Origin of the sequence: Negadavirga shengliensis (genome assembly GCF_042652345.1) — a bacterium.
Lineage (GTDB): Bacteria > Bacteroidota > Bacteroidia > Cytophagales > Cyclobacteriaceae > Negadavirga > Negadavirga shengliensis.
Genome location: NZ_JBHSJJ010000008.1, coordinates 115,344 through 230,686, shown reverse-complemented (window position 1 = coordinate 230,686; position 115,343 = coordinate 115,344). Strand labels below are relative to the sequence as shown.

92 protein-coding genes, 1 tRNA gene and 1 riboswitch (2 of these 94 cut by a window edge) are annotated in these 115,343 nt (G+C 45.5%); of the genes, 54 read left to right on the top strand and 39 right to left on the bottom strand.

Going from position 1 to position 115,343, the window contains the following annotated elements; genetic code table 11:
* The 10 genes from ACFPFU_RS15465 to ACFPFU_RS15420 all read left to right on the top strand — a co-directional run.
* A protein-coding gene (locus ACFPFU_RS15465; RefSeq protein ID WP_377065678.1) for a putative sugar nucleotidyl transferase crosses the window boundary here: on the top strand, nt 1–1,153 show its 3' portion. Its footprint begins 44 nt before the window's first position; the window shows 1,153 of its 1,197 coding nt (coding positions 45–1,197); its start codon lies beyond the left edge, outside the window; its stop codon occupies nt 1,151–1,153.
* Nucleotides 1,154–1,169: 16 nt separating this feature from the next.
* Complete coding sequence (locus ACFPFU_RS15460) at nt 1,170–2,312, top strand: DNA polymerase III subunit (protein WP_377065677.1); 1,143 nt, start codon at nt 1,170–1,172, stop codon at nt 2,310–2,312.
* A 324-nt stretch (nt 2,313–2,636) separates the two neighbouring features.
* Nucleotides 2,637–3,071, top strand: a complete 435-nt coding sequence (locus tag ACFPFU_RS15455) for an ATP-dependent zinc protease family protein (protein ID WP_377065676.1) — start codon at nt 2,637–2,639, stop codon at nt 3,069–3,071.
* Nucleotides 3,072–3,084: 13 nt separating this feature from the next.
* The gene (rimK, locus tag ACFPFU_RS15450) at nt 3,085–3,996 is read left to right on the top strand and encodes a 30S ribosomal protein S6--L-glutamate ligase (protein ID WP_377065675.1); all 912 of its coding nucleotides are present in this window, start codon (nt 3,085–3,087) and stop codon (nt 3,994–3,996) included.
* Entirely contained in the window at nt 3,993–4,931 is a 939-nt protein-coding gene (hemC, locus tag ACFPFU_RS15445; protein ID WP_377065674.1) for a hydroxymethylbilane synthase, read from the top strand. The genes rimK and hemC overlap by 4 nt, the downstream gene beginning before the upstream one ends.
* Before the next feature lie 9 nt (nt 4,932–4,940).
* Complete coding sequence (locus ACFPFU_RS15440; RefSeq protein WP_377065673.1) at nt 4,941–5,780, top strand: peptidylprolyl isomerase; 840 nt, start codon at nt 4,941–4,943, stop codon at nt 5,778–5,780.
* Entirely contained in the window at nt 5,752–6,699 is a 948-nt protein-coding gene (locus ACFPFU_RS15435) for an SDR family oxidoreductase (protein WP_377065672.1), read from the top strand. Before ACFPFU_RS15440 ends, ACFPFU_RS15435 begins: the two co-directional genes overlap by 29 nt.
* A 45-nt stretch (nt 6,700–6,744) precedes the next feature.
* Nucleotides 6,745–8,136 (top strand): sodium-dependent transporter, encoded by a 1,392-nt coding sequence (locus ACFPFU_RS15430; protein ID WP_377065671.1) that lies wholly within the window; start codon nt 6,745–6,747, stop codon nt 8,134–8,136.
* Between the two features lie 168 nt (nt 8,137–8,304).
* Nucleotides 8,305–8,442: a zinc ribbon domain-containing protein gene (locus tag ACFPFU_RS15425; RefSeq protein WP_377065716.1), complete on the top strand. Its 138-nt coding sequence runs from the start codon at nt 8,305–8,307 to the stop codon at nt 8,440–8,442.
* 69 nt (nt 8,443–8,511) lie between these two features.
* Nucleotides 8,512–9,039 (top strand): hypothetical protein, encoded by a 528-nt coding sequence (locus ACFPFU_RS15420; RefSeq protein WP_377065670.1) that lies wholly within the window; start codon nt 8,512–8,514, stop codon nt 9,037–9,039.
* Between the two features lie 4 nt (nt 9,040–9,043).
* Here the strand turns inward: ACFPFU_RS15420 and ACFPFU_RS15415 are convergent, their stop codons facing one another.
* The gene (locus tag ACFPFU_RS15415) at nt 9,044–9,913 is read right to left on the bottom strand and encodes an SDR family oxidoreductase (protein WP_377065669.1); all 870 of its coding nucleotides are present in this window, start codon (nt 9,911–9,913) and stop codon (nt 9,044–9,046) included.
* Nucleotides 9,914–10,039: 126 nt separating this feature from the next.
* Between ACFPFU_RS15415 and ACFPFU_RS15410 the strand changes: the two genes are divergently transcribed.
* The gene (locus ACFPFU_RS15410) at nt 10,040–10,903 is read left to right on the top strand and encodes a hypothetical protein (RefSeq protein ID WP_377065668.1); all 864 of its coding nucleotides are present in this window, start codon (nt 10,040–10,042) and stop codon (nt 10,901–10,903) included.
* A gap of 223 nt (nt 10,904–11,126) precedes the next feature.
* Here the strand turns inward: ACFPFU_RS15410 and ahcY are convergent, their stop codons facing one another.
* Entirely contained in the window at nt 11,127–12,446 is a 1,320-nt protein-coding gene (ahcY, locus tag ACFPFU_RS15405; protein ID WP_377065667.1) for an adenosylhomocysteinase, read from the bottom strand.
* A gap of 76 nt (nt 12,447–12,522) precedes the next feature.
* Nucleotides 12,523–13,281: a biotin--[acetyl-CoA-carboxylase] ligase gene (locus ACFPFU_RS15400; protein WP_377065666.1), complete on the bottom strand. Its 759-nt coding sequence runs from the start codon at nt 13,279–13,281 to the stop codon at nt 12,523–12,525.
* Nucleotides 13,282–13,377: 96 nt separating this feature from the next.
* Here ACFPFU_RS15400 and rsfS point away from each other — a divergent pair, with 96 nt between their 5' ends.
* The 5 genes from rsfS (at nt 13,378) to ACFPFU_RS15375 (ending at nt 18,257) form a co-directional block, all read left to right on the top strand.
* Nucleotides 13,378–13,728: a ribosome silencing factor gene (gene rsfS / locus ACFPFU_RS15395; RefSeq protein ID WP_377065665.1), complete on the top strand. Its 351-nt coding sequence runs from the start codon at nt 13,378–13,380 to the stop codon at nt 13,726–13,728.
* Nucleotides 13,729–13,797: 69 nt separating this feature from the next.
* A complete protein-coding gene (gene ftsH / locus ACFPFU_RS15390) occupies nt 13,798–15,834 on the top strand; it encodes an ATP-dependent zinc metalloprotease FtsH (RefSeq protein WP_377065664.1) in 2,037 nt (678 codons plus the stop codon).
* Nucleotides 15,835–16,042: 208 nt separating this feature from the next.
* Entirely contained in the window at nt 16,043–16,822 is a 780-nt protein-coding gene (locus tag ACFPFU_RS15385; RefSeq protein WP_377065663.1) for a UDP-2,3-diacylglucosamine diphosphatase, read from the top strand.
* Nucleotides 16,809–17,639 (top strand): hypothetical protein, encoded by an 831-nt coding sequence (locus ACFPFU_RS15380; RefSeq protein WP_377065662.1) that lies wholly within the window; start codon nt 16,809–16,811, stop codon nt 17,637–17,639. The genes ACFPFU_RS15385 and ACFPFU_RS15380 overlap by 14 nt, the downstream gene beginning before the upstream one ends.
* A 174-nt stretch (nt 17,640–17,813) precedes the next feature.
* Nucleotides 17,814–18,257: a hypothetical protein gene (locus ACFPFU_RS15375; protein ID WP_377065661.1), complete on the top strand. Its 444-nt coding sequence runs from the start codon at nt 17,814–17,816 to the stop codon at nt 18,255–18,257.
* Between the two features lie 56 nt (nt 18,258–18,313).
* Here the strand turns inward: ACFPFU_RS15375 and ACFPFU_RS15370 are convergent, their stop codons facing one another.
* The gene (locus tag ACFPFU_RS15370) at nt 18,314–18,742 is read right to left on the bottom strand and encodes an FKBP-type peptidyl-prolyl cis-trans isomerase (protein ID WP_377065660.1); all 429 of its coding nucleotides are present in this window, start codon (nt 18,740–18,742) and stop codon (nt 18,314–18,316) included.
* A 205-nt stretch (nt 18,743–18,947) separates the two neighbouring features.
* Between ACFPFU_RS15370 and ACFPFU_RS15365 the strand changes: the two genes are divergently transcribed.
* From ACFPFU_RS15365 to ACFPFU_RS15330, 8 genes are all read left to right on the top strand, one after another.
* The gene (locus ACFPFU_RS15365; RefSeq protein ID WP_377065659.1) at nt 18,948–20,327 is read left to right on the top strand and encodes a sigma-54-dependent transcriptional regulator; all 1,380 of its coding nucleotides are present in this window, start codon (nt 18,948–18,950) and stop codon (nt 20,325–20,327) included.
* Nucleotides 20,317–21,660: a sensor histidine kinase gene (locus ACFPFU_RS15360; RefSeq protein WP_377065658.1), complete on the top strand. Its 1,344-nt coding sequence runs from the start codon at nt 20,317–20,319 to the stop codon at nt 21,658–21,660. Before ACFPFU_RS15365 ends, ACFPFU_RS15360 begins: the two co-directional genes overlap by 11 nt.
* Before the next feature lie 140 nt (nt 21,661–21,800).
* Entirely contained in the window at nt 21,801–22,607 is an 807-nt protein-coding gene (locus tag ACFPFU_RS15355; protein ID WP_377065657.1) for a UDP-2,3-diacylglucosamine diphosphatase, read from the top strand.
* A 9-nt stretch (nt 22,608–22,616) separates the two neighbouring features.
* Entirely contained in the window at nt 22,617–23,762 is a 1,146-nt protein-coding gene (locus ACFPFU_RS15350) for a glycosyltransferase family protein (RefSeq protein ID WP_377065656.1), read from the top strand.
* A gap of 198 nt (nt 23,763–23,960) precedes the next feature.
* Nucleotides 23,961–26,630: an MGH1-like glycoside hydrolase domain-containing protein gene (locus ACFPFU_RS15345; RefSeq protein ID WP_377065655.1), complete on the top strand. Its 2,670-nt coding sequence runs from the start codon at nt 23,961–23,963 to the stop codon at nt 26,628–26,630.
* Nucleotides 26,605–27,207: a ribonuclease HII gene (locus ACFPFU_RS15340; protein ID WP_377065654.1), complete on the top strand. Its 603-nt coding sequence runs from the start codon at nt 26,605–26,607 to the stop codon at nt 27,205–27,207. Before ACFPFU_RS15345 ends, ACFPFU_RS15340 begins: the two co-directional genes overlap by 26 nt.
* Before the next feature lie 36 nt (nt 27,208–27,243).
* Nucleotides 27,244–28,419 carry a PQQ-dependent sugar dehydrogenase gene (locus ACFPFU_RS15335; RefSeq protein WP_377065653.1) on the top strand — a complete coding sequence of 392 codons (1,176 nt, stop codon included), beginning with the start codon at nt 27,244–27,246 and terminating at the stop codon, nt 28,417–28,419.
* A 16-nt stretch (nt 28,420–28,435) separates the two neighbouring features.
* Nucleotides 28,436–29,623: a PQQ-dependent sugar dehydrogenase gene (locus ACFPFU_RS15330; protein WP_377065652.1), complete on the top strand. Its 1,188-nt coding sequence runs from the start codon at nt 28,436–28,438 to the stop codon at nt 29,621–29,623.
* Nucleotides 29,624–29,672: 49 nt separating this feature from the next.
* Here the strand turns inward: ACFPFU_RS15330 and ACFPFU_RS15325 are convergent, their stop codons facing one another.
* From ACFPFU_RS15325 to ACFPFU_RS15265, 13 genes are all read right to left on the bottom strand, one after another.
* Nucleotides 29,673–31,163, bottom strand: a complete 1,491-nt coding sequence (locus ACFPFU_RS15325; RefSeq protein WP_377065651.1) for an NAD(P)H-hydrate dehydratase — start codon at nt 31,161–31,163, stop codon at nt 29,673–29,675.
* A 116-nt stretch (nt 31,164–31,279) separates the two neighbouring features.
* Entirely contained in the window at nt 31,280–31,741 is a 462-nt protein-coding gene (locus tag ACFPFU_RS15320; protein WP_377065650.1) for an ExbD/TolR family protein, read from the bottom strand.
* A gap of 2 nt (nt 31,742–31,743) precedes the next feature.
* Nucleotides 31,744–32,382, bottom strand: coding sequence for an ExbD/TolR family protein (locus ACFPFU_RS15315; RefSeq protein WP_377065649.1), 639 nt, complete (start codon nt 32,380–32,382; stop codon nt 31,744–31,746).
* A 1-nt stretch (nt 32,383) separates the two neighbouring features.
* Nucleotides 32,384–32,713, bottom strand: coding sequence for a hypothetical protein (locus tag ACFPFU_RS15310; protein ID WP_377065648.1), 330 nt, complete (start codon nt 32,711–32,713; stop codon nt 32,384–32,386).
* 56 nt (nt 32,714–32,769) lie between these two features.
* Nucleotides 32,770–33,567: a MotA/TolQ/ExbB proton channel family protein gene (locus tag ACFPFU_RS15305; protein WP_377065647.1), complete on the bottom strand. Its 798-nt coding sequence runs from the start codon at nt 33,565–33,567 to the stop codon at nt 32,770–32,772.
* Nucleotides 33,568–33,866: 299 nt separating this feature from the next.
* A tRNA-Ser gene (locus tag ACFPFU_RS15300) sits at nt 33,867–33,954 on the bottom strand.
* A gap of 162 nt (nt 33,955–34,116) precedes the next feature.
* Nucleotides 34,117–35,193, bottom strand: a complete 1,077-nt coding sequence (locus ACFPFU_RS15295; RefSeq protein ID WP_377065646.1) for an asparaginase — start codon at nt 35,191–35,193, stop codon at nt 34,117–34,119.
* Nucleotides 35,183–35,965: a TatD family hydrolase gene (locus ACFPFU_RS15290; protein ID WP_377065645.1), complete on the bottom strand. Its 783-nt coding sequence runs from the start codon at nt 35,963–35,965 to the stop codon at nt 35,183–35,185. Before ACFPFU_RS15290 ends, ACFPFU_RS15295 begins: the two co-directional genes overlap by 11 nt.
* Nucleotides 35,962–37,137: a glycosyltransferase gene (locus ACFPFU_RS15285; protein WP_377065644.1), complete on the bottom strand. Its 1,176-nt coding sequence runs from the start codon at nt 37,135–37,137 to the stop codon at nt 35,962–35,964. Before ACFPFU_RS15285 ends, ACFPFU_RS15290 begins: the two co-directional genes overlap by 4 nt.
* A gap of 1 nt (nt 37,138) precedes the next feature.
* On the bottom strand, nt 37,139–37,765 hold the full coding sequence (locus ACFPFU_RS15280; protein ID WP_377065643.1) for a polysaccharide deacetylase family protein: 627 nt from the start codon (nt 37,763–37,765) through the stop codon (nt 37,139–37,141).
* Between the two features lie 2 nt (nt 37,766–37,767).
* Complete coding sequence (locus ACFPFU_RS15275) at nt 37,768–38,985, bottom strand: GAF domain-containing SpoIIE family protein phosphatase (protein WP_377065642.1); 1,218 nt, start codon at nt 38,983–38,985, stop codon at nt 37,768–37,770.
* A 16-nt stretch (nt 38,986–39,001) separates the two neighbouring features.
* Entirely contained in the window at nt 39,002–39,259 is a 258-nt protein-coding gene (locus tag ACFPFU_RS15270; protein WP_377065641.1) for a hypothetical protein, read from the bottom strand.
* Nucleotides 39,260–39,281: 22 nt separating this feature from the next.
* Entirely contained in the window at nt 39,282–40,373 is a 1,092-nt protein-coding gene (locus ACFPFU_RS15265) for a glycosyltransferase (RefSeq protein WP_377065640.1), read from the bottom strand.
* A 92-nt stretch (nt 40,374–40,465) separates the two neighbouring features.
* On the opposite strand from ACFPFU_RS15265, the gene ruvC reads away from it, so the two are divergent.
* The 4 genes from ruvC to ACFPFU_RS15245 all read left to right on the top strand — a co-directional run bounded on the left by ruvC (nt 40,466) and on the right by ACFPFU_RS15245 (nt 43,570).
* The gene (gene ruvC / locus ACFPFU_RS15260; RefSeq protein ID WP_377065639.1) at nt 40,466–41,041 is read left to right on the top strand and encodes a crossover junction endodeoxyribonuclease RuvC; all 576 of its coding nucleotides are present in this window, start codon (nt 40,466–40,468) and stop codon (nt 41,039–41,041) included.
* Between the two features lie 91 nt (nt 41,042–41,132).
* The gene (locus ACFPFU_RS15255; RefSeq protein ID WP_377065638.1) at nt 41,133–41,555 is read left to right on the top strand and encodes a nucleotidyltransferase substrate binding protein; all 423 of its coding nucleotides are present in this window, start codon (nt 41,133–41,135) and stop codon (nt 41,553–41,555) included.
* 126 nt (nt 41,556–41,681) lie between these two features.
* On the top strand, nt 41,682–42,956 hold the full coding sequence (locus tag ACFPFU_RS15250; RefSeq protein ID WP_377065637.1) for an LVIVD repeat-containing protein: 1,275 nt from the start codon (nt 41,682–41,684) through the stop codon (nt 42,954–42,956).
* A gap of 5 nt (nt 42,957–42,961) precedes the next feature.
* On the top strand, nt 42,962–43,570 hold the full coding sequence (locus tag ACFPFU_RS15245; protein WP_377065636.1) for a hypothetical protein: 609 nt from the start codon (nt 42,962–42,964) through the stop codon (nt 43,568–43,570).
* On the opposite strand, the gene ACFPFU_RS15240 is transcribed toward ACFPFU_RS15245, so the two are convergent.
* From ACFPFU_RS15240 to ACFPFU_RS15230, 3 genes are read right to left on the bottom strand one after another with little or no spacing between them, the layout of a single operon-like run.
* Nucleotides 43,559–44,290 (bottom strand): Dph6-related ATP pyrophosphatase, encoded by a 732-nt coding sequence (locus ACFPFU_RS15240; RefSeq protein WP_377065635.1) that lies wholly within the window; start codon nt 44,288–44,290, stop codon nt 43,559–43,561. The two genes, ACFPFU_RS15245 and ACFPFU_RS15240, sit on opposite strands and share 12 nt — an antisense overlap.
* A 26-nt stretch (nt 44,291–44,316) precedes the next feature.
* The gene (locus ACFPFU_RS15235; protein ID WP_377065634.1) at nt 44,317–45,366 is read right to left on the bottom strand and encodes a YncE family protein; all 1,050 of its coding nucleotides are present in this window, start codon (nt 45,364–45,366) and stop codon (nt 44,317–44,319) included.
* Nucleotides 45,363–47,234, bottom strand: a complete 1,872-nt coding sequence (locus ACFPFU_RS15230; RefSeq protein ID WP_377065633.1) for a TonB-dependent receptor — start codon at nt 47,232–47,234, stop codon at nt 45,363–45,365. Before ACFPFU_RS15230 ends, ACFPFU_RS15235 begins: the two co-directional genes overlap by 4 nt.
* 163 nt (nt 47,235–47,397) lie before the next feature.
* Nucleotides 47,398–47,615, bottom strand: a riboswitch (cobalamin riboswitch).
* Between the two features lie 96 nt (nt 47,616–47,711).
* Here ACFPFU_RS15230 and ACFPFU_RS15225 point away from each other — a divergent pair.
* The 5 genes from ACFPFU_RS15225 (at nt 47,712) to ACFPFU_RS15205 (ending at nt 53,804) form a co-directional block, all read left to right on the top strand.
* Nucleotides 47,712–48,866 (top strand): ABC transporter substrate-binding protein, encoded by a 1,155-nt coding sequence (locus ACFPFU_RS15225; protein WP_377065632.1) that lies wholly within the window; start codon nt 47,712–47,714, stop codon nt 48,864–48,866.
* Nucleotides 48,856–49,890 carry an iron chelate uptake ABC transporter family permease subunit gene (locus ACFPFU_RS15220; protein WP_377065631.1) on the top strand — a complete coding sequence of 345 codons (1,035 nt, stop codon included), beginning with the start codon at nt 48,856–48,858 and terminating at the stop codon, nt 49,888–49,890. Before ACFPFU_RS15225 ends, ACFPFU_RS15220 begins: the two co-directional genes overlap by 11 nt.
* A 98-nt stretch (nt 49,891–49,988) precedes the next feature.
* Nucleotides 49,989–50,984, top strand: a complete 996-nt coding sequence (locus tag ACFPFU_RS15215) for an ABC transporter ATP-binding protein (protein WP_377065630.1) — start codon at nt 49,989–49,991, stop codon at nt 50,982–50,984.
* A 201-nt stretch (nt 50,985–51,185) separates the two neighbouring features.
* A complete protein-coding gene (locus tag ACFPFU_RS15210; RefSeq protein WP_377065629.1) occupies nt 51,186–52,709 on the top strand; it encodes a LuxR C-terminal-related transcriptional regulator in 1,524 nt (507 codons plus the stop codon).
* 114 nt (nt 52,710–52,823) lie between these two features.
* The gene (locus tag ACFPFU_RS15205) at nt 52,824–53,804 is read left to right on the top strand and encodes a c-type cytochrome (RefSeq protein WP_377065628.1); all 981 of its coding nucleotides are present in this window, start codon (nt 52,824–52,826) and stop codon (nt 53,802–53,804) included.
* A 44-nt stretch (nt 53,805–53,848) separates the two neighbouring features.
* Here the strand turns inward: ACFPFU_RS15205 and ACFPFU_RS15200 are convergent, their stop codons facing one another.
* Nucleotides 53,849–54,637: an SDR family oxidoreductase gene (locus ACFPFU_RS15200; RefSeq protein ID WP_377065627.1), complete on the bottom strand. Its 789-nt coding sequence runs from the start codon at nt 54,635–54,637 to the stop codon at nt 53,849–53,851.
* A 136-nt stretch (nt 54,638–54,773) separates the two neighbouring features.
* Here ACFPFU_RS15200 and ACFPFU_RS15195 point away from each other — a divergent pair, with 136 nt between their 5' ends.
* From ACFPFU_RS15195 to ACFPFU_RS15185, 3 genes are all read left to right on the top strand, one after another.
* Nucleotides 54,774–55,208, top strand: coding sequence for a MarR family winged helix-turn-helix transcriptional regulator (locus ACFPFU_RS15195; protein WP_377065626.1), 435 nt, complete (start codon nt 54,774–54,776; stop codon nt 55,206–55,208).
* Between the two features lie 91 nt (nt 55,209–55,299).
* A complete protein-coding gene (locus tag ACFPFU_RS15190; RefSeq protein ID WP_377065625.1) occupies nt 55,300–56,304 on the top strand; it encodes an NAD(P)/FAD-dependent oxidoreductase in 1,005 nt (334 codons plus the stop codon).
* A 15-nt stretch (nt 56,305–56,319) separates the two neighbouring features.
* Complete coding sequence (locus ACFPFU_RS15185; protein ID WP_377065624.1) at nt 56,320–56,640, top strand: 2Fe-2S iron-sulfur cluster-binding protein; 321 nt, start codon at nt 56,320–56,322, stop codon at nt 56,638–56,640.
* A gap of 23 nt (nt 56,641–56,663) precedes the next feature.
* Here ACFPFU_RS15185 and ACFPFU_RS15180 read toward each other — a convergent pair whose 3' ends face one another.
* From ACFPFU_RS15180 to ACFPFU_RS15170, 3 genes are all read right to left on the bottom strand, one after another.
* Nucleotides 56,664–59,318, bottom strand: a complete 2,655-nt coding sequence (locus tag ACFPFU_RS15180; RefSeq protein ID WP_377065623.1) for a histidine kinase N-terminal 7TM domain-containing protein — start codon at nt 59,316–59,318, stop codon at nt 56,664–56,666.
* A 222-nt stretch (nt 59,319–59,540) separates the two neighbouring features.
* Entirely contained in the window at nt 59,541–60,656 is a 1,116-nt protein-coding gene (locus ACFPFU_RS15175; protein WP_377065622.1) for a glycerate kinase family protein, read from the bottom strand.
* 64 nt (nt 60,657–60,720) lie between these two features.
* Nucleotides 60,721–62,067 carry an alanine/glycine:cation symporter family protein gene (locus tag ACFPFU_RS15170; protein ID WP_377065621.1) on the bottom strand — a complete coding sequence of 449 codons (1,347 nt, stop codon included), beginning with the start codon at nt 62,065–62,067 and terminating at the stop codon, nt 60,721–60,723.
* A 298-nt stretch (nt 62,068–62,365) separates the two neighbouring features.
* Between ACFPFU_RS15170 and proB the strand changes: the two genes are divergently transcribed.
* Both proB and ACFPFU_RS15160 read left to right on the top strand, forming a co-directional pair.
* A complete protein-coding gene (proB, locus tag ACFPFU_RS15165; protein WP_377065620.1) occupies nt 62,366–63,451 on the top strand; it encodes a glutamate 5-kinase in 1,086 nt (361 codons plus the stop codon).
* Between the two features lie 24 nt (nt 63,452–63,475).
* A complete protein-coding gene (locus tag ACFPFU_RS15160; protein WP_377065619.1) occupies nt 63,476–64,726 on the top strand; it encodes a glutamate-5-semialdehyde dehydrogenase in 1,251 nt (416 codons plus the stop codon).
* A 119-nt stretch (nt 64,727–64,845) separates the two neighbouring features.
* On the opposite strand, the gene ACFPFU_RS15155 is transcribed toward ACFPFU_RS15160, so the two are convergent.
* The 14 genes from ACFPFU_RS15155 to lpdA all read right to left on the bottom strand — a co-directional run bounded on the left by ACFPFU_RS15155 (nt 64,846) and on the right by lpdA (nt 88,844).
* Nucleotides 64,846–66,723, bottom strand: a complete 1,878-nt coding sequence (locus ACFPFU_RS15155; RefSeq protein WP_377065618.1) for a proton-conducting transporter transmembrane domain-containing protein — start codon at nt 66,721–66,723, stop codon at nt 64,846–64,848.
* A gap of 3 nt (nt 66,724–66,726) precedes the next feature.
* On the bottom strand, nt 66,727–69,282 hold the full coding sequence (locus tag ACFPFU_RS15150; protein WP_377065617.1) for a YbcC family protein: 2,556 nt from the start codon (nt 69,280–69,282) through the stop codon (nt 66,727–66,729).
* A gap of 125 nt (nt 69,283–69,407) precedes the next feature.
* Nucleotides 69,408–70,235, bottom strand: coding sequence for a ZIP family metal transporter (locus ACFPFU_RS15145; protein WP_377065616.1), 828 nt, complete (start codon nt 70,233–70,235; stop codon nt 69,408–69,410).
* Nucleotides 70,236–70,410: 175 nt separating this feature from the next.
* Complete coding sequence (locus tag ACFPFU_RS15140) at nt 70,411–70,983, bottom strand: TlpA family protein disulfide reductase (RefSeq protein ID WP_377065615.1); 573 nt, start codon at nt 70,981–70,983, stop codon at nt 70,411–70,413.
* Between the two features lie 130 nt (nt 70,984–71,113).
* A complete protein-coding gene (locus ACFPFU_RS15135; RefSeq protein WP_377065614.1) occupies nt 71,114–72,634 on the bottom strand; it encodes a RagB/SusD family nutrient uptake outer membrane protein in 1,521 nt (506 codons plus the stop codon).
* 24 nt (nt 72,635–72,658) lie between these two features.
* On the bottom strand, nt 72,659–76,036 hold the full coding sequence (locus ACFPFU_RS15130) for a SusC/RagA family TonB-linked outer membrane protein (RefSeq protein WP_377065613.1): 3,378 nt from the start codon (nt 76,034–76,036) through the stop codon (nt 72,659–72,661).
* Between the two features lie 84 nt (nt 76,037–76,120).
* Complete coding sequence (locus ACFPFU_RS15125; protein WP_377065612.1) at nt 76,121–77,185, bottom strand: FecR family protein; 1,065 nt, start codon at nt 77,183–77,185, stop codon at nt 76,121–76,123.
* Nucleotides 77,186–77,242: 57 nt separating this feature from the next.
* Nucleotides 77,243–77,851, bottom strand: coding sequence for an RNA polymerase sigma factor (locus ACFPFU_RS15120; RefSeq protein ID WP_377065611.1), 609 nt, complete (start codon nt 77,849–77,851; stop codon nt 77,243–77,245).
* Nucleotides 77,852–77,993: 142 nt separating this feature from the next.
* A complete protein-coding gene (locus ACFPFU_RS15115) occupies nt 77,994–80,456 on the bottom strand; it encodes a glycosyl hydrolase family 95 catalytic domain-containing protein (protein WP_377065610.1) in 2,463 nt (820 codons plus the stop codon).
* A 450-nt stretch (nt 80,457–80,906) separates the two neighbouring features.
* Entirely contained in the window at nt 80,907–82,169 is a 1,263-nt protein-coding gene (locus tag ACFPFU_RS15110) for a replication-associated recombination protein A (protein WP_377065609.1), read from the bottom strand.
* Nucleotides 82,170–82,322: 153 nt separating this feature from the next.
* The gene (locus tag ACFPFU_RS15105) at nt 82,323–85,541 is read right to left on the bottom strand and encodes a TonB-dependent receptor (RefSeq protein WP_377065608.1); all 3,219 of its coding nucleotides are present in this window, start codon (nt 85,539–85,541) and stop codon (nt 82,323–82,325) included.
* Nucleotides 85,542–85,841: 300 nt separating this feature from the next.
* Entirely contained in the window at nt 85,842–86,876 is a 1,035-nt protein-coding gene (locus tag ACFPFU_RS15100) for a threonine aldolase family protein (protein ID WP_377065607.1), read from the bottom strand.
* 13 nt (nt 86,877–86,889) lie between these two features.
* Nucleotides 86,890–87,330: a DUF2721 domain-containing protein gene (locus ACFPFU_RS15095; protein ID WP_377065606.1), complete on the bottom strand. Its 441-nt coding sequence runs from the start codon at nt 87,328–87,330 to the stop codon at nt 86,890–86,892.
* 116 nt (nt 87,331–87,446) lie between these two features.
* Nucleotides 87,447–88,844, bottom strand: coding sequence for a dihydrolipoyl dehydrogenase (gene lpdA, locus ACFPFU_RS15090; RefSeq protein WP_377065605.1), 1,398 nt, complete (start codon nt 88,842–88,844; stop codon nt 87,447–87,449).
* A 220-nt stretch (nt 88,845–89,064) separates the two neighbouring features.
* Here lpdA and fabG point away from each other — a divergent pair, with 220 nt between their 5' ends.
* Entirely contained in the window at nt 89,065–89,811 is a 747-nt protein-coding gene (fabG, locus tag ACFPFU_RS15085; protein ID WP_377065604.1) for a 3-oxoacyl-[acyl-carrier-protein] reductase, read from the top strand.
* A 424-nt stretch (nt 89,812–90,235) separates the two neighbouring features.
* On the opposite strand, the gene ACFPFU_RS15080 is transcribed toward fabG, so the two are convergent.
* A complete protein-coding gene (locus ACFPFU_RS15080) occupies nt 90,236–91,423 on the bottom strand; it encodes a hypothetical protein (protein ID WP_377065603.1) in 1,188 nt (395 codons plus the stop codon).
* Between the two features lie 919 nt (nt 91,424–92,342).
* On the opposite strand from ACFPFU_RS15080, the gene ACFPFU_RS15075 reads away from it, so the two are divergent.
* The 15 genes from ACFPFU_RS15075 to ACFPFU_RS15005 all read left to right on the top strand — a co-directional run.
* A complete protein-coding gene (locus ACFPFU_RS15075) occupies nt 92,343–93,890 on the top strand; it encodes an AbgT family transporter (RefSeq protein WP_377065602.1) in 1,548 nt (515 codons plus the stop codon).
* 7 nt (nt 93,891–93,897) lie between these two features.
* Entirely contained in the window at nt 93,898–94,764 is an 867-nt protein-coding gene (locus ACFPFU_RS15070) for a serine hydrolase (RefSeq protein ID WP_377065601.1), read from the top strand.
* Between the two features lie 60 nt (nt 94,765–94,824).
* Nucleotides 94,825–95,151 carry a four-helix bundle copper-binding protein gene (locus ACFPFU_RS15065; protein WP_377065600.1) on the top strand — a complete coding sequence of 109 codons (327 nt, stop codon included), beginning with the start codon at nt 94,825–94,827 and terminating at the stop codon, nt 95,149–95,151.
* An 84-nt stretch (nt 95,152–95,235) separates the two neighbouring features.
* On the top strand, nt 95,236–95,625 hold the full coding sequence (locus ACFPFU_RS15060; protein WP_377065599.1) for a DUF2784 domain-containing protein: 390 nt from the start codon (nt 95,236–95,238) through the stop codon (nt 95,623–95,625).
* 363 nt (nt 95,626–95,988) lie between these two features.
* Nucleotides 95,989–96,555 (top strand): RNA polymerase sigma factor, encoded by a 567-nt coding sequence (locus ACFPFU_RS15055; protein WP_377065598.1) that lies wholly within the window; start codon nt 95,989–95,991, stop codon nt 96,553–96,555.
* Between the two features lie 79 nt (nt 96,556–96,634).
* The gene (locus tag ACFPFU_RS15050; protein WP_377065597.1) at nt 96,635–97,651 is read left to right on the top strand and encodes a FecR family protein; all 1,017 of its coding nucleotides are present in this window, start codon (nt 96,635–96,637) and stop codon (nt 97,649–97,651) included.
* A 108-nt stretch (nt 97,652–97,759) separates the two neighbouring features.
* A complete protein-coding gene (locus ACFPFU_RS15045) occupies nt 97,760–101,086 on the top strand; it encodes a SusC/RagA family TonB-linked outer membrane protein (RefSeq protein ID WP_377065596.1) in 3,327 nt (1,108 codons plus the stop codon).
* Nucleotides 101,087–101,097: 11 nt separating this feature from the next.
* The gene (locus ACFPFU_RS15040) at nt 101,098–102,570 is read left to right on the top strand and encodes a RagB/SusD family nutrient uptake outer membrane protein (RefSeq protein WP_377065595.1); all 1,473 of its coding nucleotides are present in this window, start codon (nt 101,098–101,100) and stop codon (nt 102,568–102,570) included.
* Between the two features lie 12 nt (nt 102,571–102,582).
* Nucleotides 102,583–102,960, top strand: a complete 378-nt coding sequence (locus tag ACFPFU_RS15035) for a hypothetical protein (protein ID WP_377065594.1) — start codon at nt 102,583–102,585, stop codon at nt 102,958–102,960.
* A 58-nt stretch (nt 102,961–103,018) separates the two neighbouring features.
* Complete coding sequence (locus tag ACFPFU_RS15030) at nt 103,019–105,742, top strand: amylo-alpha-1,6-glucosidase (protein WP_377065593.1); 2,724 nt, start codon at nt 103,019–103,021, stop codon at nt 105,740–105,742.
* A gap of 123 nt (nt 105,743–105,865) precedes the next feature.
* Nucleotides 105,866–107,845: a glycoside hydrolase family 172 protein gene (locus tag ACFPFU_RS15025; protein ID WP_377065592.1), complete on the top strand. Its 1,980-nt coding sequence runs from the start codon at nt 105,866–105,868 to the stop codon at nt 107,843–107,845.
* The gene (locus ACFPFU_RS15020; protein ID WP_377065591.1) at nt 107,842–110,064 is read left to right on the top strand and encodes an MGH1-like glycoside hydrolase domain-containing protein; all 2,223 of its coding nucleotides are present in this window, start codon (nt 107,842–107,844) and stop codon (nt 110,062–110,064) included. Before ACFPFU_RS15025 ends, ACFPFU_RS15020 begins: the two co-directional genes overlap by 4 nt.
* Nucleotides 110,065–110,100: 36 nt before the next feature.
* Entirely contained in the window at nt 110,101–112,914 is a 2,814-nt protein-coding gene (locus tag ACFPFU_RS15015) for a formylglycine-generating enzyme family protein (protein WP_377065590.1), read from the top strand.
* Between the two features lie 256 nt (nt 112,915–113,170).
* Nucleotides 113,171–114,688: a DUF4301 family protein gene (locus ACFPFU_RS15010; RefSeq protein WP_377065589.1), complete on the top strand. Its 1,518-nt coding sequence runs from the start codon at nt 113,171–113,173 to the stop codon at nt 114,686–114,688.
* An 86-nt stretch (nt 114,689–114,774) separates the two neighbouring features.
* Nucleotides 114,775–115,343 carry the 5' portion of a 3-keto-disaccharide hydrolase gene (locus ACFPFU_RS15005; protein ID WP_377065588.1) on the top strand. 211 nt of this gene lie beyond the right edge of the window, so only the first 569 of its 780 coding nucleotides appear in the window; its start codon is at nt 114,775–114,777; its stop codon lies beyond the right edge, outside the window.

Sequence of the window (115,343 nt, the reverse complement as noted above, 5' to 3'; positions counted from 1 at the left end):
CCTGTTGCCCTTGACTTTTACAAGGCCTGTGGCTGATATCCGGGTCGGGATACTAAAAATCAGTGAAAAATGGGAGAAGCATCTGCAAAGCCCCGTCGGTTTTCACACTCAGGAATATTTGGGCGCGAAGTTTTCTGCCAGAACAGGCCCTTCACTGTATATCAATGGTGCGCTTTGCCCGGATGAGGCGGTATTGCGGGCCATTTCCCAATTGGAAAAAAATGGGTCCCTTTGGCACAATGATACCCTGCTGGCGACTTACCTTGATGACCCCTCGTATCTGAAAACCACCCATATTCCGCAAAAAACAGTTACCCTGTTGGATCAAGCTACTCTGGTGACAAAAAGCTGGCATATTTTCCAATACAACGGCAGTGAAATAAGGAAAGACTATGACCTGCTCACCAAAAGACGGGTATCATGGGGGACGGAGGACCCTTATACCCACATGTACAATGAACGGGATATCTTCATAGAAAAAGGCGCCAAAATAAAAGCAGCCATATTAAATGCCGAAAACGGGCCTATATACATCGAGAAGAACACGGAGATCATGGAGGGCTCGGTGATCCGGGGACCATTTGCGCTGTGTGAAGGTTCTTCTATCAGTATGGGGGCCAAGATGAGGGGAGATATTACGGTAGGCCCAGGGTGCAAAGTTGGCGGTGAGGTATCCAATTCCGTTTTCTTCGGCTTCAGCAATAAATCCCACGATGGTTATATGGGAAACAGTGTGGTCGGTGAATGGTGCAATTTCGGCGCCAACACGGTGACTTCCAACTTGAAAAACAACCACAGACCGGTGAAAGTATGGGATTACACAAAGGGAGGTTTTTCGGATACCGGGCTTCAGTTTTGTGGTTCGATAGTAGGTGATCATGCTAAATTTGGCATAGGAACCATCCTCAATACCGGTACAGTAGTGGGAGTCGGGGCCAATGTGTTTGGCGAAGGCTTCCCCCGCAAATTTGTATCTTCATTTGCCTGGGGAGGGGCGGCAGGATTCAGCACCTTTAAGCTTAGGGAATTTGAAGAGACGGCCAGCAAGGCCATGGAGTTCAAAGGAAAAGTCTTTGACGAAACGGACAGGTCCATTTTACAAAAGATTTTCGAAATCACGAGACCTTACAGAATCTGGGATAAAGAATTTTAACAAAGGTTACCAAAAAATGCTGTTTTCATCCATACCGGGCTTGCAGGAAACCAAAGAAAAGCTGGTCCATGCCATACAAAAAGATCATCTGGCCCATGCCCTGTTGTTTCATGGCAGGGAAGGCAGTGCGAACCTGGCGCTGGCGCTGGCGTTGGCCACCTACATCAACTGTGAGCAAAAAGGGGAAAACGATGCCTGCGGTAGCTGTAGTTCCTGTCAGAAAATGGAAAAGCTGGTCCATCCTGATGTGAATTTTTCCTTCCCTATCCCGAGCAGCCTGGTTAAGGAGGATGATACGGAAAATAAAAAACAAATAGACACCCTGGCTTTATGGCGTTCGTTTGCCTTGGGAAAGACCTATGGCAATCTGTATGACTGGAGTGTTCACTCGGGTTTCGAAAAGCAGATGGCCATTTCCAAAGGGGCCGCAAAACAAATCATAAAAACCCTTTCTTTGAAATCATTCGAAGGGGGATATAAGATGATGCTGATATGGGCACCGGAAACCATGCATGTGGCTGCAGCAAATGCCATCCTCAAAATTCTGGAAGAGCCACCTGCCAAAACCCTCTTTCTGATGGTTTCCCATCAACCGGAAAACCTGCTTACGACGATACAGTCCCGCACACAAAAAATCATGGTCAGGGGATTTACAGATGAGGAAATACAGTCCCATCTGGTAGCTCAGGGAATGTGCAGCAAAGAAGCCGCCGGGCAGATATCCCCCCTGGCAGATGGCAATATGAGAGAAGCCTACATCTTGTCCGGGGGAGTGGAGGACAGAAATACCGTCCTGTTTAGGGATTGGCTTAGGCTTTGCTTCTCAGTGGATATCAACAATATCCTGTCTCAATCAGAAGCTTTGGCGGACATGAATAAGGAAGTCCAGAAAACGTTGATTCTGACGGGAATCAATACCATGAGGGAATGCCTTTTGAACAAGGCACAGACGGAGCACCTGATGCGCAGCAGCATTGAAGACAGGGAATTTATCGGCAAACTCAGCACCCATGTGCTCAATGAGAAAAAAATCATGCAGATTTACCAGAAGCTCAATGAGGCCCATTATCACCTTGAAAGAAATGCCAACACAAAGATCCTGTTTCTTGACCTGTCCTTTAACCTCGCCAAAATTCTCAAAAGTCAGCCTCAATCATGAAACCGGGCGTGACAAAAACGACACACACGGGGATGATTATATATCATGCGACGCGGCCATTGAAAAACATATTATAATCATATGAAACCAAACATGACGCAAGCGACACACAGAGGGATGCCCCGATAGCCCCGATAGCTATCGGGGGGGAAAACATGCGAGGTTCCATCTGACCATTGAAAAACAATTATAAACAGATGAAATCGAGCATGACGGAACCGTCACAAACTGGGATGATTATCTATCATGCGAGATTCCATGCCTGCATGCTGAAGTGCATTACGGCACGCAAGCATGTGGCCTATTGAGAAAAATTATAATCATATGAAACGGATCATTGGAAGGAAAGAAAAAATATCGTTCCCAGAATGGAATATCCAGGAAATAACCGCCAAAGTGGATACCGGCGCTTATAACGGCGCCATCCATTCGATGTACGCAGAAGAAATGATTGAAAACGGAGAAAAGGTGCTTTATTTTCAAATATTGGATCCCCGGCATCCGTTTTTTAAAGATAAAAAACTCAGAACCGGCCGCTATACGGTCAAAAAAGTCAAGAATTCATTCGGACATATGGAAAAACGCTTTTTGATCAAGACCACCATCAGTATCTTTGGTGAGGAATTCGAAGCGGGATTTACCCTTTCCGACAGGTCCGAAATGAAAAATGCGGTGCTTTTGGGAAGAAGGGTTTTGAAGGGAAGGTTTTTGGTAGATGTGGATAAATCATATACAGCCAAGGCGCAAAAAAACAAATAACACTCAATTTTCGATGAAAATCGCCATATTATCCAGAAACCAACACCTCTATTCTACCAGGAGGCTGATGCAGGCCATCCAAGAGGCAGGACATCAAGCCATGGTGGTGGATCATTCCGCATGTGACCTGGTCATAGAACAAAACGGGCCTTCCATTATTTACAAAGGGGAAAAACTCCATGAAATAGATGCGATCATTCCCAGAATCGGTGCCTCGGTAACTTTCTACGGTACCGCCGTGGTCAGGCAATTTGAATTGATGGGGGTGTTTTCCGCGATCGAATCCCAGGCGATAGTCAGAAGCCGTGATAAGCTCCGAAGCTTGCAGATTCTTTCCAGAGAAGGGCTGGGAATGCCAAAAACGGCTTTTACCAATTTCTCCAAAGGAGGTGAAAAGCAACTCGTTGAGATGGTGGGCGGTGCGCCTTTGATCATCAAGTTACTGGAAGGCACCCAAGGTCTGGGAGTGGTGCTGGCAGAAACAAGAAAAGCAGGCCAATCCGTGATAGAGGCTTTTCATGGACTGAAAGCCAGAATCATCGTGCAGGAATTCATCAAAGAGGCGAAAGGCGCAGATATCCGGGCGTTCATCGTTAATAACAAGGTGGTGGGGGCTATGAAACGGCAAGGAGCCGAGGGAGAATTCCGCTCCAACCTCCACCGGGGCGGAAAAGCCGAAGTCATCAAACTCAGCCGGGATGAGAGGATGGCTGCACTGAATGCGGCCAAAGCCTTAGGGCTCTCCATTGCGGGTGTGGACATGCTGCAATCATCAAGGGGTCCGCTGATCCTGGAAGTGAACAGCTCTCCGGGATTGGAAGGAATTGAAAAAGCCACAGGTGTCAATATCGCCGGAAAAATTGTGGAATTCATCGAACAATCCGTATTAAAAAAAACCATCAAACGAAAAACAAATAACTCATGAAGCCAATCCGCATCGGGACAAGAGGAAGTAAGCTGGCATTGTATCAGGCAAATCATGTGGCAGATTTACTGAGTTTACAGGGACTGGAATATGAAATCGTCACCATTGACACCAAAGGGGATAAAATCCTTGATGTTTCCATCTCCAAAATTGGCAGCAAAGGGGTTTTCACTGAGGAATTGGAAGACCAGCTAAAAAGCGGAGCAATAGACATCGCCGTTCACAGCGCGAAGGATCTTCCTTCGAGACTTCCTGATGGATTTGAAATCATCGCTTTTACGGAAAGAGAAAAGGTGAATGATGTCATCATCAGCCACAAAAAGGACCTTCCGGATTTCACAGACAGTCAGAGCCGACTGGTTTTCGGTACTTCTTCAACCCGGAGGGTAGCCACGCTGCTGCATTATTACCCCCACATCAAAACCACAGAAGTAAGGGGAAATCTCCAAACAAGGATCTCCAAAATGGAAAATGGCGCGTGTGATGCCCTGTTATTGGCTTATGCCGGTGTCCATAGAATGGGTTATGACCATATGATTATAAAGGAACTTCCTCTGGAAACATTCACCCCGGCGGTGGGGCAAGGTTCCATCGCCGTGGAAGCTTCTGATAGACTGGCCCCCGACTTACGGAAAGAAATCACGCGGGTTGTCCATCATCCCGCCACAGGGTATTGTCTTGAGGCAGAACGGAGCTTTCTTAAGGTGTTGGAAGGAGGCTGCAGCATTCCGGTATTTGCCCTTGCCCAGTTTTCGTCGGACACAAAAATCACCCTCAAAGGAGGAATCATCAGTCTTGATGGGAAAAAGATCATTTCCGAACAGGTAAGTGACTCCCTTGAGGAAGCCAGGTCAATCGGCCAAGCATTGGCCGAATCCGTACTGGCCAAAGGAGGGGACAGCATTTTAAAAGAAATCAGAAAGCACATTAAATAAAAAATCAGCATGTTAAAAATCACGTGTGGCTTACTTCTGCTTATAACTTTAGCGGCCTGTTCGACCGAAAAGGATTACCTGGTTACCATAGAAACAAAATACGGAAATATGTATGCCATCCTTTATGATGAAACTCCTAAGCATAAGGAAAATTTCGTCAAGCTCGCTCAGGATGGCCGTTACGATTCCACAGAATTTCACCGGATCATAGAAAATTTCATGGTCCAGGGTGGTGACGTTTTTTCCAAAGAAAACTTGCCTCAGGAAGAATGGTACACCCTTCCGGCAGAATTCAATAAGAACCGTATCCATGAAAAAGGAAGCATCGCCGCTGCCAGGCAGGGGGAAAACATCAATCCTGAAAGAAGATCAAGTGGGTGCCAGTTTTACATTGTCCAGGGTCAGGTGTATGAAAAAGATGCCCTGCTGACTGATATTCGGAAACTTCAGGAAGCTTTCGGTAAATTTGTACAATTGGACCGCAACAAAGACCTGAGGGAAAAATATATGGATTTGTATGAAAGGAAAGAATTTGACAGCATCAATGGTTTGATGCTGTCAAAAAAAGACGAATTGGAATCCTTCTTCAATCTTGATTTATCCAGCAACAAGAGAGCAAATCAAATCGAAGCCTATACCACGGTAGGAGGAACCCCTCACCTGGATGACACCTATACGGTCTTTGGTAAAGTCATTGAGGGATTGGATGTTATGGAAAAAATTGCCGCAGAAGAAACAGATCCAATGGACAAACCTAAATCACCGGTCTACATGAAAGTTGCGGTGGAACTCATCAACAAAAAAGAAATTACACATCAATATGGTTACCAATATCCCGAAAAGCAATAAATCAAAGATTCTTGTAACAGGTGCGAACGGGCTTTTAGGTCAAAAAATTATTGAAAGTATCCTTCAGGAAAATGAATACCGTGCTGTAGCCACTGGGAAAGGCAACAGCAGGCTTCCTTCAGACTGGTATGGTCATGAATATTACACCATGGACATCACTGACCGTGATGAAGTAATGGAGGTTTTTGAAACTACCCGTCCGCATTTTGTTATCCACGCAGCTTCCATGACCGATGTGGACAGGTGTGAAGTGGTTAAAGACACCTGTTATGACCAAAATGTCAACGGTACCCTCAACATCATTGCGGCATGCCAGCGATTCCGTTGCCACCTGATTTTTGTTTCGACTGATTTTATATTTGATGGCAAAGAGGGCCCCTACGACGAGCAGTCCAAGCCTCATCCGGTCAATTATTATGGAACCACCAAGCTGGAAGCCGAAAGGGCTGTGCAAAACAGTGGCATTCCCCATGCGATTGTCCGCACCAACCTGGTGTATGGGATTGCCCATGAGCTTCACCGTTCCAACATTATCCTCTGGGTAAAAAAAAGGTTGGAGTTGGGACAGGAAATTGAGATGGTGGATGACCAGTTCCGTACGCCCACGCTGGCGGAAGACCTTGCTACAGGATGTTTGCAGGTCGTCGCTCAAAAAGCCACAGGTATCTTCAACATATCCGGAAAGGACCTGCTTACTCCCTATGACATGGGAATCCTGACCGCGGATTATTTTGGCCTCGACAAGAAAAAAATAAAGAAAACGGATTCTTCTAAATTCACGCAAGTGGCTGCCAGGCCCTTGAAAACCGGTTTGATCATCAACAAGGCGAATAATGTATTGGGGTTTGAGCCGAGAAGTTTCACCGAAGGAATTGATATTTTGGCAAAACAGCTTAAATTAGCCGATCACAATAATTAAAATTTCTTTTTTCAGACTAATATTAATATAATCCATCAACCTATCATGCAGAAAGGAGTAAAAACACCTTCGAGGGGCCAGTGGGGTTCAACATTTGGTTTTATCATGGCAGCGGCGGGTTCGGCAGTGGGATTGGGGAATATCTGGAGGTTTCCCTATATCACTGGTCAGAATGGCGGCGGTGCTTTTGTATTTGTATATGTTATCTGTGTGCTGTTAATAGGCCTGCCCCTTCTGCTCAACGAAATTGCTTTAGGCAGAAAATCAGGAAAAAACCCGGTTGGTGCCATTAAGGTAACCGGCGGAAACAGGTTCTGGCAAAGCAGTGGCGTCCTCTGCGTGCTGGTATGTTTTGCGGTGCTCAGTTACTACTCCGTCATCGCAGGATGGACCATTGGCTATATTTTCACTGAGCTGATCAATATCCCCGTAGACTTTGCGGTTTTTGTTCAGACTCCCCTGTATGTGGTGCCGCTATGTATGCTCTTTATTTTACTCACCATAGCGGTGGTCTTGGGAGGTGTATCGGGAGGTATTGAAAAAGCTGCCAAATTCCTGATGCCCATCCTGTTTATCATCATCGTGCTCATTGCGGCCCGTTCTGTCACGCTTCCCGGAGCCGGGGCGGGTATAGAATATTATCTATCACCGGATTTTTCCAAAATCAACGGCCGGGTGGTCCTTTCTGCCTTGGGCCAGGCCTTTTTCAGTATGTCGGTGGGCTGGGGGTTGATGATCACATTTGGCTCCTATCTGCCTAAAGAGGGCAACATCATCCAGTCATCAGGCTGGATAGCCGGGATGGACAGTATTGTAGCTTTAATGGGAGGTCTGATGATTTTTCCCGCATTATTTGCTTTATTGCCTGGAGTGAGTCCCGATGAAGGACCTGCATTGGTCTTTAATGTGCTCCCCCGGGTATTTGACCAAATTGAGCCCTTCGGGAATATCATAGGCTCCATGTTTTTTGTGCTGCTGTTTGTCGCCGCCCTCACCTCGAGCATCTCTATGCTGGAAGTGCCTGTGGCCTACTTTATAGATGAAAGGAAGTGGAGCCGGAGAAAAGCCACCTGGATTATCGGTGTGGCGGCCATGCTCCTAAGCATCCCGTCCTCGCTGGCGGCTGTCCAAGGCAATGTTTTCAACCGTTTCCATTTTAATTTCTTTGGCAGGGATATATTCGGTTTCTTTGACATGATGGATTTCTTCTTTGGTACGTTGGCCGTGGTGTTGATCTGTCTGATGCTCAGCCTGTATACCGGGTGGGCAAAAAAGATCGGCGACTATGCCAGCGAACTCAGCATGGGCGCCCCGGGCTTTCAGGGATTTCCAAAAAGGGCCTGGATATTTTTCATCAAATGGATCTGCCCTGTCGTCATCATTCTCGTGCTGATGAACATGGTAGGCGTATTCGGAGAACCCGGAGAAGTGGCTTAATGACCTGAATTCGACGCTAACTATCGAAGATTTTAACGTAAGTAAAACACGCATAGCGGGTGAAATTATTGTACCCCCGTCAATCTCAGGTTAATATCAAACACCGGCAATCCGAATTCCCATGGAAATTGAACATCACTTTCATTGCCCCTACTGTCTGGCTGAAATATCCGTGCTTTTGGACCCCAGTGTGCCGCATCAGGAAATATAGAGGATTGTGAAGTTTGTTGTAATCCCATCCAAATCAGTTACAGCATCGAAAACGGCGATCTTCACTCCTTTTTTGCAAGTGGCATAGATCAGTGAATTTTTTGCTGTCTTTTTGCTGTTTTTTAGGATCCAAGACCTTATTTTTAGTTTCTAAACCATTCTTTGATGATGATAAAAAAACTACTTTTATGCTGTCTTGTTTTGGGGACAGCAACAACAAAAACGACCATTGCGCAAATAGAAGAAGAGATCAAAACAGCTGGACAGATTTATGCTTACGCACAGATTCATGGTGACCACGAAGTGCTGTTGGATTTCACCTACCCCGTTCTAATCGAAAAGATAGGGGGCCGCAGTGCCATGAAAAACATGCTTGCGCAAATCCATGAAACACAAAAAGCAAACGGACAGCAGCTTACCTCCCTTAAAATCTCCGACCCTATACAGTCTGTCAGGGTAAAAGATGAAATCCATGCCATCGTCCCCATTGTCACCACGACTGCCGTTCCGGGAGGTACGTTGATCACAGAGGGAAACCTGATAGCCGTAGGCACGCATAACCGGCAGAACTGGTATTTTATTGAAACCACTTCATTGGATGAAAGAAACATCACCAAAGTCTTACCTCTTTGGAATCACAGTTTGACCTTGCCCTTTAAAAGGCCGCCGGTTTTTAAGGAGCACGAACCTTAAAACATCATTTGTTTTTCCTGGCAGCCTCCATCCTGTCCCACCATGTTTTCTCCAAGGCCCTTAGGTCATTGAATTCCCCTGCTCCCAGGAGCCATTCCCCTCCGTCAATGGTAATGACCTCTCCATTGATAAAGGCGGAAAAATCAGACAGGAGATACGCTGCCAGGTTGGCTAATTCATGGTGTTTCCCCACCCGGCCCAAGGGTACCCGCTTGGCGGGATCAAATTTGTCAGCAAGCTCTCCTGGCAAAAGCCTTTCCAGTGCTCCTTCTGTGGGAAAGGGACCGGGGGCGATGGCATTAGAACGGATTTGATAAGGTGCCCATTCCACAGCAAGTGAACGGGTCATGGCCAGCACACCCGCTTTTGCGGCCGCACTGGGAACCACATAGCCTGAACCGGTAAAAGCATAAGTCGTCACAACACTTAAAAAGTTACCGCCTGTCTTTTCATCGATCCAGCGCTTCCCGGCCACAAGCGTCACATTGGCGGTCCCTTTTAAGACGATGTCCAGTATGGTATGAAAAGCATTCGCCGACAACCTCTCCGTCGGACTGATGAAGTTGGCTGCTGCATTGTTGACTACGGCATGCACTTGTCCAAAATGAGATGTAGCCGCATCAAACATCCCCTTTACCTGCCCATAGTCACGTATGTCACAGGCTAACGGTAAAATACTTCTTCCTGAAGATTTTCTCAGTTCTTCGGCAGTAGCTTCGAGTACACTGAGTTTTCGGCTGCTTATCACCACATTGGCACCGAGAGAGAGAAAGCAGGCTGCCATGGATTTTCCCAATCCGGTTCCCCCACCAGTGACGAGAATGGTTTTATTTTTCAGGGCATCTTTGACCAACATCCCTTCGGCATGATTCATGATAATTGTTTTTTTCGGTAAACACGGTAACAGTTACCACTCAAATTACAAAAAATAACCCATGTTAAAGAATATTAAAAATATTGCCGCTTATTTAACTAATTTTAAACGTTTAATATCCACTCCATGGGGAAGTTTGTAAAAAAGTATTTTCTCAACGGTGCAGCCGGCCGTCGATGCTTCATCGGGTTCATGCTGCTTTCAGCCTGTAATACGGACGAATTAAGAAGGTTACAGGTAGACCAGTCATTTGAAGGGGAAGAGATATATCTCATTTCCAATGTATTGGATGAACACCTGCTATTGGCTTTCCATTCCTATGAAAAATACCGGGACACCCTTTTTACTGCCACCTTGGCGGATTGCCCGGTGGTGAATATCATCGAAAATGAAGATGTGGATGAAAATGACCGAAAGGTGCATTTGGACTACATTCTCCCCAATTGTGAGGGCGCGCCTGCAACCAGACGCGGGCGGATCGTGCTGACCTTTGGAAAGTCACCTTCCACCGAAAAAGACAGCGTGAAAATATCCTACGAAGGATATAGTGTGAATGGAGTTGAAATCACAGGCAGCAGGATGCTGAATCTACTCGCCAATGGAAGAAACAGACAGTTGTTTTCGGATATGGCAGAGGATATCATTATAGAAAATGACGTGGGATCAAGCAGCAGGGTGAGTTTTGCCTTTGAGCATGAATTGGCCATCAAAGACAGAATCCTTACCGAATCGGTGAGCACAGGAAACTTATCGGGCAGAAACTGGACAGGCAAAACAATAAGCATGGATATCTCACAGCCTAAACATATGGTAAAAACCTGCTGGGATCAAAAGAAATTCCGGCCGGTTGCAGGAGAGGAAAGGTGGACCGTGGAAAGGACAGAAGTACCCGATGTCGTCCATAGACTGGTTTATTCCAGTGATGAGGGTTGCGAAACACGGTCAATTATTTTTCTCTCAGAAGGGGTGCAAATGGAAAAAAGGCCATGAGTACAGTGGGTGAATGGGGACCGGGTTCCCCGGATCCCTGTTCCCTATTTCCTGAATACTGAGTTAATAGTGAATAGGGAAAAGAGAACAGGAGTTTCCGTCCGATTCCCTGTTCCCCCGTTTCCTGAATATAAAAATACCATAGGAGTATGATTTTCAGTGAACGCCCCTATGGTAGTTAAGGTTATAAACCGCTTATTGGCTTGACACCGTCAGCAGTCAATCAGTATCGGTAATAATCCGGCTTGAACGGCCCTTGGGTTTTTACACCTATGTAGGCAGCCTGATCTTCACTCAATTCATCCAGTTCCGCACCTAGCTTCTGCAGATGCAAAGCAGCCACCTTCTCATCCAGGTGTTTCGGCAATACATATACGCCTGCTTGGTATTTATCTGTATTTTTCCAAAGTTCTATCTGGGCCAGTGTCTGGTTGGTAAAGGAATTGGACATGACAAAAGAAGGGTGTCCCGTGGCACAACCCAGGTTTACCAACCTTCCCTCTGCCAGGATAATGATATCCTTGCCTTCTACGTTATAGAGGTCCACCTGAGGTTTGATCTCGTCTCTGGTATGTCCGTAGTTTTTGTTCAACCAGGCCATGTCGATTTCGTTATCGAAATGTCCGATGTTGCAAACGATCGCCTTGTCTTTCATAAGGCGGAAATGTCTTTCACCAATGATGTCCTTGTTGCCGGTGGCTGTGACAACAATATCGGCCTCCTTCACGGCATCCACCATTTTCTTCACGGCAAATCCATCCATTGAAGCCTGCAACGCACAGATAGGATCTATTTCAGTAACAATCACCCTGGCTCCTGCCCCTCTTAAAGAAGCCGCAGAACCCTTCCCCACATCACCGTATCCAGCAACGACGGCTACTTTTCCCGCCATCATCACATCCGTTGCCCTTCTTATCGCATCCACGAGGGATTCCTTACAACCGTATTTGTTGTCAAATTTTGATTTGGTTACCGAGTCATTTACATTAAACGCCGGCAATGGCAATGTGCCGTTTTTCATCCTTTCATACAGCCTGTGAACCCCGGTGGTTGTCTCCTCCGACAAGCCCTTGATGCCCGACACCAATTCCGGATATTTATCCAATACCATATTGGTCAGGTCCCCGCCGTCATCCAATATCATGTTCAACGGCTTTCTATCTTCCCCAAAAAACAAGGTCTGTTCAATACACCAATCAAATTCTTCCGCTGTCATACCCTTCCAGGCATAAACACTGATCCCTGCCTCAGCCATGGCCGCCGCGGCATGGTCCTGGGTGGAAAAAATGTTGCAGGAAGACCAGGTCACCTCCGCTCCCAGGGCAATTAAAGTCTCTATAAGCACCGCAGTCTGAATGGTCATGTGTAGACAACCCGCTATCCTTGCCCCCTTAAGGGGTTGTGATGTGCCATACTCTTCCCTCAAAGCCATCAGGCCCGGCATCTCACTTTCTGCAAGCCGGATTTCCTTTCTTCCATATGATGCCAAGGAGATATCCTTGACCTTATATTTGATGTATTTTTCCGATTTAATTGTAGTCATCTTTAATCAAAATATGGTTTAAAAGAGTTAGTATTCAAAATTACTAATTCAACTAGACAAAAGAAAATTTTGGACTCTATACGAATCTTATTTCCTTGAACCCATAACTTTGAATCCTATCGTTTTGTTTCATCACCAAAAGGTTTCCCATGGGGTCAATCCCGGTGATTTTTCCCCAAAAAAGCGCCTTCTCATCCTGATACCAGGCCCAAACATCAAAACGGTACAAGAAATGGAGATAATAATCTTTGATTTCGTCCAACGACCCTCTCTTCAATTTCAGATACCATTTTTCGATCTGAGTGACCAGGGATCTGAAAACTTCATCTATATCAAGCTCGGCCCCTGCCAACATGGCTAAAGAAACAGCATTGGGAAAGGGGAACCCGATTTGATTTACATTGAGCCCCAGACCCACCACTGAGCTTTCTATGCCGTGTGAACTGACGCTGTTTTCTATCAGCATCCCCCCTATTTTCCCCCTTTGATCATGCATAAAATCATTGGGCCATTTAATCTTAATGTCAGGGACGAATTCGGATATCGCCTCGTGGATCCCTCCGGAAAGCGCCATATTCAAGCCAAACTGCTCGGTAGCGTCAAGAAAAAGCGGGGTAAGCACTAAGGAAAAGGTCAGGTTTTTTCCGGGTTCGCTGTACCATTTGTTTCCCCGTTGCCCTTTCCCTTTTGTTTGCCTGGCGGTGATCACTATCGTTCCTTCCCGGGCCGCCCCGGAGCGGAAAAGCGATATGGCCGTGTCATTAGTTGAATGACACTCTGTCATATTTATGATTTCTTTCCCCAAAAAAGCAGTATTGGCAAGGATTTTATGCATCTTTCATTAGTTATTTTACCCCATAATCAGGATATTTAAAATCCATAACGTCTGGAGTAAAATGGTAGATCAAAACAAAAATAGTAAATTATATATATGACGGCAGAGGAGCTGAGTAAAGTTATAGTAAAAGGGATGGAAGAAAAGAAAGCTTCCGATATTGTGGTCATGGACCTCAGGGAAATCAAAAGTACCGTGACTGATTTTTTTGTAATCTGTTCGGGCTCATCGGATACGCAATTAGAAGCCATTTCCAATTCGATAGAAGAAGAAGTCCTGAAAGCCAACAAGGAAAGCCCATGGAGAAGTGAGGGAAAAACTAACCGCCAGTGGATATTGATGGATTATGTCAATGTCGTAGCCCACATATTTATGAAGGATAAGCGGGAATTCTATCAGTTGGAGGAACTATGGGGAGACGCAAAAGTCACCAAGATAAGCACGTAAGAAAGTTAATTTAAACTTTCATTTTTTAATTTCGTTTTACAAAAAGTTTATTGAAATAATAATACCGAGATGAGTGATAAAAATAAATCGAAAAAATTTGTACCAAAACCTCCCCAAAAACCAAACTTCCAGCTTTGGTTGATCATCACCGCGGTGATTGTGTTGATAGGGGTAACCTGGTTCAACCAAAACACGGCAGTAGTGGAGATCACGATGAAGCGTTTTGAAGACATGGTGCTGAGCAATGATGTGAAAAAAGTGGTGGTGATCTATAATCAGAACTATGTAGAGGTGACGCTGAAGGAAGAAGCTTTAGAAAACCAACGATACAGGGATGAACTTGAATCCCAAAACCGTTTCTATAATCTATCCGGCCCCCACTATAAAATCAATGTGGCCTCTGTGGATAACTTTATTGAAACTTTCAATTCTCTGGAAGAAAGGCTTCCTGAAGACCAGAGAATAGGTTATACGGCCAAGAAGGAAGAAAGCTGGGGCAATTGGATTTCAAGCTTTGGCTTTCTGATTCTGATATTTTTCCTTTTCTGGATCATGATGAGAAGGATGTCCGGGCCCAGCGGTCCTGGAGGGCAGATTTTCAATGTGGGTAAATCCAAAGCCCAGCTGTTCGACGCAGAAAACAAGGTAAAAATCACCTTTGATAACGTAGCGGGGTTGGATGAGGCCAAAGAAGAAGTGGAAGAGATTGTGGAGTTTCTTAAAAACCCCTCAAAATTCACAAAACTGGGAGGAAAAATCCCAAAAGGAGCCCTGTTGATCGGACCTCCCGGTACAGGCAAAACCCTCTTGGCCAAAGCCGTGGCAGGAGAGGCCGGCGTACCGTTCTTCACCCTGTCGGGATCCGACTTTGTGGAAATGTTTGTCGGAGTGGGCGCTGCCCGGGTAAGGGACCTTTTCAAACAAGCCAAGGAAAAGGCCCCTTGTATCATCTTCATTGACGAAATAGATGCCATTGGCCGTTCCAGAGGAAAAGGCCAGATGCCCGGATCCAATGACGAGCGTGAAAACACTCTCAACTCGCTGCTGGTGGAAATGGACGGCTTCGGAACAGATTCGGGTGTTATCGTCTTAGCGGCCACTAACCGTCCGGACGTATTGGATTCTGCCCTTCTACGTGCCGGTAGGTTCGACAGGCAGATCAGCATCGACAAACCTGACATTGTGGGCAGGGAAGCGATTTTCAGGGTACACCTCGGTCCTATCAAGACCGCTAAAGATGTGGAACCCAAAAAATTAGCCGCACAGACGCCCGGTTTCGCCGGCGCCGAAATTGCCAACGTGTGTAATGAGGCCGCTTTAATAGCCGCCAGAAGAAATAAAAACGCGGTGGATATGCAGGATTTTCAGGATGCTATTGACCGGGTAATCGGCGGCTTGGAAAAGAAAAATAAGATCATTTCTCCTGAGGAAAAAATGATTGTAGCCTACCACGAAGCCGGTCATGCCGTGGCCGGGTGGTTCTTGGAACATGCGGATCCATTGGTTAAAGTAAGTATCGTACCAAGAGGTATCGCCGCCCTCGGCTATGCCCAATACCTGCCTAAAGAACAGTTTCTCTATCAGACGGAACAATTGATTGACGAGATGTGTATGGCGCTGGGCGGTAGAGCAGCGGAAGAAATCGTTTTCGGGAAAATTTCGACCGGCGCCCTGAGTGACCTTGAGCGGATCACCAAAATGGCCTATTCCATCGTATCGGTGTATGGTATGAATGAAAAAATAGGGAACGTTTCCTTCTACGACAGCAAGGGGGGTGAATACAAATTTGACAAACCTTATTCCGAGGCCACTGCGCAAACCATAGATGAAGAGGTCCGTAAATTGATCGAATTTGCCTATCATAAAACCAAAAAACTCCTCAGTGAAAGGAAAGGTGAGCTGGAAAAAATCGCAAAGGCATTGTTGGAGAAGGAAATACTCTTCCAGACTGACTTGGAGAAAATCATAGGAAAAAGGCCTTTTGACAAAGAAACAACTTATGAAAAATTCACCAAGTTGATAGACACAAAAGATAAAACGAAAGAAGAGGAAACACCCTCCGAAACAGAGGAACCGAAGGAAGACATCATAGAAAACAAAGATTGACAGCAACTGAGTTTGACATTGCAAAAAAGGGGGTAATTTCTTACCCCTTTTTTTTCCGGTCCTAAAAAATGAAAGTTAGTTGAAAACATCATGTCTCGTGTTCTCATCTATTCATGTCCAACGCCTGACAGCCATTTTTTTACACGGGACCGGAAAAAAGGCATTTCAATATAAAGATTATTAACTTAGCTGTTATATTTAACCCGGTATGAACATCACGCTCAAAGAAAACCAAAAAGTTTTTTTCGTTTCAGATTTCCATCTGGGCACTCCGGATGAGGTTTCCAGCAAGCAGAGAGAAGAGAAAATCATAAAATGGCTTGGAGATATTGAAACCCAGGCGGCAGCCATTTTTTTTGTAGGAGACATATTTGATTTTTGGTTTGAATATGACAAAGTGATCCCCAAGGGTTTCATGCGTTTCTTATCCAAAATCACCCAATTAAGGTGTAATGGGATCCCCTTGTTTTTCTTTACCGGGAATCACGACCTTTGGATGAAAGATTATTTTACAAAAGAATTGGATATTCCGGTATTCCATAATCCCATAGAGATGGAAATCAATCAGAAAAAATTCCTGGTGGGACATGGGGACGGTTTGGGTCCGGGAGATCATAAATACAAAATCCTGAAAAAAATATTCACCAACAAAGCATGCCAATGGCTTTTCAAATGGATACATCCGGATATTGGCATGGCCATAGCCCACAGATGGTCCCGAAACAGCAGAATCACCAATGACCTCAAAAATGAAGGTGAATTCAAAGGAGAGAACCAGGAATGGCTATACCTTTACTGTAAAGAAATAGAGAGCAAAATGCATTTTGACTATTATATCTTTGGCCACCGTCACCTTCCGCTGACCCTGGAGATAGCTAAAAATGCTACCTATTTCAACCTGGGGGAATGGGTCAACCAATGTTATTACGGGGAATTTAATGGCACCTCCTTTCACCTGAAACAATATAACGGGTATGCAATCAGTTAGCGTCAAATATATCCTGACTTGGTGTTTTCTTTTTTTGCTTTCATCAAATGTTGTCTTTGCCCAAAACACCCAATGGGAACATATACGCCGTATTGATATCGATAACCCGGATCTTATCAGCACTGATGGAAGAGGCAATATCTATATCAGCGATGGAAAAGGCATATTGCGCCAATTCGATCCTAATGGCGACTCCCTCAACATATATTCCCCAGCATTCACCTCAAAGCTGGATAAATTGGAATGCCACTGGACGGTTAATATCTTCCTTTTCTCTGCAGACCTGCAACGGTACGAATTATTGGACAGGTTTCTTAACCCATTAAGCAGTCAGCAGATCCAATTCCCTTCCTCAGGGATTATCAAAGCAGTCACTTTGGGCAACAACCATATGTTATGGTTTTTTGATGAAACCGGGATGAGTCTGAAGAAAATGGACTACCGAAGAAATCAGATTGTGCAGGAACAGCCATTAGGTTTGGTTTTGCCGGGGAGCAGTCTGGAAATCGTGGACATGTCTGAAAGAAAGAACATGTTGTTTCTTCAGGTCAGGAATGAAGGGGTTTACATATTTGATAATCAGGGTAACTTCATCAAACAAACCGGAATGCCGTTGAAAAACCCTAAAGTCATTGAAAACAATCATATGTATGGCATTCATAGCGGCCATATACTGAAGACCAATTACCTTACAGGCGACAGCTTGGAAATTGCGCTTCCCGATGCATCCTATGGCTCGCTTGCCCTTTCAAAGGATCGTGTAATATTAAGTAAAAAAGGGCAGGTGGATATTTTTGTGCGACCCTCTGATCTTTAAATATCCCATTACAAAATTCAATCTGCTTAGTTCTAAACCATTTAGCGGATGGTCTGATTTTTTTATATGAATGGCGTATTTAGATTATTTTTTTATTTATATTTTTGTTAAAAAATATTAACTAAATGTGAATAATTTACAAATTTTGGATTAATATTTGCAATTTGCAGATTGATGGATGCGAAAAAATTTACGGTATTTTTACGATATATATATAAGATTGTCCTAATGGTCGTGTTGTTGCCTATGACGGAATGGGTTGTAATGGGGCAAAATGTCAACAGGCCAATAGAAACGGAGTTATCTTTTCCAAGGGATATCAGTAGTCCGAATGTTAATTTTAACTTGCAATCCACCGGTAATAAGAAATTCAGGATAACCTTGGACAGAAAAACCCCTCAGCTTACTGATGTCAAAATATATGATATTCTTGGTAATCTGATATTGCATGATAAAATCAGACCGGAAGATGGTATACATAAGTATTATGATTTTTCCCACATAAGCAGCAAGCTCTTTGTAGTAGAGGTAGGCAATTCAAAGTACAACAAAACCAAAAGCATCTACGCTGACCCGCAAGGCAGCAGGGATACAGACAAAAACACCCTGGAAAGATAAAAGCCCGGCAAAACCGGGCTTTTTCTTAAACACCATCTATTATACGTTATTCGAAATTATTGAATCCCCACCAATTTAATGTCAAATACCAGGTCCTCTCCGGCAAGGGGATGGTTAGCATCCAACGTTATCTTTTCTTCATCCACATGAACCACTTTTACAGGAGTGGGCTGTCCCATCTGGTTCTGTATGGATAGGTCCATCCCCACTTCCGGTTTGATTTCAGCCGGAACCTGATCCAAAGGTACATCCAGCATCATATCATCTCTCTTTTCGCCGTATGCATCTCCGGCAGGGATGGTGATACTTTTGTCGTCTCCCACTTCCATACCGTGGACCGCCGCATCAAAACCTTTGATCATTTTGCCGTCCCCCAACACAAACTCCAAAGGCTCCCTGTCTTGAGAAGAATCAAATATAGTTCCGTCTTTTAATTTTCCTGTGTAATGTACCTTTACGGTATTTCCTTTAGTTGCTGCAGACATAAATTGTAATTTTTTGATTTAAGTTTAAAGATAACAAATTTTAAAGGCTATTAAAAGCCCTGTCCAAGTTCATTGCCAAAGTGTTCGCAGGCGTCCCTTTTTTGTTCATTTCCGTACATAAAATTGCCGCTAAGTAGTTTATATTCCTTAAATTGGGACAAAATAAAAATGGCATCATTTCAGGTATACATTCTAAAAAATCAATATGGAAGAAAATACGCTTGGCAAAATCCTTATAGTGGATGACAATGAAGACCTGCTCTTTGCGGCAAAAATGTTGTTGAAAAAACATGCCCGTGAAGTAACCATAGAAAAAGATCCCCGGCGGATCCCTTTTCTTGTCAACAACAACAGTTATGATGTCATTCTGTTGGATATGAATTTCACAGAGGATACTACCTCGGGCAAAGAAGGTTTTCACTGGCTAAAACAAATCAAGGAAATCGACCCGCAGGCAGTGGTGATATTGATCACTGCTTTTGGAGACGTGGAAATGGCAGTGCAGGCCCTGAAAGAAGGAGCCACCGATTTTATTCTAAAACCCTGGCAGAATGAAAAATTGCTGGCCACCCTTTCGGCTGCGGTGAAATTAAGAGAAAGCTATGAGCAGGTGGACCGCTTGTCGAACAAACAGAAACAGCTGCAAGCGGATATCAAAAAACCTTTTTCAGACATAATAGGCCAAAGTGCCACCATGAAAAACGTTTTTTCCATCATTGACAAAGTGGCAAAAACGGATGCAAATGTATTGATTCTGGGGGAAAACGGAACCGGTAAAGAACTTATTGCCAGGGCCATTCATGACCGGTCTGAAAGGAAAGATGAAATATTTGTGGGTGTGGATATGGGCGCCATTACCGAAAGCCTTTTTGAAAGCGAGCTTTTCGGCCATAAAAAGGGCGCTTATACCGATGCCAAAGAGGACCGGGCAGGGCGGTTTGAAGTAGCAGACAAAGGCACCCTCTTTTTGGATGAAATCGGGAATCTGAGCATGCCTTTGCAGTCTAAGCTGCTGACCGTCCTTCAAAGGAGGGAAGTAACACGTATCGGCACCAACAAGCCTATTCCTGTAGATATCCGCCTGATCTGCGCGACCAACATGCCTCTTCATGACATGATCATGGACAGTACCTTCAGACAGGATTTACTCTACAGAATCAACACGGTTGAAATCTTCCTGCCTCCGCTTAGAGATCGACAAGATGACATCCCTATACTCGCCAATCATTTCCTGAAAATATATTCCAACAAATACCGGAAGAATTTCAAAGGTTTCAGGGAAAACGCCATCCAACTGCTACAAAGGTACAGCTGGCCAGGAAACATCCGTGAGCTTCAGCATGCCATTGAAAGGGCCATCATTATGGCCGAAGGTGATGAATTGGACAGCAGGGATTTCTTTTTTCTTTCTGCCAAGCCTACTAATGAAAAAATCAACAACTCCACCTTCAACCTGGATGAAGTAGAGAAAAATGTCATTCAAAAAGCCATAGACAAAAACGGGGGAAATATATCGAAAGCGGCCAAAGAGCTGGGACTTACCCGGGCTTCTTTGTACAGAAGGTTGGAAAAGTATGGATTATAAAATAGGTTTATTGGGTAGAGTCATCGTCCTTGGCATCACGATTTTTCTACTGGCTTACACAATTTTTCATGAATCCGGGGTTTTTGCAATCTCTTTATTCATCATACTGGCTGTGGCTCAGGTGGTATTTCTCATAAGGTATTCGGAGAGCAGCTTTAAGAAAGTCAGACAGTTTTTGGACAATATAAAACAAAGCAATTATTCAACGGTTTATCCGGTAAAATTTGACGGCACCGAAACAGATGATCTTCATATAGAATTCAATGCCATTTTGGCCAAGCTTAAGGAGGACCAGCTGGAAAAAGAAGCCAATTACCAGTATTTCCGTACCGTCTTCCAGCATCTCAGCATAGGTCTCATCACCTTTGAGGCGGATGGCAGCGTTCAGATTCTCAATACAGCGGCCAAGCGGATGCTCAACATAGAAAAGCTGAACCACATATCCGAGATTTCAAAGATCAATAAAGAACTACATCATGCCATACAGAACCTTCGCACCGGGGGTAGCGAACTGATAAAAATAGCCCATCCCGACGGTATCATGCAGTTGTCTGTGTATGCGATCGAGTTGGTGCTGAGGGATATGAAATTCAAACTCGTTTCCTTACAAAACATACAAAGTGAGCTGGAAGAAAAAGAAATGGAGGCCTGGCAGAACCTCATCAGGGTACTTACCCATGAAATCATGAATTCCATTGCGCCGATATCTTCCCTCGCTGCTACGATCAGTGGTGAAATCAGACATAAAATAGAACAGAAAGGGGAGATTCCGGTTCAGGATCTTGAAGATTACCTCATGGGGATCTCTACGATAGAAAAAAGGAGTGACGGATTGATCAATTTCGTCAGTGATTTCCGAAGCCTGGCTCACATCCCTTCTCCGAAGTTTACCGCCATCACCATCAAAGACCTGTTTGAAAGAGTGGAACTGCTTCTGCACCATCAGCTGGAAACCGGACAGGTTACTTTAAAGAAAAGAATCATTCCCCAGGATCTTTTGTTGTTTGCAGACATCTCCCTTATCGAACAAGTCCTTATCAATTTAACTCAAAATGCCATCCATGCCGTGGAAGACACGGATGTAAAGAGCATCACCCTCGGCGGGTTTATTGATGAGAATGGAAAAATCATCATTGAAATAGAAGACACAGGAAAAGGCATTGAAGAGGAGGCACTTAATAAAATATTCATCCCTTTCTTCACCACAAAGAAAAAAGGATCCGGGATAGGCCTAAGCCTTTCCAAACAGATCATGAGAAGACACAAAGGCAATATACAGGTCAGGTCTACTTTAGGGCGTGGAACGGTCTTCAAACTTATCTTCAACGCATAAACACCCGCCAGCCCCTCATGGCTGTTATGTTAATTCTGTGATCACAATATCCCCTCCTCCCAAAGGTATTGATTCCTTAACAACCTGTTCATTATCAGTTCATATGCCAAGCGTATCTTGTTTCCAAAACACAGACTGTCTTGGAAACAAATTTTAAAACCATTGTCATTTCCGATGTGCATCTAGGCACAAAAGGGGCCAAAGCAAAGGAAGTGCTGAGATTTCTGAAGCAATACCGCTGTCAGAATCTTATCCTGAACGGCGACATCATTGATGGATGGCAGCTCAAAAAATCCGGAAGTTGGAAAAGAAAGCATACACGGGTTTTTAACCGCATCCTGAAAATGATGGACACTGATTGTACCAAGGTTTTCTATCTGAGAGGAAATCATGACGACTTTCTGGATCAGGTGCTTCCTTTGGAAATCGGCAACCTCTCCATCCGAAAAGATATGATTTACGAAAGTCACGGTAAAAGGTATTTTGTAGCCCACGGGGATATTTTTGATAGCATAACCAGCAACCTGAGATGGATCGCTTACATAGGTGACATGGGTTATACCTTCCTCTTATGGCTGAATGCCCGTGTCAATCATTTTAGAAGAAAGAAAGGGCTGCCCTATTATTCCCTCTCTCAATATATCAAATCAAAAGTAAAATCGGCCGTCTCCTATATTGATGATTACGAAAAGGAATTAACCAAAATCGCTAAAGCCAGGGGCTGCGACGGCATCATCTGTGGACATATCCATAAGGCAGAACTGCGGGAAATTGACGGCATTTCCTATTTCAACTCAGGGGACTGGGTGGAATCGCTCAGTGCTTTGGCTGAAGATCACTGTGGCAACTGGCAGCTTATCTATTACAATGAAATGGATTTTAAGGAAAAGAGGGACAATGTTGTGCGCATGCAAAATCAATCGTCCCACGCAGTTCAGATTTCATAGTTGGTCCACATGCGGTTCGTATTTATAGTGCAGGGAGAAGGGAGAGGGCATATGACACAGGCCATTTCCCTGTTTAATATACTCACCCAAAAAGGTCATGAGGTCTGTTGCGTGGCAGTAGGCATCAGTAAAAGGAGAAAAATTCCCGATTATTTTTTTGAGCAAATCCATTGCCCTATCCATCCCATCAAAAGCCCGAATTTTGTTACTGACGATCAGCAAAAATCCATACTGGTTTGGCAAACAATTATTTACAACCTAAAAAAGATAGGCACCTACTATGATAGCTTAAAAAAATTGGACCAGTTAAACACCCACTTCAAACCGGATGTCATCATCAACTTTTATGATATGCTGGGCGGTCTGTACAATGGAATATACCGGCCTGAAGCCCGCTTTGTGGCTATCGGTCACCAATACCTGGCATTTCATCCAAATTTTAAGTTTGCAAAAGGCAAGCTGCAAAAAAGTCTCTTTCTCCTCAATACAAGAATGACCTCCTGGGGAGCCGGTAAAGTCATCGCCCTTTCCCTTACCCCCTATACGCCATCAGCAACTCCTAAATTCCTGGTTTGGCCGCCTTTATTAAGGGGCGAAATCAAAGAGGTCAAATCAACTTCCCACAATTTCTACTTGGCCTATATTGTAAATCCCGGTTATTTTTCAGAAATCCTCTCAGAGGCTGAAAAAAATCCCGACCTCAATATAGTCGCATTTTGGGATCAAAAGGACATGCCTGATCCCTATCGCCCCTTGCCCAATCTTATTTTTCACCAAATCAATGACCGGCTATTTTTGGAAAAGATGGCCGCATGCAAAGGGCTGCTGACTACTGCTGGGTTCGAAACCATCTGTGAAGCACTTTATCTAGGAAAACAATCCATGATGGTCCCGGTTTCGGGTCATTATGAGCAGCAATGCAATGCCCTGGATGCCTCACTTGCCGGGGCAGGAATCCTTTCCCAAAACTTTGACCTGCATAAACTCCATCATTATCTAGCCACCAATACCCATAAAAACCAGGACGGTGTCAAGTTCAAGGCATGGCAGCACACTTTGGATAAAAAGATCAATTTTTTTTTGGATTCTCTTGAAGATTCAGGGGATTCGCCTGCCAATCCCTTTCCAGTTCATAAAAAACAAAAAAACCAATAACTCTATTCATACCCGTTTTTCTTTTTTTCATCCATGTAAATGTTTTATATGATTATAACGGCTTTTTTATTCTGTCGGTGATTTAATATGAAACGGGTCTTTCCAACAAAAAAATAAGAAAAATACATCTTGTCAGTTTTGGGGATAAGTAGGCTAAATGCATTAAATTAGCCCTTTACAATTATTGAAATCAGGTTGATGAACATTGAGATACAACGATTACAAGAAGATAAGGAAAGGATAAAGCACTGGAAAAAATGGGGCCCCTATCTTACTGAAAGACAATGGGGTACCGTCAGAGAGGATTATAGTCCCGATGGAGCAGCATGGGAAAATGTCACCCATGATGATGCCCGGAGCAAGGCATACCGCTGGGGAGAGGAGGGAATAGGAGGCATCTGCGATCACCGGCAAAGACTGTGTATTGCCTGGGCCTTTTGGAACGGAAAAGACACCATGTTGAAGGAGAGACTTTTTGGGCTTACCGGGAATCAGGGCAACCATGGGGAGGACGTTAAAGAATTGTACTATTATCTGGACTCTTCTCCTACTCACAGTTATCTGAAAATGCTCTACAAATATCCTCAAAGTGAGTTTCCCTATCACGATTTATTAGAGGAAAACCAAAACCGTAGCAAAAAAGACCGTGAATACGAAATTCTGGATACCGGTATTTTTGATGATGATGCCTATTTTGACATTTTCATAGAGTATGCCAAAGCCGATATAGAAGACATTTCAGGAAGGGCCATTATCTACAACAGAGGAAAGAAGGCCGCTGATATCTGGGTGATGCCGACCATATGGTTTCGAAAAACATGGTTCACCGGAGATGAACCTTTTATGCCCTCCCTCCGAAAAACCGGGGAAAACAAACTGAAAGCCTTTTCACCCAAATCGGGTAATTATCATTTTACGTTTAAAGGGAATCCAGAACTTCTGTTTTGCGACAACGAAACCAACAGGGAGCGCTTGTACCATATAGGTAACCAAAAAAAATACCTAAAGGATGCCATCAATGATTTTATCATCCATGGTGATGACACGCATCTGAACCCCAAACATACCGGCACAAAAGCGGCGGCCGTGTACAAACTGACCATCCCGCCGGGAGAAAAGGCGGAAGTGGTTTTCCGTATGCAGCATCATGACACCGCTGATCCGCTTTTCGAGATCGATAAGATATTTGACGACCGGTTAAAGGACACCGATGATTTTTATGCCGACTTACAGGAAAGGGTATTGGATAAGGAAATGCGGATGATCCAAAGACAGGCTTATGCCGGCATGCTTTGGTCCAAGCAGTTTTACTATTACAATGTGGAAAGATGGCTGGAGGGGGATCCGGGAAGATACCTTCCTCCCGCAGAGAGAAAAGAAGGGAGAAACAGTAATTGGAGACATTTGCAGAATTACGATATCATTTCCATGCCGGACAAATGGGAGTATCCTTGGTATGCGGCCTGGGATCTTGCTTTTCATTGCATCCCTTTGGCCAGGCTGGATCCCGATTTTGCCAAAAATCAACTGGTACTTCTATTGAATGACTGGTACATGCACCCTAATGGCCAGATGCCTGCCTATGAATGGAATTTCAACGATGTGAACCCTCCGGTCCATGCCTATGCGGTGCAGAGAGTGTATCAAATCGATAAAAAAGCCAATGGAGGCAAAGGGGATCAGGAATACCTGGAAAGGGCTTTTCATAAACTCCTGCTGAATTTTACCTGGTGGGTAAACCAAAAGGATGATGAAGGGAAAAACATCTTTGAAGGAGGCTTTTTGGGATTGGATAATATCAGTGTTTTTGACAGGAGCCACGTGGGTCAGCTGTATGGCAAACTCGAACAGGCAGATGCCACCTCCTGGATGGCCATGTTTTCTCTCAACATGCTGAGAATATCGCTGGATCTCTGCGAATTCAACAAAGTCTATCAACATACCGCAAATAAATTCCTGGAACATTTCCTCTACATCGCAGGAGCCATGAGCAACATCTCCGGAGAGAACATCAGCCTTTGGGATGAAGAAGACAGCTTTTTTTACGATGTGCTCCACCTTTCTGGAAAAGATCCCAAAGTGATGAAGGTAAAATCCATTGTAGGAATCATTCCTTTATTTGCCGTAGAGCCCATTCGGGAAGACCTATTCGAAAATCTTCCTGAATTCAAAAAAAGGATGGACTTCTTTCTGAAAGAAAAACCAAAACTGGCAGCACTGGTGTCCAACTGGATCCATCCCGGGCATGATAAAAGAAGGCTTTTCTCTTTATTAAGAGGCTACCGGATGAAAAGCATCCTCCATAAAATGCTGGATGAAAGTGAATTCCTCTCGCCCTACGGAATCCGTTCTGTATCCAAATCCCACGAAGAAAACCCCTACTCCGTCCAAATCAACGGCACCAAATTCTCCATCAAATATGCTCCTGGAGAATCGGAAACCACCATGTTTGGCGGAAACAGCAATTGGCGCGGACCGGTGTGGTTTCCCATTAACTACCTTATCATAGAATCGCTTAAGAAGTTTGATTTCTATTACGGAGGTAATTTCTCCATAGAATATCCTACCGGGTCAGGCAAATTTCTTACCTTGGACCTTATAGCAAAAGAGCTTTCCCTTCGTTGTATCAACCTTTTCAGAAAGGACAAAGACGGCAACAGACCCATATATGAAAACTGTGAGAAAATGCAGAAAGATCCTCATTTTCAAGACCTGATCTTGTTTTATGAATATTTTCACGGAGACAATGGAAGGGGACTTGGTGCTTCGCATCAGACCGGATGGACTGGTTTGGTGGCTGATATGATCCATAAATACTATAAAACCAAAGAAAACCACCCGAATGTTGCTACCTTATTTAGAAGCTGATAGGATAGAAGCCGGCTGTGATGAAGTGGGTAGAGGATGCCTAAGCGGTCCGGTAGTGGCTGCTGCCGTTATCCTACCTCCCGACTATGCCAACGAATTCATCAACGATTCCAAGAAGCTTACTAAATTACGCAGAAATGATCTCGTAACAGAGATCAAACAGGAAGCCTTGTCCTGGGCTATTGGAAGTGCTACAGTTGAAGAAATAGACAGGATCAATATCCTCAATGCCTCCTATCTTGCCATGAACCGGGCTGTGATGCACCTGTCTCTCAGACCGGAACATCTCCTGATTGATGGCAATCGGTTTAAAACAGTAAACGGTATCCCTTTTAATTGTATAATAAAGGGGGACACGAAATTTGCGAGCATTGCTGCGGCATCCATTATCGCCAAAGTGTACCGGGATGAATTGATGGAAAAATGGGCGCGTAAGTATCCTGGCTATGGCTGGGAAAAGAACGTAGGATACCCTACACCTGCCCACAGAAAAGCATTGGCAAAATTAGGGCCCTGCCCTCTCCATCGAAAGACTTTCCGCCTTCTTCCTGAGCAACTTATGTTGGATTTACTTTAACCGCATCTTCCTTTACACGATGTCTGTACAGTACCTATGAACCCACTAAATCCTTCTCTGTTATTGATTTTACTGCTCTTAAGCTACCACGTTATAGCCCAGGAAGAGGTGAAGATCGCACACCCGATTTTGGGCGAGGTCCCGCAAAAGGTGGAGGACATCTTTTTGCCAGAGGTAGAAGGGGTCACGGTACAGATATGGGTGGACAGCCTCTCCATTCCATGGACCCTGCGTTTTTTACCCAACGGAGATGCTTTGGTCGCTCAAAGACCAGGAAGCATCGTCAGAATACCCCAAGGCTCAAACAACCAGGTCCCTTATATGGAAGTCCCCGGAGCTGTACATGAAATCGACGCAGGATTAATGGGTATGGCCCTTCATCCTGAATTTGAAAAAAACAACTGGCTTTACATCATGCATGCCTACCGTAATGAGCAGGACGAGCTACTTAGTAAGGTCGTACGGCTCCATCACCAAGGGGAAACGGCCGCCGTTGACAAAGTGATCCTGGACAATATTCCCGCGTATGCCATCCATTTAGGTGGCAGGATAGCTTTTGGCCCCGACGGCATGTTATATATAGGCACCGGTGATATGTCACAGCCTTATATTGCCCAGGATTTAAATTCACTGGCTTCTAAAATCCTTCGTATCACTGATGAAGGAGATATTCCGGCAGACAACCCATTTAAAAATTCGCCTGTATATTCTTATGGACATCGTGTGGTGCAGGGATTTGCCTGGGATCCCGAAACGGGAGAGATGTTTAATTCCGAACACGGTCCATCCGGGGCGGAAGTGGAAGGAAGTATCCGGTTCAGGGATGAAATCAACAAAGTTAAAAAAGGAGGGAATTATGGATGGCCCATCGTGGTAGGAGCACCGGGTATACCTGATTATGAAGACCCCATCGTCATGTGGAACAAAGCTGCAGTGCCTCCCGCGGGAATGGTTTTTTACAAGGGTGATCTTTTTGTAGCCTCTCTTGGGGGACAGGCTTTGCTCAGAATCATATTTGACAAAAAAAATGAATATGAAATAAAAAAAATAGAAAGATGGTTTTCCTATGCCCCCTCCAGAGGAATCTACGGCAGATTCAGGGATGTAACCATAGGGCCGGACGGCCATCTCTATGCCACTACCAGCAACACCGATGGAAGGGCTTCCCTTAGAATACACGATGATAAAATCCTGAGAATAATATTTGAATAGACAAAAAACCAAAACAATGAAATATCACCGCATCAACTATCTGATGGGCATCATTATTATGGGAGCAGCGCTTTCATGTGAATCCGGATCAGAAAACAAACTGGTCCTTCAGGACGGCAAAAACAGGGTAGCGATTGCCGCCATTGAAACCGACCTGCCGTTGTCCACCATCAATTTGCCCCAAGGATTTGAAATAACGATATGGGCATCGGATATTCCCAATGCACGTTCTCTCGCACAATCAGAAGATGGCATTGTCTTCGTGGGAAACAGGAGAGAAAACAACGTATATGCCGTAGTAGATGAAGACGGTGACGGTAAAGCAGACTACAGGTACACGTTGGCTACTGACCTCAACACGCCAAATGGCGTTGCCTATAAGGATGGGGATTTATATGTGGCAGAGATCAACCGCATCCTGAGATTCAGCGATATCCGCAATAATCTGGTCAACCCCACTTATGAAGTAATATATGACCAGTACCCTACCGAAGGGCATCATGGTTGGAAGTTTATAGCCTTTGGTCCGGATGGATACCTGTATGTACCTGTGGGGGCTCCATGCAATATCTGTGAATCAGAAGACGAAATTTTTGCTTCTATCACCAGGATCAATATCAATGGTGATCATATACAGCCTGAAATATTTGCGCATGGAGTCAGAAATACCGTGGGATTTGACTGGCATCCTGACACCAAAGAACTGTGGTTTACAGACAATAACCGCGACATGATGGGAGATGATCTGCCGGACTGTACCCTGAACCACGCATCTGAACAAGGTCTGCATTTTGGATATCCCTATTGGCATGCAGGAGACGTAAAAGATCCTGAATTTGGCGACAAGGGTAAGAAAATGGAGGCCTATGAATTCCCCGCAGCCAGATTAGGAGCACATGTAGCCCCTCTCGGCATGAGGTTTTACACAGGAAATATGTTTCCCGAAAAATATGATAAATCCATATTTATTGCAGAACACGGTTCTTGGAACCGAAGCAAAAAAGTGGGGTATAAAATCAGGACTGCCCATCTGAATGGGACTTCTGAGGTTGGGGCTCTTGAAAATTTCGCGGAGGGCTGGCTGGATGAATCCACGCAGGAGGTGTGGGGCCGGCCCGTGGACGTACTCCAACTGAAGGACGGCAGTCTTCTCGTGTCGGATGATCTGGCCGGAGTTATATACAGAATCTCTTATTCAGGATAAACCCGATTTTGTACCACACTTCAAGCTTAAGGCAATTCCCTGAAGTTTTCTAACCGACATCAAAATGTAGAAAACTTTTGGGAATTGCTTCAATGATATCTGTAGCAACAGTCCCTCTCCTTTTTTCGGATGACGCCAATTCGCCCGCATGGCCATGATGGAATACGCCGCATAGGACCGCATTCTTAATTTCATACCCCTGCCCGAGAAAAGAGGTAACCATCCCGGTCAACACGTCACCGGAACCCCCACTGGCCATGTATTTCGATCCTGACGCATTGAACACCTGCTTTCCGTCAGGAAAGGTGATAAGCGTATTTGCCCCTTTCAAAATAAGAGTGCAACCATAATTCCGACAAAACAACCGGGCTTTTTCCATTCTATCGAAGTGATCCGCACAAGGGCCCACCAAGCGTTCAAATTCTTTAAGATGTGGTGTAAGCACGGTGTTTTCACCCAACAAATCATACCAATCGGGATTATCAGACAAGAGGTTCAATGCATCCGCGTCGAGCACCAAAGGCCCTTCAAAATTCCGAAGAATGTCATGCAAAAGCGCTGCTGCCCGCTGGCCCTTGCCCATCCCAGGTCCCACGCCGAGGGCGTCTAATCCGGGAAAAGAAAACTTACCGCCCACCTCTTCCTCAAATTCTGAGGGGGACACCATCAATTCAGGTATACTGGTTTGCAGGATACCTACCCCACATTTGGGCACATGAGCAAATACAAGACCACTACCTGTTCTGAGGGCTGCTGCAGAAGCCATCAGCATCGCCCCGATTTTGCCATAGCTGCCTCCTACCAACATCACCCGGCCAAAATCTCCCTTATGGCTGAATCTATGGAATTTTCTATGCCGTTCAGTAATCCCATCCCCGTTAAAAAAGAAATATGGACTGTCAAATGCATCAAAATAGAACGAATCGATCCCAATACTTTTCACGATAAGTTCACCAGTGAAAACCGCATGTTCCGGAATCAACAAGGACAGCTTAGGAAATTGAAAGCTAAGGGTGTAATCAGCTTTGAAAGCCGTACCTGACAACACCCCATCCGTTGGCAGCCCAGAGGGGACATCTATACTGATTTTAGTGCCTTTATGCTCATTTAATTCCAGCACCAGTTGCTGATAGCCTCCTTCTAACGGCCTGTTAATCCCTACCCCAAAAATGCCGTCGATTATAATTTCGGCATGAAAATCAAGGCCGGGTTCCCAGTCAGTCAAAAGAACAGTTTCGGGCAAAAATTCAAGATTATTTTTAAAATCCGCGGATCCTTTTTCTGAATTCCCAATAACATAAACAGCTACAAGGTAGCCTCTTTCAGCCAACAGTCTGGAGATGGCAAGACCATCTCCCCCATTGTTGCCTATGCCGCAAAAAACAGCTATATCCAGGGTATTGGAAGGAAACATAGAGACAAACCAATCGCAAAAAGTGCTGGCGGCTCTTTCCATCAACTGAAAAGAGGTAATGCCCTCGCCTTTTATGTACTGTTGGTCCAGCTTTTTGACATCTATACCGGAAAGGATTTTTTGCATACCATAAATATAAAAATGAAAATTATGGATTTAAAGGATTGTGGACACATAAAAAGAGCGCAAAAAAAAACCGCTCATGCCAGCGGTCTTTTTTGTTTTGTATTTGATGTTAACTATCAGTTTTCAACCCTCCCCACAGAAGCATACATCAGTTTTCTTGCGTCTACCTCTCTAAGTTCGAATTGGATGTCACTGATCGGTCCCATTTTCACTTCCCTGTCTGCTTTAAGCGATATGGTAATCTGATCCCGCTCTGCCTCAGACAGTTTGTCTTTTTCCTGGGTAACCCAAAGGACAATATCAGACGTGTTGATCAGCACATCATTAGCTTGTATCCTGGGTTCAGAACCATACAACGCTGTATTCTTGGGTTTTCCCACATAAAGATAGGAAATCAAGGTTTTCTTCTGCAATTTCTGAAGCTGGGTCGCTTGGGGGATTTTTTGTTCCACCAATATTTCCTGCTCTCTCAGTACGGTTGTCACCATAAAGAAGAAAAGCAGCATGAAGATAATGTCCGGCAATGCGGATGTCGGAATATTGGTATCCGCTTTGGATTTCTTTTTAAATTTTGACATGATTAGCTTCCAATTTTATCAGGTTCCGCAATAGAGATCGCCATGGGAATATCTTCTTTTCCTCTGTCCAGGAGCTCTTTTTCGGCGGCTGTCTGGCCTGTAAGCGCCCTATACTGATCAGCGGTAAGCCCTACTCTTTCGGCATAGATTTCAAAATAAGCCCTCTTTACCAAGTCAAGCACCTCCAAATAAGTTTCATAGCTGGTACCTCTGTTTGTTTTAATGGAAACAACAGCCCCGCCAGTCATAGGGTGGTCAGAAGAGGACGATGATCTCTCTGCCAGTGCCCTTAAAGAAGCCGGAAGGCTATTGAATAAGGCCATAGCCGCTTCATCAGGATTCCCGAAATTCAAGATAAACCTTTTGATTTCATCTGAAAGACCCTCGGTAGTATTCCGAAAATCACCTTCTATCAACAACTGATCATTAGCATTGATCAGTATGTTAAATATGTTTCTTTCATTCAGCTCCACCTCTGGAGGCGGCTGATTCGGGTCTTGCTTGGGAGGCAGGATATTCAAAATACCCTTATCCGAAGCAATGGTTGTGGTCACGAGAAAGAAGATAAGAAGCAAGAAAGCGATGTCCGCCATCGACCCTGCATTTACCTCCTGACTCATTCTTCCTCTCTTCCTAGCCATCTTATTTAATCAATTTATTTAACTCTGTAAATACGATCCCTACTATCGCAAGGATAAACAGGCAATATACTGTTATCAATACCCCGCCCACCATTTTAGCACCGGCCGGCGTGATATTAAAAGGATCCGCCGCATACTTGGCTGCTACTTCGCTATCCGCGATGGAATAAGCGATAAAGAACAACGCTCCGATGGCAATCACCCCTACTACCGTTTTGAGCAAACTTTTGGGATTACCAATGGATTTGATCAACGGCATCAGCAGAGCGAGAACGGCCCCTATGATAATCAGTAAGTACCCTGTATATAAGAATATATCAGTAGTATCCATTTTTTTCTGTTTATAAAGTTAACGAAATCTTTACATCAACACAATTTGACCGGGTTTTATCTGGTCAGTTTGTGCTTTACCAAAATGTCTACTAGACTGATAGAAGCATCTTCCATGTCGTTTACCAGAGAGTCGATCTTGGCAACACAGTAGTTGTAGAACAATTGAAGGATGATGGCTACGATCAAACCGGCAACTGTCGTCAAAAGGGCGATTTTAATACCACCTGCCACAAGGGATGGAGAGATATCACCGGCTGCTTCGATGGAGTCAAAGGCACCGATCATACCGATAACCGTACCCATGAAACCAAGCATTGGTGCCAAGGAGATGAACAGGGAGATCCACACCAATCCTTTTTCCAATCTGCCCATTTCTACCGAACCATATGCAATAATGGATTTCTCCACCATATCGATCCCCTCTGAGTATCGCATCAAACCTTGCGTAAATATAGAAGCCACTGGACCTCTGGTATTTTTGGTCACATCTTTGGCTGCTTCTATGCCTCCGGTTTCCAGTGCATCCTCTACTTTAGCCAACAATTTTTTGGTATTGGTGGTGGATAGGTTCAAAGTAATGATTCTTTCCAAAGAAACCGCCAGACCTAAAATCAAACAAAGCAATACAGGGGTCATAAAGGTAGGATCACCTTCGATGAACTTGTCTTTGATGACTTGGTGAAAGCTGAGATCTTCATCGATAATATCATCATCAGCCATTACCGGTGTTGGGTCTTGGGCTGGTGGAGCTGCCTCTACAGTATCAGCCTCTTCTGTTTCTTCTTGTGCTTTTGAAATCATCGGAGAAAACAATATTCCGAAAAGCATGAATAAAGCGATTAACTTTTTCATAATGTAGTTTTTAATAGACTTTTAAAGGTTGAACGGTTTCTAATTTCGAATTAAGTTTTTAAAGTTATAATTTTTTCAGCTCAAATTGCAAGGGATGCTCTCATAATTTATAAAGAAATCCTGGAAACCCTTACAAACTCAAACAAGAATTCAATCTACTTTCCCCCCTACGATTCTGTAATTTGTTTTATGTGAAAGGAAATAGTGTCATTTGGGCGGGTGATTATAACTTAACCCTTATGACAGGATACAAAATTCCTCATTCAAAGAACTGTGGAACCACAGATGGAACTGAAATGCAGAGAGGAAGGGATTCGAACCCTCGATACCCTTTAGGGGTATACACGCTTTCCAGGCGTGCTCCTTCGACCGCTCGGACACCTCTCTAATGGGCAGATCGAAATCTTTTGTAGCGACAAATAAAATTATAAAATTCACCCCATGCAAATAAATGAGTGCTTTATTATTCAAAAAATGCTATAAACAAAACAATTTTTCCTTATTGATCCGCGTATCGAAGTGGGTCTCAAATCCTTCTATTTTTTGGCCTTATTGACTCAATACGGACATTTCTCCTGCCAATGGCATGATCAATTTCCTTTTGATTTCGCTATCCTCCGATTCGTTTGCCAGTAGAAACATCATTTTTGTGATAGCCGCCTCTGTGGTAATATCCCCTCCACTCAGCACGCCGACTCTTTTCAGGTCCATACTGGTCTGATAGCGCCCCTGTATGACCCTGCCCCCGTTGCACTGTGAAACATTCAGAATAAGTATCCCTCTTTCCACCGCCTTTTCCATGAGACCTATAAACCAGGATTCACTCGGGCTGTTGCCCGAGCCATACGTCTCCAATACAACTCCTTTCAACCCTTTTATCTGCAGGCAGCTCTCTATCACCCGCTTGGTAATGCCCGGAAACAGCTTCAGCACCATCACGTTGTTGTCCAGTTTATTGTGGTATCTGAGCTTTTTTCCTTCTTCAAAAGGTCGTATGGCCGCATAATTATAATCTATTATGATTCCGGATTCCGCCAAAGCCGGATGGTTCTCGGACTCAAATGCATCAAAATGGACGCTCTGTACCTTTTTGGCACGGTTGCCCCTTAGCAGCATATGGTTAAAAAAAATGCACACTTCCGGCACAATCGGTTTGCCGTTGGCTTTTGATATGGCGATTTCCAGCGCGGTCATCAGGTTTTCCCTGGCATCTGAACGCATGGCACTGATGGGAAGCTGGGCTCCGGTAAATATCACCGGCTTGTTCAATCCCCTAAGCATAAAACTCAACATGGAGGCAGAGTAGGCCATGGTATCCGTCCCATGAAGCACAATAAACCCATCATAGGTGTCATAATTTTCATAAATGATGTATGCCATGTCCACCCAGTGTTGGGGGTTGATGTTGGATGAATCTATGGGCTCGGGGAAAGAAATCACCGTTACGCTGATATTCAGGTTATTCAGGTTGGGGATTTTTTCCAGTATTTTCCCAAAATTGAACGGCACCAATGCCCCGCTTTCGTCATAAGCCATCCCTAAAGTACCACCGGTGTATATGATCAAAACAGCATGTTCTATTTCTGTTTTCGCCGCTGTGTTGAGCCTTACGATTTTATAATTCATCTGCTGAAAGGTTAAAGATTCTCATGGCGTTGCGGGTAGTAATATCCGCCACTTCCCCTACGGACAGGGATGTGTGCTCCGCTATTTTCCCTGCAATATGCGGAATATATTCAGGTGAGTTCCTTTTTCCCCTGAACGGTACCGGAGCCAAGTAAGGACTGTCGGTTTCCAAAACCACCTTCTCCAACCCGATTGCTGCAAGCACTTCCCCTATATTGCTGTTCCTGTAGGTCACTGTGCCCCCTATTCCAAGATAAAAACCCATGTCTATAATCTCCCTGGCCTGTTCCAAAGTTCCGGAGAAACAATGAAAAATACCCGATAACTTATCGTCATTGATATTTTTCACTAAATCAATGGTCTCCTTCATGGATTCCCGGCAATGCAGCACCACCGGCAAAGCCCTTTCTTTAGCCCATTGGATATGAATTTTAAGGGATTCCTGCTGCTGTTCAAAGTACGTCTTGTCCCAATACAGGTCTATCCCCGTCTCTCCCACAGCGGCGAACGGACGCTTATTCAACCAATCTTCCATCACGTACAAAGTCTTTTCAAAATCGGCGTCCACGTCGCATGGATGCAGTCCCATCATAGGAACACATATATCGGGGAAATCCTCTTCCACACGCAGCATGGCATCAATAGAAGACAGGTCTATATTGGGCATATAGATCTTTCTGACCCCATTTTCCGCACTCCGAAGGATCACTTCCTTTCTGTCAGCATCAAACTTTTTTGAATAAATATGGGCGTGGGTTTCTATCAGATTCATCCGTATTTTCTTTTTTTCCAGTTTGTTTTTCCAGGCCAAAAATAATAACCTACCGTTGACCAACTTGTACAACAATAATAAAACTCAAAGCTTAATAAGTCCAACGCAGGGATTTTAGTTTCCACTTTCGACGCAAATGTGACGATAAAAACCGATTGGAGAGATAATTTGGCCATCCATAAAAGAAGTCCCGTCAACGGCATGGCGACCATGAGCGCTATCAATACCGGATAAAAGCCCACCTGTACCATAAGGAGTGCCTGCCAGTACAGCGGCAGTAAAAACACGCCGTCTACCCATCTTTTTCGCTGTCCCATCAATTCCGAAAAGGATTTTTGCGGCTGGGTGGTGACCAGACAGCTCCGGTCGACATGATGGATAGGATGGTATCCTTTTCCGGATATCGCAGCGGACAACGCCAAATCCTCGGTAAGATGATGCTTTACCCGGTCAAACCCTCCGGCCGCTTTGTATGCTTCACGGCTCACCAGCATATTGTTTCCCATAGCCGTCAGGCTGAACCCCAGATCGGATGTCACTTTGACCAGGCCCAATGTCAGCCACCAGTCCAAAGCCTGCATCCTCCCCAGAAATTCTTTGGCCTCTACTTTGGTCATTCCGGTCACCACCCCGCAAGCCGGCCCGCATGCGCCCACCATGGATTTTACCCAAGTAGCAGGCACCTTGCAATCCGCATCCGTAAAAAGCAAAAACCCAGCGTCTGTTCGGTCCACCATCTGTGCCAGTGCATTGGCTTTACCATTAATACCTGGGTCTTTTGCGGGGATCACTTTGATTTGCTGCCGGTTGGCTCCTCCCCTGACCCATGTTTCTATGATGCTCCCCGTGCTGTCTTCACTTTGGTCATCCGCCAAAAAAAAAGTTATCTTATCTTCCGGATAGTCCAGTTCCTCAAAAGACCGAAGACAATCCGATAATACGGATTCCTCATTCCTCGCGGGTACCAACACGGCTACGGAAGGCCAATCGTTTTGCCCTTCGTACTCCTCTTTTTCAAAGCCCCCCTGTCTTTTTTCATCTGCTCGGCTTATGTCGCCTCTTCCTGAATCCCGTCCGTGTTTTTTGAACCCCAATGTTAACAGAAGATACAAAAAGCCATATTGGATAATACTCCAAGTGACGCCTATTAAACAAAAATATTCCCACCACATATCACAACAAGCCCGTTTGGTAACCACTGGATGCAATATAATCTAAAAAGTCCGGCAGCATTTTTCTGATAAAAGGAGATGTTTTGGTCTGATCGTGAAACAGAATCACAGATCCATTTTGGGTTTTTTGCATTATCTTACGCAGGCTTTTCGCGGGCAAAAGCCCTTTTCTAAAGTCCCCTGCCAAGACGTCCCAGAAAACAATATCGTACTTTGACAGCAAGGCTTTCTTTTGCGGTGTTCTCAGTCTTCCGTACGGAGGGCGGAAAATCATGGGATTTACCCCCACTATATCTATGAGCGTCTCTTGACAGTCATAGGTATCTCTCAAATAGTCCTTGGTCGTCGTCTTGGCGCCATTCAAATGGTGTTGGGTATGGTTACCGATGCGGTGTCCCTCCTTCCGTACCTCCCGGGCCAGATCAGGATGTCTGGATACATTTTCGCCCACCATAAAAAAAGTAGCCTTCATCCCCCTCTTTCCCAGTTCCTCCAGCACAAAATCGGTAGCCCCAGGTACCGGGCCGTCATCAAAAGTAAGGTATATACGGGACGATGTCCGTTCTTTATGCCATATGTAATCAGGATAAAACCAGTTTACGATATCAGGCACCTTATATAAAAACATTCCTAGCAGAATTTAAGGCTCAGAAGGGTAATGTCATCCTTTCTGGGGACACCTTGGGAGAAGTTTTTCAAATTCCCGAAAAATTGCTCGTGAAACACCTGAGGAGAGGGACAGGATTCATTTTTAATGAAATCCACAAACCTTTCTTCCCCATACTCTTCATTTTCAATGTTAAAAGTTTCTGTAAGCCCATCTGTATAAAGATGAATGGTGAAATCCTTTAAGGCCGTGCGTTCGCCCAGTTCTAAAAAAGGAAGGTGCTCAAATGCCCCGAGAATGGTGGTTCCGGCTTCCAGCAATTCGGTTTTGCCCTCACCTTCCCAACAGAGCACGGGGGGATTATGACCGGCATTGACATAAGTAAGTTTCTCCTGTTTGTAATTATAATACCCAAGAAAAAAAGTGATAAAGCGCTCTCCCCTGGTATTATCGAAAATCGTGAAATTGAGCTGCTCCACTATCATTTTCAAATCGGAACTGCTTCTCAGTAAGGTGCGCAGGGCCGCCTGAAAATTGGACATCAATAATGAAGCCGGCATGCCCTTTCCCGAAACATCCGCCACGCAGAAAAACACCTCGTCGTCAGATTTCTGGATAAGGTCATAATAATCCCCTCCCACGGTACTATGGGGATAATAAGTTACTTTTGCCTTTAACCTTTCATTTTGGGGAAGCTTCTCGGGAAACAACATCCGCTGCACATTGCTGGCAATCTCAAGCTCTTTTCTTAACCTTTCCTGCTCCAGTTGTTTCCGCGCAAATCTTTTATTCTCCAACGCGACCACCAGAATATTGGCCAGTGCCTGGGTGAAATTCAGGTCCAGTTCTTTGTCTTCGTCCTTGGTCCTGAGTAACAGAATGGCGAGCATTTTATCCTTATGGTAGACCGGTACATATATGTTGACTTCAGAAAAAGAAAACTCCGCTGACAGGTTAAGACTTAATTTCCCAATTGCCCTGTTTTCGCTGACATCTTCCTGTGGAATCCCGCGGGGTATGTTGCCCTTCACATTGTGGGAAATCCTCTGTACGAAATGACCGTTTTTTTCGTCAAAAACGTACAGCAATAAGGACCTGATATTCAGATGAACCAAGCAGGTAAATTTGAAAATGTTCAACAGGACCTCCTCGTTCTCATTTTCATTTATGGCCTGGGTGATTTCCAAGAGGGCCTTAAGCTCTAACTCTTTTCGCTGATATTTAACGGTTTCGGTAGTCAATGTCACATGGGTTAATTCAAATGGTGTTATGTTTCAACAGGCCTGCTTTGGTGGCCAGGTAATACAGATGCAATCCCTGGTCGCTCAGGTCAATGGCTCCAAATACTTCTTTATCCGGTGATTGAAAACATTTTATCCATCCCTTTTCGAGCAGTCTTTGCAAGGTACGCAAAAGCCGCTCATCTTCCCAATCCAAGGTTTCTTTAAGGTACTGGAAAGATTGAAGGAAATAAAGTTCGTCCAATAAATCAAACTCATCGTCTGACATCATCATTACCATTGATTGAAAAACAAAATTAATGTTTTGACTTGTTTTTTCGGCCTTTCCATTTGAATTTTCCGAAAATTGCCAGAATACCCGCTAAAATCACCATGACGGGCTGAATGAAACCCGCTGCCACATAATTTCCTGTTTTTTGCTTTATCCCATAATACGCCAGGATTCTTCCGAGAACCCGCTTTTCTCCTCCTGTCTTTCCGATCCAATACAATAAAAAGAACAGGAGGAGAAAGGGGCCTTCAAAAAGCAATACCGCCGTACCTAGATGAAAAACACTGTATAAAAACAAGATGGCTGCTGAAAATGCATGGCTGTGAGACCGGTGTAACCGCCACTTGCTGGCCCATCTGGCACGTTGGTTGATCCAGGCCATGGGATCATTCCACGCGAAAGTGCGCACCAGGGCATCGGCACCCTTTTGATAAACAGCCGCTTCTTTCCCGTAACGTGTATATATTTTTTTTAACAAAAATTCATCGTCTCCTGAAAGGTGGTGTTCATTCCCCTTGTAGCCCCCCACTTCAAAGAAAGCATCTTTTCTGAAGGCCATATTTGCCCCACTGCACATCAGGGGCTTTTGAAGGTCAAAGGAGGCTCCGGTTACCAATAATATACTGGCCCATTCAATCTGCTCAAAAGCACCGAAGAGACCCCGTCCCTCAATAGAAATTACAGGACCTGCCACCAGTTTCACCGAAGCCTTGTCAAATGAAGCCAGTAAAATGCGGGGCCATTCAGGTGGAAAGACAACGTCTGCGTCGGTAGTCACAATGATCCCCCCCCTGCTTGATGAAATACCCGTGTGCAATGCTGCTTTCTTACCCTCTCCCCTACTTTTAATGCATTTCCATTTGGCCAGTTTGTTACGGTTTATGTAAGCTGTGCACCATTCAAAAGAACCATCTGTGCTCTCATCATCCACCAGGATAACCTCCCCCTCCAAAGCCTTCTCCCTGATTTCGTCCAAAAGCCTGGGTAAATGCCCCAGTTCATCTCTGAAGGGAACAACCAGGGAAAAATTTCTGTCCCCGGCGATTCCCGACGGCCTGTGGCTAAAGCGTTTCCACCTGTAATCAAGAAGGAATAAAAGCAATACATACGACCCCAATACAAAGCTGTATAAGAGAGGGAGACCCCACGAAAAATACAAAAGTATAAAATGCAATCCGTGCATAGCAGGAATTATAGTAAATTGCGGCAATGGGTAAAGAAGCGAAAATAAACACAAAAGAAAAAATCATTTTGGGCATTGACCCCGGCACCAATATCATGGGATATGGACTTATCCTGGTGAAGGGAAACATGTTCCAAATCCTTCAATATGGCGTGATACACCTTAAAAAATACAGCGACCATGCACTGAAACTAAAAAAAATATATGAAAGGGTAAGCCACATTATTGAAGAATTCGGCCCGGACGCGGTGGCTTTGGAAGCTCCCTTTTATGGACAAAATGTACAGTCTATGTTGAAACTGGGAAGGGCTCAGGGAGTGGCCATGGCGGCGGCATTGGCCAGGGAAATCCCCATTACGGAATACTCTCCAAAAAAGGTAAAACAGTCCGTCACAGGAAACGGCAACGCCTCCAAGGAGCAGGTGGCCGAAATGCTGAAAACCCTTTTGACCTTAAAGGAAATCCCCAAATTATTGGACGCCACCGATGCGTTGGCGGTGGCAGTCTGTCATCACTTTCACGAAGGCAGGTTACAGTCCAGCGGAAGAAAAGAAGGCTGGAAATCCTTCCTGGCCGAAAACCCGGACAGAATAAAAAAATAATCCTGTTTGGGAGGTATTTTTTAACTGTTTAAATACCTATATTGGGTTATACCCTTGTAACATAACACGCAACCTCAAAACCTTATAGAAGATGACAAAGCCCGAAATCAACTGCGAAAAATGTTTTGGAGATTTCAAGGAATCACTTGCGGAACTTAAGGATCTGATACAAGAAGGCAAGAGCCGCGGCATGAATGACAAACTCAAAGCCAAAATGGTACGTAGTTTTGAACTTACTCACGACCTTGCCATCAATACCATTGGTGAATATTTCAAAAAGCAAGGAAGACCCCCGTTTTCGGGGTCCAGGGATGCCACGGTCGAAGCTTTTAACGAAGACCTGATTGATAATGGGCAAGGGTGGCTGGACATGATCATCTTCAGGATCAAATACAATCCCCTTTATCCCGGCGATTACCTGGAAGCCCTCACTGAATCCATTCTGGTGAAATTCGTTCACCTGCTTGAAAATTTTGAGGCGCATATGGAGAGAAAATTGGAGGAAGACCTGTAAATCCCTTGAAATAAATATTTCTTTATTTTTTTATCCTCATGTAGCATTCTTACCAAATATTTCGTCAGGGTATAAAACCTTAGTCTAAACACGCAGTCAATTACCTGAAACGCAAAACCAGTTGCCATGAAAACAAAATTACTCCCCCTTTCCAGATGGACAGCATTTTTGTTTCTGCCCGTTTTAGTGGTGCTTTCTTTCACCTCCTGTGAAGATGAAGTGGAAACCACCTACACGTACCGCACTCAGGTTCCCTTATTTTTGGAGGTCAATACCTTTAGGGAAGCAGACATACTCATTGAGCCAGGCAAGCCACTGGACAATCCGGGAAAAATTTACATCTATGGCGATTATCTTCTTATCAGTGAACCCGACAAAGGCATCCATATATTGGACAACACCAACCCCGCTACTCCTAAAAACATCAATTTCATCAATATACCAGGTACAATGGATCTGGCCATCAACTCCAACGTGCTGTATGCAGACAATTATGTGGACCTTCTGGCTTTTGATATCACCAACCCAAAAGACATCAAATTGCTCAAGCGGGAAGAAGATGTGTTCCCCAATCTATACTCCAACGAGGAGACTGGGACCATCGTGGTCTATAAAGACACGTTGATTACCTCCACACAGGCCAACATGCATTTAGGACACTGGGGGAGACCTGCCACGAGGCTGGATTTTTTTGCAAATGCCTCCGGAATGGAATCAAGAGCCGTGTCACAAAACTACGGACAGGGCGGGTCTATGGCAAGATTTACCCTTCTTGGGGGACACCTATATGCAGTAGATGATAATCATTTAAGGATCTTTAATGTCGAGTTACCGGATGATCCCAAGTTCACTTCCGAAATTTTGTTGGGCTGGGGCATTGAAACGATTTTTCCTTTTAAAGACAAATTATTTATCGGCTCCATGACCGGCATGCACATCTATGACGCCTCCACTCCCTCCGATCCTAAAAAAATGGCAGAATATCAGCACATAACGGCATGTGATCCGGTGGTCGTCAACGATGAATATGCATTTGTCACGCTGAGATCCGGCACAGGCTGCAGGATGGGAATCGATGAACTGCATGTGCTGGACATCATCAATCCCTATCAACCCGTACTGCTCAAAAAATACCCGATGGAAAACCCGCACGGGCTGGGGCTTGCAGGCGATTATCTCTACATTGCTGAAGGAAAACATGGCCTTAAGAGTTTCAATGTCTCCAATGTATTCGCGATTGGCGACAACCTGGTAGAACATCTTAAAGACCTCCGTTCCGTGGATATCATCCCCGGCCCGAAGTCACTCATTGTCATCGGTCCCGATGGTGTCTGTCAATTTGACTACACCAATCCGGAAAAACTCAAAAAACTAAGCTGCATCAACGTGACTTTTAGATAAAAACAATGAAAGTCCCACGATTACTTTTTCTACTGTTCCTATGGCTGGCCTGTCCCCAAGTAAGTTGGGGCCAGGCGTCGCCTTTTGTGCACCATACAGAAATCGGGCTATTGATGGGAAGGGAAAATGGAAACAACAGGGCCAACTTCTCATTTCAAACATTTAATGGCGTGCATTTCAATTCCCACCATGAAATGGGCTTTGTTATTGGGCTGGACCACTACAATCCCTTAACCCTTGTGCCGTTTGGAATGGGCTGGCGGGGGATATTGACTCCCCAAAACAGTTTCTCCTTTTATACCGCCATCGATATCGGTTATAATTCCACCATGCTGGAAAAAAAAGCGGTGCATGATTGGAATGTCCATGAATGGTATGAAGGGGGACTGATGTACCACCCTGCTGTGGGATTCAGGGTCAAAAACAAAAACAGCACCCAATGGACTTTCAGCATAGGCTATAAAAGACAAATAGCCAATTACTACATGGGATCGCCCATCAATGACCCCTGGGGAGACTCTCCCGATCCCGGCAACCCCAACGATTGGAGCTATCTGCAAAGAGACAAAATCATCTTCAACAATGTGGTCTATAAAATAGGACTATTGTTTTGAGCCCTCTTCAGCTAGCTCGATTTCCGAAAACCAGAAATATTTTGCCTGCTCCTGCCCCAGACTGTCTTTAAACGTGTAAGCTCGTCTAACAGGTTCTTTGGAGACAACAGCAATGGGATTCTTGAAAATCGGACCTTCACAACAAAACGTATGAAACTCACCATTTTCGCCGCAGGGATCCACGTCTGCGGGAAGACTGCCAAGAAAATTCCGCCCGTAGATGGCCCCCAGATTTTCCTGTGGAATCTTGTCGGCATCAGCGGCACATATCACCGTAGTAAAGCCTAATCCCAAGAATTCTGAAGAGAGCCTTCCTGTATCCTTCCCCCACAAAGGAAAAATCCCCCGCATACCTTTTTGCGCCAACTTCTCTTCCCTGTACTTTTTCAAATCCTCCAGGAAAATATCGCCATAGGCCAGATGACGGATATTTTGTCCGGCAAGCCTGTCCAGATAAGCGGTCATGGCTTTCTCATAGGCCTGATTATCCCCACTGGCTGGAAGGTAAATTTTATCAAGAGGCAGGCCTATCTCATGGGATTGTTTTACGATCAGATCCTCATGAATCCCATGCATCCCCACCCGTCGGGTTTCCTCTCCAAAGACGGTGTGTAAACCGACAACCTGATAATCTGCATTTTGCAGTAAGTACCAGAGGGCAAGGGCGCTGTCCTTGCCTCCTGACCAGCTAAGAGAAACTTCTATTTTTGTTTCTGACATCCTTCTGCGTTTTTTATGGACAGACGTTATCGGAATATAAACCCTGATGGGCCCCTTCCCGCTGCAATGGTGCCCGTCAGTTCTCCTTCAGCATTTATTTTTTTTACAGAGCCATTGCCTTGCCAGCCGTTGTGTTCTCCGATGTATAAGGTTTTTTCACTTTTATGGTATCCCAAACCATAAAAATCAGCACCTGAATAAAATGCCTCATTGATTATGTCACCGCTGATCAAGGAAACTACGACGACCTTGTCGGAAGTCCCTCCCGAGGTGATCACATAAACCTCTCCGTTTTCCCCAAGGGCAAAATTGCCGTTGTATATCGTATTGGTCAACGCAGTTTCCACCGTGTTGAGTATCGAAAAGTCGTTAGGATTGATCCGGTGGAAATAAATGGCTTCATCGGTTCTGGCATATAAATAGATACCCGTTTCGTACTCGAAAAAAGAAAAAGGGGCTCCATCCACCGGTACGATCGATTCCAATTCTTCCTTTTCAGGGTCAATCACAGCGAACACTCCGGCAGCACTACAGGCCGTCAGGATTTTACCGTTGGCAACGAATAAGCCCTCCGGGCGGCTTGGTACCGAAATTTTATTGCTTACGGCCCCTCCTTCGGGACCCTCTACCACTGCCAGGAAGGAGTCCGGATTTGCCCACGCGTTATCATAAGGTCCCCAGTCACTGATAAAGAGCTTATCGCCTGCCACAGCAAGATGGCGGCAATTTTCAAGGCCGTTGCCTGAAACAGCACCCAGACTTTGGAAATCGGACGAACGCACCACCTCCACTTTCCCGGTATTGGCTACTATGTAAAAGTTTTCGGCATGTGCCACCATATCCTGAATAAGCCCAGCGAAAGGCCTGTGGTTAACCTTTTCGAAGATATCCTGTTGGACTTCCCCCGTCTGGGGATCATAATGATAAACTTCACCGTCATTGGCCCCAAAGGCGCCTTCATTGACAATCAATACACCCTTTTCGAACTCCCCCTTGGGAACGTCTACCGGATCAGTACTGCAAGAAAACGATAGGCCAATACCTATCCAGAAAATCAAAAGATTTATCCTTTTCATATTGTTATGTTTAGATTGATTTGATAATTTCTCCCCGGCATCGGTCGCAGCCGGAGTACCTGGTAGTCTTTATTGAAGATATTGTTTACCTGAAAAGCCAGTTTCCCTTCTATCTTTTTCCAAAATGCCAGCTTATAGGCCACCCCCTGATCCCACAATTGGTAGGCTTCCAATTTGCCTTGATTATCGGTGGCAATAAAACGTTTTCCCACCCGGTGGGTATTGAGGAAGATTGAAAAGTCTGTCTTTTCCAGCCAAAAACCTAGTTGCCCTTTATGCATGGGCGTATAAGGCAACTGTTTGCCCATACTGCTGTCATCTTCCGAATCCGCTGTTTTGTTAATGGCACGGGTCCAGGCGTAATTGCCCTCAAGACCGGTTTTCCAATCTCCCAGAGTAAGCTTCACCTCCATAAAAAACTCTAAGCCTTGATTATCCACATGGCGGAGATTAACCGGGCTCCAATAGCCCTCTCCGGGAAGCCAGATGATCCAATTATCCACCGACATCCTGAAATAAGAAACCCGGCTTTTCCCCTTCACGGGACCATATTGGTAAGTGTGGTCCAGACCCAATTCCCCGCTCCAGCTTTTTTCCGGCTCCAAATCCGGATTACCACCGGGAACCCAAAACCGGTCATTCAATGTCGGGACTTTAAAACTCCGGGCAAGGTTTGCGCTGAACTGGAACCGATCTTTGGGCGTCTCCCAAAAAACCCACTCCATACCCGTGCTGGGGGTCAAAGGGACCCATTCGCCATCGTACATCAGTTGCCGGAGATGGAAAGAAAAGCCAATCTGCTCCCCGGGCTTGAAATTGGTAGCCTGATAAAGTTCTATTCTCTTCTCCTGCCGTGAGTAGGCAGAAAGCGTTCCTTGAATGTGTGTGAGCCTGACACCGGTTCTGCTTTCCCAGGCCGGTCCCCATTGCCAGTCAAGATCCCCGCTTAGAAAGTACTGGTGAATAAGATTCTCTGCGTGGTTAAAAACCAGGCGGTCTTTTATCCAGCCGCCCTTAAAGTTCCATACTTTATTATGGTCAAAACGGTGAAGATCGGCCACCCAACGGATATTCTCATCTACCTGCTCGTCTTTGGTTGGGGAACCTATTACAGGCTGGATCTGCCTGTCGGTATGATTCCACCAGACTGACGTACTTAATTGGTGCTTGGCATCAAGTTTAAATGCAAAGTCCTGGACCAATCCATATTGGGAAATCCCCGCGTGTTCCTGTCTGCGAACGGGGGTATTGATGGAAGACCAGTCCTTGTAAAGAAAATCATTTTTTGCGATATTTCTGTAAACCTTGGTTCTTGAGGAAAATTCACTGCCACTGCGACGGTACTCCAGCAATTGGTTCCACTTCCCAAAACTCCCGAAATGGGAAAACACATTTGCCCGGTCTCCTTCATCAAAACCTATGGCGCTGTTCAGATGAACGGATCCACCAATGGCATCCGTACCGTATAAGGCGCCTGCACTGCCATAGTGAATGTCCACACCATCGAACCCGCCCACCGGCAAGATAGAAAAATCCGTTTGCCCGAGAGAGGGACTGTTGATCGGGAGACCGTTCCAAAAAACCGCATTGTGCCCTGCCGATGTCCCCCTCATCGTCAATGAGGCCAGCATTCCGGGACCGTATTGTCTGAGGAAAAGCCCTGTCCGCTGCTGTAAAACATCGGCCAAAGACATTCCCTGGAAAGACTGCATCTGTCCCTCGCTGATGGTTTTCACCATTTGGCCATAGGCATACTTTTTCGGCCCGGCTACCTCCACGGCTTGAAGCTCCAAGGTGTCCCCAAGCATCGGCCTCAGGCTGTCGCCAGCGGCAAACAGCTGCACTAGAATAAAAACAAAACAAACCAAAGCCTAATAGAATTAAATAACACGTTTAATTATTTAATCCAAAGCATTTGTCCGGCAATTGAATGAGTGAAATTTCATCATTGATTCTGATCCGGTTTTTTTTGATGAACCTGCCGCCAATCAATTAGAAGAAACATCATCCCAGCTTTTCACCCGAAAGCTTTGAACACGAAGAAATGTGGCAGGTCTCCTGGCTTCCCTGAGTTTGCCCGCCTTCTCATCCCATATTTCCGGGACAATGGCAAAGGTTTGACAAACTGCTTTCCCATATTAATTGGGGAAAGGGTTACAGTTGCGGGGACAGCTCCGGCTTTCTACCGGATTCCCTTTTCATCCCGAGAGCCTGGTACAGGATCGGGAACCATATTTCACTGCAAACATAACCCTAAATTCCCGTTGATAAAACGGGGAAGCCAAAATAAGTTTTTGGAAATGGCCCCGGCAATGTTTTATTTTGGTCCCTAATCCAAACCTCTGATGGGGAAATTCAGCCTATATATATTGTTTATCATTTGCCCCTTGACGGTGTTGCTGTTTTCCTGTAACATGCGGGAAAGGGAGTCGCTTCGTCATGATTTGGATCCGGTTCCCTTGGGATACGCACAAGGTTTCCGCATATTCGAGGGGGAGGGATATCATCTCGTTGAGGTAAGCCAGGCTTTCCAAAAAAAACATACTCCTTTCAGGTACCTGATTTTTGATGATTCCCCTTCAGAAAAACAGGAAGGTGCCGATGCCATAGTAAACAGTTCTTCTGAACGCATCGTGCTGACTGCCACTACCCATATACCTCATCTGGACTTACTTGGAAAAAGCAACTGTCTCATCGGGTTTCCCAATTTGGATCTTATTTCCTCTGACATCATGAGAGAAAGGATTGATGCCGGTAAAATCATGGATTTAGGAAAAGGTCCACAAGCCAATTTGGAAAAAATCGTTGAACTCCAGCCCGATTGGATGATGGTTTCCACAATGGGGGAAGACCTGACACATTTCGAAGTCCTCAAAAAAGCCGGGATACCCGTACTGATCAATGGGGAATATATGGAGCAACATCCCTTGGGTAGGGCTGAATGGATTAAATTTACCGGTCTTTTGCTCGGAAAATTCGCGGAAGCTTCCGCCATTTTCGACGAAATCGAGAAAAATTATATGGATGCACAAAACCTTACTGCTAAAATACCTTCCGACGAGAGACCTACCGTGCTTTCAGGGACGATGTACAAAGATATCTGGTACGCCCCAGGCAATGAGAGCTGGGGAAGTATTCTCCTAAAAGAAGCCGGCGGAAAATATGTCTTTGAGGAGGAAAAAGGTACAGGAAGCGTGCAATTGAGTTATGAGCATGTGCTGAGCAAGGCACTGGATGCAGATTTTTGGATAGGGGCTGCGGATTATTCTTCTCTCCGCCATATGTCGGGTACGGATAAAAGATACGCCGCGTTTCAAGCCTTTAAAAACAAAAGGGTTTATACCTATACCCAGAAAAAAGGAGCTACCGGGGGGATTCTTTATTTTGAGGAAGGCTATGTAAGACCTGATCTCATCTTATTGGATCTGGTGAAAATACTTCATCCCGAACGGGTTCCAAACCATTCGCTATATTTCTATACCTTGCTGAATGGAAGTTAGAAAACTACATACTTTATATTTTGTGATCAGTATTCTGGTTTTTCTGCTTTTATGGCTGATCAATCTAGGGATAGGATCGGTAAGCATCCCTATTGAAGAAATTGCGGGAAGATTTTTGGGGAAAGCATTCAGCAAAAGCAGTTGGGAGATCATTTTAATGGAGTACCGGTTTCCTAAATCCCTTACCGCCATGTTGGCGGGAACCGCCTTGGCCGTGAGTGGGCTACAAATGCAGACCTTTTTCAGAAACCCCCTGGCTGGCCCTTATGTACTGGGCATCAGTTCCGGAGCAGGCCTGGGAGTCGCTTTGCTTTCCATGGCAGGCTCTGCCTTCGGCTGGGTATTTTGGAAGGGGAATTTTGGGGGGTGGCCCATTACGTTGGCAGCAAGTATCGGCGCCATATCTGTGTTGCTTCTGATGAGTGTCACGGCCTGGAGAGTAAAAGACAGCATGACCCTGCTTATCCTGGGGTTGATGTTTGGCAGTGCCGCTTCTGCCATGGTTGCGGTCCTTGCATATTTCAGTGAAGCTGACGAACTTAAACTTTATACCATATGGTCTTTGGGAAGCCTGGGGGGAACCGGCTGGGAGCAACTCAATGTGCTGGCCATTTCAGTCGTTGCAGGCTTGCTGCCTGTTATCATTTGGATTAAATCCTACAACGCCATGTTGCTGGGAGAAAATTACGCCAAAAGTATGGGGATCAATTTGTTCCGTTTAAGGTGGGCTATGATCATCAGTACCGGCATCTTGGCAGGAAGTGTCACCGCATTTTGCGGGCCCATTGCCTTCATCGGCGTTGCGGTACCTCATATAGGGAAGATGTTGTTCAGGACCAGCAACCATAAGGTGCTTTTTCCGGGATCCGCCCTGATCGGTGCCATTGTATTATTGCTTTGTGACAGCGTCAGTCAGTTGCCCGGATCTGCTCAGACCCTCCCCATCAATGCCGTCACCACTTTGATCGGAGCTCCCTTGGTTATCTGGTTGATTCTTAGCAGAAACCTCAGCAAAGAATTCTGATCCCGGTTTAATAGCTGGCGTATAAAGGCAGAAGGGGGGTTAGTTTTAAGTCAATGCAACCATACAGGCCCTTTGGGTCTGACAAAAAGAAAATTTATATGTCAAAGCAGCATCCCATCCTCCAAGCTAACGATCTGGAACTAGGCTACCTAAAAGGTAACGTTCTGTTTCCTGTAGCCAGGAATCTGGCATTTGACCTGTATCCGGGACAGCTCACCTGCCTTATGGGACCCAACGGCGTAGGGAAGTCCACATTGCTTAAAGCCATCTTGGGCAGCAATCCACCCATCCGCGGAAAACTTACGCTGAATAAAAAAAATATAGCGGATTACGCTGCCGAGCATCTGGCGAAACAAATCGCCGTGGTGCTGACCGATAAAGTACAAACAGGGAATATGACCGTATATGACCTGGTTTGTCTGGGCAGAATACCCCATACCGGGTGGTGGGGAAAGCTCGCTGAAGAAGACCTTCAAGCGGTAGAAAAGGCTCTCGTTTCTACAAAAACCAAAGAGATAGAAAACAGAAAACTAAACGAACTCAGTGATGGACAGTTACAAAAAACCATGATAGCGAGGGCCCTGGCCCAAGACGGAGAAGTATTGGTTTTGGATGAGCCCACTGCTCACTTGGACCTGGTCAACCGGTTTGAAATCATGACCCTGCTCAGAGAACTTGCTCATGAAAATTCCAAAGCCATCCTGGTCGTCACCCATGACTTGGAGATTGCCGTGGAGACCGCCGATCGTCTGTGGCTGATGACCAAGGAACATTCTCTGGTCACCGGCAGTCCAGAAGGTCTTATGATAGAGGGCAAAGTCAACCTTCTGGTTTCCGACAACAAATGGCACGTCAACCCCTTAACCGGTAAAATGGAATTGAATATTCCTTTGACTTATCCCGAAATAACCGGTCCCGCCCACATCATCCCATGGATAAAGCTGGCCATCAGAAAATCCCATCCTTTGAATGATATGGACAGCGCTTCTATCATCGTTTATCGCGATCCTTTCTCTTTAAAACTAACCTACAAAAATCAGGACTATCATTTTTCCAGCATTGAAAAGTTAATGCATTTTTTAAAATATAACTGAAGCAATATTTAAATTTATAAAATAGGATTTTTTTGAATCAAAATTATTTTATATTATTGTATTACAGCTTTTTATATCTTAATCAGCCTTAAAACTGTCTAATTATATTTTGTTACAATTTAAAGAAACATTTGACTTTGGCACATGATGAATATGACTTTATATTCCAAATGCTATCTATCATTGCCTTGTGCAAAAATCATGTGGTATCTAAGCTGCTTCCTGCTGTTGTTAGACAGTAGCATCGCGCAAAATGAAATTGACAGCCTAAAAAATGAATTGGCCAAAAACGATCCCGATACCAACCGGGTGTGGGTGTACCGGGATCTGGCATACTATTACATGGAAAAGGACCTCGACACTTCACTCTTTTACAGTGAAAAGGGAGTTTCCCTTGCCAGACGACTGGGATTCAATGCAGGCATCATATGGAACCAATACCAACAGGCCCTGGCCTTTGAGTTCAAAAACCAATTTGATGAAGCCTTAGCGGTTTATTCAGAGGCCATCCGTCTCGCGCTGTCAACCCGGGATACCATTAGCCTGGCCAAACTTAAAAACGCCATTGGTGCAGCCTATTACTTTCACAGCCAGTTTGACAAATCACTGCAGCAATATCACGAGGCATTGGACATAAGTTCGTCGATCGGTTATTATGAAGGAATGGGACATGCCCTGAACAACCTGGGAATCATATTCAAACAGAGAAGGAATTTCCAAAAGGCCCTGGATGCTTATCAACGATCTTTGGAAATCAAAACACACCAGGCCGACACTGCCGGCATGATCAACTCTTATTATAATATCGGATTGTTGCATTCTTATACCAATGCATTTGAATCCAGTCTTAACGCATTCTCCGCTGCGGAACATCTTTCTGAACATATCCACAAAAAAGAGCGGGGGCTGGCGGCCATACAGATTGGAAAAGGAGTGGCGCTTTATCACTTGAACAAATATGACGAAGCCGAAAAACACCTCCAGGCCGGTATACCTTACCTTGGCAAAGATTTGATAGCAGAAAAGGCAGCCGCAAAGGCCTATCTTGGCATGTTGAAAATCAGGACGGGAAACAATGGTTCATCAGGTATGGCTGACTTGCAGGAAGCGTGGAACATGGTGGAAAACTCTGACAGGTTGGAATTGAAAAAACAGATCATCAAGGAGTTGGCCACTGCCTACGAATGGCTTGATCAGCCACAAAAAGCCGTTGAGTCCTGGAAAATATTTACCGGTATCAGTGACAGCATCAATAATGAACAAAAACAATGGGCATTTGAAGAAATGCAAGCCAGATTCGATGCTATCGAAAAGGACAAACTTATTCGTTTGCAAGCCAGGGAACTGGAAAAAGCAAAAGCTTCCTCTAAGAACAATTCTCTCTATGGTATGTTTTCAGCAGCATTTATTTTTCTTACCGGAGGGCTTTACTGGTATCGCAAAAAAAAGACCCTTCCAGGTCCTCCGGAAACGGAGACATTTCCGCATCCACCTGCTTCCTCCGGCCAATTCAACCCCATGAAAGTGAACGGAAGCCTTCTAAGCCCTTTGACCAAAAGGGAGATGGAAATCATCCAACTGGTAGAAAAAGGGCATACCAACCAGGAAATTGCCAGAAATCTTTTTGTCAGCGAAAACACCGTGAAGACCCATTTAAAGAATATCTTTTCAAAAACGGATGCCCATAACCGCACAGATCTGGTACACAAGATAAGGAACCGCTAAAACACACAGTCTTTTTTTAATTGAAATTGAAAAATCACCCAAATGGGTGATAGAAAATTGAAAGCGCAACAGGAAATTTGAAGTGTAAAATAACCTTAAAAAAATGTTCACACCATGAAAAAAGCATTTAAAATTTTGATCATTGGCGTTTCATTACTTTTCATTATGGTCATAGGCGCCGTTATCTATGTCTCCGTTGCCTTACCCAATGTAGGCCCTGCCCCATCAGACTATCAGGTAACCCCGACCCCTGAAAAAATCGAAAGGGGGAAATACCTTGCCTATCACGTGATGCAGTGTATTGACTGTCATTCACAAAGGGATTTCAGTATTTACAGTGCTCCGCCTAAACCGGGAACAGAGGCCGTAGGAGGTGAGCGTTTTGATCATTCAATGGGATTCCCCGGTGTTTTTATTTCTCCCAACATCACCCCGTTTGGGATAGGAGATTGGACGGACGGCGAACTTTTCAGACTGATTACCACTGGCGTAAAAAGGGATGGAGACCCGATTTTTCCAGTGATGCCGTATCATGGGTTTGGCCAACTGGACCCCGAAGACATCGAAGCCGTCATCGCTTATATCCGGTCATTGGAACCAGTTGCCTCCAACCACGGAAAGTCCAAGCCGGATTTTCCGATCAACCTGATCATGCGTACCATGCCTAAAAAAGCTGCTTTAACCAAAAAACCTGACCCCTCGGACCAATTAGCCTATGGAAATTACCTGGTTACCGCATCAGCATGCAGGGATTGCCATACCAAATTCGAAAAGGGTGACTATGTAGGAGCATGGCTGGCAGGAGGACGCGAATTCATCTTTCCCGATGGCAGCGTCCTGACCACACCAAATCTTACCCCTCATGAAAGCGGGCTGGCAAACTGGACAAAAGACATGTTCATACAACGCTTTAAAATGTATTCAGATCATTCCAATCTGACAAAAGTGCGGCCCGGGGAAATGCAAACCATAATGCCCTGGGCAATGTATTCAGGAATGAACGAAGAGGATTTGGGAGCCATTTTTGAATACCTCCAGAGCCTGGATCCCGTAGAAAATTACGTGGAAAAATTCAAACCAAATAGTAATAGTTAAGGTTCGTTTTACAAGAAAAGGGTCCGCCATTGGTGGACCCTTTTTTATGATACTGACCGCAAATAACCTCCGTCTATTGGGATATTGGCACCGTTGATATAAGCGGCAAACGGAGAAGCCAAAAAAGAAACCAGATACCCATATTCTTCAGGCCTCCCCAATCTTCCCGCAGGAATACGCTCATTCTTTTGTTTTAGAAGGTCATCCATCGGGACACCGGAGGATTTGGATTGGGCCTCCATGACCTCTTCTATTCTCTCCGTATCAAAGGAACCGGTTAGCACACTGTTTACCGTGATGCCAAATGGGGCCACTTCCCGTGCCAGGCATTTGGCCCAACTTATCACGGCTGTCCGAATGGTGTTGGAAAGGACAAGATCCCGAATCGGCTCCTTTACAGAAATAGACGACACATTGATGATCCTGCCGTATCCCCTTTTTTTCATTCCATCCAGTGCCAAGTGTGCCATCCGGTGATAACTTTTGAACAGGAGATCAAAAGCCGCCTGATAATCTTCCAGGTTTTTTTCCAAGACAGTGCCTGCTGCCGGCCCATTGGTATTGTTGACGAGGATATCAATCGGACGTTCAGCAAAATAGGCATCGGTTTTTTTCTTCAGTCCCTCAGTGTCATAATAGTCCACTGCCAAAAAATGATGTTCTTGTCCATCGTCTGCAGGAAGTTCAGCCAAGGCTTTTTGGAGGTTGTTTTCATTTCTGGCCATCAGCGTGACCCTGGCGCCGCAGGACGCGAGTTGCCAGGCACAAGCATATCCCAATCCTCTACTGCCCCCGCCTACCACAGCATGTAGTCCTTTTAAATTTATTTTCATTCTTAAAGATCTTTTTTCTAAAAATAACTTGCAAATAACCGCACAAAAACTTTATTTAACAAATCCTATAAATTTTATAGGGTTAATTGGAATTAAGAAAAAAATATTGCTTATATTTGTCTCACTAATAATTGGTATGACATACGAGCAATTTAGTAAATATTCCTTTTTGCTGGACAGGACAGCCAGAAAGGTAAAACAGTACGCCCAGCAAAAGTTCAAATTGAATGACTTTGATGTCACTGTAGACCAATGGCTGGTCATGAAAAATCTGGCTGAAAACGAAATACTCAGTCAAACTGAGTTGGCACAATTGGTTTTTAAAGACCATCCGACTTTGACAAGGATCATAGACATACTGTGCAAAAAGGGATATGTGGCGAGGAGTCAGCACCCTCAGGACAGGAGAAGTTTTCATCTGAGTTTGACAGATGATGGAAAAGAAAAGGTAGCCGAACTTAAACCACAGATTGCGTTGATCAGGCAAAAAGCATGGGAAAACCTGAATGAATCGGATTTCAACGAGTTCAGACGGATTCTGAATACCATATATAATAATCTTGAAGAATAATTTGTATAAAGTAAGTGATTTAGTTGTCATACTAATTATATTTGTACAAACAATCGAAATTTAATTGGTTGAACCAATAACATAAAACACCATGATTACTACTGACATTTGCATTATCGGAGCGGGCCCCGTTGGTTTATTTGCCGTCTTTGAAGCAGGATTGTTAAAGATGCGTTGTCATTTGATAGACGCATTGCCGCAGGTAGGCGGTCAGCTTTCGGAAATCTATCCACAAAAACCCATTTATGACATACCCGGATATCCTGAGATAAAAGCGCAGGAGTTGGTAGACAATCTCATGGAGCAGATCAAACCGTTCAAGCCTACTTTCTCACTGGGAGAAAGGGTGGATCACCTGACCAAACAGGAAGACGGGTCATACGTAATCACTACCAATGACAAAACCCAGATACACGCCCAGGTGATTGTCATAGCAGGGGGCTTGGGTTGTTTCGAACCCAGAAAACCTGTATTGGAAAACCTTGAGCATTTTGAAGGCAAAGGGGTGGCATATATGGTAAAAAATCCGGAACAATTCAGGGATAAAAAGGTGGTGTTGGCCGGTGGCGGGGATTCTGCCTTGGACTGGGCCATATACTTGGCCGACGTGGCCAAAAGAGTGACCTTGGTTCACCGCAATGAGACGTTCAGAGGTGCCCCGGATTCTGCGGCAAAGGTGTTTGATATGGCAAACAACGGTAAAATAGATTTGATCCTTTCCGCCAATTTAAAAGAATTGGGTGGAAATGGTCGTCTGGCAACGGTATTATTGGAGGACAAAGCCAAATCCCAAATCAAGATCGACACGGATTACCTGATTCCGCTTTTCGGGCTGAGCCCCAAACTCGGACCAATCGCTGATTGGGGATTAACCATTGACAAAAATGCCATTGAGGTGGATACGACGGATTATTCAACCGGCGTGGACAGAATCTATGCGATAGGAGACATCAACACCTACCCGGGAAAACTGAAACTGATTCTCTGCGGCTTCCACGAAGCGGCGATCATGATGCATTCCGCCTTCAAATATGTATATCCTGACCAAAAATTAAGTTTTAAATATACCACTGTCAATGGAGTGAATGCATTTTAATCTTATTTTTGCAGCATGGTAACATTCACAGTAGAAGATCACGACGGAAACCGTCAGACGATAGAAGCCCCTGATGACATGGGCTTAAGCTTAATGGAAGTGCTTAAAGCTTCCGAGTATCCGGTACTGGCCACCTGTGGCGGGATGGCGTTATGTGCCACCTGTCATGTTGAAGTATTGGAAGGAAAAAATGGTCTGGGAGAAGCTTCGGATGTGGAATTGGACCAATTGGAGGCTTTACCTGAATATTATCCCACCAGCCGTCTGGCCTGCCAAATCAGGATAAGCGGAGAGCTGGAAGGAGCGGTCATTAAACTCCGGGGAGAAGATAATTAAAAAACTACCTACAACGGCCATGTTCATCCTATATGGCCGTTGTGTTTTTTGGGCAGCCAGCGTTCCATCACTGCTTTAAAAGTTTCATGAAATATCGGCTTTGTCATGAAATCATTGAAATCTCCACGATAACCACGCTTCTTTTCAGTATTTAATGCATTGACTGAAAGCCCAATTATGGGTATGTCCTTTCCTCCGGGTAAATTCCTGATCAAATTACAGATTTCATACCCGTTCATATCCTGGATGCTCAAGTCGGTAAGGACCAAATCCGGCCCTCTTGATTCATAAAGCTCCAATGCTTTTCTGCCACTATCCGCATCTATCACTTCCACCCCGGGGAACAATCGCTCCATATAAACTTTTATCAGCATTCTGTTGATGGAATTATCTTCTACCAACAGGACCGATATCCCTTGTTGATGGACATCCTGAATTGCTCCGCCTTTCCGGTCAAAATGGTCTTTTTCATTGGAAAGAGACTTAAAAAGCGCTATGAGTTTCTGCAACGTCACCGGTTTATTTAAAAACAGCCCATAACCTGCCCTCTTATATTGTTCTATTGTTACTTCCCCATCGTCAGCGCCTACCATTGCTACAAAGTGGGGTTGTTCATATTTGTTTTTAAAGAGATTCGTTATTTTTTCCACGGCGATAATGCTGCCTGACCCGAGAACCTTATGATCCATGATGACCGCCTGGAATTTCCCGTCAGCCGTTTCCATCCATCCGAAAGCTTCACCAAAGTCGCCGGTACTTATCGCCGTCACCGATAATCTCCTGCAATAACGCTGTATGATGTCGCGTGAACTCTCATTATTGTCAATTAGGAGGACTTTTGACAGCGAAGGAAAAAAATCCATCTTCGGAGTACCTTCTTCAAAGAAAGGCAACAAAAGGTCAAAATAGAAAGTGCTGCCTTTGCCGACGCAACTGTCCAACCGGATTTTACTGCCCATCATCGACAGTAATCGCGTTGAAATGGTCAGACCTAATCCTGTACCTCCATATTTTTTTGTGGTGGATGAATCGGCTTGTGAAAACGCATCAAAAATAAGGGTCTGCTTTTCCTGCTCTATACCGATTCCCGTATCTTTTATCGCAAATTTAAGAAGGATCTCCTTTCCTTTCTCCACCTCCGAACGACTGACTTTTAAGATGACTTCGCCTTTTTGGGTAAACTTGAGTGCGTTATTCAATAAATTGATCAGAATTTGTTTTAGTTTTTGCCGGTCGACCACTACCCATTCCGGCACCTCTTCTTCAATATCGAGCAGCAATTCGAGACCTTTTTGGTGCGCCTGAAAACAAAGTACTTCCACCACAGTCTGCAACAGGTCATATAAATTTGTTTTCTTATAATCCATTTCGGTCTTACCGGCTTCTATTTTGGCCAGGTCCAGTATATCATTGATCAAATCCAAAAGGGCGCCCGCAGATTGCAAAGCTGTATTGGCATACCGCTTCTGTTGTTCATTTAACTGCGTATTGGTGAGCAATTCCGTAAACCCTATCACACCATTTAAGGGGGTGCGGATTTCATGACTCATGTTGGCCAAAAATTCACTCTTGGCTTGATTAGCCTTTTCAGCAGCTTCCCTGGCTTTTTCTATTTCAAGCCGGTAGTTCTTTTCCTGGGTTATATCCCTTAATGAAATAATATTGCCGACGACGTTATCCTTGTTGTCTTTAATGACGGACTTGGAGGCTAAAAACCAGTGAAGATACTCCTGTTGTATTTTGTGAAATTCCCTGACATCAAAATCAAGGGGGGATATTATTAACTCAGCCACTTCAGGCCACTCTTCCCGGATATTTCCAAGAGTCATTTCGGCCGATCCAAAAGCCATAAATCTTTTCGCTGACAAGTTACAGGTAATCAGGTTATGCTCTAAATCCGTAACAATTACGCCATCCTCCATATTGTCAAAAAGGGTCTTATAGGCTACCGGCGCAATCTGAAAAAGTTTAAACTTTAACAAACCCAAAAATATAAATATCCCTGCCAATGCAAAGCCGAAAGGAATGACATCTAACTGGTAGGGTATCGTACCCGTCAGGTACCATAAATAAATAATAAAGGGACAACACAATCCAAAAAGCACCATATAAACCTGCCTGCGGACAGAATGGGGAACTTCCTGTGCCATCCTGATAAGTAACCATAAACTGATTACCAAGAGCAGCACCGTGTAGGTCTGATGTACCCAGTATAGCATCCCTTTTCTGGAAACCAGGTGGTCAATCAAGCCATTGAATTCCACCGCAAATTCCCTGTAAAATAACCTGTGAAAAGGATTGGTAAGAACCAGTCCCAATAAGGAAAATGAAACAAGGAAAATCATAGAGACCGATTTTCTATTTACGAGTTTTTCGTTACCGGTATAATGAATTGCCAACATAAGCATCAAAGGGCCCAAAAAAACAGCCCCCAAATATTCCATTTTCAAAAAGGCGATTTTCCAATTCAACGAAGCCGCAAACATCTCCAGCGCATTGCCCAAAGAATAGATAAAACAAGCCATCATCAACCATGAAAAATATTTATTTACCCTTCCTCCTTTGATCGATTTTGCATATAAAGAAAGGAATAGGGGAACAAATCCTATTACTAGAAATACGAAATTTACAATATGAAAATTTATTTTTTCCACCTTAGCAAAAATCAATGCTGCCATTGTATTAAATATAACTTATTTTAATTCAATTCTAAGGGCAGCTTTCAGATTTCTGAAATCCAACCGGAATAAATCCCAAAATTAAAAGGAAACTTCTATGTATGATAATCACTAAATTTATCTTTAAAGAGCGGATAGGCATGCCGAAAACAGGTTTCTTTATAAAAAATCCCCTCTACAGCCCTTAACTGCCCTGAGTTAATGGGTCAAAACGGAAACACATCATATCTTCAGATTTTTGTATCTGCCCAAGGTTTGTTGTAAAGTCTTTACCAAGGCTTCCTCAGCTCTTTCGATTACTTCTTTCTCTTTAAAATCCAAGTCGGGCAGCTGTAATATCACATCAAACCCGCTTTCATTCGCCTCTTCTCCCGAAGTAATCAACCAGGATTCCTTTCCTAATTCCTTTACCAATCGCATCAATTCAAAACTGCCTTTCCCTTTAGCCGACTGATGATCGTAACGGCCTTCACCCGTAATGATGATATCCGCACGCTTGATGCGGTCTTTCATCCGGACTTTCTCAAAAAAGTAAGAAGCGCCTGGGGCAAGTTGGGTTTTAAAAAAGGCGCTGATGCCCAAGGCGATGCCCCCCGCAGCCCCAAAACCTTCCCCATCACTTATCCCGTTTTCACTTTTCGCCTGCAACAGCCGATAAAAACTTTCAGATGCTTGCAGAAATCTCCGCATATCCTGTTTTTGTAACCCTTTCTGGGGACCGAATACGGGGATTGCCCCTTCTTCGCCAAAATAGCTGTTGGTGACATCACATAAAAAAGTGAACTTTATATCAGGTAAAACGGAGGTCAGTTGAACATGTGCAATTCTTTCCAGAAAATACGGAGAAAACATGGGGATTTCCCGCCCTTTTTCATCCAAAAACAGCATCCCCATGGCCCGTAAAATCCCCGTACCCATGTCCACCGTCGCGCTGCCTCCCAAACCTATCACCACCTCCCCCGCTCCATAATCCATGGCTTTCATGATGAGCTCACCTGTGCCATAACTGCTGCATATCCAAGGGTTCTTCTCGTATTCCTTCAGCCACTTGATACCTGAAACAGTCGAAACATCCAGATAGGCTGTCCGGCTATGGGCATCATATCCAAAAAAGCCCCTCATCGGCCTTCCCAATGGATCATTCACAGCGGCAAATACCTTTTCCAATCCCAGAAGTTCGCTCAGCAGCAAACAGGTGCCATCTCCACCGTCTGCAATAGGACAAACTTCAGCCTGATCCCGTGGACGAATTTCCAAGATGGTGTCCTTTATTAAACTTGCGGCCCGATCCGCTTCAATAGTGCCCTTAAAGGCGTTGGGTGCTATCAGCCATTTCATTGCTTTCTGTCTATTCGCCCATACAACTTTTAATGATCTACAATTATCAACCCGGGATGCTTCATCATTCTTTCATCCTTTCAAAATAACTTTTGGTAGCCGCCTTGACTTTCGGGGCCAAATACAGGGCAGATATCATGGTTGGAAAAGCCATGATGGCATACATTCCATCCACAAAACTCATGACCACATGCAATGAAGTTACCGCCCCGCCTACAATGGTGAGAAGATAGAAGTAATTGTAATAATCTGCCTTGTCTGCGCCGAAAAGATAATTGAAACACTTGTGCCCATAATAGGAATAGGTAAACATGGTAGACAGGGCAAATATCAGCACAGCAAACATCAAAAGGTATTTGCCTATGCCGGGCAACCCTTGTTCGAAAGCGGAAAGGGTCAGCAACACGCCGTCCCTCTCTCCCGATTTCCACACGCCCGTAACCATGATGACCAGGGCCGTTAAAGTACAGACCACAATGGTATCTATAAATGGACCCAACATGGCAATTAGCCCCTCCCTTACCGGCTCATTGTTTTTGGAAGCGCCATGGACCATTGGAGCGGTGCCAATACCTGCTTCATTGGAAAATGCCGCCCTTCTGGCTCCGATAACAATGACCTGTCCCACTGCCCCTCCCAGCACCGCCTGTCCGGTAAATGCATCCTCAAGGATATACAACAGCATCCCCGGCACTTCTCCCAGGTTCTTAAACAAGATGATGAACACACAGACGAAATACATACTGACCATAAACGGCACCAACCTTGAGGCCACCGCCGCAATGCGTTTGATCCCGCCTAAAATCACCAACGCCACCAGCAACATCACCACAATTCCTATGGCCCATCGGGTGGGCTGGCCATAATCCAGACCCAACGGCCGGAATATCACTACCCGCAGCACGTCAGTCAATTGGTTGGCCTGAAAAATCGCCAACAATCCCATTATCCCCGCCACACAAAAGATGATGGATAGAAACTTCCATTTTTTACCCATACCCTCTTCAATCACATACATGGGTCCTCCCTGTATATGTCCGGAAGAATCCCTTCCCCTATACATAATCGCCAATGTACAGGTAAAAAACTTGGTAGCCATACCTACAAAAGCGGAGACCCACATCCAAAATATCGCACCCGGACCGCCTGTCCCAATAGCAAGGGCTACCCCGCTGATATTGCCCAAACCCACCGTAGCTGCAATGGCGGAAGAAAGGGCCTGTCGGGAAGTAATGTCTCCGGAAGCTTCAGGGTCATCGTATTTGCCCCGAACCACCTTGATGGCATGTCCCAATCTTCTGAAGGGAATAAATCCAGAATATACAAACATCAAAAAACCCCCGCCCATCAATAATATCAAAAGGGGTGTCCCCCATATCCAATCGCTAAAACGAATTATGATTTCTCCCAAAACAAAACAAATTTAACCCCTACAAAGTACGGACTCACAAAGTAATCAAATATCCTTAAAAACAATATACCAGTAATAATTGAGCCGTGTATTATTGCCTTGAAAAAAATAGCCCTGCCCTCATCTTCAACCCTCTTTATTCTCCCAAAAGGGAAATGTAGGTTAATTTTTTCCTCCCCTTTACAGCCAGTCCCAAACTTGCTTCGGGTGACTTGGGATGAAACTTGATAAAATAGGAATAGTCTAATTGACCAAAGCTTTCTATTTTTGCGTACATTCTGGAATCAGCAAGCAACACATGAACCACCGTACCAAAACCGTAGTCATTAAAATAGGCTCAAATGTACTTACCCAAGACGACGGCACCCCGGATCAAAACCGGATGGCTTCGTTGGTAGAGCAAATGGTTTTTCTGAAATCAAAAGGATTCCAGGTGGTATTGGTGACATCCGGTGCAGTGGCGTTTGGGAGAAGGGCGGTTGGTTTCGCGGGAAAGGCCGATGCCATTACAAAGAAACAGGTATGGGCTGCTATAGGCCAGATTGAGCTCATCCGGGCCTATAAAGAGCTGTTTTTGGAAAAAGGCCACCAAGTAGCCCAACTCATGGTGACCAAGGAGGACTTCAGGGACAGGATGCATTACCTGAACATGAAAAACTGTCTTGATGGCCTGCTGAAAAACAACATCATCCCTGTCATCAATGAAAACGATGCCGTTGCAGTAACTGAGCTGATGTTTACGGACAATGATGAGTTGGCAGGCCTGGTGGCTGCCATGATCGATGCAGATACCCTTATCCTCCTGACCAATGTGGATGGCATATACAAGGGACATCCCGCTGAAGCTGGCGCTGAGCTCATTCGAAGGGTAGGGCAAAAAATGCCTGACCTGAGCCCGTACATTTCTACCACCAAGTCTTCTTTTGGCAGAGGGGGCATGCTTACCAAAATGAGCATGGCCAAAAAATCCGCTGACCTGGGCATTGAAGTACTGATAGCCAATGGTAAAAAGGAAAAGGTGCTGGAACATTTCTACCACCAAGACTTGGAGTGCACCTATTTCGAACCCGGAAAATCCAAGCACAACCAAAAAAAATGGATCGCCCACAGTGAAAATTATTCCAAAGGGGAGATCATTATCAACGAAGGGGCAAAAAAAGCACTGCTTTCTTCCAAAATCACCAGTCTGTTGCCCATAGGCATCGCAGAAATCAAAGGAGAGTTCCTTAAAGGGGATATCATCCGGATTGTAGACAGCCACGGTATCAGGATTGGTCTGGGCAAAGCTGAATACAGCGCCAAAAATGCCCGGGAAAAAATCGGGCTTGCCAACCAAAAACCCCTCGTTCATTACGATTACCTTTATATATTTGAAGCCAACTGATTTGTAAAAAACATAATCCAGCCGATGAAAACGCTTGAAGGAAAATTCGAAAAAGTCCGGACCGCCAGCCGCCAGCTTGCCATGCTCTCCGAAGAAAAAACCAACAGGATCCTGGATGACCTGGCTATGGCAGCCATCAAGTATATCCCTGAAATACTTGACGCTAACCAGAACGATCTGGATAGAATGGACCCTTCAGATCCCAAATACGACAGGCTCAAACTAACAGAAGAAAGAATCGAGAACATTGCTGAGGACATCATTAATGTAGCCAGACTCCCATCCCCATTAGGACAGATTATCGCCGAAAAAACACTGGCTAACGGTTTGCAGCTTCAAAAGGTAAGAGTGCCTTTGGGCGTAATCGGTATTATTTACGAATCCCGTCCCAACGTTACTTTTGATGTGTTTAGCCTTTGTCTGAAAACGGGAAATGCGCTAGTCCTGAAAGGTGGTTCAGATGCCCATGATTCCAATACAGCCATCGTTGAAATCATTCACAAAATTCTTAAGAAAAATAAAGTCAGTACGGATATCGTCACATTGTTGCCCGCAGACAGGGATGCGACCAAAGCCCTGCTGCAGGCTGTTGGCTATGTGGATATCATCATCCCAAGAGGAAGTGAAGGATTGATCAAATTTGTGCGGGACAATTCCAAAGTACCCGTAATCGAGACGGGAGCGGGTATTGTCCATACCTATTTTGATGTATCTGCTGACCTAAAAAAGGGGACCGACATCATCGTCAATGCTAAAACCCGAAGGGTCAGTGTATGCAATTCGCTGGACTGCCTTGTTATCCACAAAGAAAGGCTTTCGGATCTGCCTGCCATCTGCCAGCCGCTGGCAAAAAAGGGAGTGAAGATTTTTGCGGATGATGCGGCCTATCAAGTCTTACATGGAAAATATCCCAAGGATTTGTTGGCGGTTGCCGACGAGGAACACTTTGGCATCGAATTCCTTTCCCTGACGATGTCGATCAAAACCGTTTTGGGTATGGAAGAAGCCTTGGACCATATCGCCAGGTACAGCTCCAAACACAGTGAGGCCATCATTGCTGAAAACCCAAAAACAATCGATCATTTTCTGAAAGCGGTAGATGCCGCCGCTGTGTATGCGAATGCTTCCACCGCCTTCACGGACGGTGCCCAGTTTGGCCTGGGTGCGGAAATCGGTATCAGTACCCAGAAGCTGCATGCCAGGGGGCCGATGGCTCTGGAGGAGCTTACATCCTACAAATGGATCATCAAAGGTAACGGACAAACCCGCCCGTAGCAACAAAGCGGCCGGATACGATAAAAAGGAAGATTTCAGAGATCGTACTACACCGGACTTCAAAGCAACAAGTATTGAGGCCTTATTGGTACTTTACCCTCCTCTATGGTCCAAACCGGTCACCCCGTTTTTAAAGCCACGGGGTGATAGTGTTTGACATGGGGACCCAGAAAAAGCCTTGCGTAAATCCTAACGAGAGAAACCCCTCCCAGAATAAAACTGACCGCATTAAAGGCTGCCAACAGGTATTGGTCCTCATGAATATGGCTGAATATCAAATCCACACCGATAAATGTGGGACTGATAGGAAAACCCATCATGCCCATTGTTGCCAAGAGAAAAACCAGAGAAAGTCTACGGTACTCAAACACGTGTCCGTAGTATTGATTAAGATCAAAATATGCAGGCTCTCTTTTGCGCAGATGATCCAAAACAAAATATCCTACTATACCGCCAACAATCACACCGCTCAGGTAAATAAAAGTTTCGCTGTAGTTAACACTTTCATTGAATGATGCCGCCAGGGCTATCCAAAAATGGTTAGCCATCACCAGCATCAGAGCAAGCCGGGGGTATTTTCTTTCGGAAAAAGATTTGAACACCATCAGCATCCCCAAGAGTCCAAAGAATCCGGGTAAATACGCTCTGACCGGGGAAGGAATCCACCCCTGATTAAAGTAAAGGAGCAATCCTGACGCATATATCGGAAGAAAGTAAATCAAGAGGTTTTTGGGAGTAAGAAAATCCAATTTCCTTCCAAGTCTTTTGATGGGAAGAAATACCCATTGGTTAAAGAAACGGTCCAAATTCCATTCCTTCAGAGAAAGGACATACAGGCTGTATTCCAACCTCTTGGGAAAAGTGTCCTCCAAAGTGATCTCCCGTGGTCTGAAATGATAGAACTGATCGCGGATCATATAGGCCACCACCGATGGAGAAACCAGAAGTTGATAAGTTCTCAGAAATGCATTGCCCGCAAAATGTATCAATGCCAGCGTTTGCAAACCTAAAGCCACTTCCATGAACATGATCCCGATTTGGGCTATCGAGGCATAGGCTATCTGGGTTTTGATCGTGCTTTGTACCCTTGCGATGGGGTATGCAACCATAGCAGTCAACAGACCCATTAACCCGATCAATATCCTTGCAACCATCTGATGTTCCCAAAAAGGATAGGTCCTAAGTAATAAAAACACCCCAAAATGGACGGAAAGCGCCCCATAGAAAATGGCACTCGAAGGCGTAGGTCCCTCCATCGCCCTGGGGAGCCATGAAGAAAAAGGCAGCTGGGCGGATTTGGCAGCCGCGGCAATCAACAGACTTACCGCAATAAAGAGCCCAATCCCACCATGCGATGAGAGGTGTTCATGCACAAGTTCTTCATTGAGCAGTTTGATAAAGGTGATGTTTTCATGCCAAAGGTGATGACTGGCCCACATGGCCAATATGATTCCGATATCACCGATCCTATAGATCGAAAATACCTTGACCGCATTCCTGACCGGTAAATACCGCTCACGGTAAAAGGCGATCAAAAGAAAGGAGGACAGCCCAAGCATTTCCCACCCGAAAAATAAAGTCTCAAAATTCCCTGCCAGCACGGTTAAATTATAAGCCAGATGAAAGAAAAGAAGGGTATTGAAAAAACGTTTGTATCCATCTTCCAAATGCAGGTAAAATCTGCTATACCTTGTGATCAAAAATGTCACAAAGCCTCCCACAAAAAGATAGACCGCAGTAATATTATCAAAATAAAAACCCAGGAAAAACTGATAGTCTCCATTGCTGTAGATTTTCCATCCACGGCTATTGACAGGTATTCCTCCCTTAAAAATCCAGTAAATGATATATCCCGTTACTGCAAGCAACTGGATGGCCACAGTTGTAAAAGCCAGTCTGGAGAATGGTTTTTCCCCTTTTTGCGGGATGAATAATGAAAGCAAAAAACCCAGCAAAGGAATAAGCGAAAATGAACTGATTACCAATTGATCAAACATACCTTATTCGATGATGTATACGGGGAGATTTTCAGCGCTTGACTCCAAAACAGCGTCTAAATTATCAACCGCGACTATCTGTCGGGTTATAGGATTATAGGGAAGAAATTCCCCTTCATGGAACACGAAGGCTTCCTTGGTTTCAGGATGAATACCTACCAGCCTGACCCATTCGTTAATAAACCACTCATAGGTGGGCTCATGTATGTGAATGATTTTCATTAAAACCTCCGGAAAATGTTCTACAATAACCAGGAGTCTCATGGGATCGTGAATGTTGACCATTTGAAGAGGAAGGCCCGCTCTCAAATCACCTTCCATGCCGTTAGCCACCCCGAGGAGTCCCATGACATTATGTGGTAATTTGCTTCCCGCTCCCAGCCGCTCGTTATCAACTTTGGAAAAATAATACTCAAGGTTAATTCCCCCACACACCGGGGCCACGGCTTTCAATATACCTAAAAGATATTTCCCTTCTGGATCAATGCTGTAGTCATAGGAATTCAGAAACGCCCTTTTGTCCAAAAAGAGATGGCGGTTGCTTTCCCGTTTGCCAACAACACATAGGGTATTGGTGGCATGGTTCCATTCAGGCCGGGGTTCGAATAAAGACATCGCCCTGAGCTTCACCAACTTATGTACTTTTTGGGGATCCTGCCTTGAATCAATGGTATGAAATCTTCTGGAACGTTCTTTTGCATTGTAATCCAAGGCTATTTCGAAGATCTGTACATTGTGCCGGTGTAACTGCTGATGACTTTCCGGAAGGGTCTCCTCATCATAAAATTCAAACTCATCCCGCGTCGTGTCATGAAGCCCCCCTATAAACCGGGTGCTGTCGGGAATATTAATTCCCTGGGCGCGAAGGGCCTTTCTCACCTCACTGTGGTTACCGATAAAAGCTGCTACTCTTGCATTTACTGAGCCAGCCCGGCCGCTGCAAGCCCCACAATCATAGCCTGCGTAGTGGGTGTTGTTGACGGAACTGGCACCATGTCCGATGATATACACCAATGGGGCAAAATCCCTCACCAACCCAATACTCTTAAGCAAACCATCCATGTTCTCAGCCATTTCCTCCACAGTAAATCCCGCCTGTAACCCATGATGCCTATGATCAGGGTCTTTGCATTCAATGCCGAGTTTTCCTTTAGGATCCATGTGCCTGAAAGAGGAGACCATTGCCGGTGTCTCCCCGGGTCGGAAAATGGACTTTACCATTTTAACTGCCGACCAAAATCCCATGGTCTGCGAAATGACCCAGGCACCCAAAATACCTTTGGAATGTTTACTGAAATGCGCATCTTTTTCATGTCGAATTTTGGATTCGGTTTCTTTGATCACATGGACAGGCTTAATGGGCGCGGGACAAACCTTGGTCATGAATTTACCGTGTTCGGGTTGGAAGTAAAAGGGAAGATTGAAAAACCCTGCTGTACCAAAGGTCTGGCAATCAGGGAAAAACCTTTCCACATATCTTCTGATGGAACAGGATCTGTCATCCATGCAAAACATGGCTTGAAACCCAGGGTTTCTCGGCGATAAATCCTTTCCGTTCCCAAGCTGTAATCCTTTGATTACCTGATCATAATAGGTCCATTCCATGGCTTCCTGCCAAAGTCCATGAATTTGATACCATTCGGAAGCCCCTTGGGTCTCGAAAATTGTCGGGAAATTATTAGGAATATGTTGAGCCAAAGCGGTCCATTGGCTCCCCCTTTTTCTATCCAGCGCATCGATTTCAAGTATACATTCCAGAAAAACCAGATCATGGAGGGACACCTTCTTTTTATCCAGCAGAAGCTGGGGCTGCTGTTCCAATACCGCTATCATCCCTGACCACCCCGGATGGGAAAATTGCTGATCAAACAGGTATTGTGCAAACCGTTCTTCCTTACCGACCAACAGTTCAAGCAGGTCTTGAAGGGTTGTGTGACCGTCAAAAAGAAGTTCCCTTGCCCTCTCACTTTTCACAAATGTGGTAAAGCTGTTTTTCTCGATCGTACGTACGGCGCTGAGCAATCCTTTTGCCTGAACGGGAAATTTCCAAATGGCAATTCCCTGATCGAGATAACCGCAAATCAATCTGAAAAGAGTGGCCTGGACCTCTTTGTCCAGGTTGAGATGGTAAATCCGTTTCCACCATCTGCGGAGTTGGCCAACTTTCGGTTCAGGGTATTCCTGAACCGGACGATGCAACAGCAATTGTCGCCAATACTCAAGGTTGGAAGCCCCTTGGCGTTCGATGATAACTCTTTCAAGAATCGCCGCATTTATCTTTCCCGAATGATACAGTTCCCTGTATTTTTCAAGATTCCAATATACTTTATATCCAAAGTTTTCGGAGGCAATTTGGACTCCTTCATGAAAGGGAAGATGCTGGAAAGCATGCAGGGTATTGTGGTGCACAAAATCCTTTAAAGGAGGCTGCGCAGGCAAATAATGACCCAATTCATGCAGTACCTGATGCAGATCAAATGACAAATTATGTGACATGAATGAAAGAAGACGGGAGCCATTTCTCAAATCACGGGTTCCCTTCGATTGATCGGTTTTCATGCTAAGGAAAATAATCCTGATTAATGGGCATAATTGTTTATTCCCGGATCATTCGCAAATATAATTTTTGTCCTCTTGGAATTTAGTGACGAAAATCACCAGAAAAGATTTCCCATTCCTTATTTTCAGCCCAAGGCTACGTCCAAAATCATCATGATGGTAAAACCTCCCATAAAGCCCAATACCGCCCAATCCGTATATTTATCCCTTTGCGTCTCAGGAATCACTTCCTCCACGACCACAAAAATCATGGCTCCCGCTGCAAAAGACAAGGCATAGGGCAAGACGTTCTGCATATGAACAACGGCAACCGCTCCCAGCACTCCGGCTACCGGCTCAACCACTGCAGACAACTGTCCATACCAAAAACTCTTGCGTCTGCTGACACCGTTTCTCCTGAGAGGCATAGACACCGCCATGCCTTCCGGGAAATTTTGTATTCCGATACCTATCGCCAAGGCAATGGCTGCAGTTATGGTAGCTCCGTCTGCCCCATGAGCTGCTGCCCCGAAGAGCACACCCACAGCTAGGCCTTCCGGTATATTGTGCAAAGTAATCGCCAGGAGAAGCAATGTGGATTTATGCCATTTGGTGGACACCCCCTCGCTTTCTTCCTTTCCAAAATTAATGTGCAAATGGGGAGTGAGTTTGTCCAAACCAAAAATAAAAAGCCCGCCCAAAAGAAACCCTATCGCTGCCGGAAGCCAAGGATAGTCGGGAAACATTTCTTCGGATTGCTTGATGCTTGGGGCCAAAAGAGACCAGAAGCTCGCCGCGATCATCACTCCCCCGGTAAAGCCCAGCATCGTATCAAACACTGACCTTTTGATTTCCTTAAAAAAAAACACCAAAGATGCTCCTAATGCGGTTAACAACCAGGTGAAGGCCGTCGCCAAAAGTGCTGACATAACCGGTCCGACTTCTCTCGAAAAATCTTCCAAAAACGTTATCATAGATGGGTATTTTTACAAAAATATCCATCTTTTTGAATTATAATCAGGCCTTCGGCCAAAAATCCATTTATTCCTTAATAAAGATGGCTTTTGATAATCCCTGCAACTTCCAAAATCAGTCCCTTTTCTAAGACACAGGGTCAATCCGAAAGCCTTTCCCAAACAACGCGTGGCTTCACAAACTTAAAAGAAATTTCCTGAATTCCTTCGTATCAAAATTGCTCATCCCCTCCTGATAAAAAACGATTTCCCCTTCTGGATTAACCACCAGCGTAGTGGGAATGGCCTGGCTTCTCAAGGATTCATTCAGACCATAAGCGGCATGGACCACGGGAAATGTATAGCCTTTTTGCGCTATATATTTTTTGCTCTTCCCAAAATCATCATCCAGCGCTATCATCAAGAACTCCAGGTTTTCAACATCCTGCACTTTTTTGTACAGTTCGGAGATATGGGGCATTTCGGCCCTGCAAGGGGGGCACCACGTTGCCCAGAGATTGATGAAGACGGTTTTACCCCGGTATTGGGAAAGCCCAACCCAGTCCCCTTCCATGTCCAGGAACTGGCCTTCATAATTGAAAGCCTGTTTTTCTCGGTTTTCCAATGTCACCTTGGGTTTGATCAGACCGGTAGACAGCAAAAGGGACTGTAATCCCCCAGCTATGGGCGTCATCCATCCTGTAAAATACAATACACCAAAAATGCCCAACATAATGGCCCAGGTTCGTATTTCTTTTTTCCAGTTCATACTTTAAAACACTATACGTCAAAAATAAGGCATTTTTCCATCACCTATTGTAACAAAAATCACCAATAAAAAAAGCTGTCCAAAACAAACCTTGTTTCGGACAGCTTTTCACCAAGTATAGACGGCTTTATCAATAGTCCGGGTTCTGTACCAAAATTCCGTCATTCCGGTCTATTTCCGATTGCGGCAATGGCCACTTATAAAACCTGCTTTCAAAATTATACGGTATCACGCCATCATCAACGGCGTTGAGGACCTCCTCCGCTGTTTTCCACCGCTTGAGATCGTAAAACCTAAGTCCTTCAAAAGCCAGCTCCACCCTTCTTTCATGTCGAATTCTTTCCCTCATTTCCTGTTGACTCAACCCAACGGGCAGAGACGGCATACCTACCCTGCCTCTCACCCTATTTACAGCGTTGTAAACATCCTGGCTGGGGCCTTCCAATTCATTCAACACTTCCGCGTACATCAACAAAACCTCTCCGAAGCGAGAAACCACCCAGTCTTGCTGTGAACGGGTGGAATACCCATAAGGGATAAGATCAGGAGTCAAAAACTTCTTTAAGCCATAGCCGGTTGGCCGGTTATTGGAAGGCACATGGGTGTTGCCACCTCCCCAATCCACATGATCCTCAAACACCGTATACCCCAATCGGGGGTCTCTGTTAGCAAACTCGTCATTCGGATCCTGCAGGGGAGATTGTCCTTTGGGCAGTCCATCTGTATATTCATAGGTATCCACCAGGTTTTGCAGTGGACTCACTACCAGCCAATCACCATACCACTGATCCATGGGGGTGAAATTATCCGGCGCCAAAAATTTGATCGAAAACAGAATTTCCGGATTTCCTTCCTGTGTTCCGTCCCTGAACACTTCTGTATAATCGGGAGCCAGTTGGTAGCCTGCGGCCATCAAAGACGCTAAATAGGGCAATGCCTCGTTCATCGCATCGATTCGGGCATTTCCTTGTGGGTCATAGGCATCATACAACAAAATCCTCGCCATCAAAGCCTCAGCGGAGGATTTGACAGCATGGCCATTATTATTTTGATACAAAACATCGGGTAATTGTTGTATCGCATCAGACAGGTCAGTAATGATCTGCTGCCTGATTTCCTCGTCTGACACTTTGGGCTGGAATTGATCTTCTAAGGAGAGCGGGTCCAACACCAGAGGCACTGACCCATAAGACATATAAAGGAAGGAATAGAAAAAAGCCCTAACATACTTGGCTTCCCCTTCAAACTGACTGCGTTCCTGAGGCCCGATGTCAGAGCCCTCGTAAGCGGCGAGATGATTTAGAAAAATATTTACCCTGGCAATGGCCCGGTACGAATCATAATAAACAGATGAAATATAGCCTCCCGTAGAAGGAAAAACATTTCCCTGGACAATAGGGTTGCTTCCCCAATAGTTGTGCTGGCCGTAGCCGTTGTCCGTGAGTACATCCCAATTGGGCATGCCATGAGAAAACATGCTGTTCTGCAAACTGCCGTAAACAGCCGTCAAAGCATTTTCAAAATCCGCTTTGTTCTCCCAGAACATTTGGGAAGAAAGCTGGTCAGGCGGGTTTTTATCCAGAAAATCAGCGCATGACCAGGCAAATGGCAAAATTACAGCTACTTTGATATATGTGATTAGTTTTTTCATTGTCGTATCAATTTGAATGATTTTTTATAACTGCACCTGCAAACCGAAAGCATATATTTTATTCTGGGGATAATTGACAAAATTCCCGCTGCCGGTACGTTCGGGGTCCAGGCCGGGAAAGTTGGTGACGGTAAACAAATTATCCCCTGACAAATATGCCCTGACCCTGCTGAGTCCCAGCCTCCCTGAAACTCCGGCCGGCAGGGTATAGCCCAGAACAATATTTTTTATCCTCATATAACTGGCATCTTCCAAAAAGAAAGAGGAGTTTCTGCTTGTTTTTCCGGCATCGTCCCAGCCCCAATACATTCGTGGCATCGATTCAGATGGGTTTTCGGGCGTCCACCGCTCTCTCCATTCCACCGTAGGAGGAGAGCCCTGGATGAAAGGCAATCTTCCCCAATTGTTCACAAAGATGTCTCTTTTATGCACACCTTGCAGGAAAACCGACATATCAAAACCTTTCCAGGAAGCATTAAAATTGAAGGAATATTCAAACTTTGGAAATGGGTTTCCCATGACTATCCTGTCATCATCATTGATCACGCCATCTCCATTTTGGTCCCGGAATCTCAAGTCACCAGGAAGGGTATTGTCATTAAATTGGCGAGGAGCACCGTTGATTTCTTCTTCACTCTGGAAAATCCCTATTTGTTCCAACATAAAGAAAGAATTCCAGGGCAAGCCCTCTCTCCTTATCAGGTATCCGCTGATCTCCTCAGCGCCAAACTCGATAAGCTCGTTCCTAAACCTGTCAATGAAAAAGCCTGCCTCATAGTTCAATCCTTCAAACCTTCCGTTTCTTACATAGTTCCTATAATTAAGATTGATCTCCAAGCCGGTGTTTTGCATCACGCCGTCATTGATCGTTGGCGGGTCCAAACCCACTACTCCCGTCAACTGAGAGCTTCTGAGAATATCCGACGTTACTTTTCGGTACCAATCGACAGTGAGGGTCAGCCCATTAAAAATCATCATGTCCAAACCTATATCCGTGATCTTGGTTGTTTCCCACCGGATGTTTTGATTGGTAAGGCGGGTCTGTGCCACGCCGGTAGACAAATCGCTATTGTCAAAAGGATAAGCACCCGTGAACAAGAGTATATCCTGATAGGGGTACATACCTATATTTTGGTTGCCCAGTTCTCCGTATGAAGCCCTTAACTTCAAATCATCCAGCCAATTGCCCCCAACGGTTTGGATAAAGTCCTCCTGAGAAAGCCTCCATCCAGCGGAAATTGAAGGAAAAGCGCCCCACCTGTTTTCCGGACTTAATCGGCTTGTCCCATCATAGCGCATGTTGAATTCCAGCAGGTACTTTTCATTGAAGTTGTATCCCAGCCTTCCAAAAAGCGATTGAATTGCCCAGGAATTACTGGAACCTGATGAGTTCTGAACTGCCGGGCTTCCAGCGTCCAGTTCCCGCAGGATATTACTTGGAAACCTTTCTCTATAGCCGTTCATAAACTCGAAATTGTTTTCTTCCTGGCTGTATCCCACTTGTACATTCAAATTATGATTTCCCGCCAGGGCCTTCTCATATTGGAAGTAGGAGAATAAGTTGGTATACAGGTTATGGGCATTGTACACATTTAACCCTCTTCCTCCCACATCAAGGTCGGTCATGAACTCACCATTCAAGTAATTATAAAGAGGAACCTCAGGCCTCCAGTCTTTTGACCTTTCAAAATCACCTACAATGGCAGCCTTGGTATACCATGTTAATCCCTCTGTCAACGTAAATTCTGTCCAGGCCTGGGCATTGATACTGTAATCCCGCAGGGTATTGAGTACTTCATTTTCCACAATGGCCACAGGGTTCTTGTTGTTGGACTCAAAATCGAAGGCCCTGAACGTATATCGTCCGGAGCCGTCAGGGAGAGTAGGGCGATAGGTGGGGGCCTGGGAAAGCGTGGATAGGAAGGTATCCACGGCGCCTTGTCGGGGATTGCTCCTGTCCCCCCGCTTCATAAACAGGTTGGTACCAAACTTGATGTTTTCGTTGATACCCGAACTAAGATTGATCCTAAAGTTGTACCTTTCAAAGTCAAACCCCTTCATAACCCCCTCCTGATTTACATAACCCAGTGAAATATTGTAGGAAGTCAGGTTTTCACCTCCGCTAAAAGACAGGTTTTGCGTATGGGTAGGGGCCGGATTGAACATAATGTCCAACCAATCGGCATTCGGATATTGGTTTCTGTCTGTAGCATTTCTGTAAAGATCAATTTGCTCCTGTGAATACAAGCCTGTGGTGGCATTGCTGTTCAGCCTGGCTTCATTCCACATTTCCATATACTCTGCCGAATTGGTGATCAGTTCAGGCATTCTGGTGGGAGCGTGTATTGCGTAATTCGCATTATAATCTATTCTCAACCTCCCTTTCTCTCCCTTTTTTGTAGTAATGAGAATCACACCATTGGCAGCTCTTGATCCATAAATGGATGCGGACGCCGCATCTTTCAGAACGGAAACATTTTCAATATCATTGGGATCAATGTCATTCAGGTTTCCTTCCACGCCATCTATCAAAACCAAAGGATTGGAGCCCGCTCCGCTGAAGGTTCCCTGGCCCCTAACCTGGATACCTATGCCTTCGGAACCGGGTTGCCCTGAATTTTGGACCACCCTGACCCCAGGCATTCTGCCTTGCAACATTGAAGCGGCATTGGGAACAGGCCTTTGCATCAGCTGGTCCCCGTCCACCGTGGCAACCGCTCCCGTCACGTTTATCTTTTTCTGGGTCCCAAATCCGACTACTATTACCTCATCCAATTGTTGCGTGTCCGGCTCCAGGCTGACATCCAAAGTACTCCGCTGATTTAACGGAATCTCTTGGGTAAGGTATCCGATAAAAGAAAAAACCAACGTGGCATCATCCGGCGCATTCTCCAGTAGATATTCTCCTTCTGAATTGGTAACCGTACCGATTTGGGTCCCTTTAACCAACACACTTACACCAGGCATGGGAAAACCCTCTTCATCTACTACCCGGCCGCGTACTGTCACTTCGACGATAACGGCAGGAATGTTTTTCTTCCTTGAAGATTTTACACTAATACGGTCGTTGACTTGCTTGAAACTTAAGTCATACCGTTCTGCCAGAAGGTAAAGCACCTTCTCCAAAGATTGGCCGTCGATTTGAAGGGTGACTTTATGATCCAGTCCCATTAATTGATTTTCATATAAAAAGGTATAGGTCGTTTGGTCCTGGATAGACCGGAAAACCTCCAAAAGAGATGCCTCTGTTAAATTCAAATTAACATTCACTTTGGAAATGTCATAGGAGCTCTGTGCATGGGATTCATATGCAAAAAGCTGGTTGCAACAAAACAGCTGCACAACCATCATCATCCACAGGTATTTTCCGGCAGTTTTGGGGTTGGGTAATTTTTGTTTCATGTTATTTGGTTTATTGGTATGTTTAAAGATTCCCGATTAGTTTCTCTCAATGTTCCATGAGAACCGATAGCCTGATAGGCATTTTCAAAAGAAAATGTCCACTTCTTTGTCCCGAATGGTATACCGGAAGTCTATAGAATAACTTAAGCTTTCCAACACGTTGGAGAGAAAGTCCCTTCTGAACTCCGCGCTGATTTTCAATTGGCTATAGCCGCTGCCATGGACATTGATGTTGACACCATACCATCTTTCCAGCTTGAGGAATAGGTCTTCAACAGGCGCCTTGTCAAAAAACAAAACACCTTCCCGCCATAACAATGATTTCATATTCCCAATGTGTTGAATGGTGATTTTGTCCATGGTATGCACCAATGCCTCCTCTCCCGGTCGTAGAAAAATACCTGGTTGGGCTCGCTCTGTCTCTTGTGAAACCATGACTTTTCCGGTTGCCAACTGGATTTTCATAGGCTCCCCGGAGTAGGCAACCACATTAAAAGAGGTACCTAATGCGGTGGTCACGATTCCACCGGAAAACACCCTAAAAGGGGTGGAAAGTCCCTGTCTGACCTCAAAAAAAGCTTCACCCCTGATGTGCAAATCCCTGTGCGTTTTGCCGAATCCAACCCGGTCGTACCGCAACTCGCTGGATGCGTTCAGGTATACTACGCTGCTGTCCGGTAAAGTCACCCTGGACTGTCGTCCAGGTTCATTTGCCCTATAAACCCACTGTGACAATACTTCTGTTTCAACTGGCTTTTCGTCGGTTTTGAGGATATCCAGGATATGAAAGAAGGCCAGCAAACACAAACCCGCAACGGATGCGGCAATACCCAGTCGTTTCCAGGGCAGGAGGAGGCGGTTTTTTTTGTCTTCTTTTGTATTGTACCTTAGTGGGCTTTTATTTTCAACATTGATTTTTTTGATGATCCCCGAAAGGACGCGCTCTTTTCTATCCTGATCGAGAAGCTGCACATCCCCTTGTAAATTTTTAAGAATGTACATCGCCTCTAAAAACAACGGCTCCCTGTCCGGATTGCGGCCGGGCCAGTCCGTCCAAATCACATGAGGACCACAATTATCCTTCAGGACCCAGTCTCTGAATGACTTGTCCTCCAAAAAGCCCTTTACTGAATTGAATTCCTTTTCCAAGATGATTCCCTTTTTACTGAAAGGAAGCGGAACAGGATCTGTATCTAATGGAACTTTTTAAAAAAAATTGATAAAAAATTGTAACATGACCAGTATTTTGGAAATATCGGTCATGGTGAGATCCTCTTTTATAGACTTCAAAGCAATGCTGACCAGATTGTATAATGCCGGAACGGTGACCCCCATCAAAGCTGAAATCTCTTTATATGACATATCATATAAATACCTCAATTCCAAAGCTTCGCGTTCTCTCTCCGTCAGTTTTTCCATTGAACGCCTGATCGATTCCTGGGTATAATTCAGACGTTCATTTTCTATCAATATTTCCTGAATGGATTGGACACAATATTTTATATCCTTTACATCCGCCAACGCGTTAAAATTCATTCTGCCATTCATTTTAATGCCAGCTTCCCTCCTAAATGTGGAAAAAATATAGTATTTGATAGACTTCCGGATAAAAATATCCTTTCTTAATTCCCATATTTTGATAAAAGTTTCCTGCATCAAATCCTCTATGACATCAAGGGGAATGGCATACTTTTGTCCATATCTGAACAAATCATCTGCATAGGCATTGTAGATATAAGTAAATGCACTTATATCATCATTGGAAACCTTCTGCCAGATCTCGCTGTCGGTGCATTTAGAATAATCCGTACCCATTTTTTATTGAAATATCTATTAAATATAGGCGATCGAGTTTATAAAGTAAAATCATTTCATCGGATAGAGATATTTTCAGCTACAGAAATGCTGAAGGACAGTATTTTTATTGGATAACTTTTTAACCCTCTGGACTTCCGGATCATGGCTTCTTCATAAAATAAACGCCGTCTTTTTCTGTGGCAAAAGATCTCCAAGAACCGTTTGTTTCCAAAAACTTCACGCTGTTTCCCTTTCTATCCTCAACCCTAAATCCCTCAGGGACGGCTACCTGGCAATCCTGCCCGGCCAATGAAACGATTTGTGCTTGTTTGATTTTTCCCGCCTCCCATTCAAAATCAACTGAAAAAGCACCTCTGGCCCTCATCCCCATGACAGCGCCGTTTTGCCATGAAGCTTCTGAAGGCAATGCCGGCAAAAACCTGATGACTTCATTTTCACCATGGCTTTGTAAAAGCATCTCCGCAATTCCCGCCACGCCACCGAAATTACCGTCAATCTGAAAAGGTGGATGACCACAAAACAAATTCGGATAGGTCCCTCCATCATGGGTATTGAAATTGCTGCTATTTCCTCCTGCGGGTTTCAGCAATTCTTTCAAGAGCTTGAATGCGTGGTCGCCATCCCCTAACCTTGCCCAAAAGTTGATTTTCCATGCCCTGCTCCAGCCTGTGCCTCCATCCCCTCTTTGGTTTAAGGTTTCCCTGGCGGCTTCGGCAAGAGCCGGGGTATCCCAAGGGGTGATTTCATCATAGGGGTGCAAACCATACAAATGGGACACATGCCTGTGAAGCGGCTCAGCATCTTCCCAATCATGCAGCCATTCGTTGAGGTCTCCTTTTGCCCCAATCCGGTTGGGAGCCATTCGATGGCGGATGCTATCCAAAACAGCTGCAAATGAGGCATCCTTTCCCAATAACCTGGCCGCCTCAGCTGTGTAGCCAAAAAGCTCTCTGGCAATTTGCATGTCCATGGTTGGGCCCATGGCCGTCTGCCCTTTGAATCCCTCGGGGGTTATATAAGTATTTTCAGGAGAATTGGACGGAGCTGTCACCAGCCAGCCCTCATTTGGCTCTTTTATAAGAATGGCTGACAGGAACTCCGACGCCCCTTTCAGGACCGGATAGTAAGCCTCTAAGAAATTCTTGTCCCGGGAGAACCGGTAATGCTCCCAAATATGCGAGCACAGCCAAGCGCCCCCCGTCAACGTAGATCCCCAGGAAGCGCCTTCTCCCGGAGATGTAAAGCCCCAGGGATTACTGATCACGTGGGCTACCCAGCCGGGGGCGTTATAATATGCTCTGGCCGTTTTCTCCCCGGAATTGACCAGCGACGCTGTAAAGCGGTGTAAAGGCTCCGCCAGCTCTCCCAATCCTGCAGGCTCAGCGGGCCAATAATTCATTTGCACATTGATGTTCAAATGATAGTCCCCATTCCAGGGCGCCTGATATTCCGGCGCCCAAATTCCTTGTAGGTTAGCCGGCAACTCTCCCGGCTGGGAAGAAGCAATCAACAAATACCGGCCAAAATTGTAATAAAGCACCGGAAGCTGGCTGTCTGCCTCACCCCTTGCAAATCTAACCAACCGCTCCGGAGTTTCCAGTTGTCCGATACCTGGTTCGCTTTCAGCCAGTCTGAGATAGTGGCGGGAATAGTACCGCTGGTAAGACTGCAAATGCCTTTCAAAAAAAAAGTCCGCCTGTTTTGGTCCAAAGTGCGGCATTTTCCCCTTTACCTGTTCGACAGGGTCAGGCCCCCTGGCCGTATAATCATCAATATGATAATCCGTGGCCGAGACCAGAATCAAAAAACAGCTGTCTGCAGCCGATATTTCCAACTGATTTGTTTCAGCATCCGGCTTTACCTCGCCTCCTACATTCACCACACGAAGGCGGGCGGCAAATTTCATACCCGGTTGGTCTGCATTGGGAAGCTGGCCCGACATCAACAACCCATGGTCGTCTGATACCGAGGTTGATGCATTTTCTCTCCTATCCAGACCAATTTTGAAATCCAGTTTTCCTCTCTCGCTTGCGGATAATTTTACCACCAAGCATCCATCCTCTATGCTGGTGTAAGCTTCCTGGGTATACAAAATCCCGTTCCTTTTCCAGGTTGTGGTGGCCAGGGCTTTGTCCAAGTCTAATTTTCTCTGGTATTCGCTGACTTCTTTCAGCGTATCACGCCAAATGATCCAAAGATCCCCTAACGTCTGGTAGCTGCCATAAGGATCTTTTGCCCCGTTGCCAAAACCGGAGCCCCTGCCTTTGGCCACGAAATGGGCCTGCAACAATTCCTGCGCTTCCTTGTTCTTGCCCTCCAGCAAAAGCTGCTGAATAGGCTTCAGGTATTGATGGGCATCTTCCTTGTCCGCATCCTGAACACCTCCGGACCATAATGTCTTGTCATTCAACATGATCCTGTCTTTGTTGGCATGACCGGTAATCAAGGCACCCAAATTGCCATTTCCCAGGGGCAGGGCTTCTAAATAATTTTCTGCCGGGCTTTTAAAAAGTATTTGCTGTGATGCATCCTGCCCTATACTATCTAAGGTGAACAACAAATAAAGAACAGTTGTAGTCAGCACAAAACGAGTAAGTTGCATGGGTTTATCGGTGATTTGATGTAACTGAATAGGTTAAGAAAAGATCAAACGATTTCCTCTATACCTGAGGAAGATAAAAGCGCGTTAAATCTCATGAACAATTCCAGTTTTTTTTAATCCACGGTTTTAGTTATTGGTTATTGGGTTATTAGCCCTGCTTTATCATGTTAGTTTAGACCAGGTTGTCCCACTCCCTTCGGTCGCTCAGTTGTCGTCGTTGTCTGTCCGCCAAGGCGAGACTGTCAGGGTGGGTAGGGTAATCGACTTCCCCTGCACCCCAACCATGACAACTACGACGGTTTACACGGCACGGACAGCCGGGAGCGTATTTGAGCGGACAGAATTCTGAGGCGATCGCTATCTTTTTTTACTTTACAAAGTAGGGTTAGTGATTATCCTATTTCCCATCTCGGGCAACTCTTATCTTGATTATTGGCTCTTGGTAGATACTCAATATCCGTACTTCTTTCCCCATAGCTTCTGCAGCTGGCGTCTGAGCTCATTCTCCCTGGGATTCTGTCCCGGATCATACAGCTTGGTATTCTTGAGTTTGTCTGGTAGGTATTCCTGCTGTACAAAATTGTTCTCGTAATCGTGTGCATATTGGTAGGCCTTCCCATAGTTCAGGTCCTTCATCAGTTTAGTAGGAGCGTTTCGAAGATGTAACGGCACGGGGAGATCCCCCTCCTGTCTCACCAAAGCCTGCGCCTGGTTGATGGCCATGTAGCTGGCGTTGCTTTTGGGAGAGGAAGCCAGATAGGTGACACACTGCGACAAAATGATCCTGGCCTCCGGATAACCTATCATGTTCACCGCTTCAAAACAGTTGGTGGCCAACAGCAGGGCGTTGGGGTTGGCATTGCCGATGTCTTCTGAAGCCAGGATAACCAGCCTGCGGGCAATGAATTTCACATCCTCTCCTCCTTCTATCATCCTGGCCAGCCAATAGACCGCCGCGTTGGGATCAGAGCCTCTGATGGATTTGATAAATGCCGAAATGATATCATAGTGTTGTTCGCCTGATTTGTCATAAAGCGCCACTTTTCTTTGGGCCACCTCCATAGCGATCTCATTGGTGATCACGATGGGTTCTTCCTTTATACTGTCCACTACGATTTCCAGCAGGTTGAGCAATTTCCTGCCATCTCCGCCCGAAATCCGCAATAAGGCATCGGTTTCCTTCAGCTCCACCTCTTTTTTCCTCAGCACAACATCCTTTTCCAATGCCTGATGCATCATGGCCTCGAGGTCTTTTCTGTCCAAGGCATTGAGGGTGAAAACCTGGCATCTGGAAAGCAGGGCAGCATTGACCTCAAATGAAGGGTTTTCCGTCGTAGCGCCGATCAGCCGGATGATGCCTTTTTCCACCGCTCCCAGAAGGGCATCCTGCTGGGATTTGTTGAAGCGGTGGATCTCATCAATAAATAATACCACACCCTGCTGGAACCTGGCTTTTTGGATGACATCACGTATATCCTTAACGCCTGAACTGATGGCACTGAGGGTATAAAAAGGGGCTTTGACTTCATTGGCTATGATATTGGCAATGGTGGTCTTCCCCACCCCGGGAGGCCCCCAGAGAATAATGGACGGCACATTTCCCGACTTGATGGCTTTATATAAAAAAGTATGCGGAGCAGACAGGTGATCCTGTCCGATCAGGTCTTCGAGGTGTGCGGGCCGCATCCGCTCTGCCAGAGGTGTTTGATCCATGTGATGTGATTAAAAGGGTTCAAAAACAAATTTACCAAAAACGCACACCATACAAAATCCCCCAAAGCCCGGGTCAAAATAAATGTCAGATACCATAAAAAAACCGGACAACATACATGACGCTGTCCGGCCCAAACACAATTTTTTGATTTTTCAAAAGGAATACCTGGCTCCAAGCATCAAAGTAAAGCCACGTCCCTCATACCTTTTGGTTCCAAAATTTCTCCGTACGGCATACTGGATCCTTTGGGTTTCCGGGTCGAAGGACTGAACATCATAGATAAATTCATTGATAATGTTGTGATAACCTCCCCATTCCGGGTTAATCAGGTTTAACAGATTAAAACAGTCAAAATTTAAAGTAAGCTTATGGTTCTTGTACAATTCGATTTCCTGCAAAATCCTCAGATTGCTTTCAGGCATCCAGGGTCTGAGACCTCCATTTGGCCGGGCATACTGTCCTCTACTTGCTTCCAGATATTTTCTGGCTTCAGGGGAAGTGTTTTCAAACAGCCATTTGAGGTCCGCTGCGAATTGCTCACCCTGTAACGCCGCCGTCTGTGGATCATCAGGGTCAAATATAAAGGCAGTGTATCCAATTAGTTCCCTTATTTTTGAACCGTTCAAATCATTGTTGAACGTCAGGGCGGAAAACCTTCCTCTTTGGATCAGGTTGAAAAACAGGCCAATGGTGGTTCCCCCCATTTTTGGAGAAGTAATGTTAGCCAGTATTTTATGTTTGAAATCATCAGGAGAATATGCATTGTTAATAAAACTATAATCAAAATAAGACACACCGGTAAAACGCTGGTCGTCTTCATTCCGGAACCGTTCTGCCCCTCTGGCCTCTCCTCGGGAGTAACTCAGGTTGATCTTACCGCCGCGTGGCAAATCAAAAGCAGCATCCAACACCAATGCCTTGAAGCTGTTGGTATACCCATTGGTAAACATCAATGCATCCTCAAACTGGTCCGAAATCCTTGCTCCTCTAAAATTGTTGTTGCCGCGGTCGGCTACCGAATATTGGTCCAATGGGGTGTATACATGTCTTCCTCCTTCTCCATTAAGGGTAAATTGAACCTCTGGATTGAGGTTGGCGTTTTCCATCACGTACATGTTCCACGTCCTGTTATAGAATAAACTTGCCCCTACCCTCAGCCAAGGTGACAGGTACCGGTGATAACTCAGGTTGGTCCGGAAAGACATGGGTACTTCGAAATTTTCGTCCAAAAACCGCACTACCTGAGCAGCACTGCCTTCTGAGGGATAAAGATCCGCGCGGGTCAAACCGTCACCCGGAATGGTACTGTAATCCCTGTCGTACATCTCATAGTCAGGGGTAGGCATGGGAACCGGATTTCCGAATTCGTCGACATCCCCCCTGCTGATATCCACCCCGGTAAAGCGTATGCCGTTATCGATGAGAGAGTAAATATAAGGTCTGGTCACTACTTGGCCTACAAACCATCCCGCACCCCCATTGACAATATGTACCCCGTCGCCTTTCAGGTCCCAATTAAAATTCAGCCTGGGTTGTATGTTATTTAAGTCTACCGGCGCCACATCATTTCTATAACCCAATTCACTTTCAAGCAATGGGTTATAATCTGCTTTCGTCCCGAAAATATTCACATCATATCGAAGACCCGCAGACACTTCTAAGTTGGGGCGCAAAAAGGTAGATACCTGTCCATACAAAGACAGGTCAAACATCCATACACTTACAGGGTCTACCAACTCCTGTCCGGGATTGGTATGTTTTCGTCTATAACGATCAGGCTCGCCCCGCTCCAGCGCATCCAGGGTAAAGAAATCAAATCTTCCTTGGGTATCGTGGGTATAAATCCCCCGGCTATTGGTGATCAGGTTGTCCGTGCCGAAGGTAAAGTGATACTTACCTTTGGTCAGATAAAGGTTATTGACAATATTATAGGTGTTATTGGTTTGTTCCTCAGGAGTCCATCTGTTGTAACGGGGAACCAACGTATATTGCTCCATCACTCCGGGTGCGGTTTCTGATTCTCCCAGGATCCACAACTGAGGATGCCTTCCAGTGGTAATCACATTTCCTCTGAAGTTGTAATAATTCCCTATTTTGAGCTCATTGGAGAGGGTGGAGCTCAACTGAGACCGAAGAGAAAGCAGCGCATTATGGCCCTTGTCCACAAAATCATATGTTGAGGCGTGGAGGCCATACCGGCCTATATCACTGTTATTTTTATCAGGCTCCTCAAAGTTATTGGAGGTCAGTCTCAAAGTAAGGGTATGTTTTCGGTTGATCTGCCAGTCCAGTCTGCCAAACCAGGTATCCAGACTGCGGGTTCTTTGAAAAAAACCGTATTGCGGTCCATCATCTACTCCGTACCTTGGAGTCCTTAATATGGCAAGGGCCCGGTCCATGTCTTCCTGCGATATGCGTCCTCCATCATTGCTTTGTAAGACACCAGGGTCACTGGATTGCATCCATAAGTCGTATTGTTGATCAAACCTTTCCCCATCGTATACCACATAAAAATGAAGTTTGTCTTTTATAATAGGCCCTCCCAGACTAAAGCCTCTTTGGTTTTTGGTATCCCCGAGAATACTTCTTCCCATAAGGTCCTCATTGGCAGCAAGCCTTTCATCCCAATGGTAGGAAAAAACACTTCCCTGAAAGGTGTTGGTACCTGATTTGGTCACGGCTTTGATTCCTCCTGCGGCTCCTCTCCCATCTATCACGTCATAGGAATTGGTCACGACTTCAAATTCCCTCAGGGCTTCAATCGAAAGGCTATAAGGCGAGGAGCTTTCTCCCCCGAAACTGGCTTCTCTGGAATTTACCCCGTCAATTTGGATGGAATTGGAACGGGCACTCATACCCGATATATTGGTGCCGGAGCCAACCAATGGCGATAGGGCCGCCAAATTGTTGAAGTTACGGTCATTGGCGGCAAGGGTCTGCACATCCGTGGCAGAGATAGACGTAGAGGCGGAGAGCCTGTTGTCCCTGCTTCGAAATCCCGAACCACTAACGACTACTTCCTCAAGGCCCGTAGCCGACTCGCTCATGTCAAAATTGGCGGTCACACGTTCCCCTTGGTTGAGCACAATATTGGATTTCCTGGATTCCGCAAACCCGACAAAAGTGGCCGTAACCGTGTAAGGCCCTCCAACAGGCAGCTGGTTAAACAGAAAGGTACCGTTGACTGAAGAAACAGAAACGGTTTCAAACCCAGTGGATTCATTCCTTATCTGAACCGTGGCACCTGGCAACGGCATATTCTGATCATCGTAGACGGTGCCCGCAATGGACGCGTCAGTCCCTTGGGCATTGGAATAATGGTGTCCGGCACACACCAACAACAAGCTGAATAATAGGTAAATCTTCTTCATACTTAATGGATTTTGATGAACAACATTACAATACGGCTATTTTTTAAAGATGAAAATGTGATTAAAAAATTGTTATCGTTATTTTTATCCATTTAAAACTATTGAAAATATATTAAAAAATATAATTATTAAAATTTAATTATTAATAATACCGTTATAAGTATGGGTAATATAGGCGGGACTTCTATCTCTTTTTTAAAAAATCAACCCGTCTCTTTTCGGATATGAGTTGTTTGTTTACCTTCAGATTCTCTCTCATTTGGTTTCAAGTGACCATAAAAAAAGCTTCCCGAATCATGTCTATACGCAAATCTTTTGCATTCTCTCTTCAAACATCTCCAAAAGATTGTCATCAATATCCAAATGGGTCACCATCCTGATCCGGTCTTTTCCGAATTTGACTGCTCTGATGTTTTGGGCCGCCAACTTTTCCAGCATTTTCTCCGGATTTATGCCTTCCAGTATGGCAATGACAATATTGGTGGTCACGGGCAATACCTCTTTTACCAGGGAATGTTTGGACAACACCTCGCCGATCCTTTGAGCCCTGGTGTGGTCTTCTTCCAACCGATCCACATGGTGATCCAGTGCATAAATCCCGGCTGCTGCAAGCATCCCCGCCTGGCGCATCCCACCTCCAAAGGCTTTCCGGATTTTTCTGGCCTTTCGGATAGACGGCCGGTCTCCCAACAACACCGAGCCCACCGGGCAACCCAACCCTTTGCTCAGACACACGGATATCGTATCAAATACATTCCCCCAATCCATGGCGCTTTCCCCTGTTTTCACCAAAGCATTGAAAATCCTGGCCCCATCCAGGTGCAGCTTCAGGCCGTGGTCCTTACAGATATTGGAAATAGGCCGGACTTCCTCCAAGGGATAAACACTGCCGCCCCCTTTGTTCATGGTGTTTTCCAGTGACACCAAGACCGTTTCGGGAGCATGGTCATCATCAGGATTTATCGCCTCCCGTACCGCTTCTGCCGTGATTTTCCCATATGCCCCTTCCAACAATTTGACCGAAGCATGGGAGTTGGACATGATCCCTCCGGCTTCATACAGGTAGATATGGGAATCCCGGTGACAGATTAATTCCGTCTGGGGCAGGGTATGCAGGCGGATGGCTATCTGGTTGGTCATGGTGCCCGATGGGCAAAACAAACCTGCCTCCATCCCAAAAACAGCAGCCAGTTTCTCCTCCAGGGCTGTCACCGTGGGATCCTCGCCAAAAACATCATCCCCCAGCCTGGCAGTCATCATGGCTTCCTTCATCCCTAACGTAGGTTGGGTAAGTGTATCACTCCTGAGATCTATAGGCAATATTGAAACGTCCATAGCTTCTGAAAATCTATTTCTTTCTGATAATATCCCCTATGGACGTGCTCTTTCTGTTCAACACATCCTCCATATCCGACAGCTCTATATTCAAGGCTTTTGTGGATATCTGAAGTTCCATCAAGGAAATAAACAGTGAAATCAATAAACACAACATGCTGGCCATAAAGGTAATGTTAGCGGCTTCCCTGAACCCCTTATACAATAAAAACATGCAAACCACGCACAACAAAAAGCTAAGCACCCCAAAAATCTGCATGTTCTTGATCATATTTAAACGTTTCCGTAAATTCTTGATCTGCGCAATGATCATCTCCTGATCGGAGCTATCCAGGTATTTTTTATGCAGTCCACGGATAAGGTTGGCCATGGCCAAAAACCTGTTGGTATAAGCCAGCATCAGCAGGGTGATGGCTGAAAAAAGCAGGGCGGGAGTAGACAGTTGGAGTTCCATGGTTATTGCTTTTTTATGATGCCGCAATTTACGTGAAAATAAAATGCCCTGGAATGCTTCTAAACAAGTTGTTCCAGGGCGAATTATTTAAGTCTCCTAATGAAAAGAAGGGGAGTTTACAGGTGGATCACTTCCCCATAAGCGGCCGCCGCGGCTTCCATAACGGCTTCCGACATGGTCGGATGTGGATGCACGGCTTTAATGATCTCGTGCCCTGTTGTCTCCAATTTCCTGACTGCCACAATTTCGGCGATCATCTCTGTTACATTATATCCAATCATGTGCGCGCCAAGCAATTCGCCATATTTGGCATCAAAAATCAACTTCACAAAACCGTCCTTGGCTCCTGCAGCAGAGGCCTTTCCTGATGCGGTGAAGGGGAATTTACCCACTTTGATTTCATAGCCGGCTTCTTTTGCCTTGGCTTCCGTGTACCCTACGGATGATATTTCCGGAATACAATAAGTACAAGCGGGTATATTGTTGTAGTCCAAGGGTTCCGGGGATTGGCCGGCAATCTTTTCCACACAAATTATCCCTTCAGCAGAGGCCACATGGGCCAATGCCGGTCCCGGAATCACGTCACCGATGGCGTAATAGCCCGGCATGTTGGTGTTATAATATTCATCCACTTTGATCTTGCCCTTGTCTACCAAAATGCCTACATCTTCCAGGCCACAGTTTTCCACATTGGAAACCACACCCACGGCAGAAAGTACGATATCACAATCAATCTTCTCTTCCCCATCTTTGGTTTTCACAGTCACTTTGCATCCGGAACCTTTTGTATCCACAGAAGTGACTTCGGAACTGGTCATGATTTTGAGACCTTTTTTCTTATATATTTTCTCCAAAGTCTTTGACACTTCCTCATCTTCATTGGGAACGATTCTGTCCAGGAATTCAACGACGGTCACATCCACACCAATGGAGCTGTATACGTAAGCAAACTCAATGCCTATTGCCCCCGAGCCTACCACCACCATTTTCTTGGGCATTTTATCCAAGGTCATGGCCTTTCTGTATCCTACGATTTTCTTGTTATCGATTTTGAGAGCCGGTAGTTCTTTGGACCGGCCGCCGGTAGCGATGATGATATGATCTGCACTGTAAACCGTCTTTTTGCCATCCTTGTCCTCAACTTCCACTTTTTTTCCAGGCTGCACTTTACCCCAACCCGTCAATTTTTCGATCTTATTTTTCTTGAACAAAAACTGTATCCCCTTGCTCATGCCGTCAGCCACGTGCCGACTCCTTTTGATCATGTCAGAAAAATTGACCTTGGCTTTATCTACTGAAATCCCGTAATCTTCGGCGTGGTTAATGTATTCAAAAACCTGGGCACTTTTAATCAAGGCCTTGGTCGGAATACATCCCCAGTTCAAGCAGATCCCGCCGAGTTCCGCCGCTTCCACCACGGCGGTTTTCAATCCCAACTGGGAAGCACGAATAGCTGCAACATAACCTCCGGGCCCGCTGCCCACGACGATGACATCAAATTTTGTTGAAGACATATTTTTGTTTTTTTATTTACTTTTTTGCTATGCAAATTTATAAGAATAATGTTCAGAAAAAAATTTGGTTTTCAATAACAAAGCTGATAGAAACACGATTTTTACGGTGTAGCAAAGAGAATTTCAGAAGAAGTATAGAACCCATATCATTGACTGTTTCCTTTTTTTTATGAATAAATCCCTATTTTTGAAAATAAAAATTTCACCAAATATTCTACATATGGGATTACTTACAGGAAAAAAAGCCCTGATAACGGGAGCTTCCAAAGGTATAGGGAGGGCCATTGCCATCAGATTCGCCCAAGAAGGTGCTGATGTGGCCTTTACTTTTTTATCGAGTGTTGAAAAGGGCCAGGAACTGGAAAAGGAGTTAGCTGCTTTTGGTATTAAAGCCAAGGGGTTCAGATCGGATGCGTCGGATTTCCAGGCTGCCGAACAACTCATTAACGACGTGGTAACCGAATTTGGGGGGATAGATATATTGGTCAACAACGCGGGAATCACCCGGGACAACCTGCTTATGAGAATGACCGAAGAAAACTGGGATGAGGTCATCAACACCAACCTGAAATCCTGTTTCAATACCGTAAAGGCCATAACCCGGACGATGATGAAAGCCAAAGCGGGTTCTATCATCAACATTACTTCCGTGGTGGGCTTGAAAGGCAACGCCGGCCAGGCCAATTACGCCGCTTCCAAAGCAGGCATTATCGGTTTTACCAAATCCGTGGCCCTGGAGCTTGGTTCCAGAAACATCCGCTGCAATGCCGTGGCCCCTGGCTTTATAGAAACTGAAATGACCGCCGTGCTGGACGAGAAAACCGTACAGGGATGGAGGGACGCAATTCCCATGAAAAGAGGTGGTCAACCGGAAGAAGTGGCCGATGCCTGCGTATTTTTAGGATCAGACATGAGTTCCTACATCTCCGGACAAGCCCTTCAGGTCAACGGGGCCATGTACACCTGATAAAAAAATTCGATTCATAAAAAACCTTATTCCATCATAGCACGCGGATAACGCGGATTGAGCGGATTCACGCGGATTTTTTCTGTGACCATCTGCCACATCCGTGTCATCCGCGTTCCATTGCACTGGTGTTTTTCCGCGACTATCCGCTTCATCCGTGTCATCCGCGTTCCATTGCACCGGTGTTTTTCCGCGACTATCCGCTTTATCCGTGTCATCCGCGTTCCATAGCACCGGTGTTTATCCGCGACTATCCGCTTCATCCGTGTCATCCGCGTTCCATTGCACTGGTGTTTTTCCGCGACTATCCGCTTCATCCGTGTCATCCGCGTTCCATAGCACCGGTGTTTATCCGCGACTATCCGCTTTATCCGTGTCATCCGCGTTCCTTCATACTGACCACAACAGATCCTGATTGGGTAACCTAATTCTTTGTACCCGAATTCGACAAATCAACATGCCAGAATACATACTCGTCTTCAAGCGGTTGTTCCGGTTTGTTGAGATACAGCCCTTTTCCTGTTAAAAACCAATTCTCCAAATCCAGAACACTTTCAAAGTCAAAAAAATATTCTCCCAATGGCACCCATTCTCCTGTAAATACCTGGAGCACATAATGCTTGGTTCTTTCAAACTTAGTCTCCCCGATTCCTGATTCATTTATTTTGGATGCCCTGATAAACAAGTCATTTGCTTCATCATAAAGTAAAAAAATATGCTGAGAAGCTTCCTTCGGCAACATCCATACGGTAGAGGATTCAGCCACTGCTATTCTCTCACTCGGCATGTATTTGAAATCAACAGATGTCTGCGGTTTCAGCTTTTCCACCAGTTCCATATCCCTCAACTTGTATAAAGTATCGGAAAAAGGCCAACCAAGGTAATAATCTCCCCTTTTTGTGTCCACAGCCCCAAAAAGCTGGGTGGCTAAAACATCTCCCTGAAATAGCTCATATCCGCGTGGAATATGAAAAACGGAATGCCGTACCTGACCGGTTTTGAGGTTGATTTGACTCAGCCAAGATGAGAAATCCAATGGAAATTCCGAACTCATAAGCCTGGATTTGGGATCGAAATTTTTTAGGGGGTTCGAAGGATCCTGCCCAACTTGAATCCAGTCTCCGCACTCCACCATCAATCCTTTTCTGGTCTCCATAGTTACAAATTCAGAACTGTTGGAAGGAAGATGAAAATCCACCTTCCATTCATTGGTTTTCCTACCCGAGCTATCATATGATCCTACGTTCCCATTTCCACCGATAAGGATGACCTCACCTTCATTGCGTAGAAAAGCACTTCCTCCCCTACCCCCTTTCAAGGCTTCAGGACCCTCAAATGGGATAGATATTTTACGGATTAATTCGGAAGAACCGATGTCATAAAACTTAAATACAATTCCACTGTTATCCGGAAGATAAGAACTTAAGATCACCCAATCCTCCCTTTCAGTAACAGTCCTTAAATTGTGGATATATTTCGTCTCAACATCTTTATATAAAATAAATTCACCCACAACCAGTTCCTCAAGACTCCCTTGATAGATATCCAATGAAGACCTTGGCCTGCACGAACAAGCAGCTACCAAAATCAGCATGTATACAAATAGCTTCATGACTCCAATAATTTAAACTAAAAAATAAGTATTTTTTTAAGAATTCCATACATCGGATATTTAAATTTTGAATACAATCTCATAAAAAGTCAATTGGACCCATCGATATCATCATAAATAAACTCACTACCACTGTTCGTTCCTTCGCAATAATATGCTGATGGTTCGAAAAACCCACCACAAATGACATCGATCAGGCGGATTTTCACAGATTTTATCCGCAGGCATCCGCCCCATCCGTGTGATCCGCGTTCCATTGCGCTGGGTGTTCCGCGGGCATCCGCCAAATCCGTGCTATCCGCGTTCCATTGCACTGGTGTTTTTCCGCGACTATCCGCTTTATCCGTGTCATCCGTGTTCCATTGCACCGGTGTTTTTCCGCGACTATCCGCTTCATCCGTGTCATCCGCGTTCCATAGCACCGGTGTTTATCCGCGACTATCCGCTTCATCCGTGTCATCCGTGTTCCATTGCACTGGTGTTTTTCCGCGACTATCCGCTTCATCCGTGTCATCCGCGTTCCATAGCACCGGTGTTTATCCGCGACTATCCGCTTCATCCGTGTCATCCGCGTTCCATAGCACCGGTGTTTTTCCGCGACAATCCGCTTTATCCGTGCTATCCGCGTTCCATTGCGCTGGGTGTTCCGCGGGCATCCGCCACATCCGTGTCATCCGCGTTCCATTGCACCGGTGTTTTTCCGCGACAATCCGCTTTATCCGTGCTATCCGCGTTCCATTGCGCTGGGTGTTCCGCGGGCATCCGCCACATCCGTGTCATCCGCGTTCCATTCCAAAAAATCGGACTATCAAAATCAAAAACCACTTCCAAATCAAAAAATAAAACCATCTCAACGAAGAAATTCCCCTAATTTTTCGCTTTACCTTATTATTTTTGGCTTCAGGCAAAACAAAACCAAATGGAAAACACAGCGGCAAAAACCACCCTCCTGGACAAGTTTCTCAATTTTATAGAAAAAATAGGCAACAAGCTTCCCGATCCAGCCATCCTTTTTTTGATCCTGATGCTGGCCACCTGGTTTTTCTCGGCCATACTCGCTCCCATTGACTTTGGTGAAACCGATCCTAGAACGGGAGACAAGTTATGGATTCAAAACTTACTCACAGGCCCGGAAATGGCGGATTTTCTATCCCGGATGATCGGTGTCTTTATCAACTTCCCCCCTCTTGGCGTGGTTTTGCTGGCCATGCTGGGGGTAGGCGTCGCAGAACATTCGGGATATATCAATGCAGGTCTCAAATATTTGCTGAGCTTCACCCCCGAGAAATTGATCACACCGATTTTGATTTTGGTGGCTATCGTAAGCCATACTGCTGTGGATGCAGGCTATGTGCTGGTGATTCCTTTGGGAGGGGTTATATTTTATGCGGTGGGCCGGCACCCACTGGCCGGCATCGCAGCCACTTTCGCGGGAGTTTCCGGCGGCTTCAGCGCCAATTTTATCCCTTCGGCTATAGACCCATTGCTTCAAAGCTTTACCCAATCTGCGGCCCGCATCATTGATCCGGAAATTACCCTGAACCCCTTGAACAATATTATATTTACCGGACTTTCCAGCTTGTTGGTCATCGGGGTAGGATGGTATATTACCGACAAAATTATTGAACCTCGACTGCAGCGAACAACCGCCGTAGATGGCAATCCGGAAGATATCCCCGCCATGGAAAAACTTACCGCCTCCGAAACCCGTGGGTTCAAGATCGCTTCTCTGGTGATGGTCGCGGGGCTGGCGGGGCTTTTCCTGTGGGCATATCCCACAGATTCGTCACTCAGGGATCCGGATGGAGAGATCACTTCCTTCACAGCGCCTTTGATGAGATCCATTGTCCCTTTGATATTCCTTTTATTCTGGGTTCCGGGTATCCTATTTGGATTTATTGTAGGCAATTACAAATCTTCTACGGATGTGGTACAATCCATGAGCAAATCCATGGGAAGCATGTCGCATTACATTGTGATGGCATTTTTTTGTGCCCTGTTCATTGATGCCTTTGGCAAATCAAATATCGGCGCCCTGATCGCCCTTAAGGGTGCCAATTTTCTTCAAAGCATGCAGCTTCCCGGCCAAATAACCATTGTTGGCATTATATGTTTAAGCGCATTTGTCAATCTGTTGGTGGGCTCGGCTTCGGCAAAATGGGCACTTATCAGCCCTATTTTTGTACCCATGCTGATGCAAATAGGTATTTCACCGGACCTTACTCAGGCAGCATACCGTGTGGGAGATTCGGTTTCCAATATCATCACCCCGCTTCTCCCCTATTTCCCTCTGGTGGTTGTTTTTTGCCAAAAATATGTGAAAAATACCGGAATAGGGACTTTGGTCTCCATCATGCTCCCCTATTCCATTTTCCTGTTGATCACATGGACATTGTTTTTGCTGATCTATTGGGCTTTGGGCATACCGCTGGGCCTCCAATCCACTTACGAATACAACATGATGTGAAATCCGCATGAAAGACAATCCTCCATATGGTTTCCATACAACGTTAGCCGTAATCTATACGCTGTTATTTCTGCAGGCATCTTTTTGCCAAACAAGCGCACAGGAAAATATCAAGGCGTATCTAAATCACCTGCCACCGCACATCGAAATTTCATGCACGGTACAGCGGGGAGATGGCACCGTCCTCTTTTCCCACCAAGCTGAAAAACAGGTGCCTTCGGCAAGCATCATCAAGGTGCCGATTTTATTTTACCTTATGGAGGCCGTAGGGAGGGGAGAAGTGGACCTTGATGAGATACGCGAGCTTCAGGAAGAAGATAAAGCAGAAGGCAGTGGGCAGCTTCAGCTTTTTCCCGCTGGCAGCCGGTTTACCTTGAGGTACCTGGCTGAGGAAATGATCCGTATCAGTGACAATACGGCCACCAATATCCTGATCAACATTTTAGGCATGGAGAACATTCAGCAATGGCTAAAGGGCCAAGGTTTTCATGCCACCCAGCTTAATCGCTTGATGATGGATTTTGAAGCCATAGAGGCGGGACGGCAAAATTACACCAGTGCAAAAGAGATCAACCGGTTGTTTTTAATGCTTATAAATGAGGATTTCCTGTCTCCTGAATACCGGGATGAAGCCATACACCTGCTGAAATCATGTGCAGATGGCACTGCTTTTCGCAGGTACCTGCCACCAGAAACGGAAATGGCCCACAAAACCGGCACCCTGGACTATATCCGTGCAGATGCGGGTATCATTTTTATGGAAAAACCCTTGGTCATGGCCGTATTTGTAGAAGGTTTTAAAACACTTGAAGAAGCAGAGGTCATCATTGGACAATTCGCTAAAATGGCTTTGGAGGATTTCAAGGAAAATTGAATCCCGGGCACATTCTTTGTGCATAAAACACTTTATCATTTAACCATAAACTAAACAATCATGAACAGCAAATCAGAATTGATCCAAATACTTAACGAGTGTGCGGCAGCCTGCAATCACTGTGCCGATGCCTGTCTTGAGGAAAAGGATCTTGAAAAAATGATAACCTGCATACGGACAGACAGAGTGTGCGCAGAACTATGCAGCAGCACCGCCAAGATGCTATCCGTGCAATTTGGTCCTTTTGATGATTTATTGAAATTCTGTGAAAGAGTATGTGGTATTTGCGCAGATGAATGTGAAAAACATGATCATGACCATTGTCAGGAGTGTGCCAAGGCCTGCAGAAAATGCCAGGAAGCCTGTCTTGCCGTGCTGGCCTCCTGATAAAAATACCCTAAATCTTATTGTTCAACACCGACCAGCCGGCCAAAGGGTACCGGCTGGCCTCATTTACCTAAATGCTCTAGAATGGAACACCAGGGTTTACTTAAACTGGTCGACAACTTTTTTGTTGTCTTCCATACCGCGCTCATACTCTTCAACCTGTTTGCATGGATGTGGAAACCCCTGCAAAAGTGGCACTTTGTCACCATTACCCTTACTTTTGCGTCGTGGATTATCTTGGGGATCTGGTATGGGTGGGGGTATTGCTTCTTAACGGACTGGCACTGGGACGTACTTCGGGAGCTGGGAGAAACCGATCTTCCCTCTTCTTATATCAGCTATCTCATGGAACGGCTTTTTGGGCTTCAGTTCCCGGACACCTGGGTAGACGCCGTTACAGCAGGATTGGCCGTCATCGTACTGATCGCTTCCATCAAAGTCAACTTTTTCAGCAAAAACAGCCAAAAACATTAAGCTTTTTCAATAGGGGAGCCACTTTGAAAATCAACCCCCGGCGGTGAATTCAAAAAATGTATCCCGTTTTTCCTAATTCAATTAAATGGCAAAAAAATTCATTTTTTATCAAGTATCAGGTTTTACATTCTCAACAACGTACCAAACCACTATTATTATTCAAAATTGGTGAATGCTGCAAAAAGAAATATTTACGTTATAATCCATGTGATTTGCGAGTATAAATAAAAGGATATTTTTTAATTATCTGATAATATTTTTATTTATAAAGTCAGCATTCTTTATATTTGATGGAATTCGCGTGAAATAAAACAAACTTTCTACGGAAGGTTCTACTGCTTCGTCCCCAAAACAACAACAGAATTGGACTTCGCTAATTGTTCGGATAGTGAACTGTGGAGGTTGATAACCTACGGCAACAGGGAGGTTTTTCAACACCTCTATGAGACCTACTATGATGGGCTTTATTTTTATGGTATGCACATTACCCAGGATGAAGACAGGGTCAAAGATACCATACAGGATTTGTTTGTCCGGCTATGGACAAACAAAAAACAAATCGATATCCGGCATTCAATGAAGTTTTATCTCTTTTCCGCGTTCAGGCGAAACCTACTAAAACAACTGAAAAAAGACACCCTCAAGGTTGACAGCTCTGTATTGAACAATGTCTCACAAAGCCAAAACTTTATGGATGTTTGGATGATGGAAGAAAAGAACCAATCCACCGCCCTTTACCTGCAAAAATACATCAACCAGCTCAGTCCAAGACATAAGGAAATTGTCCACCTGAAGTTTTTTGAAGGGCTCAACTATAGTGAAATCAGCAGCCTGACCGGACTGGACCAGCAGTACCTTTATAATATCATCAATAAAGTCAGTGGACTGTTGAGAGCGCAGATAGACAAGAAAAAATTATCGGAGCTTTAAAAAAATCAAAAAAATATCCGGTTGATAGGTTAGATTTCTCCAAGTCAGGGTTCTTATAGGCAAATCTTTCCCAAAAACCTTGAAAAGAGAATTCAACCATATAGAAGATTTCTTGCAGGATCCTAGCTTCAGACGCTGGATACTGGATTCTGATTCCGGCAAAAACCTGTTTTGGGAACATTGGCGAAAAGAAAACCCAGAGAAAAAAGCGATACTTGACGAAGCTGCTTTGTTGCTGGAGGCGATGGCCAGCAAATCCCAAGTCCCTGATGAGGAAGAGAAAGCGGATGTTTTCAGGCGCATCAACACCAAAATCACCACCTTTGAAAACAGGAAGAGACATAAAAAGCAGTGGTTTGCTATCGCCGCTGGCTTCGTGCTGATCGCTGCTGTCGCTTTCTCCGTTCACTATTTTACGGGCTTATTTGAGCAGCCCAACGATCCAAGCCCTCTTGCCACGTCGGTCATGACTGAAAAGCAGAGTGAAAAAGGGCAAAAAACCAAGTTCATTTTACCGGATGGCAGTACAGTTTACTTGAATTCCGCTTCACGTATCGTCTATGACGGGGATTATTCTACCACAAACAGGAACATTTTCCTGGAGGGAGAGGCCTATTTCGAAGTGGCGCCTGACTCCTTGCTGCCTTTTAGGGTCACTTCGGCCAATGTGATGGTGGAAGCGCTGGGAACCAGTTTCAATATCAACGCATATGACGACCAATTCAAAGTACAGCTTACTTCGGGAAAAATAAAAGTGCAAAATGACCAGGACCAGGTTCTCCTGGAGCCGGGTTTGGAAACCACACTCACCCAAAACCGTTCTTTCGCCGTCAAAGCTTACGATTTAAGTAAAGCAGCTCTATGGAAAAACGGCATTATGCTGTTTGAAAGAACTCCTCTGGACGAATGTTTTCGGCAGTTGGAGCGGTGGTATAATGTGGAAATAGAGACATCAGGCGAGATGCCCTCTAACGCTGTGGTATCGGGTAAGTTTGATAATGACTACCTGGTCAACGTGATGGAAAGTATTGCCTATTCTTTGGACCTAAAATTTACACTGGATGGAAAAAAAGTAACCGTATACCTTGACAAATAACAATAGTGGCCACAAAAGCCACTATTGGAAGCCTTATTGATGATCTTAAGTTTCTCAGGCCCAATGTCATCAATCAAGAAATGAATCTTTCACTTCAATCCCAAAATTATGAAAAATAAATTACAGGTAATGATTATTCTTGGGAAATATTCATTATTCGGCATACTTCTGCAAATCACCCTCTTGCAGGTGTTATTGGCCGGATCCTCGAATGCTCAAAACGGCAAGGATATTTCGCAGGTAAACCTAAGTATCAGCCTAAAAGAGAAGTCGCTTCTCCATATTTTGGACGAAATTGAACATAAAACGAGTTTTAATTTTGTCTACAATGAAAAAAACCTCTCTGAATCCCACCGTTCCGACAAAGAATTCCAGTCCATCAGCCTGGAAGATTTACTGAAAGTCCTGAGTGTGGACTTTCAGCTTAGGTTCAAACAGATCAACGAAAGAATCAGCGTCAAACCCCTCGCCCGGAATCAATACAATCAAAACATCCCGGAAGTAATTGTACAAATTACCGTAACGGGTGTGGTCAGGGATGGAGAAGGTAATCCCCTTCCAGGAGCTTCCATCCGGCTGGAGGGAAGTGCTACCGGCACAGTGACAGACCTCGATGGCAGCTTCAGCATTCAGGTTCCAGACACAGGAGCCGTGCTGATCGTTTCTTTTATAGGATTTGAAACCCAACGTGTACAAGTGGGAAATCAAACCGAATTTGCCATCACCCTTGCCGAAGATGCTTCTTCCCTTGAAGAATTTGTCGTCACGGGTGTTGCAGGGAGCGTGGCCAAAGAAAAACTGGGCTTTACGATTGAAAAATTAGGTCCGGAGATTTTGCAACAGGTACCGGGTGTAAACGCGGCCAACTCCATCCGCGGAAAAGCGGCGGGGGTACGGGTGAGTTATCCTTCGGGAGCACCGGGAGCCAGTCCTGAAATCCAGCTGCGCGGCGCTACCGCTATCTTCGGATCCTCTAACCCCTTGATTATCGTCGATGGGGTACTGACAGAAGGCAACCTTCAAGACATCAATGCAGAGGATATCGAAAACATCGAGATCCTAAAAGGTGCTGCAGCATCCTCCCTGTATGGGTCCCGGGCAGCCAATGGAGTGGTCAGCATCATTACCAAACGGGGCTCCTCTCTCGCTTCCGGTGGAAATGAGATCACCTACCGAACCGAAGTAGGCCAATCATTTATAGGATTTGCCCCACCAAAAAGTGAATCCACCAATTTTGAAGTTCAGGGAAACGAAGTGCTGTATGGCAATCCCAGACCGGACAATGTCTTTGGAAACCCCTATCCGGTGGTCACCGACCCCGTGGGCCAATTCTTTAACCCCGGCTCTTATCTCACCAACCACATCGGTTTCCAGTCCAACAGCAAAGACGGTAACACGGCCCTCTTTTCATCCGTACAGAGCACACGGGATGCCGGGGTAGTGGACCTGACCGACGGGCAAAGAAGAATAAATTTCCGTACCAACATCGATCATCATTTTAATGAAAGGCTGAAGTTCACCGCCAACAATTTTTACTCCCAATCGGCTATCGACATGAGGGCAAATGGCATTTGGGACATGTTCTATTACGCGGATCCCAATGTGGATTTTCTGCAAGACAATGATGATGGGACACCTTACAAAGTGGATCCCAACAGGTTGGGGATGCATGAAAACCCCCTCTACAATATAAGCAACACGGTGAACCGGCAATCAAGAACCCGTTTTCTCGGATTTTACGGATTGAATTATCAAGTCCTTGATTTTCTCGAACTGAAAGCGGCTTACGGAGTGGACAGGTTAAGCACGGAAAATTTTTCCCTGACACCCAAGGGCAAGTTGAATGTCAACCAACCCCCTTCTGTAGGAAACATCTTCAGAGGCCAATCGAACACCATGGCCCAGACCTTTCAGGCAGATGCGCTCCTGACAAGTGAGTGGGGTAAGTTCAAAAACAGGATGAACCTACAATATCTCTACGAGAGTAACGAGATCAATTCTTTTAACGGCTCCGGTACCCACCTGGCGGTAAAGGGAATGGACATCACCAATCTTAACCAAGCCTCAGAAAACCTTAATATCAATTCCTTTAAAACGATGATCGTTGCCAATAATATTTCGGCCATGTTTTATAGTGATTATGACGACAAATTCATATTTGATGGCCTGATCAGGAGGGACGGTGTATCTTTGTTTGGATCAGAAGAACGTTGGCAGACCTTCTTCAGAACAGCCGGAGCCTACAGAATCACCCAGGACTTCGATATCAGGGGCATTCAAGAGTTAAAAGTCAGAACATCCTACGGTACTGCAGGGCTGAGGCCACCATTTGAAGCCCGTTACGAAGTAGTCGGACTCGCCAATGGACAGATCACCAATCCCATCACCTTGGGAAATGAAAACCTCCGCCCTTCCATCTCCAGGGAATTGGAAATGGGGATAGATATGAGGTTTTTGGATCGTTTCACCTTTATGTTCAATTACGCCCGTTCCCTGAATACGGATCAAATTCTCAACGTGCCTGTTTCCGCCTCCACGGGCTTTTCATCCCAATGGCAAAATGCAGGCACATTGGTGGCCAAAGTCTTTGAAATGAGTTTAGGGGCCGACCTGGTCAACAAACCCAACTTCAGCTGGAACCTGACCGTGAATGCCGACCGGGTCCGGCAACAGGTGACCGCTTTGAATACCGAGCCTTATTCCATCAATGCCGGGCTGTTCCGTATCGAACCAGGGGTGAATTTCGGGACCATATACGGGCATAAGTGGGCCACCAGTTTGGACGAAGTGGCCAATCAGGTGCCTGCGGAAGCCAGTGTAACGGATCATTTTGTGATCAACAACCAAGGCTATGTGGTCAGTACCGGCACCATAGGCACCGTGGATGAAATCCCCATCAAGGTCCGGGATGACAATGGCAACCCCATTGACACCAAAATCGGGGACATGAACCCGGATTTTACCATGAATTTGCTTTCCAACATGCGCATACACAGGGTAAACCTGTTTGCTTTATGGTCATGGCAACAAGGCGGGGACATTTATAACCATATGCGGCGCTATATGCTTGTACACAATGTGGGAAGAGAGCTGGATCAATTCGGCAAACCTGCCAATGAAATCAAAGCCGCGCGCTACTACAACGAACTGACTTCCTGGAACAACAGCCATTTTGTGGAAGATGGCACTTTCGTCACCTTAAGGGAACTGGCTGTCAATTACCAGTTGCCCCCACGACTGCTGGACAATTTCTTTTTAAAGAATGTCTCGGTCGGGCTGGTTGGCAGAAACCTGCTGATGTTCACCCGGTATTCCGGCTTTAATCCGGAAACAGGGCACACCGAGGGCGGCGTGGACTCGAATGTCTTCAAATTCGACATATCCAGCTATCCCCTTTTCAGGACCTTTTCAGGCACCGTTACCGTAACCTTTTAACTCCGAAACCCATGAAAAATTTATCATATATATTCCTCATGGTCCTGCTGATATCGGTTTCGGGCTGTGAAATGTTCAATGAATTGGATGTGGAAAACGAAAACTCTCCCAATCTGAGCCAGGTTTTCGCAGACCCTCAGGAATACCCGAGTTTGCTTGTCGGATCCTACCGGATCTGGTGGAACCAATCCATTGGCCCCAACCCTAATTATGCACTCAGTACGGCCGCCGAGGCCTCTACTTCCGGCTATGGCTCTTGGGGTATGGGTGACTATTACAGGGTGCCCCGTCAACCCATCAACAATGTGAATGTGGACGACCCGGTCCTGGATCCGGTTTATGGGTCTTGGTATGCCTATTATGCCGCCCTTCCTGCTGTCAATAACATTATCAAAGGCATCTTGGAAGGCAACGAGGTAATGGTGGGCAATGATGATTACACCCAGGGCACTCTGGCCCACGCCTACTTTCTGCAAGGTCTTATATACGGACATTTGGCCATCACCTATGACAAGGCTTTTCTCATTACAGAAAACACGGTACTTGAAGAATTTGAATATGAGTTTACCGAAGCCAGTGACCTTCTGGATTTTGCCCTGAGCAGAATGGACCAAGCCATAGAAATCTGTAACACACACAGTTTCAGCGACCCTGTCTCAATGCTTAACGGTAACACCTTTGACAATGCAAGCCTTGCTGCATTTATCAATGCCAATGCGGCGAGAATATTGGCTGCCTCCGCCAGAACTGCCGCGGATACTCAATCCATTGATTGGAACCGGATAAAGAATTATGCAGAAAATGGCATTACCTCGGACTTTACGGTCTTCGGTGAAGTAGGCTGGGTAGGACTTGCCATATCCAGGGACACCAACAACATTATCCATTTGCTGGCTTGGGACTGGATCAGGGTTCATAGCCGTATCCTTAACATGATGGCACCCAGGGATCCAAATGCCCCTTATCCCTGGCCGAACAATACCATGGCTTTGGGGGAAATCAATTCCCCTGACAATCGCCTAAATACAGATATGGAATATGCGGGGCAACATCCGGCATGGAATCCCGCGGTGAGAGGTTACCATGTATTGAGCATGTATAAATATACCCGTTTCTTTGAGTCCTTTGGACGGACAGGCACGGGCCCCATCCATTTCTTTCTTAAAGCCGAAAATGACCTGCTGCTGGCTGAGGCACTGCTAAGAACCGGAGGCAACAGCCCCCAAGTCGCAGACCTTGTTAACAACACCCGGGTGGGTCGTGGCCAACTGACACCGATGACAGGAAGTGAATCGCCGGAAGAAGCGTTGGACAAGCTCTTTTACGAAAGGTATGTGGAACTTTCCTGGACATATCCGTTACTGCCTTACTTTGACAGGAGAAGGACGGACGACCTGATGCCGGGTACAGCCAGGCAATTGCCCATCCCAGCCAAAGAACTGATTCTTAATGGCTTTGAAGTGTACACATTTGGAGGAAATTAAAATCAGGAAATCATGAACTTAACAGCAAAAAATATCAAAACCCTCGTCCTAGTGTTGTCACTCATCAGTTTGTTTGCCTGTGACAGGACCTTTGACATGGAAACCATTTCCGTCACACCACCCGAACTGCACATTTATGTGACAGAATCCGGTAGTCCTATATCGGGCGCCACCGTGAACTTGTACAAAAATGCTTCGGACAGAGAAAACGGAACCAATGCCGTCACCAAATCCGCTGACGGTTTGGGGCTGGCCATATTTGAGATGTCCGAACTGGCGGAGCCGGGTGTGTTTTTCCTGTCTGCTGAATTCGAAGGAACGGTGGTCGAGGCAGAGACCCCGTACCTCCTTCTAAATGATGGCCATACACGGTTTGAAATAGATTTTTAAAACATGGTCAGATCCGAAAATATAAAAGTTTCGGATCTGACCCGATAAATTCGACGAAATGAACAGCCGTATTTTATCTTGCGCAGCTGTAGGTTTACTACTGCTCCAGGGAATGGCACATGCCCAAAAGGAAAAGCCTATCTGGAACAAGTCCCTTGATTTACAACCCCAAGACCCCATCTATACCACCTACGCAGCGGCACAGGAAAGATCCCAATACCTGAGGGATCAGGGATATGAGTTTCCATATTATAAAGAAGATCAAGCGCTGGGATTTTATTCTCAAAAAGGAGGGGATATTTGCCTGATGTTTAAACAAAATGATTTATTGGTAAAAAACATTGGGGATTACTATCGCAGACCTGCCTTGCATACAACCACGCCAGATCTTGTACATTTCAGTGCAATGCCTATCAAGGGCTTCGAAGTAAAAGGAACTTATATGGTGTATGCTTCCGGTATGGTGATACAGGAAGTGGACGTGGAAAACCAGTCAGACGATGAAATGGATATAACCCTAATCCCCTACCTCCAAAACCAATACCGGCGATTTGATGCTGTCAATTTAGCTACAGATGACAGTTATTTGACCTTCGAGCACCAAAAGTACCCTGATGGCTGGTCACTTGCACATGGCATTCCCTATGTGGATTCGTTAAAAAACCTGTTTCTGCTTCCTGAAGGCACAACCAGCCTAACTGCTGCCAATGTTTGGAAAGATGAATTGCCCCGGCCCGCCTATCAGTTTGATATGGATAAGGCGCCTACCATGCAAATATTTGGAAGGGCGTATGAAAAAGGGGAAAGATTGGTTGCCGGTATGGATTCCGTCAAAATGATGGCATGGGTAAACGGCGATACCAGCCAAGTGATCACTGCCTCCTCCCCTATTTGGGGAAGTGCCATCCCTACAGTGGGGGATGAGGGTTTATTCAGACTGGAACTGGCCCATCTCATTGATTCAGAAAGCGCAGCAGCAAACTTTGAAGTCATGTACTTCAACGAAGGGCTGAAAAAAGGCCAAAGCCAACCTGTTGCATTCCCTTCAGAAGAAACCACCAAAAGGATCGATTTCGATGACTGGCAAGATGACTTTCTGCATCCTCCCCAAGTGGAAGTACACCGCTCTGAAAATGGCGCGTACACCATCAAATGGTCCAAAGTCAAGGGCGCCAACCATTACAGGATCTACAAAAGGGAATACCCTGCCCCTGTCTACAAATGGGTAAAAAGCACCACCAAACTGGAATTTGAATTCAATGGGGAGGTGCGCGAAGGACAGCTTAGGGGTTACATCGTCGTTCCTGTAGGCCGGCATCCCGGGATGCATTCCCAAGAGGTGCTGAATATGCCGCAGGTGCCTTTTTCCAAATTCCTTCAAGGGGAACACCAGACCATACATACAGATGCCAATAAGTATCTCGCCGGGAAACTGGATATAAAACTTGAGGCGGGCGAAAAGAAAACTTACCGGTGGGTCCGGGTATCGGACCACTTGGGTACCCCTGACCGGCAATTGCTCACCGCGGCTCAACAAGCTGCAAATGTGAATCTCCAACCCTATATTGCCAAACACTTGGCGCAACTGGACCGGGTGCCATCCCCCCAATTCGATAAAAACAAGGCTTTGCTGTATTGGAGCGCCTGGAATATGATGAAGCAGGTCTTTTACCCACCGGAAGGGGCCAGCAGCTATAATTACTATGTCTTTTCCCGCGAACCTGTCTGGGGCTGGGGGCATGGAGGGCAGGTCTTTCATGAAAGCATCACCATGCTGGCCTATGCTTACCTGGATCCCAACGGTGCAATGGATTCTCAGCGGGTTTATAAGGAAAGGCAATACGAAAACGGCTATATCAATTACAGGACCGGCGCCTATCTGGATGAAATCATTGAACACAATGACCAACTCACCTCCTCTGCGCCCTGGTACAACTGGCTGAACTGGGAAATTTATCAGATTACCGGGGATAAAACCTTCCTCGAAGAAATGTATGCTTCCGGAAAGAAGTTTTACGAGTTCTATGTCAGTGAAAGGGATGCGGATGGTGATGGCTTGCTCGAATGGGGAGGGCACGCGGTATTGGAATCGGTAAGGGATGCCTTGGTGGCGGTATGGGACGAAGTAGGCTGGCCTTCCAACTTCGAATCGGTGGACCTGAACTGCATGATGGTCATGGAAGCCAAATCCCTGGAGCAAATGGCCATGCTTTTAGGGTTGGAAGAGGAGGCCAAAAAATGGCGGGAGGATCATGAAGAGCGCGCAAGGCTGATCAATGAAGTTTTCTGGGATCCTGAAACGGGTTTCTACTACAATGCCAACAAGGAAGACAACAGCTTCACCTTCAAAGAAAAGGATGACCTTAAAAGGGCAGAGATCATAGGCTTTCTACCCATGTGGGCAGGAGTGGCTGATGGGGAACAGGCTAAAGCCCTGGTGACCAAACTCACCGATCCTGCGGCTTTCTGGCGGAAAAACGGTGTCCCATCACTGGCGGCCAATGACAGCTATTATAACAGCAAAGGCTATTGGAATGGGCCCGTTTGGGTAGAATGGAATTACCTTATATATAGAGGGCTGAAAGACTATGGCTATGATGATTTTGCGTGGGAGTTAACCGAAAGACTTTCGGGTGTCATGGTTTCCCAGCTGCGCCAAAACCATAACCTTTGGGAATTCTACAGCCCTGATGAAGATTGGGCCGGATACCATAAAACTTATATCTGGGCTGGAATTATCAATAGGATGTTGATCGATGAATATCGCGAAGCGAAAGATTAATGGAAAAAACACCGCCATATCCCCAAAAAGCATACAATAGAAATGCTGGCACTTCAGTCAGCAGGATCTCCACCCATTCCATTATCGCTAATCCCTGAAATTCTGTAACTAATACACAACAACATGAAAACCACCAACCGGCACAGGCTCGCAATCATTCTCCTTTTGGCAATGATCCAACTTGGAGCTTGTCAAAACAAAAGAGGAGGAAGTGACAGGACCTGGTTTTTTGCCGAGCCATTCCCCTATTTGGACAGGGCCAAATCATTTCAGATATCCAGTTATGATACCACCGGAGGCAACAACGACAGAATAAATATTCACGCCGACAGCACCGTCACCATTGCTAATATTCAAGGGGAGGGCATGATAACCAGGATGTGGTTTACCATTGACAGCAGAGACCCCCATTTTCTAAGGCACATTTTACTGAGAATCTATTGGGATGATGAAGCCTTCCCCTCTGTGGAAGTTCCCATCGGTGACTTCTTTGGGAGCGGCTTTGACTACCGCCACCACCTGCCCCGCTATGTTGGCATGTCCAGCGGCGGCTATTACTGCTATTTCCCCATGCCCTTTAAAAAAGGGGCAAGGATAGAGATCGCCAATGAAACCGGTGAGGAAGTTTACGCATTTTATTATCAGATCAACTACTATGCGCTGGAAAAAGGCACCCTGCCAACCGATACCGATTATTTTCATGCCTATTGGAACAGGGATATCCGCACCGATTATCCGGAAAATTATGTGGCCTTGGAAGCTGAAGGGGACGGTTTCTTTGTTGGGTTGAATTTTAACGGACAGCCATACAACAGGAGCCTGTTCTACCTAGAGGGCGATGAAATGATTTTTGTGGACGGTGAGACCCGTCCCTCGGTTTACGGAACCGGTTTGGAGGATTATTTCACCAGCGGTTGGTATTTTCAGGACGGTGAGTTTTCTGCGCTATACCATGGTCTGACTTTGTTGGACACCGAAAATGGCCGGGTCACTGCTTACCGGCACCATATACCGGATGCTATTCCGTTCAAAGAATCTATAAGCGTTACGTTGGAACACGGCCATGGCAACAAAGAAGCGGCTGATTTCAGCACCACGGTTTTTTGGTACCAGCGGGAACCCCACGCCCCTTTTCCGGTGATGAAAGGCCCTAGGCAGCGAACGCCGCTTACCCGCCTTATTCCCAACAATGCCATTCCCCCATCTGCTTTAAAAGTAAAACCACCGGGAAAAGCCCAAGTGGAAGATGTGGGGCATCTTGGTCCAGATTGGCTGGATAACGAACAATTGGTTTCCAAAGATGATGCTTTTACTCTGGTGTTGAAAGATTTGGAAGAGGCCGCTTATGAGGTAGACATTTTTATGAGTCAAGGCCCTGACTTCGGCACCATCAGCATATTGCATCAGGACAAACCTCTCGCATCATTTCACGGCCACGCAGACAAATTGAGCCCCAAGGGAAAAATCGGGTTGGGCACTCTGAATCCAGATGAGGAGGGGAAATTGGAGATCCGATTTGAAGCCGAAAAAGGGACATCCGGGAAAACAGGAGCGGGAATTGATGCTTTTGTATTGACCCCAAAACGTGAATATGTGCCCGAATGGTACCTGATAGGTCCTTTTCCCAATCCCCGGCTTTCTGACTACCAAAGGTTTGGATTAGACTCTGCCTACACCCCGGAAAAATCAACAGCCCTTGACAAAACACATGTTGGAATTGATGGCCAGCCTCTGAAATGGTTCAAAGTAAGTGATGGCAAAGGGGGCTATGATATGGGGCTATGGCAATATTTTGATCCCTATGAATTCATCATCATTTATGCCCACACCTACATCTACTCCCCGGAAGAGCAATCTGTGAAAATGTTCATCGGTAGCGACGATGGCTCCAAAGTCTTTCTCAACGACCAAATGATCTACAGGTTCCTGGATGTGAGAATTGCCGCACCCGACCAGGATGAGGTAGAAGTCACCCTGAAAAAAGGCTGGAACAAACTATTGGTAAAAGCTGAAAACAACTTCGGGGGATTTGCCTTTTACCTCCGCTTCAGCGACCCCTTAAACAACCTTCATTACAGTGCAGACAAAAAACCACCTCTATGAAACCAATACTGATTAGTTGGCTATTGTTCAGCTTAATTATGCCTTTCTCACAGGCGCAGCATCTTGATATCAAGGATAGTTATTTGATCATGAATGCCGGAATCCACGACCCTGTGTATACCACCTACACGGCCGCGATGGAAAGGAGCCGGTTATACGGGGATCAGGGATACAAAATGGTCCACTATGATGAAAACCGCCCCATCAGTTACACCACAGAGAAATCCGGGGAGTTTTTTCATTTTTTTCTGGTAAACCAAGTGGTGGTGGATAAAGTGGGAAAGTTCCACAAAAAACCGGTCATTAAGGCTTCCTTTCCGGACATGGTCATCATGGAATACGAACTGATGGAAGGTTTAAAAGTGGAAGAAACTTTTCTGGTATACAGTTCGAGCCTGGCCCTGGTGGATCTTCAAATCACCTCCACCCATGACAAGGAACGGGAGCTGGTCTTTTACCCTGTCCTCCACCCGGTACGGGGCAGTGCGGAAATCACTTCATTTCATAAAGAACTGAATGGTTATGAAATCAACAGGCAACATTCCTTAAAAAGGCTGATCAGCAACCTTTCCGAAAATTATCCCTATCCCACCCGCTTACGGGATTATTTTACGGCGAATTTTGACCTCTATTCCTATGGCACGTTGAACGGAGAATATGCCGATTTGATCCAGGAAGTCAAAACGGATTACTATGATCCGGATTTCAAAAATGATACCCTGAATCTGCAAGCTTCCGGAGAGGCGGACATGATTTTGCTTCATCATAAGTTTGCCATTCAGCCCGGAGAGACGGTCCATCTGCGGTATTTTAGGGGAACCCAACCCCAGGACGAGACGCCAGATCCGCTTAAAACCGAACTAAAACGGTTAAAAAACCTTTCCCTCCAGGAATTTGTGGACAGCAATGTGGACCTGTTCGAATCCATTCCCAGAATAAATTTTGAGGACAGGAATGAGCATTTGCTTTATTTGAGCGCTTTTAACCTGGCCAGAGGAAGCATGCTCCCGCCGGAAGGTGAAGCCAATCGCAATTTCTATGTTTTTTCCAGGGAACCTTTATGGGGCTGGGGCCATGGCCATCAGGTGTTGCATGAGTCTCTCAGTATGCTGGCCTATGTATATCTCGACCCGCAGTCTGCCATGGATTCCCAACGGATTTATATGGACCAACAGGGAGAAGATGGGCTGATCGCCTACAGGCATGGCCCAAGGGGGCCCCAAACCTATCCCCACCAGGGAAAGCCCACAACCTCAGCCCCTTTCTTCAGCTGGATCAACTGGGAAGTTTATAAGGTGGCCAAGGACAAAAGTTTCTTGCAAGATGCCTACGATTCAGGTAGCCGCTATGTGGATTGGCTCCATAAAAACAGGGATGAAGATGGCGACGGTACTTTCGAATGGGGGCCTTATGGATTAATAGAGAATGTCAGGGATTGGTATAATGTAGTGTTTCAGGTAAGTAAGGAACGGTTTCTCGATGTGGACAAGGAAGACATTTCGGATGAGCTGGAATGCCTGGACCTTTCCACGATGGTGGTGAAAGAAATGCGTTCGCTTAGCAAGATGGCTGAAGTTTTAGACAAACCTGAAGAAAGCAGGCAATGGACCCAAAAAGCAGACGACTTAAGCACACTCATACACGAGCGTATGTGGGAAGACAGCATGCAATTTTACTTTAATGTGAATAGGGAAGACCATGGTTTTTGGTTTATGGACAGGGACCTGAGAAGGGAAGAGATCATCGGTTTTCTGCCCTTGTGGGCGGAATCAGCCAGCCCTGAAATAGCGGAAAAGCTGGTTCAAAAGCTTGTTAACCCTGATAAATTTTGGCGGAAAAACGGGGTTCCCACCGTAGCGGCAGATGACGAATGGTACAGTGCTTATGTGGATTATTGTTGCAAATGGAACGGCCCGGTTTGGTTGTTATGGGATTACATGGTCTTTGACGGTTTGTTGAATTATGGTTATACGGATATTGCCGCTGAACTCAAAAACAGACTGGTGCAAACCGTCAACACCCAGCTTTCCCACAACCACAATTTTTGGGAGTCCTTCTCCCCCGACAATGAAGTGCTCGACAGTCCCTCCAACTATATCTGGGATACCATTATGGCCAAAATGCTGATAGACCATTATTTGGGGAGAGATGATCCACAAAAGGAAAAAAAGCCGCAAGGCGGCCCGTACATTGACGAAAATCCGACTGGTAAAAAATAACCTGAAATCCCGTCCCGTAAACAAAATCAACAAGACATGACAATTGATAAATCATACAAATTCAACCTGCTGGCCTGCCTGTTCCTGGTGGTGGCAGTCGCCCCCTCATTTTGCCAGGAATATAAAGTCACCATCAGCGACAACCTCCAGGTAAACCGAATCAATGATATCTCATTACCAGAACCTGTCCCCCTTTTTTCGGTGATGTTGGGTGACCAAAAACTACTTTCCGATCAAGCACAGCCAAAAGATGGAAAGTACTCGCTGAGAGACAGACTGGAAATCGGTATAGACAGCCTTCAAGGTGACAAGGGATATTGGAAAGCCGATATCACTTTCCGGAACATCACTGCTGATACCCTGGAATTGCACAATGTGATCCCCTTTGGGGGACTGGAGGGACAAACCTACATTACCGGAAAAGGGAATCATGGATTGTCCAGGACCCATTTGTTTCGGCCAGGCTATGAGCCGGTAAACGTCATCGTTCCGGATAATGCCTGGGAAATGGGCTATGCGTCTATGCAGGCACAGGCAGGTGAAAACAGCCACGCGGCATTGGTGCGCAGGGTGGCGGTGGAAGGCGCGCAACGGCGCCGGTTTGAAACCATTCTGCCCCCTGAGGGAGAAGTAACCTACAGATTGTACCTTGAAAATTTTAACGGCGAATGGCAGGAAGGTCTCCGAACGATTTTTCAGAAGCGGTACCTTTTTGATGTTGAGGAATTTGACAATAGCCTTTACGAACGGGAAGACCTCCAGTGGATGAAACATGCCTATGCATGCCATTTGGTCATGGCCTGGGACAAAGATTTCTATGATCCAGAACATCAAAGGTATACCTATATGGATTTTATCAAAAGAAACCAAAAGTGGTTTGGGGGCGATGATATCTTAGGCATATGGCCCACCTGGCCCACTTTGGGCCTGGACCAGCGGAACCAATGGGACTATTTCAGAGACCTGCCCGGCGGGCTGGAGCAACTGGCGGCCATTTCCAAGCAACTCAACGTGGAGGGGACACGCTTCTTTATATGCTACAATCCCTGGGATGAAAGCACCCGGGATGAAGGCCATCTGGATGGCATGGAAGACCTGATCCGGCAAACCGGGGCTGATGGGGTGGTATTGGATACACAGGGAAGCTCCAGCAAAGAGCTGCAAGATGCTGCCGACCGGGCCAGGAAAGGCGTGGTCATGTACAGCGAGGGCATGGCCGTGCCGAAAGACATGCAGGGCATTGTTTCAGGCCGGGTACACAATGCCCTCTATTATCCTCCCCTGCTGAACCTCAACAAGTTCATCAAACCTGATTTTGCCATATTCAGGGTAGCAGAACTGGCGTTTGACCGCATCCGCAGGGAATATGCCCTGTCGTTTTTTAATGGTTACGGTACGGAATTGAACATCTTTAGGCCCGGAAGACCCGAATGGGTGGAAGAAGATTACCGGTTCTTTGGCCAGACATTGCGGATATTAAGGGAAAATCCCGAAAATTTTACCGGACAGGATTATTTGCCCCTATTGGAAACAGAGGCCGATCAAGTCTATGTCAATTATTGGCCGGATGAAGAAAAGTCCATATATACCATTTTCTCCATCCGACCAGAGGGATATCAGGGAAAGCTCTTTTCCGTGAAGCCTGAGAAAGACAGGCACTTTATCGATCTCTGGAACCATGAAGAATTGGAGCCTGAAGAAGCCGATGGGCAGTACTACCTCACGGCGGACCTGGCCTCATTTGATAAAAAGTGGTTGGGAACCAACAATGAAGGGGCTGTGGGGGCCATCGCCCATTTACCCAGGCTGCTTCAAGCCAGTTTGGAGGAAGCCAACATTATGGTTTCCGCTGCTAAAGGCACACAGATCAGAATCTGGCAAAACCATCCCGGCTACGACAAGCGACCACTTGAGCTGGAGCCTGGAAGCCACCAAATCAATATTTTTGAACATTTTAATAACTATGAAGGCAAATATGTGATCCAGTTGTTTGATGGGGACCGTCTTTTGGATGAACGTATCCTGCACATGGAATACGGTCAGCCCAGACCCATAAGTTTCATACGCAACACCGGTTCCAAAATACCTGTCCGGGACAACAAAGAGATGGTGACTATACCGGCGGGAAAATTCACCATGAAAGTCACCCAAGGTGACCAGTTCATCCCCTACCCGACCGAGGGCTACCCCAAAGAAGTACAGGTTGATGCCTTCAAAATGGACAAACATCCGGTCACCAACCAGGAATTCAAAGCTTTTTTGGATGACAGTGACTATGAACCCAAAGACAATGTCAATTTTCTCAAGCATTGGGATGGAGGAAAGATACCCGCCGGGAAGGAAAACCACCCTGTGGTCTATGTGGGCTGGGAAGATGCGCAGGCCTATGCTGAGTGGGCAGGCAAGAGATTACCCACAGAAGCTGAATGGCAATATGCAGCCGCTACCGGAGACGGCAGGGATTGGCCCTGGGACAAAGACCAGACCGTCACCAAAAAACTGGAACGCATCACCAATACCCTCACGGTGGAGCATTTAGAGGGCATAGATCCCGACAAAGCCAACCTCGGCAACAACGAACCTGACCCGGTGGGCAGTTATCCGGCAGGTGCCAATCCTTTTGGATTGGAGGATTTGGTGGGATCTGTATGGCAGCTTACCGCTGACCAATACGATAACGGCACCAACCGCTTCATCATCCTAAAAGGTGGCAGCTACTTCAAACCTTCATCCAGTTGGTGGTACGTGCAGGGTGGTCCAAGAGAGACCCACTATCGTCAAATGCTGCTCCGCATCAGCCCCGGCTTTGAAAGAAACGGAACAGTGGGGTTCAGGTGTGTGGCTGAGTAGCGTGAAGTATTAGGCGGGAGTATCAGGGAATAGGGAACAGGGAATAGGACGGAACCTCCTGTTCTCTTTTCCCTATTCACTTTTAACGGAATATTCAGGAAACGGGGAACGGAGAACAGGGAATAGGAAATCGAACGCAAACTCTCCATTGCCCGGAACAAAGGATTTTCCCGAAATTTATTAGGCCTATCACAAATGGAATTGCTATATTGGTCAGTCGTAACTATCATTATCAACCCTAACGATTTTTCATTGTATGCTGACCGACTTACATAAAAAACAGATTGAGGAACAAGGGATGTCACCCGCTACCATAGAAGAGCAGATCCGTAATTTTGAGCAGGGATTTCCTTATCTGAATATTTATGCTGCTGCCACTCCGGGCGACGGCATCATGGTGCTGGATGAAAAGGAACTGGAACGTTTTCTTGATACCTATCAAAAATATTCCAAAGGAAAGGTTATCTTCAAATTTGTCCCTGCCAGCGGTGCAGCCAGCAGGATGTTCAAGGACCTTTATGCCTTTTTGGACAATGACACTGCCTCTCTGGATGCCGACCCCATTACCAAACAATTCATTGACAACCTGTCTTCCTTTGCATTTTATGAGGACCTTGACAATAGCCTCAAAGCTTCCGGAAGCAGCATTGAAAAAGCATTGGCAACCAAAGATTACAAGCTGATCATCCGGCATTTGCTGGAGGACGAGGGCTTGGGGTATGGCAGCCTGCCCAAAGGACTGTTGAAATTTCACCGTTATGATGAAGGCAGCCGCACGCCCGTTGAAGAACATTTTGTCGAAGGTGCCCAATATGGGCTGGGAAAAGGGAATACGGTCCGGCTACATTTTACAGTATCTCCGGAGCATCAGGAGAAGTTTGAGGAAAAGATCGCCGACATCCAGCCCGCTATGGAAGCCCGGTTCAATGTAAATTTCGAAGTGACTTTTTCTCAACAGAAAAAGACCACAGATACCATAGCGGTCAATATGGACAATATGCCATTTACGGAAGAAAACGGCGAGATCCTGTTTCGGCCCGCCGGACATGGTGCTTTGCTGGAGAATCTTAACGACATTGACGCGGACCTTGTGTTTATCAAAAATATTGACAACGTGGTTCCCGATAGGTTAAAAGGATCCACTGAAACCTTCAAAAAAGCCATTGGCGGCATTTTATTAGATGCCCAGGATCGTGTGTTTTCGGTTTTGGAAAAGCTGGAAGCCGATGCTGACGAAGCGCTTATCATAGAATCCGAAGGGGTTTATACGCAGATTTTAGGGGCCAAGCTCCCTGATTTTTATCACAAATACAACCTTGCCGAAAAGGCGGCCTATCTAAAAAAGAAACTGAACAGGCCCATCAGGGTTTGTGGCATGGTGGAAAACACCGGCGAACCCGGTGGCGGTCCTTTTTGGGTAAAAGAAGCCGATGGTTCTCTTTCCCTGCAAATCGGTGAAACCGCCCAATTGAACCTGGATGACCCTCATCAGCAAGGGATTTTCCAGTCATCCTCCCATTTTAACCCTACCGATCTCGTATGCAGCGTGAAAGATTATAAGGGCAAAAAATTCAATCTCCTTGAGTACCGCAACCCTAAAACAGGATTCATCACCCAAAAGTCCAAAAACGGTAAAGACCTTAAAGCCCAGGAATTACCAGGTCTTTGGAATGGTTCTATGGACAATTGGAATTCCATATTCGTAGAAGTGCCATTGATCACCTTCAACCCTGTCAAAACCATTAATGACCTTCTGCGGGATGTGCACCAATAAGAACAGAAATCGTTAGCATGCCGCGGAAAGGTAATTTTACAGCTGGCTTTTATTTAAAGATCTTCATCATTAGACAAACCATATTCATGTTTCTCAAATCAATTATACTGAACCTGCTTGTGTTGTGGTTTTTTTTAGCCCCTTTTGCGGATGTCTGCGCCCAGATAGGCGTGGGTGCCAAAGCCCCAAAGGGGGCGGAGATGCTGTTTGATGGCTCCAAAAAAATGCTCCATAGAAAATGGACTTATTGGGAGGGGCCGAGATTGGCGGCTTCTCTTCCCATTAAATGGGAAATCGTGAATGACCCAGTGGACAAGGGAAGTGCTGTAATTGCCAATGACCCCGCAGCAGCAGATGGCAAGTATGGAGCGGCGGACATTGTCACCAAGCAGCAATTCACGGATTTCCGGCTGCACGTGGAGTTTTTGATTCAGAATGAAGGCGGGAACAGTGGGGTTTATTTGCAAAACAGGTACGAGATCCAGATATTGGACGGGGACAGCACGGCCCATGGCATGGCTGCCATCATCAATGAAAAGGCAGCCCCCTATCATCCTTACAACGGCTTGGGCGCATGGAATGCGTACGACATCCAATTCAGGGCGGCAAGATTTAATGAAGCAGGCAAACTTTCTGAAAAAGCCATGGTGACCAT

Bases quoted from the DNA above. Each gene is read 5' to 3' on its own strand.
- ACFPFU_RS15460 (WP_377065677.1), top strand. From the start codon at position 1,170: ATGCTGTTTTCATCCATACCGGGCTTGCAGGAAACCAAAGAAAAGCTG.
- ACFPFU_RS15455 (WP_377065676.1), top strand. From the start codon at position 2,637: ATGAAACGGATCATTGGAAGGAAAGAAAAAATATCGTTCCCAGAATGG.
- rimK (WP_377065675.1), top strand. From the start codon at position 3,085: ATGAAAATCGCCATATTATCCAGAAACCAACACCTCTATTCTACCAGG.
- hemC (WP_377065674.1), top strand. From the start codon at position 3,993: ATGAAGCCAATCCGCATCGGGACAAGAGGAAGTAAGCTGGCATTGTAT.
- ACFPFU_RS15440 (WP_377065673.1), top strand. From the start codon at position 4,941: ATGTTAAAAATCACGTGTGGCTTACTTCTGCTTATAACTTTAGCGGCC.
- ACFPFU_RS15435 (WP_377065672.1), top strand. From the start codon at position 5,752: ATGGTTACCAATATCCCGAAAAGCAATAAATCAAAGATTCTTGTAACA.
- ACFPFU_RS15430 (WP_377065671.1), top strand. From the start codon at position 6,745: ATGCAGAAAGGAGTAAAAACACCTTCGAGGGGCCAGTGGGGTTCAACA.
- ACFPFU_RS15420 (WP_377065670.1), top strand. From the start codon at position 8,512: ATGATGATAAAAAAACTACTTTTATGCTGTCTTGTTTTGGGGACAGCA.
- ACFPFU_RS15415 (WP_377065669.1), bottom strand. From the start codon at position 9,913: ATGAATCATGCCGAAGGGATGTTGGTCAAAGATGCCCTGAAAAATAAA.
- ACFPFU_RS15410 (WP_377065668.1), top strand. From the start codon at position 10,040: ATGGGGAAGTTTGTAAAAAAGTATTTTCTCAACGGTGCAGCCGGCCGT.
- ahcY (WP_377065667.1), bottom strand. From the start codon at position 12,446: ATGACTACAATTAAATCGGAAAAATACATCAAATATAAGGTCAAGGAT.
- ACFPFU_RS15400 (WP_377065666.1), bottom strand. From the start codon at position 13,281: ATGCATAAAATCCTTGCCAATACTGCTTTTTTGGGGAAAGAAATCATA.
- rsfS (WP_377065665.1), top strand. From the start codon at position 13,378: ATGACGGCAGAGGAGCTGAGTAAAGTTATAGTAAAAGGGATGGAAGAA.
- ftsH (WP_377065664.1), top strand. From the start codon at position 13,798: ATGAGTGATAAAAATAAATCGAAAAAATTTGTACCAAAACCTCCCCAA.
- ACFPFU_RS15385 (WP_377065663.1), top strand. From the start codon at position 16,043: ATGAACATCACGCTCAAAGAAAACCAAAAAGTTTTTTTCGTTTCAGAT.
- ACFPFU_RS15380 (WP_377065662.1), top strand. From the start codon at position 16,809: ATGCAATCAGTTAGCGTCAAATATATCCTGACTTGGTGTTTTCTTTTT.
- ACFPFU_RS15375 (WP_377065661.1), top strand. From the start codon at position 17,814: ATGGATGCGAAAAAATTTACGGTATTTTTACGATATATATATAAGATT.
- ACFPFU_RS15370 (WP_377065660.1), bottom strand. From the start codon at position 18,742: ATGTCTGCAGCAACTAAAGGAAATACCGTAAAGGTACATTACACAGGA.
- ACFPFU_RS15365 (WP_377065659.1), top strand. From the start codon at position 18,948: ATGGAAGAAAATACGCTTGGCAAAATCCTTATAGTGGATGACAATGAA.
- ACFPFU_RS15360 (WP_377065658.1), top strand. From the start codon at position 20,317: ATGGATTATAAAATAGGTTTATTGGGTAGAGTCATCGTCCTTGGCATC.
- ACFPFU_RS15350 (WP_377065656.1), top strand. From the start codon at position 22,617: ATGCGGTTCGTATTTATAGTGCAGGGAGAAGGGAGAGGGCATATGACA.
- ACFPFU_RS15345 (WP_377065655.1), top strand. From the start codon at position 23,961: ATGAACATTGAGATACAACGATTACAAGAAGATAAGGAAAGGATAAAG.
- ACFPFU_RS15340 (WP_377065654.1), top strand. From the start codon at position 26,605: ATGTTGCTACCTTATTTAGAAGCTGATAGGATAGAAGCCGGCTGTGAT.
- ACFPFU_RS15335 (WP_377065653.1), top strand. From the start codon at position 27,244: ATGAACCCACTAAATCCTTCTCTGTTATTGATTTTACTGCTCTTAAGC.
- ACFPFU_RS15330 (WP_377065652.1), top strand. From the start codon at position 28,436: ATGAAATATCACCGCATCAACTATCTGATGGGCATCATTATTATGGGA.
- ACFPFU_RS15325 (WP_377065651.1), bottom strand. From the start codon at position 31,163: ATGCAAAAAATCCTTTCCGGTATAGATGTCAAAAAGCTGGACCAACAG.
- ACFPFU_RS15320 (WP_377065650.1), bottom strand. From the start codon at position 31,741: ATGTCAAAATTTAAAAAGAAATCCAAAGCGGATACCAATATTCCGACA.
- ACFPFU_RS15315 (WP_377065649.1), bottom strand. From the start codon at position 32,382: ATGGCTAGGAAGAGAGGAAGAATGAGTCAGGAGGTAAATGCAGGGTCG.
- ACFPFU_RS15310 (WP_377065648.1), bottom strand. From the start codon at position 32,713: ATGGATACTACTGATATATTCTTATATACAGGGTACTTACTGATTATC.
- ACFPFU_RS15305 (WP_377065647.1), bottom strand. From the start codon at position 33,567: ATGAAAAAGTTAATCGCTTTATTCATGCTTTTCGGAATATTGTTTTCT.
- ACFPFU_RS15295 (WP_377065646.1), bottom strand. From the start codon at position 35,193: ATGAATTATAAAATCGTAAGGCTCAACACAGCGGCGAAAACAGAAATA.
- ACFPFU_RS15290 (WP_377065645.1), bottom strand. From the start codon at position 35,965: ATGAATCTGATAGAAACCCACGCCCATATTTATTCAAAAAAGTTTGAT.
- ACFPFU_RS15285 (WP_377065644.1), bottom strand. From the start codon at position 37,137: ATGTGGTGGGAATATTTTTGTTTAATAGGCGTCACTTGGAGTATTATC.
- ACFPFU_RS15280 (WP_377065643.1), bottom strand. From the start codon at position 37,765: ATGTTTTTATATAAGGTGCCTGATATCGTAAACTGGTTTTATCCTGAT.
- ACFPFU_RS15270 (WP_377065641.1), bottom strand. From the start codon at position 39,259: ATGATGATGTCAGACGATGAGTTTGATTTATTGGACGAACTTTATTTC.
- ruvC (WP_377065639.1), top strand. From the start codon at position 40,466: ATGGGTAAAGAAGCGAAAATAAACACAAAAGAAAAAATCATTTTGGGC.
- ACFPFU_RS15255 (WP_377065638.1), top strand. From the start codon at position 41,133: ATGACAAAGCCCGAAATCAACTGCGAAAAATGTTTTGGAGATTTCAAG.
- ACFPFU_RS15250 (WP_377065637.1), top strand. From the start codon at position 41,682: ATGAAAACAAAATTACTCCCCCTTTCCAGATGGACAGCATTTTTGTTT.
- ACFPFU_RS15245 (WP_377065636.1), top strand. From the start codon at position 42,962: ATGAAAGTCCCACGATTACTTTTTCTACTGTTCCTATGGCTGGCCTGT.
- ACFPFU_RS15240 (WP_377065635.1), bottom strand. From the start codon at position 44,290: ATGTCAGAAACAAAAATAGAAGTTTCTCTTAGCTGGTCAGGAGGCAAG.
- ACFPFU_RS15235 (WP_377065634.1), bottom strand. From the start codon at position 45,366: ATGAAAAGGATAAATCTTTTGATTTTCTGGATAGGTATTGGCCTATCG.
- ACFPFU_RS15225 (WP_377065632.1), top strand. From the start codon at position 47,712: ATGGGGAAATTCAGCCTATATATATTGTTTATCATTTGCCCCTTGACG.
- ACFPFU_RS15220 (WP_377065631.1), top strand. From the start codon at position 48,856: ATGGAAGTTAGAAAACTACATACTTTATATTTTGTGATCAGTATTCTG.
- ACFPFU_RS15215 (WP_377065630.1), top strand. From the start codon at position 49,989: ATGTCAAAGCAGCATCCCATCCTCCAAGCTAACGATCTGGAACTAGGC.
- ACFPFU_RS15210 (WP_377065629.1), top strand. From the start codon at position 51,186: ATGTGGTATCTAAGCTGCTTCCTGCTGTTGTTAGACAGTAGCATCGCG.
- ACFPFU_RS15205 (WP_377065628.1), top strand. From the start codon at position 52,824: ATGAAAAAAGCATTTAAAATTTTGATCATTGGCGTTTCATTACTTTTC.
- ACFPFU_RS15200 (WP_377065627.1), bottom strand. From the start codon at position 54,637: ATGAAAATAAATTTAAAAGGACTACATGCTGTGGTAGGCGGGGGCAGT.
- ACFPFU_RS15195 (WP_377065626.1), top strand. From the start codon at position 54,774: ATGACATACGAGCAATTTAGTAAATATTCCTTTTTGCTGGACAGGACA.
- ACFPFU_RS15190 (WP_377065625.1), top strand. From the start codon at position 55,300: ATGATTACTACTGACATTTGCATTATCGGAGCGGGCCCCGTTGGTTTA.
- ACFPFU_RS15185 (WP_377065624.1), top strand. From the start codon at position 56,320: ATGGTAACATTCACAGTAGAAGATCACGACGGAAACCGTCAGACGATA.
- ACFPFU_RS15180 (WP_377065623.1), bottom strand. From the start codon at position 59,318: ATGGCAGCATTGATTTTTGCTAAGGTGGAAAAAATAAATTTTCATATT.
- ACFPFU_RS15175 (WP_377065622.1), bottom strand. From the start codon at position 60,656: ATGAAATGGCTGATAGCACCCAACGCCTTTAAGGGCACTATTGAAGCG.
- proB (WP_377065620.1), top strand. From the start codon at position 62,366: ATGAACCACCGTACCAAAACCGTAGTCATTAAAATAGGCTCAAATGTA.
- ACFPFU_RS15160 (WP_377065619.1), top strand. From the start codon at position 63,476: ATGAAAACGCTTGAAGGAAAATTCGAAAAAGTCCGGACCGCCAGCCGC.
- ACFPFU_RS15155 (WP_377065618.1), bottom strand. From the start codon at position 66,723: ATGTTTGATCAATTGGTAATCAGTTCATTTTCGCTTATTCCTTTGCTG.
- ACFPFU_RS15150 (WP_377065617.1), bottom strand. From the start codon at position 69,282: ATGAAAACCGATCAATCGAAGGGAACCCGTGATTTGAGAAATGGCTCC.
- ACFPFU_RS15145 (WP_377065616.1), bottom strand. From the start codon at position 70,235: ATGATAACGTTTTTGGAAGATTTTTCGAGAGAAGTCGGACCGGTTATG.
- ACFPFU_RS15140 (WP_377065615.1), bottom strand. From the start codon at position 70,983: ATGAACTGGAAAAAAGAAATACGAACCTGGGCCATTATGTTGGGCATT.
- ACFPFU_RS15135 (WP_377065614.1), bottom strand. From the start codon at position 72,634: ATGAAAAAACTAATCACATATATCAAAGTAGCTGTAATTTTGCCATTT.
- ACFPFU_RS15130 (WP_377065613.1), bottom strand. From the start codon at position 76,036: ATGAAACAAAAATTACCCAACCCCAAAACTGCCGGAAAATACCTGTGG.
- ACFPFU_RS15120 (WP_377065611.1), bottom strand. From the start codon at position 77,851: ATGGGTACGGATTATTCTAAATGCACCGACAGCGAGATCTGGCAGAAG.
- ACFPFU_RS15115 (WP_377065610.1), bottom strand. From the start codon at position 80,456: ATGCAACTTACTCGTTTTGTGCTGACTACAACTGTTCTTTATTTGTTG.
- ACFPFU_RS15110 (WP_377065609.1), bottom strand. From the start codon at position 82,169: ATGGATCAAACACCTCTGGCAGAGCGGATGCGGCCCGCACACCTCGAA.
- ACFPFU_RS15105 (WP_377065608.1), bottom strand. From the start codon at position 85,541: ATGAAGAAGATTTACCTATTATTCAGCTTGTTGTTGGTGTGTGCCGGA.
- ACFPFU_RS15100 (WP_377065607.1), bottom strand. From the start codon at position 86,876: ATGGACGTTTCAATATTGCCTATAGATCTCAGGAGTGATACACTTACC.
- ACFPFU_RS15095 (WP_377065606.1), bottom strand. From the start codon at position 87,330: ATGGAACTCCAACTGTCTACTCCCGCCCTGCTTTTTTCAGCCATCACC.
- lpdA (WP_377065605.1), bottom strand. From the start codon at position 88,844: ATGTCTTCAACAAAATTTGATGTCATCGTCGTGGGCAGCGGGCCCGGA.
- fabG (WP_377065604.1), top strand. From the start codon at position 89,065: ATGGGATTACTTACAGGAAAAAAAGCCCTGATAACGGGAGCTTCCAAA.
- ACFPFU_RS15080 (WP_377065603.1), bottom strand. From the start codon at position 91,423: ATGAAGCTATTTGTATACATGCTGATTTTGGTAGCTGCTTGTTCGTGC.
- ACFPFU_RS15075 (WP_377065602.1), top strand. From the start codon at position 92,343: ATGGAAAACACAGCGGCAAAAACCACCCTCCTGGACAAGTTTCTCAAT.
- ACFPFU_RS15070 (WP_377065601.1), top strand. From the start codon at position 93,898: ATGAAAGACAATCCTCCATATGGTTTCCATACAACGTTAGCCGTAATC.
- ACFPFU_RS15065 (WP_377065600.1), top strand. From the start codon at position 94,825: ATGAACAGCAAATCAGAATTGATCCAAATACTTAACGAGTGTGCGGCA.
- ACFPFU_RS15060 (WP_377065599.1), top strand. From the start codon at position 95,236: ATGGAACACCAGGGTTTACTTAAACTGGTCGACAACTTTTTTGTTGTC.
- ACFPFU_RS15045 (WP_377065596.1), top strand. From the start codon at position 97,760: ATGAAAAATAAATTACAGGTAATGATTATTCTTGGGAAATATTCATTA.
- ACFPFU_RS15040 (WP_377065595.1), top strand. From the start codon at position 101,098: ATGAAAAATTTATCATATATATTCCTCATGGTCCTGCTGATATCGGTT.
- ACFPFU_RS15035 (WP_377065594.1), top strand. From the start codon at position 102,583: ATGAACTTAACAGCAAAAAATATCAAAACCCTCGTCCTAGTGTTGTCA.
- ACFPFU_RS15030 (WP_377065593.1), top strand. From the start codon at position 103,019: ATGAACAGCCGTATTTTATCTTGCGCAGCTGTAGGTTTACTACTGCTC.
- ACFPFU_RS15025 (WP_377065592.1), top strand. From the start codon at position 105,866: ATGAAAACCACCAACCGGCACAGGCTCGCAATCATTCTCCTTTTGGCA.
- ACFPFU_RS15020 (WP_377065591.1), top strand. From the start codon at position 107,842: ATGAAACCAATACTGATTAGTTGGCTATTGTTCAGCTTAATTATGCCT.
- ACFPFU_RS15015 (WP_377065590.1), top strand. From the start codon at position 110,101: ATGACAATTGATAAATCATACAAATTCAACCTGCTGGCCTGCCTGTTC.
- ACFPFU_RS15010 (WP_377065589.1), top strand. From the start codon at position 113,171: ATGCTGACCGACTTACATAAAAAACAGATTGAGGAACAAGGGATGTCA.